Origin of the sequence: Streptomyces sp. NPDC096040 (assembly GCF_040303265.1) — a bacterium.
GTDB lineage: Bacteria > Actinomycetota > Actinomycetes > Streptomycetales > Streptomycetaceae > Streptomyces.
Genome location: NZ_JBEOTA010000022.1, coordinates 1 through 109,344, shown reverse-complemented (window position 1 = coordinate 109,344; position 109,344 = coordinate 1). Strand labels below are relative to the sequence as shown.

The window sequence follows — 109,344 nt, the reverse complement described above, 5'->3', positions numbered from 1 at the left end:
CCGTTCGGCTGCCGGAGCCGGATCCGAGACGTTTCCGGAATTGATCACAGGCGTCCGACCGAACGGTACGTGATCAATTTTCCCGGCGGTCGCGCATTCCTTCACGGAAATTTTGCGCGCGGTGTTGCGAACGAGTTATGTGAATGCCTGACGAGCGCCCCCCAAAGTGACCGAAGAGTCACTTGTGGAGCCCTGGGGGTACCCCGGCCGGAGGGAAGCTCAAGGGAAGCGAGCGGCTTGGGGAGGGTCGGGTGCGGCCGCGGGGGAACGGCTCGGTAACCTAAGGCCGCTGACAGACCCTTAGGGCGGCTTTATCAGAGGGCCGCCCGTGCGTTCAAGGAGTTGCCGCCGCCGTGAGCAGCAGCCTTCGACGCGGCGCCCTCGCCGCCTCCGCCATCGCCTTCTCCGTCGCCTCGCTTGCCGCGTGCGGTGCCGGCAACGACTCCCAGACGCTGGAGATCAAGCCCGACAACGCCGCGACGAGTGTCGGCGACATCAAGATCCAGAACGCGACCGTGATCACCCAGCCCGACCTCACGTCGACCGGCCCGGCCGTGGTCTCCGCGACCATCTTCAACACCGGCACCCAGCCCGAGACGCTCCAGTCGATCGTCGTTGCCGGCACCAACAAGTCCGCCCAGCTGCACCCCACCACGTCCCAGCCGCTGACCATCCCGGGCGGCGGCCGGCTGATCCTGGGCGGCAAGGGCAACGCCTCCGCGGTGCTGTCCAGCAGCCGCGAGACGGTCCAGGACGGCAACGCGCAGAAGGTCACGTTCACCTTCAGCAGGACGGGTGATGTGAGCCTGCGCGCGTTCGTCGTCCCCGCCGAGAGCTACTTCTCGGGCTGGGGCCCGAGCTCCGTCCCGTCGGCCTCGGCCTCCGCGTCCTCGGCCTCCGGCTCCCCGGCGGCGGGCGCCACGGCGAGCGGCAGTGCCAAGCCGGGCAAGGGCAAGTCGTCCGAGAGCGCTTCGGCGACCCCGAGCGACTCGGCGTCGGAGTCGACGAACGCCGGCTGAGCGGTCGTACGGCCAACGCGAGAAGGGCGGTACCCCCTGGGGGGCCGCCCTTCTTCGTACGGTCGTCAGACCAGGCCACACCTGGTCGGACCAGGCCAGCGGTTTACGGCTCGAACTTGTACCCGAGACCACGAACCGTCACCAGGTAACGCGGGGCACCCGGGTCCGGCTCGAACACCGCCCTCGACGCACCCCTCGCACCGCTACGCGGGCTTCGGAGTGCTGCGCCGGACTCCGTCCGCCGGCTCCGGACAATCTCGGTTTACGGCTCGAACTTGTACCCGAGACCACGAACCGTCACCAGGTAACGCGGGGCACCCGGGTCCGGCTCGATCTTGGCGCGCAGGCGCTTGACGTGGACGTCGAGGGTCTTGGTGTCACCGACGTAGTCGGCGCCCCAGACCCGGTCGATGAGCTGCATACGGGTGAGGACGCGCCCTGCGTTGCGCAGGAGCATCTCCAGCAGGTCGAACTCCTTGAGGGGGAGGTCGACCTTGGAGCCGGAGACCGTCACGACGTGGCGGTCGACGTCCATGCGGACCGGGCCGGCCTCGAGGGCGGCCGGGGTGACCTCCTCCGGCTCCCCGCGACGGCGCAGGACGGCCCGGATACGGGCGACCAGCTCGCGGGAGGAGAAGGGCTTGGTCACGTAGTCGTCGGCTCCTATTTCGAGCCCGACGACCTTGTCGATCTCGCTGTCCTTGGCCGTCACCATGATGACGGGGACATTGGACCGGCCGCGCAGCTGGCGGCAGACCTCGGTGCCGGGCAGGCCGGGCAGCATCAGGTCGAGGAGGACGAGGTCGGCGCCGTTGCGCTCGAACTCGTCGAGTCCGTCGGGGCCCGTGGCCGCCACGGCGACCTCGAAGCCCTCCTTGCGGAGCATGTACGACAGGGCGTCGGAGAAGGACTCCTCGTCCTCGACGACGAGCACTCGGGTCACGGAAGGACCTCCGGGGCGGGAAGCGGTTCGTACGGGGATGACTCGGTGGTACCGGCCTCGTCTTCGAGGTCGGGGTCGGGGTGCTGCGAGGCGCGGTCGCGAGCCGCGCCCGCCTCCGGCAACCTGAGGGTGAACGTGGAGCCCTGACCTTCGGCGCTCCACACCGTGACCTCCCCGCCGTGCGAGGCGACCACGTGTTTGACGATGGCGAGACCGAGACCGGTACCGCCGGTGGCCCGCGAGCGGGCCGGGTCGACGCGGTAGAAGCGCTCGAAGATGCGCTCCTTGTCCTTGTCGGTGATGCCGATGCCCTGGTCGGTCACGGCAAGTTCGATCATGTCGCCGCCAGGTGCGCCGACCCGGCGGGCTGCTATCCCGACCCGGGTGCGGGCCGGGGAGTAGTTGACGGCGTTCTCGACCAGATTGCCGAGGGCGGCGGCCAACTGGCCGCGGTTGCCCCAGACGTGCAGGTCGGCGGTACCGCCGGCGGCCATGGTGATCTGCTTGGTGCCGGCCTGATGGCGGCACCGGTCGACCGCCTCGGCGACGAGTTCGTCCACCCGGACGGGCTCGGCGTCCTCCAGCGGATCGTCGTTCTGCACTCTCGACAGATCGATGAGCTCCTGGACCAGGTTGGTCAGGCGCGTGGCCTCGATCTGCATACGACCGGCGAAGCGCTCCACCGCCTCCGGATCCTCCGAGGCGTCCATGACGGCCTCGGAGAGGAGGGAGAGTGCGCCGACCGGGGTCTTGAGCTCGTGGCTGACATTCGCCACGAAGTCCCGTCGTACCGCCTCGATCCTACGGGCCTCGGTGAGGTCCTCGACCAGGAGCAGTACCAGCCGGGAGCCGAGGGGCGCCACCCGGGCGGAGACGGCGAGCGCCTCCCCGCGTCCGGTGCCACGGCGCGGCAGGTCCAGTTCGACCTGACGTATCTCGCCGTCTCTCCTCGTGTCCCGGGCCATGTGGAGCATCGGCTCGATGGCGAGTTTGCCCCCGCGGACCAGTCCGAGGGCGTACGCCGCCGAGCTCGCCTTGACGACGATGTCGCCCTCGTCGAGGACGACCGCGGAGGAGCGCAGCACGCTCAGTACGGTGTCCACGCCGGGGGGCAGCACGGGGTCGGTGTGCAGGGAAGTCCTGGTCGGTCGCTTCTGGTCGCGTTCGCTCCAGCGGAACGCCAGCATGGCGATGACACCGGTAAGTACCCCGGCGATCGCTGCCGCTGCGGCGACCGCCGCGTTCACGTCCATGCAAACAGGTTAAGCAGGGGGTACGACATCCCCACAGCCCGCGAGGTGTCAGCTCGAACACTCGTCGCCCAGAGTTCACCTTGGAGCCAGTATTGGTTCATTTGCGGTGGCAGAAACGGACGCGCGGGCACCAGAACATGGGAGCGTGGGGTTCGCAGCTGGTTTCGGCCACGGCCCCCGGCCCCCGGAACCCTGGAACACACGTACGAGAGGGAACCCTGATGCGGGACGCGTACCACGAGGAACTCGACTCGATCGGCGACAGCCTGGTCGACATGGCCAGGCTGGTCGGATCGGCCATCGGGCGCGCCACGACGGCGATCCTCGACGGCGACCTGAAGCTGGCCGAAAGTGTCATCGAGTCCGACCAGAAGGTGGACGAGCTCCACCACGACCTGGAGGCCCGGGCGATAGCCCTGCTGGCCCGCCAGCAGCCGGTGGCGACCGATCTGCGGATCGTCGTCACCTCGCTGCGGATGTCCGCCGACCTGGAGCGCTCCGGCGACCTGGCCCAGCACGTCGCCAAGCTGGCCCGGCTGCGCTACCCGGAGCGGGCGGTCCCCTACGACCTGCACGCGACGATCCTGGAGATGGGCCAGCTCGCGCAGCGCCTGATGGCCAAGGCCGCCGAGGTCATCATCACCAAGGACGTCGACATGGCGATGCAGCTGGAGCAGGACGACGACGAGATGGACCTGCTGCACCGCACCCTCTTCCAGCACCTGCTGGACGACAAGTGGCAGCACGGCATCGAGACCGCGGTCGACGTGACGCTGCTCGGCCGCTACTACGAGCGGTACGCCGACCACGCGGTAGCCGTCGCCAAGCGCGTCGTCTTCCTGGTCACGGGCGAGCACGCGGACGACCTCCAGCCCGACATCCAGCCGGTGACGGGCGCCGAGGGGGCCTGACTCCGCCGGGTGAGCACTACCTCGCGAGGTAGTGCGGAGCGGGCGCGCGGACGCCACCGTGCGCCGTTGATGCGCCCGGCGGAACAGGTATGGAATGGGCGTGGAATGGGCAAATGCACCACGCCCTACCTCTAGGGACCCCTAGGAGGGATCCATGGCCGAATCCCCCAGCACCACGCCCGACCCCACCCAGCAGCGCGAGACCGAGCAGCCCGTCGAGATCAAGAACCTCCTGGTCATCGGCGCATGCGGATGCGGCTCCGGCTGCGGCTGCGGCTGCCAGTCGGGCAGCCCCTGCCAGTGCGGCTGAGCGCACACCCGACGTACGGCCAAGGGCCCTCGACTTCGGTCGGGGGCCCTTAGGGCATGTGGAGGGCACCGCGCGAGGCGGCACGGGCGGGCGCAACATGGAGAGGGAGGGGAGACAGGAGGTGGCTGTCATGCCTCAGTTCATGGACGTACACCACGGGATGAACGGCCTCACCGCCGGCCAGCTCAAGGAGGCCCACGAGGCCGACCTCGCCGTCGAGAAGGACGAGGGCGTCCACTTCGAACGAGCCTGGGCCGACCCTGCCTCCGGCGAGGTCTACTGCCTCTCCGAGGCACCCTCGGCCGAGGCGGTCCAGCGCGTCCACGAACGCGCGGGCCATCCGGCGGACGAGATCCACGCGGTACCGCTGTCGATCTGGTGACGCCGACACCACCGGCCTCCCGACCGGGCTGACGGCCGGGAGGCCGGAACCGGCGCGCGTTCCGTCAGCGGGCGGGCAGGCCGGCGAGCCAGTCGAGGAGCAACCGGTTGATCTCCTCCGGCCGTTCCTGCTGGATCCAGTGCCCACAGCCGTCGAGGAGATGGGACGAGACCAGGCCGGGGAGGGTGGCCGGGTACGCCTCGATGGCGTCGGCCAGCCAGGTCGTGGAGGCGTCGAGGCTGCCACCGGCGAACAGGGACGGCTGGGTGATCGGGGCACCGTCGAAGGCGGCGAGATCCTCCCAGTCGCGGTCCATGTTCCGGTACCGGTTGAGCGCACCGGTGAGTCCGGTGCGCTCGAACTCCCCTGCGTAGACGTCGAGATCCCGCTCACCGAGCCAGGCGGGCAGCCGGCCGACGGGGAACCGATCCCTGAGGGCGCCCCCTTCGCCGACGAAGTGGGGGTCGGGAGCGCCGGGCCCGGGCATGGTGTCGCCGGAGAAGGCGGCGTAGAACCCCGCGAGCCACCCCCGTACATCGGGCTCGATCTCGCTCTCGGCCCGCCCCGCCTCCTGAAAGTACGAGACATAGAACTCCTCGTCCCCGCCGCCCATCTGACCGAAGATGTCACTGGGCCGCGGCCCGCCACGCGGGGCGTACGGCACACTCAGCAGCCCGACGGCCCGGAAGACCTCGGGCCTGAGCAACGCGGAGTTCGCGGCGATGGCCGCGCCCCAGTCATGGCCGACGACCACGGCCGACTCCTCGCCGAGCGCACGCACCACGAAGACGTTGTCCTCGACGAGTTCGCCCATCCGATAGGCGTCCGGCGCGACCGGCTTGCCGGAACGCCCGTACCCCCGCACATCGATGGCAACGGCCCGGTATCCCGCCGCGGCGAGCACCGGCAGCTGATGCCGCCAGGAGTACCAGCCCTCGGGGAACCCGTGCACCAGCAGCACGAGCGGCCCGGCCCCCTGCTCGACCAGATGAACCCTCCGCCCGCCACCGGAAACAACCCGATGCGTACCCTCCATGAGCCCTCCTGGGTCTCGGCCTCGTCGTCTCACCACGGATCATGCGAGCACTGACACCGGGACCACGACCACATTTGCCGATTCGGCAACCCAGGAAAACGATCCTCCCGTCGCCCTCATGAGCTTCCGCGAACACCTGGGCCACCCACGACATGACAGCGCTCGCGGAGGAGCGCAGGCTGGGAGGAGTTGGACATATGGCTTTCGTCGGGTGCTGGGAGACGAGAGGTCGCTCATGCCGCGGTCCATGCGTGCGCTCGTGGCCGAAGAGGTCGGCGAGCCGAACGATGTCCTGCGGCTGGAAACCCGGCCTGTTCCCACGCCGGAAGCCGGCCAGGCGTTGCTCCGTGTGAAGGCGACTCCGATCCACGCCAGCGATCTGCACGTGTTGCGTGGCCGCTACGGTTTCTCCCCCGAGTTCCCCACTGTCGGCGGGCACATGGAATGCGTGGGCCGTATCGAGGCCCTGGGCCCGGATACCGAGGGACCGAAGATCGGCGAGCGTGTGGTGGCCGTCGCTGTCCCGGCCGTACCCGGGCCGCGTGAGGACGGCACCTGGCAGGAATACCTTGTTGCCGACACACACAGGCTTCTGCCGGTCCCCGACCGTCTGAGCGACTCCAGCGCCTGCCAACTCGCCGTCAACCCGTTGACCGCACTGCTCCTGGTGACCCGCGAACTCGACGTACAGCCGGGGGAATGGTTGTTGCAGACGGCCGCGGGCTCCACCGTCGGCCGGCTCGTCATTCAGCTGGCCGGGCATCTGGGTATTCGCACCATCAATGTCGTGCGGCGGCGCGCTGCCGTGAACGAGATCAAAGCGCTCGGTGGCGACGAGGTCATCTGCACCGAGGACGAGGATCTGGTGCAGCGCGTGGCCGAGATCGCGGGACCGGCCGGCGTGCGGAAGGCCGCCGACTGTGTCGCGGGCGAGGTGGGCGCCAAGGTGTCCCAGGCATTGGCTCCGGGAGGAGAGGTCGTGGTCTACGGCGCGCTCTCCACCCATCGGCAGACCGACCCGGCGGCGTTGACGATCCCACTGTCCGCGCGCTCAATCATCTACGAGACCAAAGTGGTCCGTGGCTTCTGGCTGAACCGCTGGTTCGGCACCACCTCGCCCACGGAGGCGCTGCACGCGCTGTCCGAGGTTCGCGGCCTCGTCGCTGACGAAGTGCTGAGCATCCCCCAAGGCCGGCCGTTCCCCCTCGAACGCTTCACCGAAGCCATCTCGTTCGCCGAAACACCCGCACACGGCGCCAAACCGCTCTTCGTCTTCGACGAGTAGTCGCACACACCGCTGACCCGTGGCCCCGGACGGTCCAGAGACGCCCGGCCATGGGCGCATGAGCCGTGTCAGCCAGCGGCGACCGTCCGCCACTGGGCAGTGATGCATCCCTCTTCCATGTCCCACCACTCTTTGGCCACACCATGGTCGAACAGCCTTTGTACCTTGGTGAGTTCGGCGGTGGGCGGGACGTCGAGGGCGACCATGCCGAACCTCTCTATGCCCTCGCCGCAGACTCCGAGTTCGTGAAACGCGTTGATCACGCTCTGCCGTGCAGCTTCGGAGCCGCCGTCACGGAACACGATGAGGCGGATGGTGCAGTTCTCCGAGCGCCGGACCACCTCGCCAACGATGCGACATGGCGGTTGAGGGCTCGTACCCTCCTGACCAGAGAGGGGCGGGGAGAGCAATGGCAGACGAGTACTTCTTGCTGGTGTGTGACGACGTGCCCCATGACGTGGTGCTCACCGACCCTGGTGTCCGCATGCTGGACGTCGCTCCGGTCGTGCGTCGGCTAACCGGGCTGAGTCTCTGGCGCAGCAAGGTTCTGGCAACGCAGGTTCCCGCCGTGGTTCTCGACGGCGTGCCCCGGGAAGAGGCCGCTGCAGCCGTCGTAGCCCTCTGCGATGCGGGAGCACGGGCAGAGACGAGAGAACAGCCGGAGCCGGAGTTCCTCAAGCACTGAGCACGGCCCGATCAACCGGCCGACGGTCCAGAGACGGCCCCAGCACAGCATCAAGGCCCCTACCAGGCACGAAAGCCCTGGTAGGGGCCTGATCACACAACCTACTTCTTCTTGCCCTGGGTTTGGCGGGCCCGCATTTCGCCGCTGGTCAGAGAGGTGCACCCCCAACTGACCTGCGTTCGGGCGGTCGTTGACGGCAGTTGCCTGTCGTCTTGGTCCTCCTCGGAGGGCCCAGAGAGGGCCCAGAGAGGGCCCGGCGGTGTCGCCCCGGACCCTCACTCACGAAGAGGAGCAGCCTCCCACCGGGCTTGCGAGCACGGCCCCCTCGGCCCGCCGGGAAACGCACGAGGCTCCGGATCTCTCCGGGGCCTCTTGTCTGTTTGCACTCGGCAGGGATTCGAACCTGCAACCTTCTGATCCGCAGGCGTGTTTCAGCCCGGACCGTAAGGTGCCGACCAGCCATTCAGCGCCGACGATCCACGGTCGTGGACCGGTGTCTCCAACCTCGCCGAGGGATGATCAAATCGTTGAGTCGCCCCGCAGTTGGCATCCGACCGCGGTTTGCCCCGAGCCTGACGACGCAGCCCCGAACCTCACGACGCAGCAGTACAACCAAAAGGAGAGGTCAGCGGTCTCACGCGTGTCCGGCACCCACCTGTCGGCCGTTCTGTCAGCGACAGGCGTGGTCGTACGGCTGCCTGTCCGCGCGCTCTCCAGGAGTCCCATGCGCCTCAAGCAGGTCTCGCTAGCGGCGGCGATATCCGTCGTCGCAGGTCTGACCACCGCCACCGTCGGCCTCACCGGTCCTGTCGCTTGGGCCGACGGCGACAACACGGCCGCGCTGCCGCTGTCGCACTACGCCCACATGGTGGTCGACGGCGCTCACCAGCACCTCTTCTTCAGCCAGGGCGCCGGCACAACCGGCATCGTGGTGACCGACCTGTCCGGCAACCCCGTCACCACCATCGACGGCGAGGAGGGCGCTGACGGCCTCGCACTGTCCGCCGACGGCAAGACGCTGTACGCGGCCCTGACCGACGGCGACGCGATCGCCGCCATCGACACGGCGACGCTCACCGAGACCGGCCGCGTCGGCACCGGTACCGCCAGCACTCCGGTCTCCGTCGCCGTGGCTGGCGGCAAGGTCTGGTACGGCTACACAGCCGACGACGGCAAGGGCACCGTCGGCTCGGTGGACCCCTCCGTCGCCGACCCCGCGCCGACCCCGCAGCCCGCCATGCCGCACTGGTCGGCCGCCCCCCTTATCAGCACGGGCGGCGGGGTGCTCGCGGTGCAGGACGCCCAGTCCTCCATGACCCACATCGCCACCTACGACGTCTCCTCCGGGACCCCCTCCCTCAAGGTCGACATGGGCCTCGGCGGCGCCGCGACGGGGCCCGTCCAGGTCACCGCGGACGGCACGAAACTGCTCGTTCCGCAGTCAGCCTCCGTGTACGTGTACAGCACGGCGGACCTCAGCGCCGCCAAGCCCTACGGGTACTACACCGGCGGCGTCAGCTCCTCCCCGGACTCCGTCGCGGTCGACTCCGACGGCACGATCGCCCTCGGCAGCACCGCGGGCTCGGGCGCGGGCGCCTACGTCTACGCGGCCGACCAGATCGCTGAGAACCACTTCGCCTTCTCGGCCGGCACCGTCGCCGTCGACGGCCTCGCCTGGGGCGCCGACGGCCGCACGCTCTATGCCGTCACCCAGGACAACGGGTCCTACGCCCTCGACGTCCTCGGCGACGCCAAGCTCACGGACACCAAGCTCTCCCTGAACGCCCCGTCTCCGTACGCGATCCCCGCCCGGCAGTTCACGGTGAACGGAACGGTGGGCGGCCACGGCTTCGTGCCGGTCGGCGCCACGCTGAAGGTCACCCGCGACGGCACCGATCTGCCCGACGCCACGGTCGGCGCGGACGGATCGTTCGGCATCACCGACTCCCGCCAGGACGAGGGCACGTACACCTACGAGGTGTCCTACGCCGGCGACGCGACGCACCGGCCCGCGACCACCTCGCTGACGGTGGGGGTGTCCAGGGTCGGAACCTCCATCCCGTACCCGGAGTTCAGCTCGGCGGCGCCGCACAAGGTGGCCTTCACCGGCACGGTCATGACCGACCTGAGCCGCGGCCCCTTCGCACAGGGCGACACCGTCCAGGTGACCCGGACGAACGAGGACACCCACGAGTCGACGCAGCTCCCTGCGGCCCCGCTCGACCCGGCCACCGGCCGGTTCACGGTCACCGACGACCCGGGGACAGCCGGATGGTTCACCTACCGCCTGTCGTTCGGGGGTGACATCACGCACCAGCCGGGCTCGAACGACGTGAGCACCACCATCTCCCCCTACGCCCCGGCCCTCACACTGAAGGCTCCCACGACCGCCACGCGCGGCGCCGCGCTGAGCTTCGGCGCCGTGCTGGGCGACGGCCCGTACGACAGCGGCGAGACGGTCACCGTGACCCGCACGGACGCGGCGCACACCGCGACGCCCGTGACGTGGACGGCCCCCGTGGCCGCCGACGGCACGATCACCGTCAAGGACACCCCCTCCACCGGCGGCGCCAACACCTACACGGTCAGCTACGCGGGCGACACCAACCACCGGGCGGCCACCGCCTCCGCGATCGTCCAGGTCTCGCGCGCCACGACGAGCCTGTCCGTGGCCGCCAACGCCTCAACCTACGCGTACGGCGCGACAGCCACCGTCACCGCCCACCTGGGCACCACGTACAACGGCCGTACGGTATCGCTCTACGCCACGCCCGCCGGCGGCAAGAAGACGCTGGTCAAGACGGGCACCGTGGACAGCAAGGGCAACCTGACGGCCACGTACAAGCTCGCCAACAACACGACGTTCACCGCGTCCTACGCGGGCGACTACCGCTACTCCCCGGCCACGGCCACCCGCGCCGTGAGCGACCAGGTGAAGGTCGCGCAGGCCCTGAGCGGCTACTACACGACCACCACGTACAGCGGCACCACCTACCGCGTCTACCACCACACGGCGCGGCCGACGGTGACCTCGATCGTGTCGCCGAACAAGTCCGGCCAGTGCGTGCACTTCCAGGTCCAGCAGTACTACAGCGGTGCCTGGCACACGCTCAGCACCTCGGGCTGCTTCACGCTCGGCTCCAAGAGCGCCGTGGCGGCGCAGCTGAGCCTCTCCCACGCGGTCAACCAGAAATTCCGGGTGCGCTCGGAGTACGTCCACAGCTCGAAGGACACCACCAACGTGAGCACGTGGGGCGGCTGGCAGTACCTGACGGTCAGGACCTGAGCACCTGAGCCCGCAGCGCCTGGATCGGCCGCATGACAAGTGAGCCGGCGCCGGTCCGGACACCCGAAAGCAGGGTGTCCGGACCGGCGCCGTCACTTCACCGCCCGGTTCCGAACCTGGTGGAGTCCGGGTCGACACCTACGCGCACGTCATGAGCACGACGCTCAAGGCCGCCGCCGACCGGATGGACGACGCCGGGGACCGTGCCCGGAAGGCTCTCAGCCAGGCACTCCGACCGCCGTAAGAGCCGCCGCGCTGAGGTCCCACAGAGGGCCCAGGCCGTGAAAACGCCCCCGATCCGGGCCGTATGCGCAGGTCGAGGGCGTGATCACGGAACCTACTTCTTCTTGCCCTGGTTCTTGACCGCCTCGATCGCTGCCGCCGCGGCCTCCGGGTCGAGGTACTTGCCGCCCGGGGTGATCGGCTTGAAGTCGGCGTCCAGCTCGTAGTAGAGGGGGATGCCCGTCGGGATGTTCAGGGACGCGATGTCGGCGTCCGAGATGCCGTCGAGGTGCTTGACCAGGGCGCGCAGGCTGTTGCCGTGGGCGGCGACCAGGACCGTGCGGCCGGTCAGGAGGTCGGGGACGATGCCGTCGTACCAGTACGGGAGCATGCGGACGACGACGTCCTTGAGGCACTCCGTGCGGGGGCGCAGCTCCGGGGGGATCGTCGCGTAGCGGGGGTCCGCGGCCTGGGAGTACTCGGAGTCGTCCGACAGCGGGGGCGGCGGGGTGTCGTACGAGCGGCGCCAGAGCATGAACTGCTCCTCGCCGAACTCGGCCAGCGTCGCCGCCTTGTCCTTGCCCTGGAGCGCGCCGTAGTGGCGCTCGTTCAGGCGCCAGGTGCGGTGGACCGGGATCCAGTGGCGGTCGGCCGCTTCGAGGGCGAGCTGTGCGGTGCGGATCGCTCGCTTCTGGAGGGAGGTGTGGACAACGTCCGGGAGCAGGTCGGCGTCCTTCAGGAGCTCACCGCCGCGGACTGCCTCCTTCTCGCCCTTCTCGTTGAGGTTGACGTCCACCCAGCCGGTGAACAGGTTCTTCGCGTTCCACTCGCTCTCGCCGTGGCGGAGGAGGATCAGCTTGTACGGTGCGTCGGCCATGGGTCAGAGCGTAATCCACGTGTTCGGGGCAGAGGGTCGGCGCCCGGAGGGCGTCCCAGACGTCGGACAGTTGACTGCTTTTGTTAATTGAGTGGCTCAGGTGAGCGAGGAAAAAGTAAGGTCCACTCATTCCTTGCGTCACTTACGCCTTGCTCTGGGGGAGCCATGTCGTCCGTCGCCCTGCGGCGCGCTGTCCGGGAGACCGTGTCCGGTCTGCCCCGTGAGTTCTGGTGGCTGTGGACCAGCACCCTCGTCAACCGGCTGGGTGCCTTCGTCGCCACGTACATGGCCCTGTATCTGACGCTGGACCGGGGGTACAGCGCCTCGTACGCCGGGCTTGTCGCCTCCCTGCACGGGCTGGGCGGGGTGGTCTCCGCCCTGGGCGGCGGGGTGATGGCCGACCGGCTGGGGCGGCGGCCGACGCTGCTGCTCGCCCAGGGCTCCACCGCGGGGGCCGTCGCCCTGCTCGGCTTCGTGCACGACCCCGTCGCCATCGCCGCCGTCGCCTTCCTCGTCGGCATGGCCTCCAACGCCTCCCGGCCGGCCGTGCAGGCGATGATGGCCGACATCGTGCGGCCGGAGGACCGGGTGCGCGCGTTCTCGTTGAACTACTGGGCCATCAACCTCGGGTTCGCCGTGTCGTCCATGGGGGCCGGGTTCATCGCCGAGGTCAGCTACCGCGCCGGGTTTCTGATCGAGGGCGGGATGACCGCCGTCTGTGCCGTCCTCGTCTTCCTCAAGCTGCCCGAGTCGCGACCTGAGCGAGCTTCGAACAGGGCTGCCAGGGACGACGAGGTCAGCCTCGGGACCGTGGTGCGTGACGGGCGGTACATGGCCGTCGTCGGGCTGTCCTTCCTCGTCGCCCTGGTCTTCCAGCAGGGGTCCGTCGGGCTGCCGGTGGCGATGGGCAGGGCCGGGTTCTCGCCCGCCGACTACGGCATGGCCATCGCGGTGAACGGGGTGCTGATCGTCGTACTCCAGATTCCCGTCACCCGGGTCATCGAGCACCGTGACCCGCGGTCCCTGCTCGTCGTCTCCTCCCTCCTCGCGGGGTACGGGTTCGGGCTCACCGCCTTCGCCGGGTCCGTCGGTGTCTTCGCACTCACCGTGTGCGTGTGGACGCTCGCCGAGATCGTCAACGCGCCGACCCAGACTGGGCTGGTGGTGCGGCTCTCGCCGGTCCACGGACGGGGGCGCTATCAGGGCATGTACACGCTGTCCTGGTCCGCTGCCGCGCTCATCGCGCCGCTGATGTCCGGTGTCGTCATCGACCGGTTCGGGGCGCGGTGGCTGTGGGGGGCGTGTGCGGTCGTGGGGACGGCGGCGGCCCTCGGGTACGGCCTCCTCATGCGGCGGCTGCCGGAAGGGCGCGCCTCGGTCACGAAGGCGGCTACGGGCGCCGAGGCCGAGGTACGTACGGCCTGATCCGTGGGTTCCCGCTCGGCCCGAGTACCTTCACGGCCCGGGGCGAGTACGTGCACGGTCCGGGGCGAGAACGTGCACGGCCCCAGGGCGAGAACGTGCACGGCCCAGGACGAGAACGTGCACGGCCCAGGGCGAGAACCGGTGCGCCCGCCCGCGGGGCACGCGCCCCGCGAGACAGAGACAGGCACCCCCGGCGGGCAAGCGGGCGTCAGTTCCTGCAGCCCGTCACCACAACGGGGCTTCCCGCGCAGTTCGTCGGGATGTTGCGGGTGATGGTCGAGTCGATGACCGTGAACTGGTTGGTCGTGAAGACGCCTCCGGGGGCCGTCGTGGAGGCGTTGTCGCGGACGTGGCTGTGGTCGAGGGTGACCTTTCCGGCGTCGTTGTAGATGCCGCCGGCCTGGGAACCGCCGTTGCCGTTCGCGCTGTTGCGGAGGACCTCGCTGCCTTTCAGAACGAGCACGGCGGCGGTCGTGGCGTTGTAGATGCCGCCCCCCTGGCCCGCCATGCCTCCGACCACGTTGCCGCTGACCTCCGTGTCCTCCAGCCTCAGGCTCGACAGGTTCTGGATCCCGCCGCCCTGGATGCCGGCGGTCGTGTTGTTCGCGATCTTGCTTTCGCTGAATTCCAGCGATGCGGTGCCGCTGTCGGTGACGCCACCACCTCTGCTGGCCGACGTGTTGCGCCTGATCACGCTCGCGTGCACGAAGGCGTTGCCGGCGTCCTGGTAGAGAGCACCGCCGACGGCCCGGGCGTGATTGCGGCTGAACTCGGAGTCGTCCACGCTCAGCGTTCCCCCGCTGTACAACCCACCACCGTTGGCGGCGTTGTTGAACGCCAGCCAGCCGCGTCGTACGACCGCCGTGGCGCCCGGTGACACCGCCACACCGCCACCGCTGTTCGAGGAGGTGTTGTCGATCACGTCGACGCCGACCAGCGTGAGCCTGCCGCCGGAGTCGACCAGAATGCCCCCGCCGTCGCCGCTGGTGTTCCCGCCACGGACGGTGAGGTCCTCCAGGCGGAGGTTACCGCCCGAGTTGACATGGAAGATCCGGAACAGGGCGGTCCCGATCCCGTCACGAACGATCGTCGCGCCGTTGCCCCGGATCTTGAGGCTCTGGTCGATGGTCGGCAGACCCTCACCGCTGCCGAAAGCAGAGGTCAGATGGTACGTGCAGTCATGGGAGAGGGAGAGTGTCTCGCCCGGTGACGCCGCACTGACGGCAGTGGTCAGCGCCGTCGTGCTGCAGGGAACCTGGGTCACGTCATCCTGGCCCCCAGCGCTCGCCGGTCCGCCCGTCACACCCGTGACGACGACCGCCGCCACCGCTGCCACCGCCGACATGCTGCTGAATCTGATGAGTCCCATGACAGTCAGATGCGTCGTTCGCCAGGCAATGGGGCGGGTGTGATGATCGGATCACCCGGTCACGCCACGCGATTCCTCCTACCGGCCCAGTCCGCCGGTCCCCCTACCGGCGCAGTCCGCCGGTCCGCCGCCGGTCCTGACGGATCGGTCCTCACGGATGCATCCGCGCCCCCTTCAGCACCTTGTCCACCCCGTTCCGCGGCCCGTACACCGAGAGCCCCACCAGGTCCAGCTCCGCCGTCGGCACGGCACGCACCGCCGCGCGGTTGTCGCGGTCGTTGCCGGTCGAGAACAGATCCGCCGCGAAGACCGCCCGGGGCAGGGCCCGGCTCAGCGCCCGCTCGTGTGCCGCCTTCAACGTCTCCTTCGTCCCCTCGAAGACCAGCACCGGCTGCCGGAACATCGGCAGGTACGCCACCCCGTCGGCGTCCTCGTACGGCTCCCCGACCACCTCGGGGACCGTCGCGCCCAGGCCGCTGACCAGGAACGCGGTGACATTGAGGCGCTGCCAGGGCTCCAGGTCGTCCCGCAGCAGTACGGCGATCTTGGTGTCGAAGCGGACGTCGGGGCGGACGTCGGGGCGGACGTCGGGGCGGACGTCGGAAGGGATGGGTTCAGTGCTCATGCCGTGAGACTGCCGACCGTCGTACGGCCTCGTCTTGTACGTTCTTTGCATGGCCGCCCGGCAGCACCTCACGGAGGAAGTCACCGCCTGGCGCCCCCGTGTCCCGGGCGTCACCGAGGTCTTCCACGCGCACTTCACCGAGTACGCCTATCCGATGCACGTCCATGACGCCTGGACGCTGCTCATCGTGGACGACGGCGCCGTACGGTACGACCTCGAACGGCATGAGCACGGCACGCCGGGCGACACCGTGTCGCTGCTGCCGCCCCATGTGCCGCACAACGGCTCCCCCGCCACCGCGGACGGCTTCCGCAAGCGTGTGGTGTACCTGGACGAGACGCTCCTCGGGGACGAGCTCATCGGCGCGGCAGTCGACGGACCCGACCTGCGGGATCCGCTGCTGCGGCGGCGCGTCGGCCGGCTGCACGCCTCCCTCGCCCGCCCCGGCGACGAACTGGAGGCCGAGAGCCGGCTCACCCTCATCGGCGAGCGGCTGCGCGGCCTGCTCCGCCCCCGGCTCGTGGCAGCACCGAGGCCCCCCGATCCGGTCCTCGCCGGCGCCCTGCGCGAGCTCCTCGACGAGCGGGTCGGCGAGGGGCTCGCCCTGGACGAGGCCGCACGGCTGCTGCACGCACACCCCGCCCACCTGGTACGGGCGTTCAGCGGCGCCTACGGCATCGCCCCGCACCAGTACCTGATGTCCCGCCGGGTGGGCCGCGCCCGCCGGCTGCTGCTCGACGGTGTCCCGCCCGGCGAGACGGCCACCGTCACCGGCTTCTACGACCAGGCCCATCTCACCCGGCACTTCAAGAAGCTCGTGGGGGTGACCCCCGGGCGCTACGGGGCAGCGCGCGCTGAGCCTCGTACAGGTTCCGGGGCCGGACCGCGTCCCACGTGCCGTACAGCTCAAGGCGGGAGTGCAGGTCGCCGGTGAAGTCCGGTACGTCGATCTGGTCGAAGTCGGTCACCTCGTTCAGGCCGACCGTCGCGGACCAGGGGGCGAGGCCGTCCAGCCTCATCAGGCCCGCGCGGCCGTTGGTGACGCGCACGTTCCAGTGCGTGAAGCGTGCCCCGAACAGCGGCCCCGCGTTGGCGTCGCCGCCGTGGCGGCCGTTGTTGTTCACCGTGATGTCGGTGCGGACGTTGCCGAAGGGCAGACCGCGGTGGGAGTCGAAGGTGCCCATCTGCATCTCGCCGCGCGACCACACGTTGTACGACGACAGACCCTCGACGTTGATGCCGTGGAGCTGGGTGTCGGACGGGGCCGGGACCGTGCGCTGTTCGACGGTGAAGTCCTCGATCAGGTTGTCGTGCGAGCCCTCGCGGCAGAAGTAGGGGTGGTGCTCGCCCCGGCCGCCGACCCGGGTGCGGCGCACGGTGCAGGCGGAGGCGGCGACCAGGCCGAAGCCGTTGTCGACGTTGCGGACCGTCACGTCGTCCACCCAGCAGTCGTACGCGCACTGCAGGACGACCCCGTTGTAGCCCTTGTCGAGGAGGTGCGGGGACTGCGGGGTCTCGACCACGTCCAGGGTGAGCCCCTCGACTCCGGAGCCGGTCAGTTCACGGACGTGAGTGGTGAACAGCGGGTTCCATTCGGGGCGCAGGTCGACCGGGAGCGGGCGCTCCAGCGTCACCCGCCGGCCGTGCACGGCCGTGATGCGGACCGGCCATTCGTAGGGGACGTAGGACAGCAGCTTGGTCTTGTCCTCCCAGTAGTACGCGGCCGGGCCGGGGCCGCCGCCCGACATGTGCTGGAGGAGGGTGTGGGCGGTGTCGTCGCAGACGCGCAGGAGGACCAGGCGGCCGGGGCGCAGCCGGGAGGGGTCGGTGACGGTGACCGTCCAGTCGCCCCGGCGGGCGGATGCGACGGGGGTCAACTGCTCCCACTCGTCACGCTTGTTGCCGGTCCAGCCCTCGAACGGCCAGTCCCGCGCCCCGATCGCGGCGACCAGGGAGTCCCAACGGGCCTTCGGCGCCAGCCAGATCAGGCCGCCCGCCCAGGACCACGCCGACTTCGTGCCGCCGTAACGGGAGCCGTACGGACCGATCAGCTCGGTGAGGTTCTTCGTCGCGTACAGCGTGGTACGGCCGCTGCCGGCGCCGCGCAGCACCACGTTGTCGTAGGCGAGACGGACCAGGCCGTCGATGCGGAAGGTGCCGGGTGGGATGGCGACCGCGCCACCGCCAGCCCTGGCGGCAGCGGCGATGGCACGGTTGATCGCGGGGGCGCAGTCGGTGACGCCGTCGGCCACCGCGCCGTACGCGCGGACGTCTGCCACCACGGGAAGGCGGCGGATCCGCGCCGCTCCGGCCCGGCCGACGTACGGGATCTGCGGGTGGGTGAAGGGGGTGCGGATGAACTCCCGCCACAGGGACGGGACTTCCGCGCCCGGTGCGCCCGAAGGCTGGGCGGTGGAACCCGCTGCGTGGGCGGTGTGGCCCGCCACGGCGGTCGCGGCGACCGCCGTGGCGCCGGCGAGGAGGTTCCGTCTTGTCATGCCGTGGTGCGCGGTGCTCATTCCGTACGTCCTTCCCATGGCGGATTTTCATGGTTGTGAACGACGTTCAGATCTGCGTCGGCCGTGAGCATGCCACGGCACCCTGTCACCTCGAAAGAGTCGTGCAGGGGTCAATCAGGTCTGGGCCTGGAGTCAGTCAGCAGAGCGTTCGATCAGATGGGTGAACGCGTCCAGATTCCGGGTCGACTCGCCCCGGGACACCCGCCACGCGTACTCCTTGCGGATCGCGGCGGCGAAGCCCAGCTCCAGCAGGGTGTTGAAGGCGCCGTCCGCGGCCTCCAGGACCTGGCCGAGCAGGCGGTCGATCTCGGCGGGGGTGACGGAGGCGAGCGGGAGCCTGGCGGTGACGTAGACGTCGCCGAGGCGGTCGACGGCGTAACTCACGCTGTACAGCTTGAGGTTGCGCTCAAGGAGCCAGCGGTGGACGGCCGGTTCGTTCTCGTCGGGGTGCCGGATGACGAAGGCGTTGAGCGAGAGGGAGTGGCGGCCGACGAGGAGGGAGACCGTCGTCTTCAGCTTGCGGGTTCCGGGGAGCTGTACGACGTAGTTGCCGGGCCCGGGGCTCTCCCACTCCACGTCGGCGTCCTTCAGGGCACCTTCGATGACCTGTGCGGCCTTGTCCACATCACCCATGGGCCGAGCGTACGCGACGGCGGTGGGACTGGGTCGCGGCCATGTAGACGTCGGCGGTGGCGGCGGCCGCGGTGTCCCAGCCGAACGACTGGGCGTGCCGGGCGGCGGCGTTGCCGAGGCGGTCCACCAGCGAGGGGTCGTCGGCGAAACGGCCCAGCACGCGCGCGTAGTCGGCGGGATCGTGCCCCCGCACCAGGAAGCCCGTCTCGCCGTCCCGTACGGCCACGGGCAGACCGCCGACCGAGGCGGCGAGTACGGGGGTGCCGGCCGCCTGTGCCTCTATCGCCACCAGGCCGAAGGACTCGCTGTAGGACGGCATGACCAGCACGGAGGCCGCTCGGAACCAGTCCGCCAGCTGCTCCTGGCCGACCGGCGGCCGGAACCGGACGACGTCCGCCACACCGAGCCGCGCGGCCAGCTTCTGCAGCCCCTCCGGCTTGGCGAGGCCGCTGCCGCTGGGGCCGCCGACGATCGGTACGACGAGCCGCGAGCGCAGCTCGGGCCGCTCGTCGAGGAGGACGGCCACGGCCCTGAGCAGTACGTCGGGGGCCTTCAGGGGCTGGATGCGGCCGGCGAAGAGCGGGATCAGCGCGTCCTGCGGGAGGTCCAGGCGGGCGCGGGCGGCCGCGCGGCCGTCGGCGGGGCGGAAACGTTCGAGGTTCACGCCGGGGTGGACGACGGCGACCTTGGCGGGGTCGGCGCAGTAGTGGCGTACGAGTTCGTCGGCCTCTTCCGCGGTGTTCGCGATGAGGCGGTCGGCCGCGGACACGATCTGGGTCTCGCCGATCACCCGGGCGGCGGGCTCGGGGGTGTCGCCGTCGGCCAGGCTGGCGTTCTTGACCTTGGCCATGGTGTGCATCGCGTGCACGAGGGGGACGCCCCAGCGCTGGGCGGCGAGCCAGCCGACGTGGCCGGAGAGCCAGTAGTGCGAGTGGACGAGGTCGTAGTAGCCGGGGCGGTGGCCGGCCCAGGCCTGCATCACACCGTGCGTGAAGGCGCACAGCTGGGCCGGGAGGTCCTCCTTGGCGAGGCCCTCGTAGGGGCCGGCGTCGACGTGCCGGACGAGGACGCCGGGGGCGAGTTCGACGGTCGGCGGGAGGCCGCCGGAGGTGGCCCGGGTGAAGATCTCGACGTCGATGTTGATCGCGGCGAGGCGCTGCGCCAGCTCGACGATGTAGACGTTCATGCCGCCGGCATCGCCGGTGCCGGGCTGGTGGAGCGGTGAGGTGTGCACGGAGAGCATGGCGACGCGGCGCGGGCGGCGGCTGCGGAGAAGCCGAGCAGCAGCCGACGGGGAGCGGCGCCCGAGCCTGCTGACGTACTGGCTCACGTGGCGGTCCTCCTTGATGCGGGCATGCCGGTGGGAGGGCGTGCGGTTCCCTCTGGGAGTGCAACGCGGAGGGGTGGATTCCCATTCCGGGGGATGGGGTTTTTACCGGAGCATTACCTGTGGTCGCTCAACCGTTCGAGGGGGAGAGGCGTGGGGTGGTCCGGTGGTGGACACAGTCCCGCGCCTGCCCCTCACGAGGCGCTTTACTCTCGTAGGCATGAATGCCCGCGCCGCTGCCCGCCCCGTGGGAACGGTGACGCGCGGGACCACCAACCCCAACCGGCTGCGCCGCATGGACCGGTGGATCGCCGCCACGCACGGCGCCGCGCTCCGTCGCACCGTTGAGCCCGTGGCCGTCGACCTCGGTTACGGCGCCGCTCCCTGGACCGCCGTCGAGCTGCTCGGGCGGCTGCGTACCGTCGCGCCGCGCGCGCGTGTCGTCGGGATCGAGATCGAGCCCGACCGGGTCGCCGCCGCGAAGCCGTACGAGCGCGCAGGGCTCGCCTTCCGGCACGGCGGGTTCGAGATCCCGCTCCCCGGGCGGCCGTTGCTCATTCGCGCGGCCAATGTGCTGCGGCAGTACGACGAGAGCGAGGTCGCCGCCGTCTGGGCGCGGCTGTGCGCACGGCTCGCGCCCGGAGGGCTGCTGGTCGAGGGGACCTGCGACGAGATCGGGCGGCGGCATGTGTGGGTCGCGCTCGGGCCCGAGGGGCCCCGGACGGTGACGTTCGCGACCCGGCTCGGCTCCCTGGAACGGCCGTCGGACCTCGCCGAACGGCTGCCCAAGGCGCTGATCCACCGCAATGTGCCGGGCGAGCCGGTGCACGCGTTCCTGCGGGACTTCGACCGCGCCTGGGCGGCCGCCGCGCCCTACGCCTCGTACGGCGCCCGGCAGCGGTGGATCCGGGCGGTGCGGGATCTGACCGGCGACTGGCCGGTAACGGACTCGGTGGCGCGCTGGCGGCAGGGGGAAGTGACGGTGACCTGGGGGGCGTTGGCGCCCTCGACCTGAGGGCGGCGGGTCCGGGAACGATCCCGGTGAGTCGTTCGTCACAAAGGCGGGGAGATCGTCGCGCTCGGGGGGAAACCGGGCAGGAATCCACCTGCCGTTACCTCTGTCGGTTTGCGGCGTGACATGGCACGATCCACCCCGAGTCGCAGGTTACTGACGGTTAATCAGTTTTTGGGGGGTCGGGTCATGGGACCGGACAAGTACGGCGTCCGGCCGGGCGGGCGTCGAGGGATCCTGACAGCGGCCGTGACCGTGGTCTGCGCGGTGACTGTCGCCGTGACCGTACTGGCCGCGCCCGGCACGGCGTTCGCGGCACCGAGCCCCACACCCTCCCCGAGCGGGTCCCCCAGCGCCTCCGTGACTCTCCCGCCGGACAAGGACCTTGAGGCCGTACGGGAGAAACTGGACGATCTCTACCATGACGCGGCCGTCGCCACCGACGCGTACAACGCCGCCGAGGAAGCCGCCGAGAAACAGTCCGCCGAGATCGTCGACCTGGCCAAGAAGATCGTCAGGGGGCAGCAGAAGCTCGACGGGTTGAAGGCGCGGGCGGGCCGGGCGGCAGCCGCCCAGTACCGCACCGGCGGGCTGCCGGACAGCGCCAAGCTGCTGCTGAGCGACAACCCCTCGCAGTTCCTGGACGGGGCCGGGCTGGTGCTCCAGGGCGAGCGGGCCACCAAGGGCCTGATCAGGGAACTGACCCGGACCCAGCAGGACTTGAAGCAGTACGCGGCGGACGCGGCCGACCAGTGGAACAGACTGGAGGCCGGCCGCAAGGCGAAGGCCGCCGCGAAGAAGAAGATCACGCAGCGGATCGCCGCCGCCGAGAAGCTCCAGTCGACGCTGGAGAAGAAGCAGAAGGAGCGGCTCGCCGAGCTGGAGCGGGAGGCCGCCTACAAGGCGCAGACCGCCTGGCTGGGCACCGGGATACTCGGCGAGATCCACGGCAAGGCGTCCGCGGCGGGCAAGAAGGCGGTCGCCTTCGCCACCGCCCAGATCGGCAAACCGTATGTGTGGGGCGCGGAGGGCCCGGACTCGTACGACTGCTCCGGACTGACCTCGCAGGCCTGGGCGAGCGCTGGGCAGCCGATCCCGCGCACCTCGCAGGAGCAGTGGAAACAGCTCAGGCACATCGACGTCAAGGACATGCGCCCCGGCGACCTGATCATCTATTTCGACGACGCCAGCCATGTCGCCATGTACATCGGCGACGGCGCGATCATCCAAGCCCCGCGCCCGGGGCGGACGGTGTCGATCGGCGGCGCCGGGACGATGCCGATCCTCGGCGTGGTAAGGCCGGACGCCTGACCTTCCCTCCGAGCGCTTCCTTTGCCTGTGATGTCCCTTTCGTGAGCTGCGTCATGTGACCCAGTACACGCCAACACCCGCTGAAACCCGGGCACCACGTGACCTTCGTCATCCCCGCCGGACGGCCGTTCTGTCCAACTGCGTTACGGCACGCGGCATATGCCAAAGGCCTGAGCCGGAGCGACGCGTCTCACACCATTCCGTTGCGGTGGCCAGTACCGCTATGGTCCCCGTCGGGTGGGTCGAGGTCCCTCGCCCCGCCATGCCCTCGGGGGGAGGGAAGGAACCCAACACGATGCCCGTACCCGTACCGCGGCAGAGAGCGATCCCGGCCGTGGAGAGTGGTCAGGCGCCGGTCGCCATGCCCGCACAGGGCGGCGGCCCCCTCAAGGAAGAGGCCAACCGCACGGAAGCCGTCGCCTCGAACAGCGGCGGCACCACTCTCACCATGCTGCTGATCGAGGACGATCCGTCCGGTTCGCCGATCCTGCCCGAGTTGCGGGACGCGTCCGGCAACTCGATCCGCGTCCGCACCGCCCGCAACCTCACCGAGGCCGAGCGGCTGCTGACCGACGACGTCCACTGCATCCTGCTGGACCTGGCGCTGCCGGCGCCGGGCCGCGCCGACGACGACGCCGACGAGCTCGCCGTGCTCAAGCACGTGCTCAAGCTCGCGCCCCGGCACGCCGTGCTCGCGCTCACCGCCTCCGGTGACGCCGAGCGCGGCGCCGAGGCCGTGCGCGTCGGCGCGCAGGACTACCTCTTCCGGGACGAACTGGACAGCCGGCTGCTGAGCCGCGCCATCCGCTACGCCGTCGAGCGCAAGCGTTCCCTCACGGTCGAGCGCAAGCTCGCGGAGGGACGGATGCGGGCGCAGGAGAACCGCCGCCTGGAGCGGGGCCTGCTGCCCACGCCGCTGCTGGACGGCTCCTCGCTGCGCTTCGCCGCGCGTTACCGCCCCGGCCGCTCCCGCGCGCTGCTCGGCGGTGACTTCTACGACACCGTGCGCACGCCCGACGGGACCGTGCACGCGATGATCGGCGACGTCTGCGGACACGGCCCGGACGAGGCCGCGCTCGGAGTGGAGCTGCGGATCGCCTGGCGTGCGCTGACCCTGGCGGGGCTGTGCGGCGACGAGCTGCTGGGCACGCTGCAGGAGGTGCTGGAGCACGAGCGGTCCGACGAGGAGATCTTCGCGACGCTCTGCACGGTCGACATAGCGCCGGACGGGCGCCGGGCCGGGCTGTGCCTGGCCGGGCATCCGGCACCGCTGATCGCCCGGCCCGGGCGGCCGGCGGAGCTGCTGCCGTACGACAACAACGGGCCGGCGCTGGGGCTGCTGCGGGGTGCCCGCTGGCCGCGGACGCAGGTGGAGCTGGGCGCCGAGTGGAGCCTGATGCTCTACACCGACGGGCTGATCGAGGGCCGCGTGGGCTCGGGCGGGGAGCGACTCGGTCAGGAGGGGATGGTCGAGATGGTGCGGCGGCAGCTGGCCGAGGGGCTGACCGGGGAGGCGTTGCTGCGGGCGGCGGTGAACGAGGTGCGGCAGCTCAATGGTGGCGAGCTGACGGATGACGTGGCGGTTGTGCTGCTGGACCGGGAGCGGGTGGTCTGAGCGGCAGCCCGCAGCGGGGGGCCTGATCGGCTGCCCGCGGTGGGGGTGCTGTCGTAGGCCGTCGAAGGGTCCGTTGTGGCTGGTCGCGCAGTTCCCCGCGCCCCTTTGGGGCGCGGGGAACTGGGCGTGTGCCTCAGCGGGCGCCCTCAGCGGGTGCGCGCCGCCCTCGCGAGGTCACCGGCCGCCGTTGTACGGGCCGTACGGGCCGTCGCTGCTGCTGCCTCCGCCGCGGCGGCCGAAGCCGCCTCCTGAGACCTGCCTAAGGGCCGGGCGGACGTCGACGAAGAAGACGATCGTGGCGACCAGGCCCGCCAGCTGGAGGAAGAGCATGGGCACCAGGAGGTTCACCACGACCGTGATGCCGAGGATGATCAGCCAGAACCCCTTGTTCTGCTTGCTGGCGGCCCGGTAGGCGTCGTCCCGGTAGAGCACGGCCATGACCAGCGCCACCACGGCGAGGACCAGCATGGCGAGGTAGAGCAGCCCCAGGAAACTCGAGAAGCCCTGCATCAGCACAACGTCCACCACCTGTTTCGGCTTGTTCCGACGCGGCCACCGTACCCGCTGGAGTTACCGCTACACCGATAACGGGCCGGACACCCGAGGAGTGCCCGGCCCGCGCGTCCCGTCGCGGTGCCCGTTACTTGGCCGGCGGGGTGGTCTTCTTGACCGGGGTCGCCTTGCGGGGCGCCGGGGCCTTCTTGGCGTTGGCGACCTTGGCGTTGGCGACCGGGGACTTCTTCATCGCGGCCGGCCTGGCCTCGGCGGCCTTCGGCTGCTCCGCCTTCTTCTCGTCGCCCCTGGCCTCGACCGGCTCGGGCTTGCCCTCGACGGCGATGGCCAGGTCCTCGATCTCGTCGGCGGCCTCGCCACGCCAGGTCTTCACGGCCTGCTCGCCGTGCTCGGCGACCTTCTCGTAGGTCTCGCGGGCCTTGACGGCGTACTCGGCGGCAACGCCGACCTGGCGCAGGGCGAAGTCCTGGGCGGACTCGCCGAGCTTCTTGAGGTCGCCGTCGAGGGAGACGATGAAGTCGTTGACCTTGGCCTGGAGGCTGGCCTGGGCCTCCTTGGCCTTGGCACCGGCCTCCTTGGCGCGGCTGGCGGCCTTCTCCTGCACGGCCTTCGGGTCGGCCTTGCGGACGGCATCGATACGGGCCGGGGCCTCGGTGCGCAGCTGCTCGACCAGGCCGGGGACCTTCCTGGCCTGCTGGAGGGCGAGGTCGGCGGTGCCGGCGGCGAAGTAGAGCGGAGTCGGGTCGCTGAGGGTCTTGCGCAGGTCGTCGGTGATGGCCATGGTGATGGTCCTCCCGGATTCACGTTCGGCTGAGGGTTTTGTGGTCCGCGGCGCGGCGGTCGGCGCGCTTGGCCGGCTCATCCGGCCGTCCGCCGCGGATCGGTCTCGCTGTCGGCGTCGCTGCCGGTGTCACTGCCGTCGCCCGCCATGCCGCCGGCCTCGCTGCCGGTGGCACTCGTGCTCTCCTCGCCCGACCCGAAGCCGTTCTCTTTCCGGAACGACTCGTAGATCTGGAGCAGCACCTGCTTCTGCCGCTCGTCGAGGGTGGGGTCGGCGAGGATGACCGCACGGGTCTCGACCTCGTTCAGATCCCGCTCGGCGTCGAGGATGCCGGCGCGGACGTACAGCGTCTCGGCGGAGATCCGCAGGGCCTTGGCGACCTGCTGGAGCACCTCCGCGCTCGGCTTGCGCAGCCCGCGCTCGATCTGGCTCAGGTACGGATTGGACACCCCGGCGGCATCGGCGAGCTGCCTGAGCGACAGTTGCGCGTTGCGCCGCTGTTCGCGCAGATACTCACCGAGATTGCCGACGTTGAGCGATGCCATGTCTCCACCCTGCCCCACCCTCGCTAACAATTGCAAGCACCCGCTTGCAAAAGTGTGTCGCGCCATACCCGGACGGCCGAGTCATGGCACTTGGCGGTCAGGACGGCTGCCGTACTCAGCCCCACCCCAGCCCCCCCGACCATCACCCCTCCCCCAGCACACTCCGGCAGGACGCCCGGGCCGGTTGGCTCAGCAGGGGCCGGAAGCGGGTGAACAGGGTGAGGAGATCGGCACCCCACTTCTCACGGAAGGACGGGTCCAGGCCGGCGAGGTCGAGTTCGTTGGCGGCCGTCAGTTCGGCGAAGTCCTGGCACAGCCGGGGCCCGGGGAAGCGGGCGCGGCCGGTGAACCGGTCGTGGACGGCGGCGTCGGCGTCCGTGAGGGCCGGATAGGTGGCCTTTCGGTCGCACGAGCCGTAGAGGTACACGAGGGCTTCGGCCTCCGCGCCGATCACCGCCGCGAGTTCGGCGCGGCGGCTCAGGGGCAGCAGGGCGGTGGGGAAGCCGTCGGTGCCGTAGAAGGCGTGGCAGAGGCCCGCGAGCCGGAGGACGGGGCGGGCGCCCCAGACGGCGAGTTGCTCCTCGACGCGCTGGAGGTGCGCGAGGAGAGTCCCTCCGGGGTGGGCGATCTCGGCGGCACCGAGGTCACGCAGGAGGGTGACGGCGGCCTGAGTGGGGGCAGCGGGGAGATCGGGCACGGTCGGGTTCCTTCCGTCGCGCGGGTCGGCACCCGTTCACGCCTTCGCCTCGACGCCGGAGGGGTTGCCGCCTGGGCCCGGTGCCGATCCTCCCGAGAGAACTGAACCCGGTCAATCCCATGGAGTTGTCGCCAGACCCGAGCCGAGCCTGGCCTGGGCCTACGCGCCGGAGAGTCAGCGGTGGGCCGCCAGCCAGGTCTCCAGGGCCCCGAAGTCCGCCTCCGTCAGCCCGAACTCATGGTCGACCCGGTGCAGCAGGGCGGGCCGGTGATGGTGGGTGGCGACCCACGCCCGGTCGGCCTCGGTGACCTCGTCGTCGATCCAGATGAACGGCCGCTCCCCCGCCCACTCCACCAGCGGCCGGGTCTTCCAGTGCAGCAGGGCGGGTGGCTCGTCCTCGTCCGGCCACTCCACGACGGGCAGCGGGGGCAGGCCCAGCCAGGGAGCGACGGTGGTGTTGGCGTCGTCCATCCAGGTGGTGGCCCAGACGAGCCGGCAGCCGAGTGCCGCGAGGCGCGGGCCCAGTGCCGGGTCGATGCGGGTGAGAAGGGGGTTAGGTGGGTTGTGGCCGGTCCCGTAAACCGGGTACGGGCGGCTCTCCGGGGCGCCGAAGGGGATGAGGGTGCCGTCTATGTCCAGGAAGAGGAGCATCGGGGACAGGATCCCTCAGAACGGCAGCGGCCTCGTGTGCACCACGTCCAGCCTCGACACCGCGCGGGTCAGCACCACGTACAGCCGGTGCAGCCCGCGTTCCTCGTCCTCCGCCACCGCCGCCGGTTCCACCGCCACCACATGGTCGTACTCCAGGCCCTTGACCAGGCTCGCCGGGACCACGGCCACCCTGGCGCCGAGCTGGTCGGGCTCCGCCGACTCGATCCCCGCGGCGGTGAGGGCGGCACGTACGCCGGCCACCTGCGTGGCCGCCGCCACGACGCCGACCGACCCCTCGCGGGCCAGGGCCTGCCGTACCGCGGTGACCGTGGCGGCGTGCACGTCCTGCGCCGGCCGGATGGTCAGCTCTCCGTCGGCGCGGTAGGACCTGGCCGGTGGCACGTCCGTGCCCAGGCGCTTGAGCAGCCGGTTCGTCAGGTCCACGACCGCCGCCGGGACACGGAACCCGGTGGTGAGCGGGACGACCGTGGCGTCCGGCTTGCCCAGGTGGTGCAGTACGGTCTCCCAGCGCCGCGCCGACCATGGTGTGGTGGCCTGGGCCAGGTCGCCCAGGACGGTGAGGGAGCCGAAGACGGCCCGGCGGGCGATCGCCCGGCACTCCATGGGAGAGAGGTCCTGGGCCTCGTCGACGACGATATGGCCGTAGCCCTCGGGGTGTTCGACGAGCCCCGCGATCTCGTCGAGGAGGACGAGGTCGGCCGGTGACCAGCGGGCGGACTTGTACGAGCGCGGCGGCCGCGGCCAGCGCAGGGCCTGCTGTTCGTCGGGGTCCAGGAGCCCCTCGGCCGCGCGCGCCAGCACCTCGCCGTCCGTGAGGAGTCCGGCCAGCACCTCCTCGGGGCGCACCTTCGGCCAGACGGTGTCGAGGCAGGCGCTCATCGCCCGCGACCGTTCGAGGCGGCGGGTCCAGGCGGCCGGCTGCGGCCCGGCCCGCCGTTCGGCCTGGAGCTGTACGGCCCGCATCGCCCGCCCCCGCACCCGTTCGCGCCCGACGGCGTACGGCGGTTCCTCGCGCCGTACCGCCGCGACGATCCGAGTCAGTGCGGCGGCGGACACCCGCCAGGTGTAGGTCCCGTCGGAGAGGGACAGGGGGTGGACGGCCTCGGTGGACACATGGGCGTACAGGGCGCGGCGCAGGAGCTCGGCCATCCGGGGGTCGTGCTTGAGCGCGGCGGCCCGGGCGGAATCGGTGCCGGTGGCCGGGTGGCGGGCGATCTCGTCGTGGAGGGTGGTCTGGCGTACGCCCGTCTCGCCCAGGGCCGGCAGCACCTCGGAGATGTAGGAGAGGAAGGTGCGGTTGGGGCCGAGGATCAGCAGGCCGGAGCGGCGGATGCGCTGGGGGTGGGTGTACAGGAGGTAGGCGGCGCGGTGCAGGCCGACGGCGGTCTTGCCGGTGCCCGGGGCGCCCTGGACGCAGACGGAGGCGGTGAGGTCGGCGCGTACCAGGTCGTCCTGGTCGGGCTGGATGGTGGCGGCGATGTCCCGCATGGGGCCGACGCGGGGCCGTTCGATCTCCTGGGCGAGGAGGGTGCCGGGGCCGGACTGGCCCGCGGTCAGTCGCTCGTCCTCCCAACCGGTGAGGTCGGCGGAGTCGCCGCGGCTGCCCGGGGCCCAGCCGAACCGGCGCCGTACCGCGACGCCCCGCGGTTCGTCGGGTCCCGCCTGGTAGAAGGCGCGGGAGACGGGGGCCCGCCAGTCGACGACCAGGGGCGGGGCGGTCGGCTCCTCGCTGATCCGCAGCCGGCCGATGCGGTAGCTCTGCCCGGCGTGCTCGCCGGAGTCGAAGTCCAGCTTGCCGAAGAACAGCGGGCCCTGGGGCAGCTCGCGCATCTCCTTGGCCCGGCTGCGCAGCCGGTAGCCGAGGACTTCGGCGTCGGCGCCGGAGGCGGAGACGTCCTCGCCGGTGACGACATGCTCGGCGGCGCCTTCGACCATACGGGCGAGGGCGGCTCGGCAGGTGTCGTGGTAGGCGCGTTCGCGGTCGAGTTCCTGCTGCATGGGAGCAGCGTAAACGAAAGAACGTGACCGAGTTAAATTTTTAACCAGGGAGGTCGGCGACCGCCCGCTCCAGCCGGTCGAAGGCCCGCTCAGCCGCCCGTACCGCGTCCGCCCGCACCTCCTCGACCCGCTCCCCGGCCGCGATCCGCCGCCAGTTGTCCTGCGCGAGGATCCGCTGTACGGCGATGATCTGGCCGGCGGCCAGCCGGGCGTCCAGGGTGCCGCCGAGGGCCTCGGCGAGCGCGGCCTCGGACCGCTCCAGATAGGTGTGCTGGCGGGCGACGAGGGTGGCGGTGCTGTTGAGGAGGGTGTGGAAGGCCAGGACCTGGGGGTGGTCGTTGAGCCCGGTGATCGGGTCGTTGCGCCGCAGGCCGTCGAGGAAGTGCTGCCGCAATAGGCGCACGGGTGAGTCCGCCCCGGCGACCAGCCGCGCGGCCTCCGTCTCGTGGTCGGCGATCCGGTGCAGGACCAGGTCCTCCTTGACCGGGAAGTACCGGAACAGCGTCGGCTTGGAGATACCGGCCGCGGCCGCCACCTCGGCGACCGACACCGCGTCGAACCCCTTCGCCAGGAACAGCCGTACGGCGATGTCCGACACGTCCTCGTACATCCGCCGCTTCTTGCGCGCGCGCAGACCCGTCTCACCCATGAGGCCGAGCCTACGCAGCGGGCGTCAGGCGAGGGCGCGGGTGAGGTCCTCCAGGCGCCGGCCCGGCAGGCCCAGGGAACCGGTCGCGGCCACCAGAGTCATGGCGTACGAGTCCACCGCACGGCGCACGTTCGGCGCGTCCAGGCCCGCGCCGGTGACCAGGCGGTCCAGGTCGACGTAGGCCGAGCGGACGATCTCGATCCAGCGGTAGACCCGCCAGTCCCGCTCCCAGTCACAGGTGAACCTCGAGTCCAGCCGGCGCTCCCAGCGGCGGAACATCCGGTCGCGGATCTCCGGCCGGGTCGGGGTCAGATGCATGTGCCGGACCAGGTCGTAGAGCGGGTCACCGACCAGGGCCATCTCCCAGTCGATGATGGTCAGGGCGAGCGCGTCGTCGCGACGGACCAGGTTCCAGGGGTTGAGGTCGCCGTGCAGCAGGGCCGGAGCGCGGTCGCTCACCCGATGCCGAGCGAGGATCTCGCGCAGCCGGGAGGCGTCGGGGAGGCCGAGGAAGCGAGCCAGCTGCTGGGACTCCCCGGGGAGGCTGGCGACCAGGCCGACGAGCTGGTCGCACAGCCAGCCGTAGGAGCCCTGCTCGCCCGCGACCGGGTCGACGTGGGTGTAGTCGACCTCGGTGAGCGCGGCCAACTGGTCGACGAGCACGTCGGCTTCGTGCGGGCGCAGGCCGTGCACGGGGTGGTCGGGTCTGCGGCCGAGGTCGCTCGGGCCCTCGTAGGTGTGGATGGCGAAGCGGTCTCTGGAGTACGCGCACAGGTAGCGCGCCCGCGTCTCCCCCAAGGCCAGCACGCGGGGCGCCGCCACCGCCACCCCGGAGCGCTCGATCGCCCGCAGCACGGCGTGCTCGCTGAGGTAGCTGCGCTCCAGACGGCGGAAGTGCGGCACCTTGCGGCGGACCACCACGGGGAAGTCGATGCCCGGCACCCGGATCACCGAGTTGAGGTGCGCGGTGCCCTTGAACACCTGGCCGGCCGGTGTCGCGCCTTCCAGGAACAGGGCAGCCCGCACCGCCGAGTGGGGGAAGTCGGGGCGCTCGGGGACCCGCCGGTCCTGCTTCCATTCGATGACGTCGGTGATCCGGCCGCGTGGGGCGGGGCCGTCGGCGGGCGTGGACGCCGCCCAGCGGAACAGGATCCGCTCGATCTCCCGGTCGCCCGGGACCGTGCGCAGCCGCAGTGGTTCGGCGGCCGCCTCCAGCGCGTGCCGGACGGCCGTTGTGGCCGCGTCCAGGCTGTGTTCCTCGAAGGACTCCTCCAGGGACCGCGCGGCCCGCATCACGTCCGGGTAGACGGACTGGGCGCGCTCGAAGTCCACGTAGTGCCGCAGGTCCTTGGTCGCCCCGTTGGTGGCGGCCGGCCGCACCGCGCGCATGGCCTCCGTCCACGCCTCGACGATTTCATCCCGCTGGTGGGCCGGGTACTGCATACGGACCAGGTGGGTCGCGAGATCGTGCAGGGGGTCGCCGAAGGTGGCCAGCTCCCAGTCGACGCAGGTGAGGGACGCATCGCCGGACTGAGACACGATGAGGTTGTCGCGGTGCAGGTCGGCGTGGAGAAGGCTGTACGGACGCCGGGTCATCCAGGGCACCCGGTCGGCAAACCGGAGAAGGGCGTCCTCAGGGATGCCCAGGGCGGCGAACAGCCATCCGAACGCCGACCCGTTGGCCTGCCGGACCTGGAGATCCGCCATCCGGGCCAGCGTCCGCAGGAAGGCCTGGCTGTCCGAGTGATTCCGGGGCCACATCGACGGCAGCGGTGGCAGCGCGGCACCGCGCACTTGGGTCATCTCGGCCATCAGCCGGGCCAGGGCCTTCAGCCGCACGGTGTCGACCGGCTTGCCGTTGGCACAGACGCTGGAGAGCGGAACTCCCTCCACATAGCTGTGGATGGTGAAGCGATTCCCCTCGAAGAGGCACTCGGGGACGTTGGGCAGCACGCCCTGGACCGCGCGCAGGATCCGCGCCTCGTTCGGCCAGGTCCGGATCACCACGGACAGAGCGTCGGGCCTGCGGACCCGGACGATGACCGCGGTCCCGGGCGCCCGGCCCAGCAGCCGGGCCACCGGCTCGTTCAACGGAAGGACGTAGTTCTGGTTGTGGAAGCCGCCGCTCGCCAGCCCCTGTTCCGCCGCATGCCCTCGGAACGCCTCGTACTCGTCGTCAAATAGAGGTCTGCCGGTGTCTCTCCCGCTCACGACCGGGGGGACAGGCGGTGCACCCACTGGTCGCTCCGGGGGTGGTACGCGCGCAATATCGCGTGGATCGGGCAGGGAAACGGTATTGCCAGGTGATGCACGACACGCCTCAAGGGACGGCGGAGTAACCCTGACGAATGAAGGGTCGTTCATCCGTATGGTCGCCCATCGGTACGGTCGTCCGAGACCGGCTCTTTTCGCCGTCTCTCATTCGCACGCGACCGAGCGGTTGCTCAGAGGACTCGCACTCTAGCGCAGCGGAGCCCCCTCCGGATCACGCGGATCCTGCGGCTGACAGGCGAGCAGCTTCCAGACCGACTCAAACCATCTGGTCGCGTTGTTGACGAAGGCCGAGCCCGCCGAGTCCGGATCCGTGTCCCGGACGTGATGGGTGAGAGTCGCTCCGAGACCCAGGACGTCCACGGCCTCCACCTCCGTCCCGTCCTCCAGGATCACCGTCCGCAGAATCGGCTCGTAGAAGCCGTGCAGGACCTCGTCATGGTTGATGACGTAGAGCTTGAAGGTCGGAGTGAGTTCAGTGTGGCGGATCTGCAAATCGACCGACGGCACCAGATTCTCGGTGCGGAGCTGGTCGAGGACCGTACGCAGCGAGCCGGTGTGGACCCGGGTGATGGCGTGCAGACGCCGCGGAAGACGTGGATCTTCCTGGTCGTCCTTGTTCCGGGGATAAGGCATGGCGAGCTTCTCGGCCGGGAGGATCATGCGCAGGGTGATCCTCCGGGGCGCGATGATGCGGGCCCGGATCCGCTCGGCCTGGACCCGGACATGGGCGTCCAGACTCTCCGAGGTCAACGTGGCGATGTCCAGGGCGACTTCGTCGCGCTCGAAGGCCTCGGCAATGAGCGGGCCCAGGGTCATCGGATGACGGGAGCGGGTGGCCCGGGGCGTGGAGGACTGTATGTGCTGGCGCCGCACGACCCGGGAGCCCTGGCCCTGCCGGGACTCGATCCAGCCTTCGGTGCGCAGGACGTGCAGCGCCCGCTGCACGGTGTCACGGGACACCCCGAATTCCTGCGCGAGCTTCTCTTGCGACGGCAGGAAGGAGTTCAGCGGATAGGCGCCATCGGAGAGCCGGACCCGGAGCTCGTCCGAGACCCGACGAACCGCACCGCCGCCCTCGTTCGTTCGCTTGGTCACACGCCGTACGTACCTCTTGGCGGCACCCGGCAAACAACTTCCCGTCAGGCTACCAGTCAACCAACTTCCCATGTTACTGGATCTAGTTGACTGGGAAATTCTGCACTGAGCAGTCAACTCTTCAGTCAACCGGTCGACTTGAGAGGTTGACCGGGATCCGCGATACAAGGGGGGTGGAAAGCCGTGACTGTCCACGTGTTAGGGATCGGCGTACAGATCGACGATCTCAGTCAAATGGCCTTCTGGGCCGCGAGTTTACTGGCGTCCCTGGCGGCCTGGGCCCGCAGGCGCCGGCGGCGGGTGCGCGGACCGCGCCCTATTGCCGCACCAGCGTCAGCAGCGGCTCCAGCGACCCCACGACGCACCCCGCCCCGGCCTCGGTCAAAAGCTTGGCTTTCCGTGCGTTACGCGCGTAGCCCAGGAACGGCACCCCCGCCCTCCGGGCCGCCTCCAGGTCGGTGGGGGAGTCGCCGATCATCAGGGCCGCGCCGGGGGCGGCGCCCATCGCGCTGAGGGCGCGGTTGAGGCAGTGCGGGTCGGGCTTGAGGTGCTGGAGGTCCTCGGTGCGGCCGTAGATGTGCGGGTGGAAGCAGGAGATGAGCTCGCGCTCCTCCAGATAGGCGCGAACCACCCGCGGGGAGTTGTTGCTGGTGATCGCCATGCGGGCGCCGCGCGCCCGCCAGGTCTGTATGAGGATGTCCGCGTACGCCGTGGGCATCGCGGTCGCCGTGGCCCTCAGCTCCTCCTTGGTGAGACGTTCCTCCAACTCGGCGACCAGGTCACTGCCACGGTGCCTGCGGTCCACCGCGCGCAGCACGAGGTGCGGGTCGAGGGAGTCGCGCTCGGTGTCGGTCACCAGGCCGCGCAGGCCCCGGCCGGCCAGCCACTGCACCAGGTCGTCGGCCACCCGCGCCGCCGAGTGGCCCGCGAACAGGCGGCAGATCGGTCCGTCGAAGTCCCACAGGACCACTCGGGCACGAGTGATCAGGTCCCGTAGCCTCTCGGTCTCGTGCGCCGTCTCTTCCGTCACCGTTTCCGTCTGCGTCGTATCAGAAGTCACTAGGAGAGTGTCAGGTCCGTGGTGATGGTTTCCCAGAGGGCGTCGAACCACTTCTGCGATTGCTCCACGAACGCGGCGTCCCGGTGACCTGCCCGCTTCTCGAAGGAGAAGAGCAGGGACTCGGAACCGACGGCGTCGTACATGTCCAGCGGTCCGCTGTCGGTGAGCTCCTCGCGGCGCATGACCATGTAGTACCCGAACAGCGCCTCCGCGCCGTTGAGCAGATACAGCTTGGCCGGCGGGGTGAACGGCAGGGCCCGGAAGGTGACGTCCACGTCGATCTTGTGGGTGGAGCGCAGGGACTGGAGATTGTAGCGGAGGACCTGGCCCTGGGCGTTGCGCATCTCGAGCCAGCGGCGGTGCACGACGTCGTCGTTGCCCTCGACCGGAACCGGGAAGGCGAGGTTGATGTCGCGGCCGGGGAGCAGCACGCGGACGTCGATGCTCTCGGGGCGGATCCGGCCCTCGTGGATCAGGCGCAGAGGCTCGGCGAGCGCCGGCAGCAGGCTCTGGGCGGTGAGGCAGGCGGCGTCGATACGGACGTGCGGGGCGGCGAACGCCTCCGTCATACGGGGGCCGAGGCCGACCATCGTGGGCTGGGGCTCGTCATGGGGCCGTGGGCCCGGCTCGGCGATGCGGGGTGGACTGCCCTTGCTGACGTTGCTGAGAAGACCGTCGTCCTGCAGCGCCCGCACGGCCTGGCGTACGGTACCCCGTTCCACGCCGAACTCCTCGGCCAACTCGGCCTGCGTGGGCAGCCGATCGCCCGCCTTGAGGTCGCCCTTGCGGATGCGTTCCCGCAGGGTGTCGGCGATCTCCTTGGGCGTGAGCCTGCTTGCGCCGTTCACTGCCACGTTCTCCTGAGTCACGACCAAACGCTACAACTCCGAGTTATTTGGCGGGAGTTGTTTGAAAGTTGTTTATAAGTCTCAACCAACTGGGGACAACTTAAGCATAGTTGGTAACCAACTTGGTTGAGTTGGTGGAAGCTTTGCTTCCCGACGATGGGGGAACCGCCATGCCTGCCGCCCTCGCACTTCTCTCCGCCGTCTTCGTCTTCGGCTTCGAACAGATCATCCAGTCCAAGTACGGTGCCACTGGCATTATCGGTCTGCTCCTGCTCACCGTGGGGATCAAGGCCAAGAGCCCGGCGGTCAGCTCCGTCGGCGCGGTCGTGCTCGCCCTGCTGCTCACCGGTCCCGCGCTGTGAGGAACACCTCGGTGAGGACCAACAGGACTAAGCCGTCAGCTGCAACTCCGAACTGATCGTCTCCCACAGGGCGTTGAACCACAGCGTGGACTGCTCCACGAACGTGGTGTCCCGCAGCCCCGCGCCCTGCTCGAACGCGAAGAGCATCGACCGCGTGCCCTCGGCGTCGTACGTCTGCAGGTGCTCGTGGTCGATCTCCCGCTCGTGGCGCCCCAGCGTGTAGTACGCGAACAGCGCCTCCACCCCGTTGAGCAGATACAGCTTGACCGGCGGGGTGAACGGCAGGGCCCGGAAGGTGACCCGCACGTCGATGCCGTGGGTGGCGCGCAGCGCCAGCAGGTTGTGCCGGAGCACCTGGCCCTGGGCGTTGCGCTGGGCCAGCCAGCGGTTGTGCACCGCGTCCTCGGCCGAGGCGTCCAGCGCCGTCGGGAACGCGAGGTCGATGTTCCGGCTCGGCAGCAGCACCCGGACGTCGATCTTGGCCGGTTCCAGGCGCCCCGCGTGGATGAGCCGGAGCGGTTCGCCGAGCGCGAGGTTGAGGGAGACCGAGGTCAGACAGAGCGCGTCGATCTCCACCCGCGGGGCCGCGAAGGCCGCCTCTATCCGCGAGGCGAGGGCCACCATGGTGGGCTGGGGGTCCGCCGCCGGGCCCACGGCGAGCCGTACCGGGCCCGGATCAGGGGCGACCGTCGCCGGCGCGCCCTTCGATACGTTGGTGAGAAGGTGCTCCGACTGAAGGATGCGCAGCGCCTCCCGTACGGCCCCCCGCTCGACACCGAACTCGTCGGCCAGCTTGGCCTGTGTGGGCATGCGCTGGCCCGGCCGCAGCACCCCTGACCTGATCCGGGTGCGCAGCGCGTCGGCCACCGCGTGGTGTGACGCCTGAGGCCGATGTGACCTCTCCCGCCCATTGGCGGAGGCGTGTTCCGCGTCCACGGACAAACAGTACAACTTCCCGCCATCTTTCGGCAGTTCACGGGAAGGTGGTTATGAGTCGCTTCCAAGCGGAGATAAGTACAGAGGAGTTGGCCACCAACTTCTGCAACATGGTCACACTTCCCCGGCGGTTGGCCGACAGGGTTCCCTTCCGGAGGGGAGCCGGGAGCCCGTTCCACCAGGGCGGCCGCCGAGGCGCACGACCACCGCACAGCACCTGAGCACAGTCACAACTGAACATCGACAACTGAACACCGACAACTGAATACCCACCAACTGAACACAGGCAGATCCGCACAGCCACAACTTCACAGCTCGCTACGGATGAGCACATCTGGACAAGGTGATTCAGGCACCGCCGCCGGAAGGAAGGAGACCGTCTCAGAAGATGTCCGGGCACCAAGGACGCCCGGACGTGCGCAACAGGGCGTCGGCCTTCCGGACGGCGCCCACTCGCGCTTCCTGGACCCGGCCGAGGGCGTGCAACCGCGCCACGGACTGGTCGCCGAGCCAGACACTGGCCAACTCCGCGATGTCCAGGGTGATTTCAGGAGCGTCGGTGGTCGGGACGCAGGACGCCTGCGCGGGGGAGGTGTCCAGCCGGAACCGCCCGCCGGCCAGCCCCTGCCGGTCCACCACCTCAAGCACCAGCGACCCCGCCGTCTCGTACGTCCGCGCCTGAAGGGCCCGTACGACGTCCAGGATCCGCACCCACAGCCAGTCCGCCTGCGTGACGATCCGCGCGGCGCGCGGGTCGGGCAGGTAGTACGGCAGCAGGTCGTCCGGCGACCGCCAGCCGCTCTTCACCTTGGTGATCCAGTCGATCGAGCACAGGTAGTGCCACAGGGCGCGCTCGGCCGCCGGCGTGGCGCCGAGCAGCCAGTTCACGGTGGCCGTGTCGTCCGGCTGCTTGCCGTGCCAGGTGTCGTCCGCCTCGTACGCCACCAGCCCCTCGACCTCGCCGTCCGCCGACCGGTACACCGCGTGGAACGGCTCCTTCCAGTCGGTCTCGAAGCGGACCGCGCCGGTGCGCAGCTGCCACCACAGCTCACTGCGGCTGACCGCGCCGGGCGTGCCGCGGCGGATGCGTTCGTGCAGGTCGGGGCCGAGCTTGCGGACGTCGTCGCCGTCGACGAGGTCGATCCGGCCGCCGTCCTCGGGGCCCGACCAGCGGGAGCCCAGACCCGTGCGCCCGATCTCGACCGTCCACTCCGTCAGCGTGGTCGCCGGGCCGAAGCCGTAGCGGCCGTAGATCGGGTACTCGGCGGCGATCAGGGTCGCGACCACGTCTCCGCGCTCCTTCGCCGCGGCGAGGTCCTGGCTCATCATGCGGGTGAGCAGGCCGCGGCGGCGGTGGGTGGCGGTGACCGTGACGTTGGAGATGGCGTCGGCGGGGACGCTCGCCCCGCCGACGGTGGTCAGCTCCTGGGCGAAGGAGCGGAACGTTGCCACGCAGCGGGGGCCGTCGAAGGCGCCGAGGAGTCTGCCCGGCACGAACTGCCTGCGGCGGGCTTCGAGTTGGTCTGCCGTGAGGGTGGGCTGTTGCAGGAAACCGGTGTTCAGGGCCCGGTGCCAGTCTGCCAGCTCGGGTTCGGTTATGGGGCGGACTTCGACGGCGTCGGTCATGACAGCACGGTATGTGCTTGACGGGGGTGGTGCGGATTTATTTTTGGGCGCGGGTGCGTGGGGGTTGTCGCGCCCACGCGGCGGAGCCGCACATCGATACAGCCCCGCGCCCCTGAAGGGGCGCTTCAGCGTTATGTCAGCAGATCGTCGACCTGGGCTTCGCCCTCCCGGTATCTGCGGGCGATCTCCCCGCTCGAATCGTCCGCCGTCCGCTGCAGGCGCTGCCTCCGTCGCGACACTGCCTGCTCGTACCGCACCAGCCTGCCCATCGCCGTCGTGAGTTCCGTGTCCGTGCGGGCCTCCAGGTCGGACAGCTCGACCTCGGCCAGCATGTCGGCGGCCAGGCGGCCGTACTCCTCGTTGTGCGGGGTGCCCAGGGTGACATGGCGGGCCGAGGAGCGGTGGCGGGCCGGGCCGTCGGTCAGGATCTCCGGGAGGCGGTCCACGACGGCGGCCGCGCCCGCCGGGGAGCGGCGGGCCAGTTCCGCTCGCAGGATGTCGATACGGCCCTGGAGCAGTCGTCGTACGTAGCTGAGGTCGGCCTCGTCGCGCTGCGCGTCCCGGCGCAGGACGCGCAGTTCGGGCAGGCTCAGGCAGGTCAGGTCGTGCTCGGGCGGCTCCGCGGGCAGTGGGATGCCCTCGCCGCGTTGTGCGGGCGGCCGGGGCAGGCTCTGCGCGCTCTGCGTGCCCTGTGTCTTCAGTCGCCCGGTGCTCGGTGTGCTCATACGTCTCTACCGTCCCCTCGACCGGCGTGTGGAAGCATGGTGCCACCCCAAGTGGCCACAATGTGACCGAGTGCCCCCGAACGGCCCTAGATATGGGCTTAAGGATCAATAATGGACCCCCTACGGGGGCGGTCGGGGCACCGGGCATGATGGTCCGCATGCGAGCGGTGGTTCAGCGGGTGGACGGCGCCAGTGTCGTCGTGGACGGCGAGACGGTCGGCGCGATCGAGGGCGAGGGCCTGTGTGTGCTCGTGGGCGTGACCCACGACGACACGAAGGAGAAGGCGGCCCAACTCGCCCGGAAACTGTGGTCGATCCGGATGCTGGCCGAGGAGAGGTCGTGCAGTGACATCGATGCGCCGTTGCTGGTGATCAGCCAGTTCACGCTGTACGGCGATGCGCGCAAGGGTCGGCGGCCGACATGGAACGCGGCGGCGCCCGGCGACGTCGCCGAGCCGCTGGTGGACGAGGTGGTAGCGCAGTTGCGGACCCTGGGGGCGACCGTGGCGACCGGGCGGTTCGGGGCGCAGATGCGCGTGTCGCTGACCAACGACGGGCCGTTCACCGTGCTGCTGGAGATGTGAGCAGCTCCCGGCAGTCGCGGGCCAGGCCCGCCATGCCGAGTTCCTCCGCCGCGCCGAGCGCGGTCCTGGCCAGCTCTTGGGCGGTGGCGCGGGCGGCCGGGGAGCCGGTGCGCAGCCGGGCGCGGGCCTCGTCGAGGCGGAGCCGGGCCATCTGGGCCGGATAGCGCTGCGCGAGGCGTACGGCCCGGCCCAGGTGCCCGAGGGCCGTCTCCGGTTCGCCGGCGACCAGGGCGAGCAGCGCGCTGAAGCGGGCGGCGGGCCCCAGCAGGACGGTGGGCCAGCCGGCCAGGACCAGTTCGTCGCCGTGCGCGTCGAGGAGGGCGCGCAGCGGTGGGACGTACGCGGACAGTTCGCTACGGCGGTCCGTGCGCTCCGCCAGTTCGGCGCAGACCTGGGCGAGGACGGCCGCGGTGGGCAGGGCCCAGCCGCTCGGCGGGAGGCGGGTGAACCCGTCGGTGTCGGCGGCGAACGCCCGTAACTGGTCCACGGCCTGTTCGTACCGCCCGGTCTCGCACAGGGCCAGGGCCAGGCCCGCCCGCCACACCGGGAAGTAGCCGCGCTGCTGGACGCCCGCCATGCGCGGGGAGGCGAACAGCTCGGCCAGCCGGCCCTGTTCGTGCCGCAGCCAGAACTCCTGGCCGAGCACGGTCTGGCCGAGGGTGTCGGCGGGCATCGAAAGGCCGGCCTCCATCGCGGCCGCCACCTCCCCGGCCTCCCCGAGGATCCACTCCGCGGCGGCGGCGAACTCGCCGCGCCACAGGCTCATCAGGGCGTCCAGGGTGCGCTGCTGCCAGTAGGCGAGCCGGCTGCGGTGCCGGGCCGCGTACGCGCGGTGGAGGTTGATGGTCGCCTCGGCGGCGGGCACCCGGCCGGTGCGGAGCTGGTCGATGGCGAGGGCGACCAGTGCCTCGCCCTGGAAGTAGGCGGAGTGGGAGCGTACGGCGAGGTCGCGGAGTTCGCTGGAGAGGGCGAGCAGTTCGCGGGCCGGTGCGAAGTCGTACAGCGCCCAGCGGGTCTCGGTCAGTACCTCGCAGCGGGCCTCGTCGCCGATCTGTCCGGGGGCACGGCGGCCGAGTTCGCGTAGCTCGGCGAGGGTCTGGCGAGCCAGCCGGGCGCCGGTGCGGGGTTCGGCTCCGGCCATCGCGGTGTCGTAGCCGATGGCCATGGCGAGCTTCTTGGACCGGTGGGCGGAGAGCTGGAGACGCAGTTCCACGGCGGGCGGGTCCTCGCGGTCGGCCAGCGCGGCCAGGCAGGCGTCGATACGGAAGAGCAGGTCGCGGTCGACCTGCCCGGGGTCCGACCAGCGGCGGGCGCTGCGGACGACGGCGTAGGCGCGGGCCTGCTCGTCGCCGCCGGCGGCCTCGTAGGCGGCCTGGTAGTGCCGGCCCGCCTCGTACATCTCGCCGAGGAGATGGCGGGTGTCGCCGCGCCGGATGTGCTGGTCGAACCTGGCGCCGTAGCCGCTGGGGCTCGGTCGGGCGGCCGGGGCCGGGCGGTCCGGACTCGGCCGGCGTACGGGCTGGTCGCCCCTGTCCCGTCTTCCGTCGCGTCCCTCGTCCCGTCGTCTCCCGTCGCGTCCCTCGCCCCCTCGCCTCTGGTGCTGTTCGGGTCCGGGCGGCAGCAGGGCGAGCAGGGCGCCGTCGGCCCGCAGCGCGGCGTCGCAGCGCTCGGCCAGCAGCCGGCCGGGCGGCCGCAGGCCGTTCTCCACCCGGCTGAGGTAGCTCTTGCTGTAGTGAACCCGTCTGGCCAGCTCGGCGAGGGAGAGTTCGGCAGCCTCCCGGCGCACGCGCAGCGCCTCGGCGAACTCCTCCTGCGGTGTCAAGGCGCCTCCCCCCGAGGGCACGCCGCTCAACGGGTCGAACACGTGCACACCGTGTTCAAGTGGTCGCCCCCCGTTGCCGATTATGGGGTGTCAACGGCATATCCGCAGGGTGCTTCCGGGATCCTCAGGATCCCGGGTCCCTACGGTTCGACGATCACTTCCTGTGCCGCCGCCGTGTCGCCCGCGACCAGCCGGGCGTCCAGCGGGATGTTGCGCTTGACCAGTGCCAGGGCCACCGGACCCAGTTCGTGGTGGCGTGCCGACGTGGTCACGAAGCCGACCCGGCGGCCTTCCTCGCCGTCGTCCGCCAGCCGGATCTCCGTGCCGTGCGGCGGCAGGTGCACCTCGCTGCCGTCCAGGTGGAGGAAGACCAGGCGGCGGGGCGGCTTACCGAGGTTCTGCACCCGGGCCACGGTCTCCTGGCCCCGGTAGCAGCCCTTCTGCAGATGCACCGCCGTGCCGATCCAGCCCAGCTCGTGCGGGATGGTGCGGTGGTCGGTCTCGAAGCCGAGCCGGGGGCGGTGGTGTTCCACCCGGAGGGCCTCGTACGCCAGGAGCCCGGCGGCGGGGCCCGCCTTCTCCGCGTACGACTCCAGTTCGGCGCGGGGCAGGAAGAGATCACGGCCGTACGCCGTCTCGCGTACGACGGCACCGTCCGGGGGCTCGGCGATCGAGCCGGCGGGCAGGTGCACGACCGCGAAGTCGCCCGTGCGGTCGGCGACTTCCACCCGGTAGAAGAACTTCATCGACTCCAGGTAGGCGATCAGCGCCTCGGCGGTGCCGGGCTCCACATGGGCCCAGACCGTCGTACCGTCGTCGACCAGGTACAGCGCGTGCTCGATGTGGCCGTGCGCGGAGAGCACCAGCGCTTCGGTGGCCTCGCCGACGGGCAGGTCGCTGACGTGCTGGGTGAGCAGGAGGTGCAGCCAGCCGAGACGGTCCTCGCCGGTGACGGTGACGACACCGCGGTGCGAGAGATCCACGAAACCGGCGCCGTCGGCGAGGGCGCGCTGCTCCCGGAACAGGTCGCCGTAGTGGGCGGCGACGCCTTCGTCCACGCCCTCGGCGGGCACGGCGCCGGACAGGGTCAGCAGGGGGCTCTTCATATGCGTAAGCCTACGACTCGGTAATTGAAGTCTGGACGGTTGCGGCGTTGGTTCTCTTGCGCGCGCAGTCCTCGCAGCGGCCGAAGATCGCGAAGTGCTTCATGTCGGTCTCGAAGCCGAACTCCCGCCGCAGCTTCGCGGTGAACTCCGCGGCCACCGCCACGTCCGCCTCGATCACGTTCTCGCAGTCGCGGCAGACCAGGTGGATGTGGTGGTGCCGGTCGGCGAGGTGGTACGTCGGCGCCCCGTGCCCGAGGTGGGCATGGCTGACCAGTCCCAGCTCCTCCAGGAGCTCCAGGGTCCGGTAGACCGTCGAGATATTGACCCCCGACGCGGTCTTCCTCACCTCACCGAGGATGTCGTCGGGGGTCGCGTGCTCAAGGGTGTCCACGGCTTCGAGCACGAGTTGCCGCTGCGGCGTCAGCCGGTAGCCGCGCTGCCTGAGGTCACTCTTCCAGTCGGTGCTCACCACACGCCCAGTCTAGGGCGGCGCCCGCCCGGTCACTCCTCGGCCGACAGGACGCCGTGCATCAATGCGTCGGCGAGCGCGCTGCGGTAGACGCGGGCGGCGCGAGCGATCTCGGCGTGTGCCTGGACCTTCTCGTCGAGGGCGGCGAGCGTGGCACCGATCATCGCCTGCTCGGCAGCCGGCGGCACGAGGACGGGGAGGTCGCCCAGGGTACGAATGCTCAGCGACGGGATGACGGCGCCGGCCGTCCGGCTCCTGATCCAGTCCTGTGCCACCGACGCGCTCAGATAGGCAACGAGATAGGCGGCGGAGACCCGCGTCTTCCCGGGAAGCCTGAGCCGTACCAGGTTGGGGTGGAACAGCCAGCCCGTGTGCTCCCCGGTGACCAGGGCACAGCGGCCCACGGTGCCGGTTCGGGTGAGAAGGATGTCCCCTTCGGCCAACTCGTACTTCACGAGTGTCCGCGCCCGGTCCCAGGGGATCGCGGGGACGACCGCGGCCTCCTCGGTGACGATCCGCTGACCGCGCAGATCGCGGGGCAGTACGAGGGAAGCCCCGCCGTCCGCCAGGGTCCGGCCCCTGTCCTCGGCTCGTTGCCCGGGCCCGGCCTGGATGGATGCGCACAGGTCCCGCAGCGGGCTGCGCGACCAACCGGCCGGCGGCCCGAACTCGTCGGCCGTCGTCACAACCCGTACCTCCTGAGCCACCGGTCCGCTTCGGCGTCGGCCGCCTCCGCTCGCGCGTGCAAGGACTCGATCTCCTCGGTCAGTCTCGCCAGCCGCTCCCGGGTCCTGGCGGGACCCGCCGCACGGGCGGCCGAGGCTGTGTCCGGCGGCCGGACGTACAGCGCGGGGTCCAGACTGTGGCCGTGATCCGCGATGTCCCGCACCGGCACGGCTCGGCTCAGGCCGGACGTGCCGTCGGCGGAGCGCCCGGCCGCCCCTGCCGTCTGCCAGGACACGTACTCCCCCACCAGCAGAGCGATCTCATCATCGGTCAGAGCCCGCTGGGTCCGGGTGATCCGGTGTCCGAGACGCTCACCCGCCACGAACAGGATCTCGGGGTCAGCCGACCCCTCGGATCCGGGGGCGCGCAAGAACCAGATCTGCGTCTTGACGGCGGTGAGCGTGAAGAGCCCGGCGGGGAGCGCGATCACGCACTCCACGGCCCCGGCCTCGACCAGCCCGGCCCTCACGGTCTCGGCGGCACCTGCGTTGAAGGAGGCGCCGGCCGGCAGCAGTACGGCCGCCCGGCCCCCGGGAGCGAGCCGCGAGACGATGTACTGCAGCCAGTCGAACTCGGACCGGCGGGCGGAGCCATAGGTCCAGTACGCCGGTGGGGCCACGTCCTCCAGACGGCGCCCGAATGGCGGGTTGGTCAGCAGCACGTCGAATGCGCCGGGGGGGTCGGCGAACGGGTCGAGTGCCGGGGTGAACGGTCCTTCGCCGAGCGGGACGGTACGGCCGTGGTGGACGCGCAGGTTCATCTGTGCCACCTGGCGTTCCAGGCGGTCGGGCACCCGGCCGCCGACCCGGGGCAGCACGCTGTCACCCTGTCCGGTGATGACGGCGTCCAGGTAGGCGACCAGGAGTTCCCCGGTGCGGCCGTACGGATCGTGCACGCGCACCGCTCCGGGCCGTACGGCGGCCAGCGCCCCGGCCATGACCCGGCTCACGGACGGCGGGGTGAAGAAGGCGCCGCCCTCGCGCGCGTGTGCAGCACGCCAGAGCACCAGGACACGGTCGAACGCCTCTCGGCTCTCCTGCGCGGAGCCCGCGCTGGTGCGGCCGAGCGTGTCGGCGAGGTCGTTCAGCAGGCGGCGCGGAACCGTCTTCTCCGGCGGGTCGAACTCACGCACCATCTCGCCGAAGGTTTCCACGGCCTTGGCTGACCCGTCGTCGCCCTCCACGACCTGGTTCACGACGAGGTACAGCAGCCAGAGGAGGTAGCGGTCCAGGGGCATGGGTCCCCGCAGCCGGTCGGCGTCCGGTCCCGCGAGCCGTTCGACGGCACGGAGCAGACCACCGGCGCTCTCTCCCCCCAGCCCGGCGCGGAACCTGTCACCGTACGTCGTTCCCTTCGGTTCGCCGGGGCGCAGGGCGTTCGCGGGCACGGGCCGCCCGGACAACCAGGCCAGCACCTCGCCGGCGCGAAATCGTTCCACCTCGGCACCGGGGTCCACGGCTGACGGAAAGTCCTCGTGCCTCCGCTCCCAGTTGGTGACGGCGGGGCGCTTGACTCCGGCTAGGCGCGCGATGTCGGGCCGGGAGACGAATACGTCGGCGAAGTCGGTGTCACGCACAGCGCCTCCCTCCGTCAGAACCGCGGCGGTCTGGCGCCGCCCAGGACATCCGCCCGGCCTGCGAGCACGGCCGGGAACCGGTCCATGGCCTGTGCCTCCTTGACCAGCTCAGGGCTGAGATAGCCGAGCACGCGGTAGATGGTGTCATGGTCGGCGGCCAGGTGCCGGTGGTGGACCGGCTCGTGGTGCATGACCCGGTTGCGCAACAGGACCAGCGAGGTCAGGTCCCGGTAGAGACGATCACGCCGGCCGCGATAGTGCGGAAAGGCCGAGTGCAGGACGGGCACCCAGAAGTGCCGGTCGTAGCCCGAACCGTGGCTGAGCAGCGAGACCCAGAAACCGAAGGACAGCTCCGCCACCATGTCGTCCGGCGCGGTGCGCGCCAGGCGGCGCCCGCAGGAGCGGCGGGCGTCGTCCACCAGCCTGAGTCCGCGGTCGTTCAATGGCGCCACCACCCACCAGTCCCGTCTGCCGTGATGCCGCGCGAGTGCGCCGTGCAGGGCGTTGCGCAGGGCCAGTTCCAGGCAGTGCAGCGAGCCGAGCAGAGCAGCCGACACCTCGATGTTCCACCAGTACAGCCGCTCCGCAGTCCTGGCATCGCCGTGTGCGGCACGGACGTACCGACGCAGGCGTGGCAAGGACAGGTCACGCAGCATCCATTCGGGCAAGCGATTGGTCATGGTTCCCCCCAGAGCCCTCACGGGCGCTGTGCTACGGTGATTGATGAATGCTCCGGGTTCGCCTCTGCCTCGCAAGCCGCCCAGAGCACAGCCTCCGGAGCCCCGGTCGCAGGCATAGTGCGACCGGGGTTTCGCGCGTTCGCGCGACGTTCGCGCTCACTCCCCGAAGACATCGTCACTGTAGCCACGCACTGGCGCCGCCTGCAAGCGCATTGCCATGCAGTGTCTTTTGTTAACCCGTGTGGGGTTAACACGCTCCTTCATGCGTCACACAGCACAATGTCCCCCGGGCCGCTGCGGCGCGGGGGACATGAAGAAGCCGGTGACGATACGGGCCCGTTACTTGAAGAAGGCGATGCCGTCGTCCGGCATATCGGCGGGGAGGGCCTTGGCCCAGCGCTCGACGTCCTCCGGGGTGACGACCTTCTTCAGGTGGGCGGACATGTACGGGCGCAGCTCGACCTCGGGGGTCTGCTTCTCCCCCACCCACATCAGGTCGCTCTTGACGTAGCCGTACAGGCGCTTGCCCCCGCTGTACGGGGCGGAGGAGGCGGTGCGGGCCACGGCGTCCGTGACCAGGTCGATCTGCGGCTTCTGGTCGGCCATCTCGCCGTACCAGATCTCGATCACGCCGTCGTCGCGGGTCATCGTGACCTCGACCTTGCGGTTGGCGTCGATGCGCCAGAAGCCGTGCTCGGTCTCCAGCGGGCGGACCTTGTTCCCGTCGTTGTCCAGCACCCAGGTCTGGGAGTGGTACTCCAGGAAGTCACGCCCGTCGTGAGTGAAGGTGACCTCCTGGCCGAAGTTGCACTTCTCCGAGCCCGGGAAGTCGTGGACGCCCGCGCCGGCCCAGTTGCCCAGCAGGAAGGCGAGCGGTACCAGGTCCTTGTGCAGGTCGGACGGAATCTCGATCATGACGGCGGTTCCTAGAGGGTGTGGATCAGCGCTGGCCCTGGTAAAGCTTCTTCACGGTCAGCCCGGCGAAGGCGATGACGCCGACGCAGACCAGGACCAGCAGGGTTTCGAAGAAGATCTCCACGGGTGCTCCTTGAGCGAGGGTGGGCGTACGTACAAGAGCCGGGCCCCAGCTTACGCGGCCGGGGCCCGGGGCTCTTGGCGAGGTGTGCCCGGGTGGGGTCAGGCCAGCAGCTCGCTCTGCAGGGTGACCGTCTGCTGGAACTGCTGGAAGGGGAGGCCATGCCCTTGACCGGGTTCCGGTCGATCCGCTTCAGCTCCTGCCGCTGCGAACGCGGCAGGTCCTTTACACCGCCGCGAGCCAGGCGGTCACCGCCGCCGCGAGCAACACCGTGATGTTCAGGGCGACTTGGCGGTCGCCCATCTTCAGGTGGACTCTGATCGCGCCGAGTTGGAGGACGACGAACCCCGTCGCGGCGGCCACGGCCAGCCAGGGGGCGATGCCGGTCAGGCGCGGAAGCACCAGGCCGAGCGCGCCGAGCACCTCGACGGTCCCGATCGCCCGCACCGCCGGTAACGGCATGCTGTCCACCCACGCCATCATCGGCCGCAGCCGCTCCCGGCTCCGGACGACCTTCAGCCCGCCCGCGTAGAGGTAGAAGAGGGCGAGGAGTCCGGCGACGATCCAGTAGGCGAGGCTCATGAGGCGGGTTCGGTGGCGTAACGGCTCATCACCTCGACGCTCGCCCGCGGGGTCAGCTCTCCGGTCGCGAACAGGTCCCGCAGGTCCCGGAAGTACTGCACGTACAGGTCGGGCGTGAACGTGCTGAGCATGACCGCCGGTTCGTCGGTGACGTTGGCGAAGGTGTGCGGGGCGCCGGGCGGCACCATCACGAGGGTGCCCGCGGTGGCGTCGTAGTCGTCCTCCCCGACCGTGAAGCGCACGGATCCGGAGATGACGTAGAAGCCCTCGTCGTGCTGGGCGTGCCGGTGCTGCGGAGGGCCGGGGGTGTGCGGGGCGAGGACGGACTCGGCGAGGCCGAGACGGTGGCCGGTGGTGCGGCCGTCTTCCAGGACGCGCATGCGGGTGGTGCCGAGGACGAGCACCTCGCCGTCGTCCGGGCCGACGACGGATACCGCGGGGGTGGTGTGGTCGTGAGTTGTCATGCTTCGATTCGACGGCCGGGGCGGTACGTCTGTCCAAGACCTGTTCCGTCGACTCGATACCTGATCGGTATCGTGGCTGTATGCAGGGTACGGAGCGGATGGAACGTTTGGAGCTACGGACGCTGCGCTATTTCGTGGCCGTCGCCGAGGAACTCCACTTCGGCCGGGCCGCCGCACGGCTCCATATGAGCCAGCCCCCGCTGAGCCGTGCGATCAAGGGGCTGGAGAGCGAGGTCGGCGCGACGCTCCTCGTGCGGTCCTCGGCCGGCGTCACCCTCACCCCCGTCGGAGCCGTACTCCTCGACGAGGCCCGTGCGCTCCTCGACCAGGCCGACAGACTGCGCGTACGGGTCGCCACGGCGGCGGGTGCCGCGACGCTCACCGTCGGTCTCCTCGGCGACAGCACGGATCCGGGCGTGCGCCGGCTGGCCCGTGCCTACCGCGAACGCCACCCGGGCGTCGAGATCCGTATCCGCGAGACCGACCTCACCGACCCCACGTGCGGGCTGCACGCCGGGCTCGTGGACATCGCCCTGACCCGGGCGCCCTTCGACGAAACAGGGCTGGTGGTACGCGAGTTGCGGGCCGATCCGGTGGGCGCGCTGCTCCGCGCCGACGATCCGCTGGCCCGCCGGGAGAGCCTGAAGCTGGCCGACCTGGCCGACCGGCGGTGGTTCCGGTTCCCGGAGGGCACGGATCGGCTCTGGCAGTCGTACTGGAACGGCGGGGAGGACCGGGAGGGCCCGGTCGTACGTGCCGTTCAGGAGTGCCGGCAGGCGGTGCTGTGGAACGGCACGGTGGGCATGACGCTGACCGGCCATGAGCCGGGCGCCGGGCTCACCGTGGTGCCGGTCGTGGACATGCGGCCGAGCCGGGTGGTGGTGGCGTGGCGGGAGAGCGACACGAGCCCCCTGCTCCGGTCGTTCGTCCGGACGGCGACCGCCGCGTACCGCTCCGCGTGAGGGGGCCGGTCTCGACCGGATGACGGTAGCCGGAGCGGCACGCCCTGATCGACCACGCGCTGTGCGCCGGGGCCCCGGCAACCCGTGAGCCGAGGCGCCGTCAGGCGTCAGGCCTGCACGGTCGGCCGGACGACGATCTCGCTGATGTCGACACCGGCGGGCTGCTCGATCGCGTAACCGATCGCGGACGCGACGGCGGAGGGCGGCATGGTGATCTCGTCGCGCTGCCGGGCCAGCGCGGCCGCAACCTCGGGGCTTCCCCCCTTCCCCACCCCCTCCGTGTCGGTGAACCCGGGCGAGACCAGGGTGACCCGCAGATCGGGCCCCGACTCCTGCCGCAGCCCCTCGGTCAGCACCTTCACCGCCGTCTTGGTGGCCGCGTAGACGCCCTGCGGGGACTTCACGACGTAGGCCGCGGTGGAGGCGACGTTGACGAACTGGCCGGAGCGCTGCCGCCGGAAGACGGGAAGCGCCGCGCCGATGCCGTTCAGCAGGCCGGTGACATGCGTCGCCACCATCGCGTCCCAGTCGTCCTGGCGCAGTTCGTCGAACGGTGACACCGCCATCGTCCCGGCATTGGAGACCAGCACATCCAGCCGGCCGAACCGATCCACCGCCGTATCCGTCAGGCGCCCCAGATCCTCGCGACGCGTCACGTCCACGACGACCCCGACGGCCGCGCCGCCCTTCGCCGTGATCTCCTCCACCACCGCGTTCAGCCGGTCCTCCCGCCGGGCCCCGACGACGAGCCGCGCCCCTCTCTCGGCGAGGTAGGCCGCCGTCGCCGCGCCGATGCCGCTGCTGGCACCGGTGATCGCTACGACCTTGCCCTCGATCCCTGATGACATGATCAACGCCCTCCAAGGGGGATGTGCGCAGGTCAGACCATGACCTACGATGAAAGTGGAGGCGCCACCACTTATCCCCACGCTAAGTGGGGACGCCTCCGTTTAGCAAGTCGAAGGAGACCTCCTTGCGAGCCGACGCACAGCGCAACAGAGACAAGGTCCTCGCGGCCGCGGTGCGGATGTTCGCCGAGGAGGGGCTGGACGTGCACCTGGAGCGCATCGCCAAGGAGGCGAGTGTGGGCAGCGCGACCCTCTACCGCAACTTCGCCACCCGGGAGGCCCTCATCGAGGCCGTCTACCGCAACGAGGTGGCCCAGCTCTGCGACGCCGTCCCCGGTCTGCTCGCGGCGAAGCCGCCCTTCGACGCCCTGCACGCCTGGACCCGCCTCTTCCTGGACTACGTCACCACGAAGTACGGCATGATCGACGCCCTGCGCGCCATCGCCGCGACGGGAAACAGCCCCTACGGCCAGAGCCGGGACATGATCCGGGCCGCCATCACCGCGCTGATGGACCCGTGTGTGGCCGTCGGCGCGATCCGCACGGACATCAGCCCCGCCGACCTGGCCACCGCCCTCGAAGGCATCGCCCTCACCTCGGCGAGGCCCGAACAACGGGAAAGGGCCGAGCGCCTGCTCGACCTCACGCTGGACGGACTGAGGGTCAGCGCCGCTTGACTCCGTCTATGAAGGCCGCCCAGGCGGAGGCCTCGAAGAGGAGGGCTTCGCGGTCGGGGGCCTTGCTGTCACGGACGGGGACGAGGGAGGGGAGACCGGCGGCGACTTCGACGCACTGGCCGCCGTCGGAGTTGCTGTAGCTGCTCTTGCGCCAAGCGGCGGCGGCCAGGAGTTCGTCGGGGACCTCGACGCAATCGCCGCCACTCGTGTTGCTGTAGCTGCTCTCGCGCCACGTCACGCCACTTAGGTCGACGGCTCGCACGGCACTTCCTCCAACATCCGCAGGATGAACTTGCGCGACTCAACCGGTGACAGCGCCAGGTCACGCATCGCATCGTGCCTACGCAGTAGCAGCACAACTGAGGCAATTTCCTCCACCAGTTCACCACGCAAATCGTTCTCGGTGTAGGCGACCGTACGGCCGTCCGGCAACCGCAGGAACTTCACGGCTGACTGATCCAACGCCTCCACGATCTCCGGGCTCCCCAAACTCCGCCCGCTCTCCATCTTGCCGAAGTTGGAGGCGTCCCAGCCAAGTTCCTCGGCCAGCTCCCTTAAGCTCACCCCCCTCTCCGCCCTCAGGTGCCGCAACTCCTCCGCGAACCGTTGCCTGGGCTCCTGACTACGCCCCGTCACCACCCGCCTCTGCGGCACCGCACCCCTCCCTGGTACGCCATGGAATTTGTGGAATTAGCGCCGCCAGACGGGGAAGAACCGCTCGCCACCGGCGTGCCGACTCCACCTCCGGGTCATCCTCGTAGCAGCCTCGATACCCAGAGTAGTCCAACTCACGCATTTCGTATAGATGTTGGACGAAAGGAGCGAATGCCATGGAACCCGGAACCCTGCTCTACGACACCGCCACCGACCAGGTCGGCGAGTACCGGGACCAGTCGGGGCCGTACGCGATGCTGCGTCCCGTCGGCGGCGGCAGAGAGTGGCAGGCCGACCCGGCGGCGCTACGGCCCGCTACGGACAGAGAGCGGATCAGCGCCGGCGTACGCGCGGCGAACGACCGCAGCACGTGGTCCGTACCGCCGTCTCCCGACGATCTGAGCCGCCCGCCCCGGCCGGTCCCCGGCTGCGCCGAGTGCGCGGATCTCGACGACCGCCGTGAGACGGCCCTGGCCGTCCACGACCACAGCGCGGCCACCGACGCGAACGTGCTGCTGCGCCTGCACCAGCGCACGGAGCACCAGCCATGACCCGCCAGCCGGAGTACGCGGCGCGGTGTGTGTCAGGGAGGTGCGGGCACACCCAGGAGACCCGGCACACGAGGTATCGCCGGATATTCGCGGACTACGCGGGGCTGACACCGGCGTAGGCGGGCGCGGGCCGGGATTACCCTGCACGCATGGCGAAGAAGCTCGTGATCAAGGTGACGGCCGGGGCGGACGCCCCGGAGCGGTGCTCGCAGGCGTTCACGGTGGCGGCGGTGGCCGTGGCCAGTGGCGTCGAGGTGTCGATGTGGCTGACCGGTGAGTCCTCGTGGTTCGCGTTGCCGGGGCGGGCCGCCGAGTTCGAGTTGCCGCATGCCGCTCCGCTGCCGGATCTGGTGGACTCGATCCTGGCGGGCGGCACGCTCACGCTCTGTACGCAGTGCGCGGCCCGCCGGGACATCACGGAGAAGGACGTCATCGAGGGCGTACGGATCGCGGGCGCGCAGGTCTTCGTGCAGGAGGCGCTGGCGGAGGGAACGCAGGCGCTCGTCTATTAGTGCCGCATCAGGGACGTTCGCCCTGTTGTCGGCTCCCGGTGGTGCCGCCTCGTGCGGCGGTGTCGAGGGCTGAGTGGCGCGGGTTTACTCCGCGTCGAGCCGGTGGTCTCCCCAGACGTAGCTTTCGGGCAGCAAGTCGGTGATGAGGACGGTTCGTATGTGGTCGTCTTTACCGACGATGACCTTGAGGGCGGGGAAGTAGTCGAGAAGGACCTGACGGCACCGGCCGCACGGCGGAACAACCCCCCGGTCGCGGTCTCCCACGGCGACGATCGTGTCCAGCTCGTAGGCGCCCTGGGCGGCTGCCGCGCCGATGACCACCAGCTCGGCGCAGGGGCCTCCCGTGAAGTGGTAGGCGTTCACCGCGGTGACGATCCGGCCGTCCCGGGCGCGGGCCGCGGCTGCCATGGTGTGGTTGTCGCCCCGGCAGCGGGTGCGGGCGATGTGCGCCGCGGCCTGGATGAGTTCGTGGTCGACCTGGTGAGTCTGCGTGGTCATCTTCTCCGCCTTCGTCAGGTGTCAGGCGACGTTGACCCGAGTGACGAGGCTGCGCAAGCGAATATCCGTGGTGTGCTTGTTCCACCAGATGATGTAGCGGCAGATCATGCTGCCCTGCCCGGCACTAGGTTCCCGCGTCGTAGTGCTCCCGGGCCGCCTCGACGTGGTCGAGGTGGGCGTCGGCCCACTCGGCGAGGTGGGCGAAGAGCGGGGCGAGGGTGCTGCCGAGGTCGCTGATCTCGTACTCGACGCGCGGCGGCACCTCGGGGTGGTAAGTGCGCACCACCAGGCCGTCGCGCTCCAGCTGGCGCAGCCGCTGGGTGAGCACCTTCGGCGTGATGCCCTTGATACGGCGCTCCAGCTGGACGAACCGCTGGCGGCCGAAGGTGTGCAGCGACCAGAGGATCGGTGTGGTCCACCGGCTGAACACGATGTCCACGACCGGGGAGACCGGGCAGGCCAGCTCCGGGTCGGACAGGGCGTCGGGCGCCGGTCGTCGTGTCTCGGTCGCCATGAGCCACATCCCTCTGAGGTAGTCACTTTCCTCTAGGTACCTACTATACCGGCGCTGTTAGCGTCGCTGTCATCGCGAAAGTCCACCGGAAAATACGGGAGTTGAGCATGATCGTGGTGACAGGTGCGACCGGGAACGTGGGCAGGTCGCTGGTGGCGGCCCTGGCGGCGGCCGGGGAGCGGGCGACGGCGGTGTCACGGGGGATCGCCCCCGTGGACCTGCCCAGCGGTGCCGTCCATGTGCGCGCCGACCTGGCCGAGCCGCGGGCTCTGCGGCCCGCGCTCGACGGTGCCGAGGCGCTGTTCCTGCACGACGGCGGCACGGGCGGACACGGGCTCGACGCGCGGGCCGTGCTGGCGGCGGCCGCGGAAGCCGGGGTGGGCCGGGTGGTGCTGCTCTCCTCGCAGGGGGTGGTGACCAGGCCGGAGTCGCCCTCGCACGGCGGGGTGATGCGGGCGATCGAGGACGCGGTGCGGGCGTCGGGCCTGGCCTGGACGGTTCTCAGGCCCGGCGGCTTCGCCTCCAACGCCTACGCCTGGGCGGAGTCGGTGCGCGCCGAGCGGACTGTCGCCGCGCCGTTCGCTGACGTCGGGATCCCGGTGGTCGATCCGGCCGACATCGCGGAGGTCGCCGCGGTGGCGCTGCGCAAGGACGAACACACGGGCCGGGTCTACGAGTTGACCGGGCCGGCGCTCGTCACGCCCCGGCAGCAGGCGGCGGCCATCGGTGCGGCGCTCGGCGAGGCGGTGCGGTTCGTGGAGCTGACCCGGGCCGAGGCGTACGCGCGGATGGCAGCGTTCATGCCGGAGCCGGTGGTGGAGACGACGCTGGCCGTCCTCGGCGAGCCCAACGCCGGCGAGGTGCGGCTCAGCCCGGACATCGAGGGGGTGCTCGGGCGTCCGCCCCGGGCCTTCGCCGAGTGGGCCCGGCGCAACGTCGAAGCGTTCCGGTGAGCGACCGGGGGCATCAGGACCGGGGGCGCTTCTTCCCGTCCAGCTCGTCCCACCACTCGTCGGACTTGGGATCGCCGGAGGGGTCGTCCCACCAGCGGTCGTCGGGGCCCCGGCGGTTCGCGACCATCGCGGCGACGGGCGGGATCACCATGGCCACCACGCACATCCCCACGGCGGCGGGGACGGACCAGATGCGTACGACTCCCCAGGCCAGGACGAAGAGACCGATGCAGATCCCCATCATGACGAAGTACACGCGACGGCGCCGTGCCAGCATGCATCCAGGGTAGGTCCGGGGTCCGGACACGGCGAAGGGCCGCGCCTCAGGTCTTCGACCAGGGAGGTGCGGCCCTTGCGCTTGCCTGTCGGTCAGACCGCGATCGCGACCTCGGCCAGGCCGCCCTGCTGGGCGACGACCGTGCGGTCGGCGGTGGCGCCGGGAACGAGGGCGCGGACGGTCCAGGTGCCCTCCGCTGCGTAGAAGCGGAACTGTCCGGTGGCGGAGGTGGGGACCTCCGCGGTGAACTCGCCGGTCGAGTCCAGGAGGCGGACGTAGCCGACCACGGGCTCGCCGTCCTTCGTCACCTGACCCTGGATCGTGGTCTCACCGGGCTTGATCGTCGAGGCGTCCGGGCCGCCGGCCTTCGCTCCACACATGTCGTACTCCTGTTGAGGTCTTGAAAGGTCGGTCTGGGGACTTGCTTGTTCCTACTTGTTGGCGCCGAGCTCGATCGGGACGCCGACGAGGCTGCCGTACTCGGTCCACGAGCCGTCGTAGTTCTTGACGTTCTCGACACCGAGCAGCTCGTGCAGGACGAACCAGGTCAGCGCCGAGCGCTCGCCGATACGGCAGTAGGCGATGGTGTCCTTGGCGAGGTCCACCTGCTCCTCGGCGTAGAGCTCCTTGAGCTCGTCGTCCGACTTGAAGGTGCCGTCGTCGTTGGCGTTCTTCGACCACGGGATGTTGCGGGCGGTCGGGACGTGGCCCGGGCGCTGCGACTGCTCCTGCGGCAGGTGGGCCGGGGCGAGCAGCTTGCCGGAGAACTCGTCGGGCGAACGCACGTCGACCAGGTTCTGCGCGCCGATCGCGGCGACGACGTCGTCACGGAAGGCGCGGATGGCCTTGTTCTGCGGCTTGGCCGTGTAGGTGGTCTCGGGGCGCTCCGGGACCTCCTCGACCAGCTCGCGGGCGTCCAGCTCCCACTTCTTGCGGCCGCCGTCGAGGAGCTTGACGTTCTCGTGGCCGTAGAGCTTGAAGTACCAGTAGGCGTAGGACGCGAACCAGTTGTTGTTGCCGCCGTACAGGATCACCAGCGTGTCGTTGGCGATGCCCTTCGCCGACAGGAGCTTCTCGAAGCCCTCCTGGTCGATGAAGTCGCGGCGGACCGGGTCCTGCAGGTCCTTGGTCCAGTCGATGCGGATCGCGCCTCGGATGTGGTTCTTCTCGTAGGCGGACGTGTCCTCGTCCACCTCCACGATCGCGATGCTCGGGTCGTCCAGGTGGTCCTGGACCCAGTCGGCGTCGACCAGGACGTCGCTGCGGCTCATGCGCTTTCTCCTCCGGGGCAGTTGCGGCGGGGCGTGCGAGTGCGGGTGGGTGCGCGCAGGCGCGCACGGATGCCCTCGGCGTGGGAGGGCAGGGGGGATGCGGAGGCAGGGGCCTCCGCCGTCAGAAGGGGCGACAGAGCATGGCGGCCACGCGGCACAGGTCGACTGCCCGCCGCTTCGTGAGATCCGCCTGACGCTTCATGGGCTCGATCGTAGGGACGGATGACCGGGCATGTCACCGGCATGTCGCATTGTGAGACGCGATCGTCCGGATTATGGGATGAGGTGAGGGCGCGAGGCGTGATCGGGCCGCGGCCGCCCCGCAGGCGCCGTCGTGGCATCTACGGTACGGACGGCGCCGTCTCGACTACTGGACGGAGCCCGTCGGCCGTCCCGGCCGATGGAACCGGCCCTCTCGGGCGTCTCGCCCGATGGACCGGGTCCCCTCGGCCGCCGCCGTGGCGCCTTCTACCCCGCCAGCCTGACGTTCGAACCCTTCACCCCGATCTCCACACCGTCCGCCGCCGCCTCCACCTTGTCCAGTTGGACACCGCCAGGAAGCCGGCTGATCGCCTGCTGGAAGTCGGCGGCCTGCCGGAACCGGTCCTCGACTAGGTTCACCCCGGCGAGCTTGGGGAGGTTGTCGGCGTGCACCTGCACGGTGTTGTCCTTGACGGCGACCGTGCTGAGAACGGGGACCTTCTGGTGGGCGTTGACGCCGGGGACGGTGACGTCGAGGGTGACCTTGATCTTGCCGTTGCCGCCGTCGGCGAGACCGACGACCTTGCCGGTGAAGCCGAGGCCGAGGTCGGTGGGCTGGGCGCTCACGTTCTTCAGCAGTTCGCTGTAGGAGACGAGCGCGGTGCCGGTCGCGGTCTGGGCGGTGGCGGAGCTGTAGTCGCCGGTGAAGGTGACGCCCTTCATGTCGGCCTTCAGGTCCTCGATACGGATCGTCTTGCCGGCGGTGCCGGTGGTGGCGTCGTACTCCTTGATGCCGACCACCACGTCGTCCAGCGTGCCGCCGGCGACCTGGGTGAGGAACGGGAAGCCCTTGATGGAGACGTCGGGGGTGCTCGCGAGGTCTTCCGTCGTCTTCAGCTTGTCGGCGGCCTGGCCCTCGGCGAAGTGCACGGCGACGCGGTCGACGACCACGAAGAGCACGCCGAGGATGACGACGAGGATCAGGAATATTCGCAGGGCGCGCATGTGATGGGTTCCCCCGGGTCGGCAGGTCGACGGGTCGGCGATTCGGCTGTGCATGCTGTGGACGCTGTGCACGTCGGTGATCTCACGCTAGCCCCGCGGGAGCGGTCCCACCCGGGATTGTCGACCACCTGTGACAGTGGTGGCGGGCCCACCCCCTTGACGGGGCGCCGGCATCAGCGCCCCAGGATCCACACCGCCGGTGCCGCCGCGGCCAGCGGCAGCGCCACGCCCGCCGTGAAGTGGACGAACTTCGACGGGTAGTCGTAGCTCGCCGCCCGGTGCCCGGCCAGCGCGCACACCGCGGCCCCAGCTCCGATCAGCGCGCCCTTGGCGCCCACCCCGGTCATACCGCCCACCGCGATGCCCGCCCCGGCCGCGGCCAGCACCGACACGATCACCGACGCCACCGTCGGCAGCGGCAGCGCCCGTGCCACCACCGCCACCGCGACCGCCGCCGCGCCCACCGACGCCGCGTCCGGGTCCGCGCCCAGGAAGCCCGTCGCGATGATCGCCAGTGCGGAGGAGGCGACCGTTGCCATCAGACCGTACATACGGGTGTCGGGGTCCGCGTGCGAGCGGAGCTGGAGGACCAGGGACAGCAGGACCCAGATGCCCAGCGGGCCGAGGATCGCCGCCGGGGCCTGGTCGCGGCCCGCCACCAGTACCGCCGCGTCCGCCGCCAGCGCGCCCAGGAAGGCGAAGGCGATGCCCTGCCGGGCGGGCCACATGCCGTTCAGCCGGAACCAGCCCGCCGCCGTCACCGCCTGGAGGATCACCAGGGGGACCACCAGGGCGTACGACGACACCGGGGCCGCCACCGCCAGCAGCAGACCCAGCAGGCCGGTCAGCAGGGCCGGCTGCATCCCCGGCTCGATGATCGGCGAACGGCCTTCGAGGCGGGCCCGCTGCGCGTCGGTGATGCGCGCGTTGCCTGCGAGGGTGGCGGGACCGTAGCCGGTGCCGGGCTCAGCGGGGCCGGGGGCAGGCGCCGGGGCCGGGGGCGGGGTGTGCGTCGGCTGCGGTGCCTGCTGCGGCTGCTGTGCGTACATCGGCTGCTGCTGTGCCGGTGCGTACGACTGCGGGGGCTGCTGCTGGGGCTGCTGCTGGGGCTGCTGGTGCATATACGCCGTCTCCGCCGCCGGCGCCTGCGGCTGCGCCGCCTCCACGGGCGCGTGCGTCTGCGTCTCCCAGGTCTGCCCCTGCCACTGCTGCGTGGCGTACTGCTGCTCGTCGTAGGCCCACTGCTGCTGGGCGGGGGGCTGCTGGTACGGGTCGTAGCCCTCGTACGGCTGGTTGGTCATCGGTCTCGCTCACCCTCCTGCGAACGGCGGGAGCACCTCGACCGTGCCGCCCTCGGCCAGCCGTACCGTCTCATGCTCGCGCGTCCCCACGGGGTCACCGTCGATGAGGAAGGAGCATCGCCGCAGGACGCGCGCGAGTTCCCCGGGGTGTCGCATGCGTACCGCGTCCAGCGCCTCGGCGAGGGTGTCCGCGTCGTACGGCTCCTCGGCGATGCCGGCCGCGGCCTTCGCGGCGGCCCAGTAGCGCACCGTGACCTTGGGCATCAGGTTCCTCAAGAGACTCAGTTAGAAAGAACAATCGGTCGGCTGGGTAACTGTGTGGCTGTTGTACAGGCTCAGGCTAGCCCGCCCGGGAGGCCGCCCAGTCGCCGATCCTGGCCAGCAGCCGGTCGTCCGCCGCGTGTTCGGCGTGGCCCATGCCGGGCTCCAGCCAGAACTCGGCGGCGTCACCGGCGGCGGCCGCCAGCATCCGGGGGTGGTCGACCGGGAAGTAGCCGTCGCTGTCGCCGTGCACGATCAGCAGCGGAGTGGGGGCGATCTTCGGCACCGCCTCCACCGGGGACAGGGGCACCGGGTCCCAGTCGCGGTAGTGGATTCGGGTGCGGAAGCCGTAGCGGCCGACCAGACGCCCCTCGGGTCTGGTGACCAGCCAGTGGACCCGGCGCATGGGTGCGGTGCCCCGGTAGTACCAGCGGGCGGGGGACGACACGGAGACCACCGCGTCCACCCCGGCGTTCAGCGCCGCGTGCCGCAGCACCACCGAGCCGCCCATCGAGAAGCCGACGGTCACCACTCGGGAGTGCCCGAAGTGGCGCGCCCAGCGCACCGCCGCCACCAGGTCGAGGACCTCGCGGTCGCCGACGGTGGTGCGGCCGCCGGAGCGGCCGTGGCCCCGGAAGGAGAAGCTGACCACCGGCGCGTAACGCCGCAGGGCGGTCACCACCCGTCGTACGTGTGGCCGGTCCACGTCGCCCGTGAAACCGTGGGCCATGACGAACACCAGATCACGGGAGGGTGGCCGGGAACCGTCGTATACAACGGAGGCGGGATCGTATACGGAATCGATGGAAACCCCGTCGTCCGTGCGCAGAAACGTCCGCATAGAGGCGTTTCTGGTCGTCTCATATGTCGGACGAACGGCGGAACGTGCCACATGACCTGCCGGACCGATGCTCATGTGGGCTATTCTGCTGGGCAGAGGACTCGGGCAGCGCCGCCACCGGGTCCTTTTGTGCTTTCGGAAGCGTTGTATACGAAGCGGGAAACTCCAGGTGACCGCGGGTGTATGGAGCATCGGGAGCGCAGCGCAGTGTCATTGCACACAGTCCTCGCAGGGACCGAGGAGGAACCAGACGTATGAGTTCTCTGCTGCTCCTGACCAACGCCCTCCAACCGTCGACGGAGGTGTTGCCGGCCCTCGGCCTGCTCCTGCACAACGTGCGGGTCGCCCCGGCCGAAGGCCCCGCCCTCGTCGACACCCCGGGGGCCGACGCCATCCTGATCGACGGCCGCCGCGACCTCCCGCAGGTGCGCAGCCTCTGCCAGCTGCTGCGGTCGACCGGCCCCGGCTGCCCGCTGATCCTGGTCGTCACCGAGGGCGGGCTCGCCGCCGTCACCGCCGACTGGGGTATCGACGACGTACTCCTCGACACCGCCGGCCCGGCGGAGGTCGAGGCACGGCTGCGGCTCGCCATGGGCCGCCAGCAGATCGTCAACGACGACTCCCCCATGGAGATCCGCAACGGCGACCTCTCGGTCGACGAGGCGACGTACAGCGCGAAACTCAAGGGACGGGTCCTCGACCTCACCTTCAAGGAGTTCGAGCTCCTCAAGTACCTGGCCCAGCACCCCGGCCGGGTGTTCACTCGTGCACAGCTGCTCCAGGAGGTCTGGGGGTACGACTACTTCGGCGGCACCCGGACCGTCGACGTACACGTACGACGGCTGCGCGCCAAACTCGGCGTCGAGCACGAGTCCTTGATCGGAACCGTCCGGAACGTCGGTTATCGATTCGTTACCCCCGAGAAGGGCGAGCGGGGAGAGCGGGGAGAGCGGGTCAGCGACGAGGCCAGGGCGCGGGCGGAGGGTCCAAAGCCGGAGGATGCGGACGCTTCGGCGGCCCTGGGGACGGCCGAGGTGATCGCGGAGGCGTAGCGGACGTCCGGGCGAGGCATGGCCGTCGCCCGGACGGGCACTGCTTCCGCAAGCGAAGCTTCGATACGCCCTGCCCAGAGCGGGTCCATCCGCGTAGACTCCGCGCGTGCCCAAGGTGACTCGGGATGATGTGGCGCGGCTGGCGGGTACTTCGACCGCCGTTGTCAGTTATGTCATCAACAACGGACCCCGGCCGGTCGCACCGGCCACGCGCGAGCGTGTCCTCGCCGCGATCAAGGAACTGGGGTACCGGCCCGACCGGGTCGCCCAGGCGATGGCGTCCCGGCGCACGGACCTCATAGGCCTGATCATCCCGGACGCCCGTCAGCCCTTCTTCGGCGAGATGGCGCACGCGGTGGAACAGGCCGCGTCCGAGCGCGGAAAGATGGTCCTGGTCGGCAACACCGACTACGTCGCCGAGCGCGAGGTCCACTACCTGCGCGCGTTCCTGGGGATGCGGGTCTCGGGCCTCATCCTCGTCTCCCACGCCCTGAACGACCTGGCCGCCGCCGAGATCGACGCCTGGGACGCCCGGGTGGTGCTGCTGCACGAGCGGCCGGAGGCGATCGACGACGTGGCGGTGGTGACGGACGACCTGGGCGGCGCCCAGCTCGCCGTCCGGCACCTGCTGGAACACGGCTACGAGTACGTGGCCTGTATGGGCGGCACCGCCGAGACCCCGGCCGTCGGCGACCCGGTCTCCGACCACGTCGAGGGCTGGAAGCGGGCCATGGCCGAGGCGGGCCTGACCACGGAGGGCCGGCTGTTCGAGGCTCCGTACAACCGGTACGACGCGTACCGGGTGGCCCTGGAGGTGCTGGCCGGCCCCGACCGGCCGCCGGCGTTCTTCTGCTCCACCGACGACCAGGCGATCGGCCTGCTGCGGGCGGCCCGCGAGCTGCGCATCGACGTGCCGGGGGAGCTGGCGGTGGCCGGCTTCGACGACATCAAGGAAGCGGGGCTGGCGGATCCGCCGCTGACAACGATCGCATCGGACCGCCCGGCGATGGCCCGGGCGGCGTTGGACCTGGTGCTGGACGACGGGCTGCGGGTGGCGGGGTCGCGGCGGGAGCGGTTGAAGACGTTTCCTTCGCGGCTGGTGGTGCGTGGGTCGTGTGGGTGCGGATAGTTCGTTGCGCCCTTTTGCGTGGGCCCAGCTGAGTTGCCTTTGGGGGCGCGGGGAACGGCGCGACCAGCCCCCACCGGGCCGCGGCCACAGGACCCACAGGAAACCCTTCATGAACAGTTTCTGAGAACCCCGCCCGGCCTGCGAGACGCTTCCTTATATCGGGCAAACACGCTTCTCGCGGCGTTCTCAGCGGACCCTCAGGAAGCTCTCATGGTCACGGGACAAGCTACTTGTCATGACCGAGAGCCTCCGCCGCAGCGGCGAGTACGAGAACCCCCAGGGTCCCCAGGGTGACGCCTACCAGGGCGCGTACCCCCAGCAGCAGCACGCCTCCACCCCCGTGAACCCGGAGTGGCCGCCCCCGCCGGCCCACCAGCCGACGCAGCAGGCCGCTCAGCCGGTCACCGTGGAGCCGCGGACCGCGCAGCTCCCGGGGTACGCGGCGGTGCCGCCGCAGTACACGGCGGAGCACCCGGAGCACACCACGGAGCACTCGGCCCACGCGAAGCAGAAGCGCACCCGGGGCCCGATAGCCCTCCTCGCCGCGGTCGCGATCGTCGCGGCGGCCGTCGGCGGCGGCACCGCGTACGCCTTCCAGGAGCTGACCGGCAAGAACGACACCGTCTCCAGCAGCACCACCACCAGCGTGGTGCCCTCCAGCAAGAAGGGTGACGTCGCCACGATCGCCGCCGCCGTCAGCCCGAGCGTCGTCGAGATCACCGCCACCCTCAGCAACGGCACCTCCACCGGCTCCGGCGTCGTCATCAGCAGCAGCAACGGCGAGATCATCACCAACAACCACGTGATCTCCGGCGCGCAGTCGATCAAGGCGACGACCAGCACCGGCAAGTCCTACACCGCCAAGGTCGTCGGCACCGACAGCGCCAAGGACCTCGCCCTCGTCAAGCTTCAGGGCGCCTCCGGCCTCAAGACCGCCACCCTCGGCAACTCCGACGGCGTCCAGGTCGGCGACACGGTCGTCGCGATCGGCTCCCCCGAGGGCCTCAGCGGCACCGTCACCAGCGGCATCGTCTCCGCGCTCAACCGGGACGTGACCGTCTCCACCGACGAGGGCCAGGACCAGCAGAGCCAGGGCAGCGGCGGCGACGGACAGTGGCCGTTCTCCTTCGGCGGCCGGCAGTTCAACGGCGACACGGGCTCCTCGACGACGACCTACAAGGCGATCCAGACCGACGCCTCGCTGAACCCCGGCAACTCCGGCGGCGCGCTGATCGACGCCGGCGGCAACATCATCGGCATCAACTCGGCGATGTACTCGGCCAGTTCGGACTCCTCGTCGTCCTCCTCGGACGCGGGCAGCGTCGGCCTCGGCTTCGCCATCCCGATCAACACCGTCAAGTCCGACCTGGCCAAGCTGCGGGCGGGCTCCACCAGCTGAAGCACGGCACCACGAGCACACCGAGCGCAAGGGAGTACGTCATGATCAAGCAGGTTTCGCACCACACGAGCGGTGACAACCCGGCCGGCTTCGACCTCGCCCTTGAGGTGGCGTACGAGCTCAACGCGCCGACCGAGGCGGCGGTGGCCCCGGCCCCGCGCGCCCCGGAGATCGTGCCGGCCCCGGAGCTGATGGGGCTGCGCGTGACCGCGGCCCGGCCGCACCAGCGCAAGGTGCCCCTGAGCCGGATGACTCTGGTACGCGGTTAGGGGCGTACCGCCCCACCGGCGTGCATACCCGACAGCCCCGAAACATGCGAGGCTGAGAGGCGTCCTCCCACGAACCACCGCCCCCCCCGATCCATCACACCCCGAGGAACCGCGAACGATGAGCCCCGCCGAAGGCGACCGTGACCCCCAGCGCATCCTGATCGTCGACGACGAGCCGGCCGTACGCGAAGCCCTCCAGCGCAGCCTGGCCTTCGAGGGGTACGAGACCGAGGTCGCGGTCGACGGGGCGGACGCGCTGGAGAAGGCCACGGCCTACAAGCCGGACCTGATCGTCCTCGACATCCAGATGCCGCGGATGGACGGCATGACCGCGGCCCGCCGGATCCGCGGGGCGGGCGACACGACCCCGATCCTGATGCTGACGGCCCGCGACACCGTCGGCGACCGCGTCACCGGCCTCGACGCCGGGGCGGACGACTACCTGGTCAAGCCCTTCGAACTCGACGAACTCTTCGCCCGTATCCGTGCCCTCCTCCGCCGCAGCTTCTACGCGGGCTCGGTGGCCGACGGGGGCCCGGAGGACGACGCGCTCACCTTCGCCGACCTGCGCATGGACCTGGCGACCCGCGAGGTCACCCGGGCCGGCCGGCAGGTGGAGCTGACCCGCACGGAGTTCACGCTCCTGGAGATGTTCATGGCCCATCCCCGCCAGGTCCTCACCCGCGAGCAGATCCTCAAGGCCGTCTGGGGCTTCGACTTCGAGCCCTCCTCCAACTCCCTCGACGTCTACGTCATGTACCTCCGCCGCAAGACCGAGGCCGGCGGCGAACCCCGCCTCGTCCACACCGTGCGCGGCGTCGGATACGTCCTGCGCCAGGGCGGCGCCGAGTGACCGGGCTCGCCCGCCGCTTCCGCAACCTCCCGATCCGCGCCCGCCTGTCGATGCTGGTCGCGGCGGCGGTGGCGTTCGCGGTGGCGGCGGTGTCGGTGACCTGCTGGTTCATCGTGCAGGGGAAGCTGTACGACCAGGTGGACGCCGATCTGAAGAAGTCGGTACAACGGCCGGTGCAGATCGACGACGTGGTGGATCTCCTTGCCGCGTGCCCTCAGGAGCCGGCCGCGACGACGGACTCGGGCTTGGGCGGTCTGCGGGCGCATGACTCCTACTACACGCAGTTGGTCAAGGCCGACGGTACGTTCTGTGTCTCTGCGGAATCCACCGCCGCCATGAAGACGGCTGCTTCAGACAAGGCAGTTGCAAAGAACCCAGCGAGCGGCAAGGGCTATTACCGCAACGGCCTGGACACCTCAGGAAACGATGTCCGTGTGTTGACAGTCCCCCTGGTCGTCGTCGGCCAGGGCATCGGCTCGGGGCCCCGGATCTACCCCGATGTCGCCCTCATGAGCGCTGTCCCTCTCAAGAACACCCAGAAGACGCTTGCTGACCTGGCCCTGCTCCTCCTCCTCGTCTCCGGCATCGGAGTCATCGGCGCCGGAGCCGCGGGCCTCGCCGTCGCCCGGGCCGGTCTGCGTCCCGTCGACGAGCTGACCGAGGCCGTCGAACACGTCGCCCGGACCGAGGACCTGAGCATCCGCATCCCGGTGGAGGAGGAGTCGGACGACGAGATCGCGCGTCTGTCCCGGTCGTTCAACAGCATGACCACCTCCCTCGCGAGCTCCCGCGAACTCCAGCAGCAGCTCATCGCCGACGCCGGCCATGAACTCCGCACCCCCCTCACCTCCCTCCGTACGAACATAGAACTCCTCACCCGCAGCGAGGAGACCGGCCGCCCGATCCCCCCGGCGGACCGCAAGGCGCTGCTCGCCTCGGTGAAGGCGCAGATGACGGAGCTGGCGTCGCTGATCGGCGACCTCCAGGAGCTGTCCCGCTCGGAGGGCCAGCGCGGCGAACGGGTCCAGGTGGTCGCCCTCCAGGACACGCTCGAGGCGGCCCTGCGCCGCGCCCGCCTGCGCGGCCCGGAGCTGAAGATCACGGCGGACGTCCGGCCGTGGTTCGTGCGCGCCGAGCCCTCCGCCCTGGAGCGGGCGATCGTCAACATCCTCGACAACGCCGTGAAGTTCAGCCCCGAGGGCGGCACGATCGACGTCGTCCTCGACCGCGGCGTCCTCACCGTCCGCGACCACGGCCCCGGCATCCCGGAAGACGAACTCCCGCACGTCTTCGACCGCTTCTGGCGCAGCCCGAGCGCCCGCGCCCTGCCCGGCTCCGGCCTCGGCCTGTCCATCGTGGCCCGCACGGTCCAGCAGGCCGGCGGCAACGTCACCCTGTCCCGCGCCAACGGCGGCGGCACGGTGGCAACGGTACAGCTGCCGGGCGCACCTACGGCTCCGCCGGAGGCGGTGTAAGAGGTTAGAAGACAGCGCGGGCTCTCTTCGGGCCATGGGGAGCAGACCGGCCCGCCTGTATGCCATCGGCAAAGACGACGCAGCGCTTCAGTCAAGCAAGATCGACGTCGCCCTGAAGCGACGGGCCTCGCGGTTCGCAACCACGGCGCCGACATCCCCGAGGACGAACTCCCCCACGCCTCCGACCGCTTCTGGCGCAGCCCGAGCACCCGCGCCCTGCCCGGTTCCGGCCTCGGCCTGTCCATCGTGGCCCGCACGGTCCAGCAGGCCGGCGGCAACGTCACCCTGTCCCGCGCGAACGGCGGCGGGACCGTGGCGACGGTACGACTGCCGGGGGCGCCGACGGCTCCTCCCGAGGCGGTGTAAGAGGTTCGGCTTCAGGCCTCACGCGAGGGCGTGAGGCGCGCCTCCCCTTTGACCTGCTCCACGAACACCGACCAGGACGCGGCCGAGATGAGCAACGGGCGGCCCGCTGGGCTCTTGCTGTCCCGGACGGGGACTATGCCGGGGTAGCCGTCGGCGACCTCGACGCAGTCGTTGGCTCCCCCTTCGCTGTAGCTCGACTTGCGGCCGACACCTGAGAGGTAGTTGGGGCAGATCCGTGCCACTCACGACCACGGAGGAGCTGGTCGTAGTCGCTGGACCTGGCACGGAACCTCCAATCACCGATCCGGACTTCGAAGACCCGGCCACCCTCCGATTGCCGGCGGCGGCTACGGCGAGAGCAGCCAAGGTGACACCTCCTCCGCAAGGGGGGGCTGATCACGGGAGGTAAAGCACCGCGAGTGACCAGGGGAATCGGCTCCAGGTCACACGTTCGAGCGAGGACGGAGCGGAACGCCCACCGCCTCCTGACGCCTCAGGCAGCGGCCATATCCTCTCCCCAGTCGCGCACCCGTTCGGTGCGCCTGGGGAGGGGCACTGCACATGGACGTGGGCGGGGTCGAACGGGAGTACCGGAAGCGGCGAAGACTGCCCGGGACCTATCTCGTCCTGCTGGGGGCGCTGTTGATGAACGCCCTCCTGCAGACCGGCCGTCTCTACGACGAGGGCGACGGCGGGCAGTGGTGGGGGCCGCCCCTCTTCGGGCTGCTGATCCTCCTGACCCTGACGCGGATCGTACTGGAGCAGTACCGGGCGTACACCAGGGTCACGAGCGCCGGGATCACCGCACGGGGGCTGCTGCGGACCCGTACCTGGAACTGGTCCGAGGTGTACGACATCCGGGTCGAGCCGGCCCCGCGCGGCAACGGGCGGATGGCACCCCAGTGGCTCACCTACCTGTACGACTTCGACGGCCGCCGCTTCCTGCTCCCGCACCTCGACGACTGGCAGCTGGCCGACCCCTACGCCGAGGTCTCGGAGCTGTGCCTGGCCGCCGCGCCGCAGCGCAGCCTCAGCTGGGGGCGGCGCCCGGACGTCGAGGCGCGGATCCTGCGGGGGGCCGTGCGGCGCAAGGCATGGTTGTGGGGCGTGTACGGAGCCATCGCGATGATGTTCGTGATGATGGTGGTCTCCGTGGCGCTGGTGTTCACGGACTGGGCGGTCCATCCCCTTCTGCTGCTCGTCTGCGTGCCACTGGCTTCGGGCGTCCTCCTGAGCGCCGTACTCCAGTGGTACTGGAGCACCCGGCCGCCGCGCTCCCTGACCCGGCAGCCCTACTGACGTCACGGCAAGCGGTCTTACCCTCTCCCAGCCGCGCACCAGTGAACCGGGGCCGGCGAGCCGTCCGGGTGACCGCCCGCCGGCAGCCGTAGCCCAGCCACACCCCTCACCCAGCCCTCTCACAGCCCCTCGTCACACTTTTGTCGGATGGCGAGGAAGATTCTGCTGGCCGATGACGACGCGGCCGTGAGGGATGGGATCGGCCGGCTGCTCAGGTTCGAGGGGTACGAGACCCTTCTCGCCGGGGACGGCAGAGTGGCCCTCGATCTCCTCCGGGTCCCGGAGAGCGAGCCCGACCTGGTGCTGATGGACGTCGAGATGCCGGAGCTGGACGGGCTGGCGGCCACCCGGCGGATCCGGGCCTCCGGGTCCACCGTGCCGATTCTGATGATCACCGGCCGGAACGCGGTGGGAGACCGCATCGTCGCCCTCGACAACGGCGCGGACGGATATCTGGCCAAGTCCTTCGCGCCCGAGGAACTCCTCGCCCGGGTACGGGCGTTGCTGCGGCGCAGTCCACGGCGGGAGCCGAGGACAGACCCGGGGATCGGCCGGTCCGGGCGGTTTCTCGTCTTCGGGGATGTCGCCATGGACGCGCGGAGCCGGACCGTGCACCGCGGGGAGCGGGCGCTGGACCTGACCAGGACCGAGTACGCGCTGCTGGAGTTCCTGCTGCGGCACCCGGGGCGGGTGCTCAGCCGGGAGCGGATCCTGCGGGACGTGTGGGGGTTCGAGTTCGAACCCGCCTCCAACACGCTGGACGTCTACATCATGTACCTGCGGCGGAAACTGGAGAGCCGCGGCGAACCGCGGCTCATCCACACCGTGCGCGGGACGGGGTACATGCTCAGGAGCGCCACTACCACCTGAGGATCATCGTCTCGTCCGGAACCGGCGCCGGTTCCGCCGCGATCGCCTCCGGGAGGGGGTGAGCGAGGGCCGCGTAGGCGCCGTTGCGGGCGAGCAGTTCCGGGTGCGTGCCGGACTCGACCAGGCGGCCTCCGTCGACGACCAGGATGCGGTCGGCGTCGGGGGCGAGGGTGAGGTCGTGCGTGATCATGATGGTCGTACGGCCCGCCATCAGCCTGCGCAGCGGGGCCACCACCTGGCGGGCGGCGATCGCGTCGAGGCCCGCCGTCGGCTCGTCGAGGACGAGGACCGGGGCGGCACGCAGCATCGCGCGGGCGATGGCGATCCGCTGGAGCTGACCGCCGGAGAGGGCGGCCGTGCCGGGGGCGATGTGGGTGTCGTAACCCTCGGGGAGCGCGGCGATGAAGTGGTGGGCGGCGGCGTCCCTGGCCGCCTGTTCGATCTCGGTGTCCGTCGCGCCCGGCCGTCCGCATCCGATGTTCTCGCGGACCGTGCCGTTGAGGATCAGCGTCTGCTGCGGGAGCAGGGCCACGTTCTCCCGGAGGAACTCCAGGGGTACGTCGGTGAGCGGGACGCCGTCCAGGCAGATCACGCCGGCCGAGGGGTCGTAGAAGCGGGTGAGGAGCTTGGAGAGGGTGGACTTGCCTGCGCCGCTCTTGCCCGTGACCAGGACCAGTTCGCCGGGGCCGGCCGCGAAGTCGACGTCTCGGAGGGAGGCCCGGCGGGACTCGGGGTAGCGGAAGGAGACGTTGTGGAAGCTGACCCAGCCGCGCACCGGCCAGGGGCCGACCGGCCGGGCGGGGTCGGTGACGGCGGGCTCGGCGTCCAGGATCTCGCCGATGCGCTCCGCGCCCGCGGTGGCCGCGGTGAGGGTGAGGCCGAGCTGGCCGAGGTTGCGGATCGGCGGGTAGAGGTAGCCGAGGAAGGCGGCGAAGGCGAGGAGCTGGCCGAGGGTCATCCGGCCGGCGGAGATCTCCCAGACGCCCAGGCCGATCACGGACAGCACGCAGAGGGTTTCGACGACCTCGACGAACTGCGCGTACATCTCACTGAGCCGTGCCCCGCGCACGCTCGCCCGCATCCAGGCGCGGGCCTCGACGTCGAGGCGCTTCTCCTCGTCCCGGCGGCGGTTGTACGCCTGGGTGAGGACGACGTTGCCGAGGGACTCCTCGACCACGGAGGTGATCGCGCCGTCGGCGACCCGCTCGTCCTGGGAGGCCGTCTTGATACGGCCGGAGAAGCGACGGGCGGCGAACAGGAACAGCGGCGCGAGGACGAAGGTGGCCAGCGCCAGGTCCCAGCGCAGCCAGAAGGCGGCGGCCGCGTAGAAGACGGCGGAGAACGCGGCGGCGACGGTGCCGACGACACCCGAGACGACCATCTGCTCAATGGCTTCGACGTCACCGGTGAGGCGCTCCACCAGGTCGCCCTGGCGGTGCCGCTGGAAGAAGTGCGGGGGCAGGTCCTGGACGTGCCGGAAGACCTTGGCGCGCAGCCGCAGCACGAATCTCTCGGCAGTCCAGGTGGCCAGCGAGTTGCCGAAGTAGCCGACGAACGCGCCGAGTGCGGCGACGCCCAGCCAGGCGCCGGCCGGGCCCCAGAAGGCGGACAGCGAACCGGCCTTCAGGGCGTTGTCGGTGAGGTTGGCGAAGAGCAGGATCGCGGCGGTCTCGGCGAGCGCGGACACCACCACGCAGGCGATGATCGCGCCGAGCCACCTGCGGTCGCCGCGGGTCAGCGGCCAGAAGCGGCGGAAGGCCACCCAGGCTTCTCTCATGGTCGACAACTCCCTTCTCTCATCTGTCTGGACATGGCCGAGGCGGGGCCACCGGTGCGACCACGCTCAACCGGTGACCCCGCCTCGCTACGTGGCTCAGCCCTTGTCGATGGGACGGCGCTTCGGGGCCGGCTTCTTCGGCGCGGGCTTCTTCGGGGCCGGAGCGGGCCTGTGGTTCTTCCTGACCGGGGCGATCTTGTGGAAGCTCATGGTGCTGTACCTCTCTGTCGGGGCCTCTGTCGTGGTTCTGCAACAGTTCCTCTACCGCTCTGCTGCGACGACCTGTGAATTGATTTGAATTACTTCTGTGAATTCTTTGTCAGTGCTGGTCGCCGACCGGGCGACGCTTCGGCGCCGACTTCTTCGGCGCGGGCTTCTTCGGGGCCGGAGCGGGCTTGTGGTTCTTCTTGACGGGGGCGATCCTGTGGAAGCTCATGGCTATTCCTCTCCTTGACGCTTGCGGTTTACCGGTGGCCCACGGGACGCTTGGGCTGGGGCTTCTTCGGAGTCTTCTGCTTCGGCGCCGGCTTCGGGGCGGGCTTCTCCGCCTTCTTCACCGGAGCGATCTTGTGGAAGCTCAACTTCTTCTCCTTCGTTCTGTCGTCCGCGCCGTTCGCTTTCGACATGGAAAACATTACGTGATCCGCGAGCCGAAGAAAGCCATTTTCACTTAGACCTCAATGAATTGCGGCTGAGACTAATTTTCAGGAGCAATGGGGAACCAAACGTCACCTCACACAGGTTTTATAAAAGGTCCGGACTCCGCTTGCATGGAACCCCGACGGGCCTGTCGAGAAGTCGCCCACTTTGTCCGCCCGGCCCCGTACCCTCGTACGCATGACCAGCGACGACACCGCACGGCCGCCCATGTACTCCCGCTCCATCGACACCTATTCCGCGCTCACCCCGGACCAGGCCGAGGCCGTGCTGGGGCTGCTGGCGGAGGCGGCCCGGGCCGACGGCCAGCAACCGGTGTCGGAGCAAGGCCGTATCCAGATCCGCGGCGGCGCCCGCGAGGGCGTGTCCCATCTGCTGCTCAGCGTCGGCGCCGAACTCGTCGGCTACGCCCAGCTGGAGGACACCGACCCGGTGGAGGCGCCGGCCGCCGAACTCGTCGTCCACCCCGCCCACCGGGGCCACGGCCATGGTCGCGCCCTCGGCTCCGCCCTCCTCGCGGCCTCCGGCAAGCGGCTGCGCGTCTGGGCCCACGGCGGCCACTCGGCGGCCCGCCATCTCGCCCAGGTCCTCGGCCTCACCCTGTTCCGCGAACTCAGGCAGATGCGTCGCCCGTTGACGGACCTGGACCTGCCCGACCCGAAACTCCCCGAGGGGGTGACGGTCCGCACCTTCGTCCCCGGCCAGGACGACACGGCCTGGCTCGCCGTGAACGCGGCCGCCTTCGCCCACCACCCCGAACAGGGCTCCCTCACCCAGCGCGACCTGGACGACCGCAAGTCCCAGCCCTGGTTCGACCCGGCCGGCTTCTTCCTGGCGGAGCGGGCCGGTGACCTGCTCGGCTTCCACTGGACGAAGGTCCACGACCAGGAACGCCTCGGCGAGGTCTACGTCCTCGGCGTCTCCCCCGCCGCCCAGGGCGGCGGCCTCGGCAAGTCCCTCACCACCATCGGCCTGCGCCACCTGTCCGACCGGGGCCTGCCGACGGCGATGCTCTACGTCGACGCCGACAACACGGCGGCGGTGGCGGTGTACGAGCGGCTGGGGTTCGTGACCCACGAGACGGACCTGATGTACCGGACGGAGACGTGAGGGAGCGGCGGAACGCGTTCCGCCGTACCGTCAGCGCCCGAGGCGGTCCCGGAGTCTGACGCGCGCTCTGCGGATGACGACGTAGGAGATCCTGCCGACGAGGATGGCGCCGAGCACGAGGTAGGGCACCCCGAGGACGGACGGGGCATCGCGGACCAGCGCGCCGACGAGGACCAGGACGACGAAGGCCGCCGAGACCCAGGGCGTCGCCCGGTCGGCCGGCCCTCCGTCGCGGAAGGGGTTGTCCATGCCCGACTCCTCGTTCGCCTCGGCACGTGCCGCCTCCATCCTGCCCGCGTCAGCGCTCCCCGCAGTCGTCCGCCCCGTTCGGAACCGTCACCCCCAGCAGCCGCGCCGCCTCCCCCGTCGTCGTCCGCGCCGATGTCAGTTCCGCCCAGTGGGCCTTCACCCGGGCCGCGACCGTGTCGTGCGGTGCCCGGAGCAGTTCTCGCACGACCTCCGTCTGCTGGGCCGTGACCCCGAGGCTGCCGCCGTCCGGGGTGAGGACCCCGGCCGGACCCTGTGAGGCTGTCGTCGATGCGGAGGTGACGGAAGGTGGCCTCCGGGGTGGGGTCGGTGGCCAGGGCCAGCCACATCGTCGTGACCACCCGGGCGTCGCACATCTCCACCGAGGCCTGCTCGTTGCCCGCCACCAGGACCCTGGCGACCCCGACCGCGAACTCGGGGACCCGGTTGCCACCCCACTGGGTGCCGACCGTGACCGTGCCCCGGGTGCGGCCGGCGGGGAGGGTGGCGTCCGTCGTCAGGTCGGAGATCTCCTCGATGCGCTGGCGGATGGTGTGACGGGTTGTCGCCGCCTCGCCGCCCGCCTCGGACCGCACCCGGTGGACCACTCCCGCCCAGTCGACGGTCCAGCCCTGCCCGTCGGGGTACGCGCAATACCGGGAGCCGTCGCGCTCGACGCACACCTGGAACTTCTGCGGGCTGTCCGCCTCCGCCTTGCGCGCGGCCCGCAACGCGGCGGACTCACCCGGCGTCTGCCCGTACGACGTCGTCGACGACCGTCGGATCGGCGCACCGGCCGCGCAGCCGCGCGGTCAGCCACGGCGCGTACCGCCGGTACAGCTGCTCGAAGGCGCGCCGGTCCGAGTCCGCCGTGATCGCCCGCAGCAGCTCCCCGTCGCTTCTCGTTCCGCTCACGTCTCCTCATCGCACGAGCCCTGCCGAGCGGTTCACGGGTTCCGGGGCCGGTCCGGAAATCCTCGGCCTTGACTTTCCGGACCATCTTGCACCACCCTTTCACTACTCAATTAGTGAAAGGGTGGTTGTACGAGTGGTCGAGTACCGCATCGACCGGCGCTCCGGCGTCGCCACCTACGTCCAGATCGTCCAGCAGACCAAGCAGGCGCTCCGGCTCGGTCACATACAGCCGGGAGACAAGCTGCCCACCGCACGTGAGGTGGTCGAGGCCACCGCGATCAACCCCAACACCGTGCTCAAGGCCTACCGGGAGCTGGAGCGGGAGGGTCTGGTCGAGGCCCGGCGCGGCCTCGGCACGTTCGTGAAACGCGCCCTGAGCACCGCCCCGGCCGAGTCCCCCCTGCACGGGGAGCTGGACGACTGGGCCGTCCGGGCCCGTGAGTCCGGCCTGGACCGGGACGACGTGGCCGCACTGTTCACCGCCGTACTCGAAGAGCACTTCGCCGTGCAGGAGAAGCACTTCCAAGGAGAGACCTCATGACCGACACCGCGATAGCGGCCTCGGGGCTCGGCAAGCGGTTCGGCCGGCGTGGGGGCTGGGCCCTGCGCGACTGCGCCTTCCGGCTCCCCGCCGGGCGGGTGTGTGCCGTCGTGGGCCCCAACGGGGCGGGCAAGTCCACGCTTCTCGCCCTCGCCGCCGGTCTGCTGGGCCCGACCGAGGGCGAGCTGACCGTCCTCGGCGCCACCCCGGCCGAGGCGCGCGGCCGGGTCGGTTATGTCGCCCAGGACAAGCCGCTGTATCCGCAGCTCACGGTCGCCGAGACGCTCCGGATGGGCGCCGACCTCAACCCGGAGCGCTGGGACGCGGCCGCCGCCGAGCACGTCGTGGCCGGCGGCGACCTGGACCCGAAGACCCGTGTCCGCGCTCTTTCCGGCGGCCAGCGCACCCGCGTCGCGCTCGCCCTCGCGCTCGGCAAGCGGCCCGAACTGCTGCTTCTGGACGAGCCCATGGCCGACCTCGACCCGCTGGCCCGGCACGAGCTGATGGGCTTGCTGATGGTGCAGGCCGCCCAGCACGGCACCACCATCGCGATGTCCTCGCATGTGGTCGCCGAACTGGAGGACTCCTGCGACCATCTGCTGCTGATCGGCGGCGGACGGGTCCGGCTGGCCGGCGAGATCGACGACCTGCTGGCCGCCCACACCCGGGTCGACGCCACCGCCGACGCCGACCTCGGCCCGCACACCGTCGTGGAGTCCCGGACCACCGGCCGCCGGCTCAGCGCGCTGGTCCGCCCGGCGGGCCCGCTGCCCGCCGACTGGCGCACCGGCGCCCCCTCCCTGGAGGAACTGGTGCTCGCCCATCTCCGCAACCCCGAGGCCCCGGCCCTGACGGCAGTGGAGGCCGCCGTATGACCACCATGGCCATCACCGCGGGAAGCCCTCGTCTGACCCGCTGGCTGCTGCGGCTGCACCGCCCCGCGCTGTACGTCTGGACCGGCCTGGTCCTGGCCCTCGCCGTCCTGCTCCTCCTCCTGTACGGCCCGCTGACCGACGCCGCGGCCGATGCCTGGCGCCAGTACGACGCCTGCACGGACTGGCGGAAGTGTTCGTACGACCAGAGCGCGATCCTGCGCTACAAGGACTGGTACAACTACGCCACTCTGGCCGTCGCCGCGGTGCCCTTCCTGGCGGCCGCCTGGGCCGGCGGCGCGTTCGGCAAGGAGCTGGAGTCCGGCACCGCCCGGCTGGCCTGGACCCAGTCCAGCACCCCCGTGCGCTGGCTGACCGTCCGGCTCGCGGTACCGGCCGCGGCCGTCGCCGCCGGGACCGGGCTGCTGGTCTGGCTGCACCACCTGGCCTGGGCCGCGGGCAACGGCCGGATCGACACCGCCAAGCAGTGGTACGACGTCTGGACCTTCCACACCAACGGCCCCACCCTCGTCGCCCTGGCCCTGTGCGGCCTGGCCACGGGCGCACTGACGGGCCTGCTGTCCCGCCGCACCCTGCCCGCCCTGGGCCTCGGCCTGCTCCTCACCGGCGCGGTCTGGACCGCCGCCCAGCTGCTCATGCCCCGCCTGTGGCCGACGAGGACCAGCACCGGGAAGGCCTACTTCGCCCTCCCCAACAGTTCCTGGACGGTACGGGAGAGCAAGGGCGCCGGAATCCCCCACGGCGACTACCATCCCGCCTCGCACTACTGGCCGCTCCAGCTGACCACCACCGCCCTGCTCCTCGCCGTGGCGGCCCTGCTGACCGTGGGCTGCTTCCTGGCGCTGCGCCGCCTGACCGGAAAGACGACCGCCTGATGACCGCCCTGTCCCACGCCCCCGGTCCCGCGTCCGCCCAGCGCTCCCTGCGCCGGCTGCACCGCCCCGCGCTGCTCGTCTGGACCGCGTTCGTGACGGCGGCGCTGGGCGGGCTGCTCTGGCTGCACCTTTCCAGGGTGCCCACCGAGCGGTCCTGCCTCGGCTTCCACTTCTCCACCCAGGGCGACCTCCCGGTCTGCGACTACTCCGCGTTCACGGACGCCAACAACGTCTTCAACTTCCTCGGCGAGGCCCTCAGCTACTCCGGTGTCGCCGTCGCCGCCTGGGCGGGCGCCGCGCTGATCGGCCGCGAGCTGGAGTCCGGCACCGTGAAGCTGGCCTGGACGCAGTCGGTCTCCCCGGCCCGCTGGCTGGCCGGCAAGCTGATCACGGCCGCCGTACCGCTGCTCGCCGGGGGCGGGCTGCTGGCGCTGGCCTTCGGCTGGGTGTGGACCGCGGACAAGGACGCCCTGGTCACCAACTGGACCTTGGACCGCGTCTTCATCCCGCGCGGCCCGCTGCTGCCGGCCCTGCTGCTGCTCGGCCTCGCCGTCGGCGCGCTCGCCGGGATCGCCCTGCGCCGCACCCTGCCGGCGCTGGCCGTGGCCGCCGCCGTGACCCTGGCGATCAGGCTGTATCTGCGCGCGGCGTGGAAACCGCTGCACGGCCCCCTGCACGGCTTCTGGGCCGTCCACCTCTCGGCCACCGCCATGGTGCTCGCCCTTGCCGCGGCGGCCACCACCGGCGCGTTCTCCCTCTTGCGCCACCAGGCCCGCTGAGGGACCGTCGGACCCGTGCGTCCCCCCGTCGGCGGAAGGGCGCACGGGGTCCGTGGGAAGGACGTACACGAACGTCGCTTTCGTGATCCCGAAGGCCGCCACGGCCTGATCTTCGACGTCCGCGAGCCTCCCGCAGCTATCCCATACGCCATGTCTTCGTAACCATTGGTTCAGGCTGGCTTGCGACGCTCAGCCAATGAAGCCCGCCGTGCCAGAGCCTTCGCCGCCCCCGCAGGGGTTCGCGGGAAACGGGGTCGTTCAGCTCCCTCCCGCACGTTCCGACGCGCCTGTCACGCCCGGTGCGCGGAACAATGGGGTCATGAGTCAGCAGAACGCCCAGGCAGAGGTCCAGCACACACAGCCGTCCGTAGGCTCCATAGCCGCGCACCGCCCGCACACCGTCGCCGCCGCGGTCTCCGACCTGGAACCCGACATCGATGCCGACCTCGACGCGTACGAGGAGTCACCGTACGACGGGCCCCAGCTGCCCCAGGGGCGCTTCCTCGACCGGGAGCGCAGCTGGCTCGCGTTCAACGAGCGGGTGCTCGAGCTCGCCGAGGACCCGAACACGCCCCTGCTGGAGCGGGCGAACTTCCTGGCGATCTTCGCCAGCAACCTGGACGAGTTCTTCATGGTCCGGGTGGCCGGCCTGAAGCGCCGTATCGCCACCGGCGTGGCCACGCGGTCCGCCTCCGGGCTCCAGCCCCGCGAGGTGCTGGAGATGATCTGGGCCCGCTCCCGTGAGCTGATGGCCCGGCACGCCGCCTGCTACCACGAGGACATCGCCCCCTCGCTCGCGGAGGAGGGCATCCACCTGGTCCGCTGGGCCGAGCTGACCGAGAAGGAGCAGGCGCGGCTCTTCACGCTCTTCCGGCACCAGATCTTCCCGGTCCTGACCCCGCTGGCGGTCGACCCGGCGCACCCCTTCCCGTACATCTCCGGCCTCTCCCTGAACCTGGCCGTGGTGGTACGCAACCCGGTCAGCGCCCACAAGCACTTCGCCCGGGTCAAGGTGCCGCCGTCGCTGTCCCGCTTCCTGGAGTGCAGCCCGGGCCGCTACGTCCCCATCGAGGACGTCATCGGCGCCCATCTGGAGGAGCTGTTCCCGGGCATGGAGGTCGTGGAGCACCACGCCTTCCGCCTCACCCGGAACGAGGACCTGGAGGTCGAGGAGGACGACGCCGAGAACCTTCTCCAGGCCCTGGAGAAGGAGCTCATGCGGCGCCGCTTCGGGCCGCCGGTGCGCCTGGAGGTCGAGGAGTCCATCGACCGTGAGGTCCTCGACCTGCTGGTCCGCGAGCTGAAGATCAGCGAGGCCGAGGTCTACCCGCTGCCCGGCCCGCTGGACCTCACCGGTCTCTTCCGCATCCACGGCCTGGACCGGCCGGAGCTGAAGTACCCCAAGTTCATCGCGGGCACCCACCGCGACCTGGCCGAGGTCGAGTCGGCGTCCGCGCCCGACATCTTCGCGGCGCTGCGCGAGCGGGACGTCCTGCTGCACCACCCGTACGACAGCTTCTCGACGTCCGTGCAGGCCTTCATCGAGCAGGCCGCCGACGACCCGGACGTCCTCGCGATCAAGCAGACCCTGTACCGGACCTCCGGCGACTCCCCGATCGTCAACGCGCTCATCGACGCCGCCGAGGCCGGCAAGCAGGTCCTCGTCCTGGTCGAGATCAAGGCCCGCTTCGACGAGCACGCCAACATCAAGTGGGCCAAGCGTCTGGAAGAGGCCGGCTGCCATGTCGTCTACGGCCTGGTCGGGCTGAAGACCCACTGCAAGCTGTCCCTGGTGGTCCGTCAGGAGGGCGAGACGCTACGGCGCTACTGCCATGTCGGCACGGGCAACTACCACCCGAAGACAGCCCGGCTGTACGAGGACCTCGGTCTGCTCACCGCCGACCCGCAGGTCGGCGCGGACCTGTCCGACCTGTTCAACCGCCTCTCCGGCTACTCACGCCGGGAGACGTACCGCCGCCTGCTGGTGGCCCCCAAGTCGCTGCGCGACGGACTGATCGCGCGGATCAACAAGGAAGTACAGCACCACCGGGCCGGCCGTCCCGCGTTCATCCGCATCAAGGTCAACTCGATGGTCGACGAGGCGATCATCGACGCCCTGTACCGCGCGTCCATGGCGGGCGTGCCGGTCGACATCTGGGTCCGCGGTATCTGCGCGATCCGGCCGGGCGTCACGGGCCTGTCGGAGAACGTCCGGGTCCGTTCGATCCTCGGCCGCTTCCTGGAACACTCCCGGGTCTTCGCCTTCGGCAACGGCGGCGAGCCCGAGGTGTGGATAGGCAGCGCCGACATGATGCACCGCAACCTCGACCGCCGGATAGAGGCGTTGGTCCGGGTCACCGACCCGGCTCATCGAGCCGCGCTCAACCGGCTCCTCGAAACCGGTATGTCCGACTCCACCTCCTCCTGGCATCTGGGGCCGGACGGCGAATGGACCCGGCACGCGACCGACGCGGACGGACAGCCCCTGCGCAACATCCAGGAGATGCTCATAGACGCCCGGAGGCGCCGGCGTGGCACAGCAACACCTTGAACCGACGGACCCCACCGCCCGGGTGTCCCCCACTCTCGGCTCCGCTCGAGCGGGAGGTGCCCCCATCGGGGACGCCCTCGCGGGCTACCTGCGCGCCCAGGCCACGGAGTTCCTCCGCGCGCTGCGCCTGCACCGGGAGACCGGGACGGCGAGCGCGGCGGAGGAGTCCGTCGACGCGGCCCGCGCGCTGCGCCGCTCGGCCCGGCGCATCAGCGGGAGCCTGCACACCTTCCGCCCCCTGCTCGAGGCCGACTGGTCGGAGGAGATCCGCCCCGAACTGGCCTGGCTGTCGGGCACGCTGGGACTTGAGCACGCCTACGAGGCACGGCTGGAGCGCCTGTTGCTGGCACTCCACCGGCTCTCGGGCTCGACGACCCTGCCGAGCCAGGCCACTTCGGAGGCCGCGACCGAGCGCGGCAACCTCACCGTAGGCGCGGCCAAGGCGGGCGCCCTCCTGGACCGCCAGCTCACCCTTGCCCGCACCCGGGCCCACTCCACGGCCCTCCAGGCGCTCGGCTCCTCCCGCTTCCACGCGGTCGCCGACAAGGTCGCGGTCCTGGCCAGCGAGGTCCCGCTCACGGCGGCGGCCCCCACGACGGACCTGCGCCCCCTCGCCTCGGCGGCCGAGGAGCGCCTCACCGACGCCATCGCGGCCCTTCCCCTGGTCACCGCCGGCCACCCCTACAACGCGGAGGCCCTGGTCCACGGCCTGTCCCCGGACCCGTCCCCGCATCCCCAGGACGGCCCCTGGCACCAGGTCCGCCTGCTGCTGCGCCTGCACCGCTACGCCCGCGAGGTGCTGTGCGGCGAGGGCGCGCCGGTGGACGTACGGCTGCTCTCGGCCGGCCAGGCCCTGAACCGGCACCGCGACGCCTCGGAAGCGGCGGCGGCGGCCGCGGCGGCGGCCCGCACCCCGCGCATCGCCCCGGCGACGGCCTACGCCCTCGGCGTCCTCCACGCCGACCAGCGGCACGAGGTGGAGGCAGCCCGGTTCGCCTTCCAGCAGGCGTGGCAGAAACAGCGGCTGGAGGCGCTGTGAACGACACCCCGGTCCTGGCGGCCGGCTGCGTCCTGTGGCGCCGCTCACCGGTGGACGGAGAGCTGGAGGTCTGCCTCGTCCACCGCCCCAAGTACGACGACTGGTCCCACCCCAAGGGCAAGCTCAAGCGCGGCGAGGACGCGGCGGCGGCCGCTCTGCGCGAGGTCGAGGAGGAGACCGGCTACACAGCCCACCTCGGCAACGAACTCTCCACGGTCCGCTACTACGCCAACGGCCGCCCCAAGGAGGTCCGTTACTGGGCCGCGGAAGCGGGAGAGGGCCACTTCACCCCGAACCACGAGGTGGACAGGATCCTGTGGCTGCGCCCGGCCGAGGCATGTCAGCGGCTTACCCAGCCGAGAGATGCCGAGCTGGTGGACGAACTACTGGCCTCACTGCACAACACCCAGTGAAAGAGGGCAGGACCGCGGCTCACCCCTCGGCTGTGTGCCCTGACCCATCCGTCCGCGCCAGGCTTCTCGCCCGCCGCGCGGGCCCCCGCCACCCACACGTACACCGCGCGTAACAGAACGGCCCGTGCTCAACCAGGCTCGTACGGTGGTCCTGCCCCTGCAAGCCCCGATCGGAACAGTGCTTCTCCGCCACCCTGACAACGTTACCCAGCCCCGGTAAAGAGCCGGTATGCGTGACGGCCCCACCCACCCCTCGTTAACCGGAACGACAGGGGGCCCGTGACGGACGTACCGGCTGGGGGTAGGCAGGCGATGGATCGGCGGCAGCACAGGCGCGCTGGAAAGACGGCCGTCACCGTAGGGCTCGTGGTCGGCCTCGGCGCATGCGCCACCGGCTGCGGCGGCGCATCCGCCGAAGGCGCCGGCGGCGGCCCCGGCGACAACTCGGTCACCGTCCTGAAGCGCGCGGCGGACACCCTGCGCGGCGCCGCCACCTCCAGGGCGACGACGTCGATGGAGATGGCGACCGGCGGCACCCGGGTCACCATCCGCGGCAAGGGCCTCTACGACTACCGCAACCAGCTCGGCGAACTCACGGTCGTGCTCCCGCAGGACCCCGCCGGTACCCCCGAGCACCGCCCGATCACCGAACTCCTCGCCCCGGGTGCGCTGTTCATGAAGAACAGGGGCGCCGGGGTGCCCGCCGACAAATGGGTCCGCGTGGAGACCGCGAGCCTCTCCGACGGCAACCTGGTCACCGGCGGCGCGACCGACCCGTTCGCCGCGGCCGAGCTGCTGCTCGGCACCCGCACCGCGACCTACCTGGGGAAGACCGAGGTCGCCGGGGTCGAAGTCCGGCACTACCGGGGCACCGCCGACCTCGCGGCCGCGGCCCGCGCGGCCTCCGCCGGCAACCGGCCGGCCCTCGCCGCCGCGGCGAAAGGGTTCGCCACGGCCGAGGTTCCGTTCGACGCGTACCTCGACGACCAGGGCCGTATCCGCAAACTGCGGCAGCGGTTCAGCTTCGTCAACGACAGCAGCAAGGGTACGGTCGCGGTCGCCTCGACGACCCTGCTGTACGACTTCGGCACTCCGGTGGACGTAAAGTTGCCGCGTTCTCAGGACATCTACGCGGGGCGGATCGCCGAAAACCAGTCAGCGCACTAGTCCGGGATCGGCTCTGTGCAACCTGTGAACTAGCCCGTCCGTGCCATGCGCGTTGTGTAGACCGCTCCCTACTCTAGGAAGTCGGTGACGGCAGAGAAGAGGTGATGCACGTGGCTCCGGTCGGCGGTACGGCAGTTCAGGACCACGTGGCCCTCGCCGAGATCGAGCTGTGCGGAGAGCTGATCATCGCGGCGTCGGCCGCCGAGGAACGACTCAGCCTGGAGAGCATCGACGAGGTGCTGAGAGTGGCCGAGGAGCGCGTGGACGGCTGACTTCGGTCAGGTCCGCAGCAGCCGGGCGATGGCCTGGGTGGCCTCTTCCACCTTCGCGTCGATCTCCGTCCCGCCCTTGACGGCAGCGTCCGCGACGCAGTGCCGCAGGTGTTCCTCCAACAGTTGCAGGGCGAAGGACTGCAGGGCCTTGGTGGAGGCGGAGACCTGGGTGAGTATGTCGATGCAGTAGGTGTCCTCGTCGACCATGCGCTGCAGGCCGCGGATCTGGCCCTCGATCCGGCGCAGCCGTTTGAGGTGTTCGTCCTTCTGTTTGTGGTAGCCGTGCGTGGTCGCCGGAGCCCCGTTGCCGGAGGGCTTCGTCGCGCCGGCCTCGGTGGTCGTCATCGCGTCCTCCGCATTGCCGATACATATACCCCTGGTGGGTATATGGTAACGAACTTTGCTGGGTATAGGGCCCTCGGGACGCCCCCGTACTGATCACCATGCCCGATGGGCGACACTGGAGGGCGGCCCATTAGCCGTGGCCGGATGATGCGCCTAGCATCAGCCTGACCGAAACCCATGCATACCGAGGACCCCAAGTGCGCTTTCGTCTGACCCCCAGGGAGACGAGCTTCTACGACATGTTCGCCGCGTCCGCGGACAACATCGTCACGGGCTCGAAACTCCTGATGGAACTGCTCGGGGCGGACGCGTCTGCCCGGGCCGAGATCGCAGAGCGTATGCGGGCAGCGGAACACGCGGGTGACGACGCCACGCACGCGATCTTCCACCAGCTGAACTCCTCGTTCATCACGCCCTTCGACCGCGAGGACATCTACTCCCTCGCGTCCTCCCTCGACGACATCATGGACTTCATGGAGGAGGCCGTCGACCTGGTCGTCCTCTACAACGTCGAGGAGCTGCCGAAGGGCGTCGAGCAGCAGATCGAGGTGCTGGCGCGGGCCGCCGACCTGACGGCCGAGGCGATGCCCCACCTGCGCACGCTGGACAACCTCACCGAGTACTGGATCGAGGTCAACCGCCTGGAGAACCAGGCCGACCAGATCCACCGCAAGCTGCTCGCCCACCTCTTCAACGGCAAGTACGACGCGATCGAGGTGCTGAAGCTCAAGCAGATCGTGGACGTCCTGGAAGAGGCGGCGGACGCGTTCGAGCACGTGGCGAACACGGTGGAGACCATCGCCGTCAAGGAGTCCTGAGGCGTCGATGGACACCCTCGCGCTCATCGCGACCATCCTGGTCGCACTCTTCTTCACCTACACGAACGGCTTCCACGACTCGGCGAACGCGATCGCGACCTCGGTATCGACGCGGGCGCTCACCCCCCGGGCGGCGCTCGCCATGGCCGCGGTGATGAACCTGGTCGGCGCGTTCCTCGGCAACGAGGTCGCCAAGACGGTCAGCGAGGGCCTGATCCGGACACCCACGGGCTCGACGGGAATGGGCATCCTCTTCGCCGCACTCGTCGGCGCGATCGTCTGGAACCTCGTCACCTGGTACTTCGGCCTGCCCTCCTCGTCCTCCCACGCCCTGTTCGGCGGCCTGGTGGGCGCGGCCCTGGCCGGCGGCACGCAGGTTCTCTGGAACGGCGTCGTCGGCAAGATCATCATCCCGATGTTCCTGTCGCCGGTGGTCGGCCTGGTCCTCGGCTACCTGGTGATGACGGCCATCATGTGGTTGTTCCGCCGGGCCAACCCGCACAAGGCGAAGCGGGGCTTCCGCATAGCGCAGACCGTCTCCGCGGCCGGCATGGCCCTCGGGCACGGCCTCCAGGACGCCCAGAAGACGATGGGCGTCGTCTTCATGGCACTGGTGATTTCCGGCCATGCGACGTACGCCGACTCCATCCCGGTCTGGGTCAAGATCATCTGTGCCGTGATGCTCTCCCTCGGCACCTACGCCGGCGGCTGGCGCATCATGCGCACGCTGGGCCGCAAGATCATCGAGCTGGACCCCCCGCAGGGCTTCGCGGCCGAGGCGACGGGGGCCTCGATCATGTTCACCACGGCGTTCCTCTTCAAGGCGCCGATCTCCACGACCCACGTCATCACCTCGGCCATCATGGGCGTCGGCGCGACGAAGCGCCTGAACGCGGTCCGCTGGGGCGTGGCCAAGAACATCGTCATGGGCTGGTTCATCACGATGCCGGCGGCGGCCCTGGTGGCAGCGGCGGCATTCGGCCTCGTCGACCTGGCGTTCCTGTAGCCACGGAACACGGGACCGGTGAGGCCGCGACGACTCTGCGAGCAGGAACGATTCACCTCATGGCCGGCAACGGTCTCGGGGACTTCGTTGCCGCGGCGATGGCGCGGCGGCCGGGCACGGCGGAGCGGGTGTCGACCGTCGTGCTCGTCGGCGACGAGGGCCGGGCCGTGCGCGAGCCGGCCGGCGGCGCGGACGGCGTCGTACGCCTCACCCCCGCCCTGCTCGAAACCCTCCCACAGGACCTGGACTGGGTCCGGGCGGCGTACTCGGCGCCCGTCGAGCTGGTGCTGCTGGACCGGGAGCTGCCGACCGCGGCCGCCCTCGACGTGCTGACCGCGCTCCGGCGGGAGTACGGCGACCCGGGTGTCGAGGTGCTGTCCGTCGGCGGACCGTTCCGGTGCTCCTGCGGGTCGGCGGTGCGGTTGCTGCCTCCGGGCCCCGCCGGGGACGCCGTGCAGGCGCTGCTCGCGCCGCTGGGCCACTTCACCGTCTGTCTCGTGGGCTCCGGCGACGGCTCCCCCGGGTCGGCCGCGGACTACTGGACGTTCGTGTCCGGGCTGACCTCTGCGGAGGGGACGACGGTCGAGGAGGGCGTCGCCCGGGAGTTCGCCACGTATGTCGTGCACGACTGCTCGGACTCCCTGGCCCTGGTCTGCGCGGGGGCGCTGGGCTTCCAGGGGGGCGTGGGGACCTTTCCCGACGGGGAGATCGCGCGGGTGGATCGGAGTGCGGCCTCGGTGGTCCGGTTCGCGGCAGCGGACGAGCCGCTGGCGCTGGCGCCGCATGTGTGCGCCGCCGACACGGCAGCCGGGCGGGCGCACCCGGGCACGGCCGGCGGCAGGCCTGACGCGGTGACCTGGCGCCGGGCCGGCGCAGGCCATGCCGCTGACCGGCCCGCATGCCGCTGAGCTCAGGCCAGGAACCGGCCGCTTCCCCCGTCCACAGGGTGTGGACCCCGCACTGACCTCCGCCCGGACACACAGACGGGCCCGCCCCCGGGAGCCAGGGGCGGGCCCTTTTGCATCCTCGCGGTGGCACCGCCATGCAGCACCGCGAGGGGTCGGTTCCGGCTTAGCCGAAGCGGCCGGAGATGTAGTCCTCAGTGGCCTGGACCGACGGGTTGGAGAAGATGCGCTCCGTGTCGTCGATCTCGATCAGCCGGCCGGGCTGACCGACGGCGGAGAGGTTGAAGAAGGCGGTGCGGTCGGAGACACGCGCGGCCTGCTGCATGTTGTGCGTCACGATGACGATCGTGAAGCGCTCCTTGAGCTCACCGATCAGGTCCTCGATGGCGAGGGTGGAGATCGGGTCGAGCGCGGAGCAGGGCTCGTCCATGAGCAGCACCTTCGGCTCGACCGCGATCGCGCGGGCGATGCACAGACGCTGCTGCTGACCACCGGAGAGGCCGGAGCCCGGCCTGTTCAGGCGGTCCTTGACCTCGTTCCAGAGGTTCGCACCCTTGAGCGACTTCTCGACGATGTCGTTGAGCTGGCTCTTCTTGTAGTTGCCGTTCAGCTTCAGACCCGCGGCCACGTTGTCGAAGATCGACATCGTGGGGAACGGGTTCGGACGCTGGAACACCATGCCGATCTCGCGGCGCACCGACACCGGGTCGATACCGGCGCCGTAGAGGTTCTCGTCGTCGAGGAGGACCTTGCCCTCGACGCGGCCGCCGGGGGTGACCTCGTGCATGCGGTTGAGCGTGCGCAGGAACGTCGACTTGCCACAGCCGGAGGGGCCGATGAACGCCGTGACGGTGCGCGGCTCGATGTTCATCGAGATGTCCTCGATGGCCTTGTGGGAGCCGTAGTAGGCGGTGAGCCCGCTTACGTCGATTCGCTTGGACATTACTTCTTCACTTCCAGACAGTCGGTCGCTGTAAGGCCGCGTCAGCGACCGGTCTTGGGGGCCTTCCAGCGGGCGATGCCGCGGGCCACCAGGTTCAGGATCATCACGAAGGCGATCAGCGTGAGCGACGCCGCCCAGGCACGGTCGTACGCGGCGTTGGCACCCGCGCTGTTCGCGTACTGCTGGTAGATGAACAGCGGCAGCGACGACTGTGCACCCTCGAAGGGGTTGTTGTTGATGAACGGGTTGCCGAACACCAGCAGCAGCACCGGAGCGGTCTCACCCGCGATACGGGCGATGGCCAGCATGACACCGGTGGTGATACCGCCGATGGAGGTCGGCAGGACCACCTTCAGGATCGTGCGCCACTTCGGCACGCCGAGGGCCAGCGAGGCCTCGCGCAGCTCGTTGGGGACGAGCTTGAGCATCTCCTCGGTGGAGCGGACCACGACCGGCATCATCAGGATGGCCAGGGCCAGCGATCCGGCGAAACCGAAGGGCTGCATGTCGAAGATCAGCATGAGGCTGAGGATGAACAGACCCGCGACGATCGACGGGATACCGGTCATCACGTCGACGAAGAAGGTGACCGCCTTGGCGAGTCGGCCGCGGCCGTACTCGACGAGGTAGATCGCGGTGAGGATGCCGATCGGGGCACCGATGACGGTGGCGAGACCGACCTGCTCCAGCGAGCCGATGATCGCGGCGTAGGCGCCGCCGCCGGCCTCGGAGTCGGCGACCACACCCATGGAGTGGCTGAGGAAGTAGAAGTCCAGGACCTTCACACCGCGCGAGATGGTCACCCAGATCAGGGAGACCAGCGGGATCACGGCGACGATGAAGGCGACCCAGACCAGGGAGGTCGCGATCCGGTCCTTCGCCTGCCGGCGGCCCTCGACCTTGGCGGCGATGCCGTAGGTGCCGAGGACATAGAGAAGGGCTGCGATCAGACCCCACTGGATCTTGCTGTCCAGGCCACCGACGAGGCCGATGACCACGCCGAGGACGATGGATCCGCCGATGATGGCGTAGGGGGACCACTTGGGGAGGGTGGCGCCTTGCAGGGTGCTGGGGCGCTTGACTGCTGCGGTGCTCATGCGTTGGCCCCCGAGTACTCCGCGCGGCGGGTGATGATCACGCGGGCCGCGCCGTTGACCAGCAGGGTGATGACGAACAGGACGAGACCGGACGCGATCAGCGCGTCACGGCCGTCGGCGGTCGCCTCGCTGAACTTGCTGGCGATGTTCTGGGCGAAGGTGCCGCCGCCCGGGTTGAGCAGGCTGGCGTGGATCTGGAAGTCCGGGGAGAGCACGGTGGCGACGGCCATCGTCTCGCCGAGCGCGCGGCCGAGGCCGAGCATCGAGGCGGAGATCACGCCGGAGCGGCCGAAGGGCAGCACCGACATGCGGATGACCTCCCAGCGCGTGGCGCCGAGGGCGAGTGCCGCTTCCTCGTGCATCTGGGGGACCTGGCGGAAGACCTCGCGGCTCACGTTGGTGATGATCGGCAGGATCATGATCGCGAGCAGGATGCCGACGGTCAGCATCGAGCGCGGCGCGCCGCCGTCCCAGGAGAAGATCCCGGTCCAGCCGAAGTACCTGTCGAGCCAGCCGAACAGGCCGGTCATGTGCGGTACGAGGACCAGCGCGCCCCACAGGCCGTACACGATGGACGGCACCGCGGCGAGCAGGTCGATCACGTAGCCGATGGTGCCGCCGAGCCTGCGCGGCGAGTAGTGCGTGATGAACAGCGCGATGGCGACGGCGATCGGGACGGCGATGGCCATGGCGATGATCGAGGAGACGACCGTGCCGAAGGCCAGGACCGCGATACCGAAGGTCGGCGGGATGAGGTTGGTGTTCCACTCGAAGGTGGTGAGGAAGTTGCCGTGGTCGCGGCTGATCGCGAGGGCGGCACGGTAGGTGAGGAAGACCGCGATCGCGGCCATGATCACCAGCAGCAGGATGCCGGACCCACGGGAGAGGCCGAGGAAGACCCGGTCACCGGCGCGGGTGGCACCGCGGGCGTTGCGCTTCTGCTCGGCCGTGCTGGGCTGTGGGGTGGGGGGCGATGCGTCTGTTGTCTGTGTGGATATGTCCATCGGGTTCTCCGGTCTGCGGAGCCGCCTTGGGGGGCGGCTCGGAGGAGCCGTACACCCCAGCTGCTCGAGGGGCATACGGCTCCGGGCGGCGGTGCACCGGACGGTGCGGCCGGGTTCCTTGCGGAACTCGGCCGCACTCGCGGATCTTTAGCTGAGGCCCTCGATGGTGGTGCGGACCTTGGTGATGATGTCGGCGGGAACGGGGGCGTAGTCGATCGTGGAGAGGACCTTCTGGCCGTCCTCGCTGGCGATGTAGCGCAGGAACGCCTTGGTCGCCGGGAGGGTGTCGGCCTTGTTGCCCTTGTCGCAGACGATCTCGTACGTGACCAGGGTCATCGGGTAGGCACCCTCGGCCTTGGTCTTGTAGTCCAGCTGCAGCGCCAGGTCCTTGCCGGTGCCGACGACCTTGGCGGCCGCGATGTCGGCGGTGGCGGACTCGGTGGACGGGGCGACCGGCTTCTTGGCACCCGTGTCGATCGAGACGGCCTTGATGCCGTCCGAGACGTAGGAGAGCTCGAAGTAGCCGATGGCGCCGGAGGTCTGCTTGACCTGCTGGGCGACACCCGCGGACTGCGGAGCGGACTGGCCGCCCTTGGCCTGCCAGGCCTTACCGCCCGAGTACTTCCAGTTGGACGGGGTGGCGGCGATCAGGTACTTGGTGAAGTTGTCCGTCGTACCCGACTCGTCCGAGCGGTGGAACGCCTGGATCTTGAGGTCGGGGAGCTTCGCGCTGGGGTTCAGCTTCTTGATCGCCGCGTCGTTCCACTTGGTGATCTTGCTGTCGTAGATCTTGGCGATCGTCGGCGCGTCCAGGACCAGGTTGTCGACACCCGGGACGTTGTAACCGAGGGCGATCGGGCCGCCGACCATCGGGAGGTCGATGCCCTGGCCGCCGGAGCAGACCTTCTTGGAGGCGGTGACCTCTTCCGGCTTCAGCGCGGAGTCGGAACCGGCGAAGGCGACCTGGCCCTGCGTGAAGGCGGTCACACCGGCACCGGAACCGGAACCCTTGTAGTTGATCTGCACACCACAGGCCTGGGAGAAGTTCTTCACCCAGGCGTCGATCGCGTTCTTCTGCGCGGAGGAGCCGTCCGCGAGCAGCTGACCCTTGGCGTTGTCACACTTGATCGAGCTGCTGCTGGAGGCCGTGGCCGACGCGCTGTTGGAGCTGCTGGCGCCGTTGTCGTCCGAGCCGCACGCCGTAAGGGCCAGGGCGCCGGAGACAGCGACAGCACCGAGAGACAGGGCGCGCAGCCGGTTCTTGCGCTGAAGCTTCACTTTCGGGAGTTCCTTCCAGGGGCGCCACCTTCGGCGGCGTGCGAAGTATTCGTGATGGGTGAGGGCCTCCTGACTGGGCATTTATGACCGCTCACCACATCGGGTAGGGCCGAAATTAGGCAGAACAGGTGAAGCCGCCGATGGCCATAGGTAAACGGAGGGTGAACCCCTGCCGTCAACCCGGTTAGGTCACGGAATGCTTACGGTGCGGGCACATGCAGGTTCCAACCGCCGGGTTACCCGAACACGGCTTCGACGTTCGCCATCACAGCCGTTACGACGTCACAGCGTTCGTTGCACCGGACGGGAACCCGTGTGCGACGGACGCCGTCTCGTCCCACGAAAGCCGACGAAAGGCACGGGCATGGAACGGCGTACCTTCATATCGGGCGGAGCGGCCACCCTCGCGGCGACCGCACTGACGGGGTGCAGCTCCGGCGGCGCCACCGCGTCCCACGCAACCGGCGCGCCACTCGCGTCCACATCCTCTCGTACGGCGCTGAAGACCACCAGCGCAGCGGCCGCGGCCAACTGGACCGCCCTGGCCCACGCCCTGGACGGCACCCTGGTCCGTCCTGCCGACGCGAGCTGGAAGACGGCCCACCGGCTCTACAACACCCGCTTCGACGGACTGAAGCCGTCGGCGGTGGCGTACGTGGCCCACGCGGACGACATCCGCACCACGCTGTCGTACGCCCAGGCCCACGGGCTGAAGATCGCGATCCGCAACGGTGGCCACTCCTACGCGGGCTACTCCTCGGGCGACGGCCGCCTGATCCTCGACGTCTCCAAGCTCAACCGCATCCGGGTCAGCGGCGGCACGGCGGTCGTCGGCGCCGGCTCCAAACTGATCGACGTCTACCGCGGCCTCGCGGCCAAGGGCGTGACCATCCCGGCGGGCTCCTGCCCCACCGTTGGTGTTTCCGGCCTGGTCCTTGGCGGCGGCCACGGGGTCGCGTCCCGCGCGTACGGCCTGACCTGCGACAGCCTCACCCAGGCGACGCTGATCACGGCGGACGGCACACAGGTGGTCGCCAACGCGACGACGAACAAGGACCTCTTCTGGGCGCTGCGCGGAGCCGGCAACGGCAACTTCGGCGTCGTGACGGAGCTGCAGTTCAGGACCCACCCCACCCCGCAGGCCGTGACGGCATACCTGACCTGGCCCTGGTCGAAGGCGGCGCAGGTGCTCACGGCCTGGCAGGAGTGGGGCCCCTCCCAGCCGGACGAGATCTGGTCCTCCCTCCACCTGGAGGGCTCCGGCGGCACGCCCCGTATCTCGGTGGCCTGCTTCTCGATGGGCACGTACGGCGAACTCCAGAACGCGGTGGACGCCCTCGCCCACAAGGCGGGCGCCAACGCCTCCTCCGTCTCGCTGCGCCGCCACGGCTACGAGGAGGCGATGGAGATCTACGCCGGCTGTTCCTCCTTCTCCACCCAGGCCCAGTGCCACCTCCCCGGCTCCACGCCGGGCCGCTCCACGTCGGGCAGGCTCGGCCGCGAGACGTACGCGGCCCGCTCCGACTTCTTCGACCGCTCGCTCTCGGCGGCCGGCATCCAGACGGCCCTGAAGCAGATCAGCTCGGTCCGCGGCGGCGCCGGCAGCATCGCCTTCACAGCGCTCGGCGGCGCGGTCAACCGGGTCTCCCCGACGGCGACGGCGTTCGTGCACCGCCGGTCGCGGATGCTGGCGCAGTACATAGTGTCGTGGGGGGCGGGCGCCTCCGGCGGTTCGGGCCAGACGTGGCTGAACGGGGCGCACACGGCGATGAAGCCGTACGCCTCCGGTGCGGCGTACCAGAACTACACCGACCCGACGCTGACCGACTGGAAGAAGGCGTACTACGGGGACGCGGCGACACGCCTCGGGACGGTGAAGAAGCAGTACGACCCGGCACGGTTCTTTTCGTATCCGCAGGGGTTGTGAGAGTTCTTCGGCCGCGGGTGCGTGGGGGCTGATCGCGCCCACGCGGCGTTAGCCGCAAATCGGTACAGCCCCGCGCCCCTCACGGGGCACGTCGTAGCTGCACCTACGCCGCCAGGTCCCGTTCCTCCGACTCCACCGGAGGGCGGGCCCCCGTCACCAGCCCCACCGTCGCCGAACGCCTCCGCACGATCCAGCCCACCCTCGGCGACCCCTCCACCGCCTTCGTCACGGGCGTGAGCAGCGCCGTGGCCAGCGGGGACAGCAGAAGCACGACGGCCGTACCCAGCGCGAAGCCGCCCACCACGTCCGTCGGGTAGTGCACCCCCATGTACACCCGGCAGAACCCCTCCACCAGCGCCAGCCCTATCCCCGCCAGCCCGAACTTACGGTTCGCGACGAAGAGCCCGACCCCCAGGGCCATGGTGATCGTCGCGTGGTCGCTCACGAACGAGTAGTCGGTCTTGCCGGAGACCAGGACGTCGAGCCCCTGGTGGGTGAGGAACGGCCGGGGCCGCTCGACGAACCCGCGGATGGGAACGTTCACGAGGACGGCGATCGCGGCGGCGAGCGGTGTCCACAGCAGCGCGGCCATGGTGGACGCGGCGTCCTCGTCCCCACGGCGCCGCACGGACCACCAGCACCACACCACCAGCAGCACCATCGCGACCAGCAGCCCGTACTCCCCGACGAACTCCATGCCGCGGTCGAACCAGTGCGGTGCGTCCTTGGCCAGGCCGTTGATGTCGTAGAGCAGGTCGACGTCGGGATCGGATCCGGATTCGGCGAGTACAGCCATCGTGCGTGCGGCCCCTTCGTCGTCGTCCCGGACGCACCTCGTGTGCGCCGCTCGCTGCCACCCCCGTGGTCGGCTACGTCAACAGGAACGCACGGCCTACGTCCCTACGTTCCACCATCCACCGAATGATCACGCAGACGTTATCGAAGAGAGACACAAAGCCCCAGCTCAGGGGGTGGGTTATACGCTCCGTTCACACCGTGGTGGGCAGCGCTTTCGCGCCATCCTCGGTTACCCGGGTGGCCCCGAAGTAGTCGGCGCCGTCGATGGGATCGAACCGGATGACCGCCCCCGTGTACGGTGCGTCGATCATGTAGCCGCCCCCCACATAGATTCCCACGTGGTGGATGGCCCGGGAGTTGGAGAGGTCGGTGGAGAAGAAGACCAGGTCTCCCGGCAGCAGTTCGTTCCGCGACGGGTGCGGCCCGGCGTTGTACTGGTCGTTGGCGACGCGCGGCAGGGTGATCCCCACGCTCGCGTACGCGGCCTTCGTCAGCCCGGAGCAGTCGAACCGGCCGCCGTCCTGAACTGTGCCGTTACCGCCCCAGAGGTAGGGGGTGCCGAGCTTGTTCTGGGCGTACTCGATGGCACCGGCGGCCTGCTTGGTCGGGGAGAGCCGGCTGACGGGCGCGGCGAAGCTGTCCTCGAGGGTGGTGATCGTCTTGACGTAGTTCTGGGTCTCCTTGTACGGCGGCACACCCTTGTACTTGATGACCGCGTACGCCCCCGCGTTGTAGGCGGCGAGCATGTTCTCGGAGATGTTGCCGGGGACGTCCTTGACGTACGAGGCGAGCTGGCAGTCGTAGGAGGCGGCCGACGGAATCGCGTCATTCGGGTCCCAGACGTCGCGGTCCCCGTCCCCGTCGCCGTCGATACCGTGGGTGGCCCAGGTCCCCGGGATGAACTGAGCTATCCCCTGCGCGGCCGCAGCGCTCTGCGCCGTCGGGTTGAACCCGCTCTCCTGATAGAGCTGCGCGGCAAGCAGGGCAGGATTGATCGCGGGGCACAGATTGCCCCACTTCTGCACGATGGTGGAGTAGGCGGCCGGCACGGCTCCCTTGGCGAGTGCCCTGGTGGCACCGCCCGCGCCGTTGAGCAGGTTCCCGGCGACGACGTACACCCCGACGACTAGCAGCATGACGAAGCTCAGCCCGAGCCCGACCGCCGCGCCACCGATCACCCATACTTTCCGCACGCCCCAACCCTCCCCCATGGCGGGGCTGTTCAAGGCCATTTCGGCCGAGAGTGGCGCTATTTCACAGCAAGACGGCGCACATGACGCCGTCTCAGTCGCCTACGGCGTCCTTGTACAGCTCGGCGGCCTCGGTCCCGAGCACCACGCTGTACGACGTATCGGCGGTCGCCCCCCCTTGTTCATGCCCGCCCAGCACCCCGACCACGTCATGGTCCCCGTTCACCCAGGGACTCCCGCTGGTGCCCCCCGTGAACTCAGGGCAGTTGATGCGCTGTTGCGTGGCGCTGTGGGCGACGGGCTTGTTGGTGCAACTGATGGGTACCTCACGGGAGTCGGGATAGCCGGTGACGGTGACGGCGGTGGCCCCGGTGGCCATACCGGCGACGAACCGGTTGGCCCCGGTCACGTCCTCGACCCGCTTGCCGCCCCGCTCGTCCACGACGGCGAAGGCGACATCACTGTCCTCGTCCTGCCCGTGCGCCCACCCGTCGGGCAGATACCGCCGCCCCACCTTCCACACCCCGTACGGCGCCTGCCCGTCCCGGTACCCCGGCACGAAGACGAGCCCCGTGGCGTCGTCCCCGTCGACGCAGTGCGCGGCGCTGACGATCAGATCCCGCCGCGGGCTGCGCACGACTGAGGCGGTGCAGAAGTGGTTGCCGGCCAGGCTCCCGGCCTTGTCGGCGCTGAACAGCGCCCCGACCCTCGCGCTCTCCGCGGTCGTACCGACCACCGCGGTCACCCCGAAGGGCCCGGGGCCGTCATCGGCGGCCGCCACGGAGGCCGAGGTGGCGGCGAGCACGACCGCAACGCCGAGCGCGATACGGCGCGAAACGGAAGAGGTGCGTGAGGTGCGCTTCATCAGGCCCCACTGTGTCTCACAAAGGTGAGAAACGGTTCCCGACTTCACTGAGATTTGTCTGTGAGCCGCCCCGGCGACCTCGGCGGTTCGCCGTGCACCGGAAAGCCGTCGGTAGCGACCTCGATCCCCAATGGCTCGAACAACGGCACGGTCTCGCCGTACTTCCCGGACAGCATGTCCTGGCAGGCACCGTTGTCGGGGCGGGTGTGCAACGCCCGGGTCCCGTGCCGGGGATCGACGACGAGGAGGACCGGGACCCGGGCGACGGCGTACCGGTCGGCCTTGTCACGGATCTCGCGGGACTTCTCGGACGCGGAGATCACCTCGACGGCAAGCGCGGTGTCCTCGGGGGCGGCGAGCCAGTCGTCGTCCTCCGTCCACTCCATGGGCAGGACGATCAGATCGGGGGTCACATAGTCGTCCGGGTCGTCGGGGAGAGCGATCGACGACACCTCGAAGGCTCCCAACCGTTCCGGCAGCACTCCGCCGATCCGGTGGCGGGTCTGATGGACCACGCCCGCGTGCTTCCCACCCGGCGTCGGGGACAGCACGAGCTTTCCTCCCACGATCTGCACGCGCAGACCCGTCGCTTTCTCGATCCTCTCGGCGACTTCGCGGAGGTTCCCCGGGTGGGGGCGCGGACCGGACCAGGCGTCCGACGACACGGCCATGGCTCGCTGCCTCCGTCCCTCCGGCTCGGTGACGTCTCCGGCTGCGCGAGCGGGTTCGGTGGGAGGTCCGACATCCCGCTCGACTTCGCATTCCGGTCCACGGTACGGGGCACCCTCACCGCGCGCAGCCCGCCCGGCTGGTCCACGCTCCGACGCCAGGCGGTATGACTCGGGTATGATCCGAGTATGACCACGAAGATCACCGTGTCGCTCTCCGACGCCACCGCCGGTTACGTTCGTGCTCACGCCCCCGAGGGCAACGTGTCCGCATACATAGACCGTCTCATCCGACGCCAGATCACACTGGACGCGGCGAAGCAGCTGGCTGCCGCCGGTTACCGGCCGGATCTGGACGGCGAGGGCGACGCGTGGTGAACAAGGGGGACATCTGGCAGGTCAAGGGTGCCCAGGGTGAGCGCACCGTCTGTGTCGTCAGCCTCGACGGGCTCGACGAGACCTTCGGCGCATGTCTGGCCATCGTGCTGCACCCGCCGGGCGCCTATCCGGACACCATCATGTCCGTGCACCTGACCGCTCCCGTCGAAGCCGTCGCCGTGGCCCTCAATCTCACTCAGCTCAAGACAACGCGGTTCGACGACGGCACGTACCTGGGAAACATCGGCCCCGACGCCGTCGCCCGTATCGACGAGGCCCTGCGCGCGGTCCTCGACCTGTAACCTCGACGCCCCACTCAGAACGTCGTCGTCATCCCCCCGTCCACCGCGATCGTCTGCCCCGTGACGAAGGACGCCGCGTCGCTCGCCAGGAAGACCACGATGCCCGCGATCTCGGCCGGGCGGCCCCAGCGGCCCAGTGCCGTGCGGGTCCGCAGCCATCGCCCCCACTCCGGGTCCTGCGCCAGCTCCGTGTTGACGTCCGTCGCGAAGGTGCCGGGTGCCACCGAGTTCACCGTCGTGCCGCTGGGGCCGAGGTCGGCCGCCAGCGCCCGGGTCAGACCGTCGAGGCCCGCCTTCGCCGTGGCGTAGGCGACGTCCCCCGTACGGCCCAACTGGCCGACGACCGACGAGACGTTGATGATGCGGCCCGGGGTGCCACGTGCGGCCAGGCCTCGGGCCACCGTCTGGCTCAGCGCGTACGCCGAGGTCAGGTGGACGTCGAGCAGTGCGGACAGCTCGTCCGGGGTCATCTCGTGGACCCCGCGCCGGTCGCGGTGGCCCACGTTGTTGACAAGGATGTCGATCGCACCGAGGGCGGTCACCGCATCCTCGGCCGCCTCGCGGTCGGTCACGTCGAACGCCGCGCCCACCGCGTCGAAACCGTCGTCGCGGAGGGCCCCGGCCGCCGCCTCCAGCGTCGCCGGGTCCCGGCCGTTGAGGATCACCCGCGCGCCGGCGCCCGCCAGCCCCCGGGCCATCTCCAGGCCAAGGCCGCGCACGGAGCCGGTCACCAGGGCCGTACGCCCGTCGAGCGCGAAGTCCACGCCACCGCTCATCCGGCCACCTCCCGGAGAACCGTCGTATCCGCTCACCGTATCCGGCGGGCCGCCACGGCCTGACGGGCGTCCGGGTACTGGGCGGCGCTCACACGGCCTCGACCCCGAGCGGCCACATCACCCCGGTCATCTCCTCCGACAGCGTCCACAGTCGGCGGGCCGCCACCGGGTCGCTCGCCGCCGCGCTACGCCCCGCCAGCGCCGGTGCGCCCCGCAGCTCGCCGAAACCGCTCGGGCCGACATAGCCGGCGCCGGGCAGATCCTGGGTCGCCGCGTACAGCGTGGGCAGCGTGCCCCCGCGGTCGTCCTGGGCGACGAGCAGGTTGCCCAGGCGCATGCCGAGCCGGGCGAGTGGATTGGCGGTGTGGCTCTGGAGGTTGGTGGCCGCGTAGCCGGGGTGGGCGGCCAGCGCGCGGACCGGGGAGCCGGCCTCCGTCAGACGGCGCTGGAGTTCCAGGGTGAACAGGAGGTTCGCCAGCTTGGACTGGGCGTAGGCGCGGGTCGGTTGGTAGGTGCCGCGCAGGTTGACGTCGGCGAAGTGGATCACGCCCCCGCGGTGCAGCCCGGAGGAGACCGTCACCACCCGGTCCGTGAGGTACGGCAGCAGCAGGTTCGTCAGCGCGAAGTGGCCCAGGTGGTTCGTGCCGAACTGCATCTCGAAGCCGTCCTTGGTGGACAGCTCCGGCAGCATCATCACGCCCGCGTTGTTGATCAGGAGGTCCAGCGGGCGGTCCCAGCCCGCCGCGAACTCCCGTACCGAGGCCAGGTCCGCCAGATCCAGGCGGCGTACCTCCGTGCTGCCGTTCACCCGCGCGGCGGCCGCGCGCCCGCGCTCCGGGTCCCGTACCGCGAACACCACATGCGCGCCGGACCGGGCCAGCGCGTCCGCGGCGGTGAAGCCGATGCCGCTGTTGGCACCGGTGACCACGGCCGTACGGCCGGAGAGGTCGGGGAGATCGGACGCGTTCCACGTCCGGGTTTTCCCGCCGGTTTTCTTGCCTGTCTTCTCAGCCATGCCGCCAAAGTAGACGTCGCCAACAATGATGTCAATGACAACAAAGCTGGCATCGCCAACATCCGGGTTACGATGACCCCCATGCCGCAAAGCCGCCCCTACCACCACGGAGACCTGCGCGCCGCCCTGCTCACCAGCGCCGAGCGCACCCTGCGCGAGAAGGGTGCCGCCGCGCTCTCCCTGCGCGAACTGGCCCGCGACATCGGCGTCAGCCACGCCGCACCCGGCCGGCACTTCAAGGACAAGCAGGCCCTGCTGGACGCGCTCGCGCTCAGCGGGTTCGACCGGCTGAACCGGAGCCTGGCCTCGGCCGCCGTACCCGACGCCCCCCTCGAAACCCGCGTCACCGCGCTCGCCCGGGCCTATCTCACCTTCACCATCGAGAACCCCGAGCTGCTGGAGCTGATGTACGCCCGCAAGCACGACCCGGACATCGACAGCCGACTCGCCGACGCGGTCGAGCTCTCCATGGGCTCCTTCGTCCGGCTGGTCGCCGAAGCCCAGCAGCGCGGCGAGATCGTCGAGGGCGACCCGGAGCACCTCACCCTGGTCGCCGCGTCCGCCGTCCACGGCCTGGCCACCCTGGTCGCCAACGGCGCACTCCCGGCGGCCGAGGCGCTGGCCGGACTGGACGAACACGTCCACCTCCTGCTGCACGGCCTCAAGCCCCGCTGACGCCGGCTCAGCCGTCCGCATCCAAGGCTCGGTACGCCCGATCAACGCGCATTGAGGCCCCACTCGGCCACGCCTCAGGTCAACCGGACCCCAATTCCCGGCCATCCGCGCCCCAATGATCAGTAAGCCCCTGCCGCCCTTCGGTAACGCAGGAGTCAGGATTCCGAAACCCGTCTTGTTGTCGCGTACCCAACAAGGCGATGGTCGTCGCGGGCCGCCGCCCCCACCGGCAACCACACCGGTGGCTCCCCACTCGCAGGCCTCTGTCCCCCTCTTCCAGGAGGCTGTACGTTGCGTACGACCACCCCCACCACCCCCCACATACGCGGCAGATGGCGCCGCGTCGGCTCGGCGGCCGCGGCCACCGCCGCGCTGCTCGTCGCCGGTTTCGGCACGGCGGCGCACGCCACCGCGGCCACCGCCACCACGACCCACAAGGTCAGCGCCAAGGCCATCGCCGCCCAGGTCGCCAAGGCCCATGTGCAGTACGAGAAGGCCGGCTGCGGCGCCACCCCGAAGAAGGGCTTTGCCGCCTGCGACGCCCTGCGGGTCACCGGCGGCACCACCGCCTTCATGGAGAAGCAGGCCGCGCTCAAGGGCGTGACCCCGAAGACCGTCAAGCCGAACGCCGCGTCCGACTCCCCCACCGGATACGGCCCTTCGGACCTCCAGTCGGCCTACGGTCTGACCTCCGCCGCCTCCTCGAACGGCTCGGGCGAGACCGTCGCCATCGTCGACGCCTACGACGACCCGAACGCCGCGTCCGACCTCGCGACCTACCGGTCGTACTACGGCCTGTCGGACTGCACCACCGGCAACGGCTGCTTCAAGAAGGTCTCCCAGACCGGCTCGACGACCTCCCTCCCCTCCGCCGACAGCGGCTGGGCCGGTGAGATCTCGCTCGACCTCGACATGGTCAGCGCGACCTGCCCGAACTGCAACATCCTGCTCGTCGAGGCCAAGTCGGCCTCCGACGCCAACCTGGGCACCGCGGTGAACGAGGCCGTCAAGCTGGGCGCCAAGTTCGTCTCCAACAGCTACGGCGGCTCCGAGTCGTCGTCGGACACGTCGTACGACACCTCGTACTACAAGCACGCGGGCGTGGCCATCACCGCGAGCGCCGGTGACGAGGGCTACGGCGCCGAGTACCCGGCCGCCTCCCGGTATGTGACCGCCGTCGGCGGCACCGCTCTCAAGACGTCCTCCAACAGCCGCGGCTGGACCGAGAGCGTCTGGAAGACCTCCAGCACCGAGGGCACCGGCTCCGGCTGCTCCGCCTACGACGCCAAGCCGACCTGGCAGACCGACACCGGCTGCACCAAGCGCATGATCGCTGACGTCTCGGCGGTCGCCGACCCGGCCACCGGAGTCTCCGTCTACGACTCCTACGGCGCCGACGGCACCGGCTGGAACACCTACGGCGGCACCAGCGCCTCCTCGCCGATCATCGCCTCGGTCTACGCCCTGGCCGGCACCCCGGGCAGCAGCGACTACCCGGCGCAGTACCCGTACGCGGCGGCCGGCACCTCGGCGCTGAACGACGTGACGAGCGGCAACAACGGCTCGTGCTCCACGTCGTACTTCTGCACCGCCAAGTCGGGCTACGACGGCCCGACCGGCTGGGGCACCCCCGAAGGGACCGACGCCTTCACCGGCTAGGTCCCGGCAGAACCTCCCCGTCGGGTCACGGGGAGCCGCCACCGTGAGGGGGACGTGGGGTTCCTCTCGGCGGCACGGAAAGGGAAACGGGTCACGGCAGCCGGCCGTGACCCGTTTTTCGCACCTTGAGCACCTCGTGACACCTTGGCAAGTCCCTTGAGAATCCTGTGCGTCGAGTCAAGCGTCCGTCACTCGCAGGACAACGGGCGGCCATCGAAGGGTCACGCGAACGCCCCGTTCGGCAATGCGGAAGTCATGATTCCCGTAGCCCCTTGTTGTCGCGTACTCAACAAAGGATTCTCTTCGCGGGCCGCCGCCCGATCGCCGGGGAACCCGTACCGGCGGTCAACCGCACCAGATCGCACCCGCACCGCCCCTGTTCCAACCCCGTACCGGAACTCAGGAGGCTGCACGCATGCGTTCCACTCCCCCCAACAGACCGTCCACACGCGGTGGCTGGCGCCGCATCGGCACAGCTGCAGCGGCCACGGCCGCGCTGCTGCTCACCGGATTCGGCACCGCCGTCCAGGCCGACGCGGCACCTTCCGTCTCCTCCGCCAAGGTGACCTACACCGCGACCCCCTGTGCCACCCCCAAGCACAAGGGCGAACTCGCCTGCAACTCCTACCGCGTCACCGGCGGTCTCACCGCCTACCAGAAGCAGCAGGCCGCGAAGACCGGCATCACCCCCAAGGCCGCCGACGCGTCCACCCCCTCCGGCTACAGCCCGACCAACCTCCGCTCGGCCTACGGCCTGACCTCCGCCGCCGCCTCCAACGGCTCGGGCGAGACCATCGCGATCGTCGACGCGTACAACGACCCGAACGCCGAGTCCGACCTCGCGACCTACCGCTCGTACTACGGCCTCTCCGCCTGCACCACGGCCAACGGCTGCTTCAAGAAGGTCAGCCAGACGGGCTCGACGACCTCGCTGCCCACGTCCGACTCCGGCTGGTCCGAGGAGATCTCCCTCGACCTCGACATGGCCTCCGCGATCTGCCCGAACTGCAAGATCCTGCTCGTCGAGGCGACCAGCGCCACCATGGCCAACCTGGGCAAGTCGGTGAACGAGGCGGTCACCCTGGGCGCGAAGTTCGTGTCCAACAGCTACGGCGGCTCCGAGTCCTCCTCGGACACCTCGTACGACACCTCGTACTTCAACCACACCGGTGTCGCCATCACCGTGAGCGCGGGTGACAGCGGCTACGGCGCCGAGTACCCGGCCGCCTCCAAGTACGTGACCTCGGTCGGCGGCACCAAGCTGTCGACGTCCTCCACCACCCGTGGCTGGACCGAGACCGTCTGGAAGACCAGCTCCACCGAGGGCACCGGCTCCGGCTGCTCCGCCTACGACGCCAAGCCGACCTGGCAGACCGACACCGGCTGCACCAAGCGCATGATCTCGGACGTGTCCGCGGTGGCCGACCCGGCGACCGGCGTCTCCGTCTACGACTCCTACGGGGTCACCGCCGGCTGGTACACCTTCGGCGGCACCAGCGTCTCCGCGCCGATCATCGCCGGTGTCTACGCCCTGGCCGGCACCCCGTCCAGCGGTTCCTACCCGGCGAAGTTCCCGTACGGCTACGCGGGCACCTCGTCCCTCAACGACGTGACGAGCGGCAGCAACGGCACCTGCACCACGTCGTACTTCTGCACCGCCACGACCGGCTACGACGGTCCGACCGGCTGGGGCACCCCGGAGGGCATCACGGCCTTCGCGGGCTGAGCACACCTGATCCGCCCTCAGCAAGCCTGTGGGCCCCGGCAGATGCCGGGGCCCACAGGCCTTTTCCGTATGAGTACCGTGAGAACATCGTCTCGACCCGTCACCCGACCAGCCGCCACAGAACGTGCCAGGTCGCGAAGGGGGTCAACGACGGAACCACACGACAGGTTCCGCTCAGGCCTCATTGCCCGGCGTGACCTGCCGTGATACACAGAGTGACCGTACGGGCCATTCGTACGAAACCCGCCAATCGATGACGTCAAGTCGACATACTCCGGCGACGTTTTCGGCGAGAATGAGGCGTGACCTCTGCACCCGGCAGGGGCGAACGGAACTACCCACCAGGGGCGGTGACTTACGTGTTCTATGCGGCCGACAAGGGAGACATCAACACCATCATCGGCGGGATCGCTCCGGACTGGGGCCCCTTCGGCAGCCTGGGCAACGAGGCGAAGACGATGATCCAGGTGGTCATGGCCGTCGCCATCCTGCTCTGCCTCGGCATCGCCGTCTGGGGTGCCGCCAAACAGCGCATCGGCGCCACGGCTCTCCGCGACACCTTCAGTGCCGAACAGGGCAAGGGCCTCATCATCGCCGGACTGACCGGAGTCTTCATCATCGGCTCACTCGGCACCCTGTTCACGATCGTGTACGGCATGGCCGTCTAGCCAATCTGCACCTCCCTTTCCCCCGCTCCGAGGTTGCGTTTCCCTGATGTCGAGTCACCACACCGCGCCCGCGCGGGAACCAGCACGGCTACCGTCGTACTGCTACGCGTTCCGGTACGACGTGGAGGGGGAGTACGCGGCATGAGCCTCGGAGACGAGCCCGGCTACCCGGATACGGGCCACACCCGCACCCGCCTGCCCGGGAGCGACCCGTACGGCGGCGCCTCCCGCCGCGGCGGCCGCTCCTCCTCCAGAAGCCTGGTCACCGTCGTCGGCGTGGTCGTCCTCCTCATCGCGGCCATCGCCTTCGCGAACAGGGGCGGGGACGGCAACTCGTCGTCGGCAACGGGCGACGCGAGTGGCAGCGGGGGCGGGCCGACGACCTCGTCAACAGCGGCGAGCGGCACAAAGCCGGTGGAGACGAAGAGCAACGAGGGAATCCCCACCGGGTTCGCGCACACCTCGCAGGGGGCGCAGAGCGCGGCGGCGAACTACGCGGTGACTCTGGGCTCGACCGGCATGTTCAACAAGGACTACCGGCACCAGATTGTCGCCAGCCTTTACACATCGACCGCGGCGAACCAGCTCCAGAGCGCCATGGACTCGGCATACTCGGCGAACTTCCTGAGCAAGATGGGCCTGGACGCGACCGGCAATCCGCCGCAGGGCAGCACCTTCGTCTCGCGCACGGTACCGGTGGGAACCACGGCTGAGCAGTACAGCGACAGCAGCGCCAAGATCGCCGTCTGGTACATGGGGCTCATCGGCATGTCGGGTAACTCCTCGACCAACCCCGTGACCACCACCTGGAAGACCTGGACCTTCGACCTCCAGTGGACTGGCGGCGACTGGAAGATCAGAGCGGACACACAGACGGACGGACCGGCGCCGGTTCCCGGTGACGACCAGGCCGCCACATCCGACGAGATCAGCAAGGCAGTCGAGCAGTACGGAGGGTTCACTTATGCCCGGTAACCCGCGTCGCGCACTAAAGCTCGCAGGCATGCTGACCGCTGTACAGACCACACTGGTGCTGCTGGCCACCCGGGCCGTGGCGGACCCGTCACCGTCCGCCACCCCCACCCTCTCGCCGTCGCCCTCCGCATCGTCGAGCAGTGACTCCTGCGGCCTGCTGATCGGCCCCGCCAAGCAGTACTGCGAAAACGACAGCGGCCCCACCGGAGGAGGCGGCTCCACCACCGACCGCCTCACCTCCACCCTCGACCCTCTCTCCTCCCTCGCCCAGGGCTGCGCCAAGGCCGCCTCCTGGACCGTCGACAAGCTCAGCGGCGCCGTGAAGGAGACCGCCAACGTCGACTTCACCAACGAGAAGTTCCTCCAGCAGTACGCCGTCGTCTTCGCCGCGTCGACGATCCTCACCCTCCTCCTGTGGCTGCTGGCCGTGGCCAAGCGGGCCGTACGCGGGGTCCCCCTCAGCACCGCCATCTCCGAAGCCATCGGCTTCCTCTGGCTGACAGTGCTGGCGTCCGCCTTCACGCCCCTGATCCTCTACACCGTCGTATCGGCCACCGACGGCGTCTCCGAGGTCCTCGCCAAGACCACCGGCGACCAGACGGACGCGTTCTTCGGCACCTTCTCCGGCGCCCTCAGCAAGGGCGACAACATCGGCGGCGGCCCGATCATGCTGATCGTCGTCTCCCTGGTCAGCATCCTCGCCGCCGGCGTCCTCTGGCTGGAGCTCGTCATCAGGGCCGCCCTGCTCTACGTCGGCGCCCTCCTCGGCACCGTCGTCTACGCCGGTCTCGTCGACAAGAACCTGTGGGGCCACGTCCGGCGCTGGGCCGGCATCATGATCGCCGTCATCCTCGTGAAGCCGGTCATCGTGATAGTGCTCGGCCTCGCCGGCGCCCTGTCCTCCGACGGCGGCCCCGACGCCTTCTCCGCCGTCGTCTCCGGCCTCGCCATCATTCTGCTCGCCATCTTCGCCAGCGCGATGATCTACCGCTTCGTCCCCGGCTTCGGCGACGAGATCGCGGCCGGCCGCAGCAACCGCATCATGCAGGGCGCCGAGGGCAAGGCCGCCGCCGTCATCAGCAGCCCCGCCAACCTGGTCGCCCAGGGCATCAGGACGCACAGCGCCCGCACCGACAACAACGGCGGCGGGGGCGGCGGTTCCGCCTCCGCCGGTCCCCGCCCGTCCAACCCGGCCTCGGGCGGCGTCGCCGCGCACAGCACGCGCACCCCGAATGGTGGTGGCGGCGGATCTGTCCCCTCCGCCGCACCCGCACCCCGCGCACCCAGCCCGGTGAACACCCCGCACGCCGGCAACACCCGCAACAACAGCTCGGGAGGTGAAGGGCGTTGACGACCGAGTCTCATCTGTCCCATCCGATCACGCCCCGCCGTACGTATCTGATCGGCCGCGCCCGGCCGAACGCGATCGTCGGCCGGAACCGTGAGTCCGGCGAGATCGTGCTGATCATCGCGGGCGCGTTCCTCGGCATGATGTGCGGGCTCCTCGTCCCGGTCCTGTCCCTGCGGATCGTGCTGCTCATGGGCTTCCCGCTGCTCGCGCTGGCGGCGGTCTACGTGCCGTACAAGCGCCGTACGTTCTACAAGTGGTTCGAGATCAACCGCAGTTACAAGCGCACCCTGCGCAGCGGCACGGTCTACCGTTCCACGGCCGCCGAGGCCGGCACCCGGATCGACGGCCGTGAGGTCGAGATCGGGCCCCCGCCCGGCATCGGCCGTATCTCCTGGCTCGCCGCCCCGTTCGGCCCGGACGAGATCGCCGTACTCCTCCACGCCGACCGCAAGACGGTCACCGCCGCCATCGAGATCGAGGGCCCCGGCGTCGGCCTGCGCGACTCCGAGGACCAGGAAGCCCTCGTCGACCGCTTCGGCACCCTCCTCAAGCACGTGGCCAACGGCGACGGCTTCGTCACCCGCCTCCAGATGCTCGCCCGCACCCTCCCCGCCGACCCCGACGCCCACGCCAAGGACGTCGCCCAGCGCGGCAACGACAAGGCCCCGGAGTGGCTGTCCCGCTCCTACGACCAGCTCCAGTCCATGGTCTCCACCAGCAGCGAGCAGCACCGCGCCTACCTCGTCGCCTGTATGCACTACTCCCGCGAACTGGCCGCCGAGGCCCAGGCGATGGCCCGCGCCGCCCGCCCCCAGGGCGGCCGCAAACTGGACCGCGACGCCGGTCTGGCGGTCGTCATGGCCCGCGAGCTCACCGACATCTGCTCCCGCCTCCAGGAGGCGGACATCCGCGTCCGCCAGCCCCTGGGCCAGGGCCGGCTCTCCTCCCTGATCCACTCCATGTACGACCCGGACCACCCCATCGACCACATCCAGGCGATGACCCAGCGCAACGCCTGGCCGGCCGAACTGGACGCCATGGAGCCGACGTTCCTCCAGGCGAAGACCCGCGAGTCGAGCACCCGCGAGCCCTGGTGCCACGCCACGGCCTGGGTGAAGGAGTGGCCGATGACCCCGGTCGGCGTCAACTTCCTGGCACCCCTCCTCGTCCACACCCCGGACGTCATCCGCACGGTGGCGGTCACCATGGACCTCGAACCCACCGAGGTGGCCATCGAACGCATGCTCACGGAGAAGACCAACGACGAGGCGGAGGCGTCCCGCGCCGCCAAGATGAACCGGACCGTGGACCCGCGCGACGTCGCCGCCCACAACCGCATCGACCAGCGCGGCGAGGACCTGGCCAGCGGCGCGGCCGGCGTCAACCTGGTCGGCTACATCACCGTCTCCTCCCGAAACCCGGAGGCCCTCAACCGCGACAAACGCACGATAAGGGCGTCCGCCGGAAAGTCGTACCTCAAACTGGAGTGGTGCGACCGTGAGCACCACCGCGCCTTCGTGAACACACTTCCCTTCGCCACCGGAATCCGAAGGTAGAGGCTGATGCGCTGATGAGGGACCCGCTGTCCGTCCTCACCGAAGCCTTCACGTCCTTCCTGTTCGGGAAGGTCGAGACGACCCGCTCCCCGGTCCGCACCTCCACCGGCCAGGCCCAGGCCGTCTACCTCCCCACGGCCGCCCCCGGCCTGGGCGACTCGGGCGTGATCATCGGCCGCGAGGTGTACTCCGGAAAGGGCTACATCTACGACCCGTTCCAGCTCTACGGCCAGCAGCTCCCCGCCCCGCACTGGCTGGTCCTCGGCGAGTCCGGCAACGGCAAGTCGGCCCTGGAGAAGACCTACGTCCTACGGCAGCTGCGCTTCCGCGACCGCCAGGTCGTCGTCCTGGACGCCCAGGGCGAGGACGGCGTCGGCGAATGGAACCTCATCGCGGAAGAGCTGGGGATAACACCCATCCGGCTCGACCCGACGGCGGCCCTGAACCACGGCATCCGGCTGAACCCGCTGGACCCGTCCATCACCACCACCGGCCAGCTGGCGCTGCTCCGCACCATCATCGAAGTCGCGATGGGCCACGGCCTCGACGAACGCTCGGGCTTCGCCCTGAAGGTCGCCCACTCGTACGTCAACGAGACGATCCTCGACCGCCAGCCGGTCCTGATGGACATCGTCGAGCAGCTACGGCACCCCGAGCCGGAGTCCGCGGAGGCGATGAACGTCGCCATAGACGACGTACGGGCCTGGGGCCTGGACGTCGCCCTGGTCCTGGACCGCCTGGTCGACGGCGACCTGCGCGGCATGTTCGACGGCCCCACGACGGTGGGCATCGACCTCGACGCCCCCCTCATCGTCTTCGACCTCTCCCACATCGACCGCAACTCCATCGCCATGCCCATCCTGATGGCGATCGTCGGCGTGTGGCTGGAGCACACCTGGATCCGCCCAGACAGGAAGAAGCGCATCTTCCTGGTCGAAGAGGCCTGGCACATCATCAACAGCCCCTTCGTCGCCCAGCTCTTCCAGCGCCTGCTGAAGTTCGGCCGACGGCTCGGCCTCTCCTTCGTCGCGGTCGTCCACCACCTCTCCGACGTCGTCGACGGCGCGGCGGCGAAGGAGGCGGCGGCGATCCTGAAGATGGCGTCGACAAGGACGATCTACGCCCAGAAGGCGGACGAGGCCAGGGCGACGGGCCGGGTACTCGGCCTCCCCCGCTGGGCGGTGGAAATCATCCCCACCCTCACCCCCGGTATCGCCGTCTGGGACGTCAACGGCAATGTCCAGGTGGTCAAACACCTGATCACCGAGACCGAACGCCCACTCGTCTTCACGGACCGTGCGATGACCGAGTCGTCCGCCGACCAGCTCGCCGCCGCCGACGACGCCCTGCACGCCGCCGAACTGGAGGCGGAGCAGCGGGCGGCGGCCTTCGTCGAACACCACCTCGGCGACTCGGAATCCACGGTGGCGTAGGGAGGACCCGATCGTGAGACCGGACCCCCGGCAGGAACGCGAACAGCAGGGCGGCGGCATCCCCGACGGCCTGCTGATCGCGACACTCGCGTTCCTGCTCGGCATCACGGTACTGGTGTGGACGGCGACAGGCCTGGCTGCCTGGTTCTCCCACGGCACCTGGCCGTCGACCGTCAACCTCTCCCGCACTCCGCTCGCGATGCGCCACCTCATCGGCGAACCGCACGACATCACCGGCGCCTGGCCGGACACACCGGCGGCGCAGCTGTCCGGGTGGGGGCTGTTCTGGGGCCTGTTCATCGGCCAGCTGATGATCCTGATCGTCCTCACCGTGTTCGTGATGGGGACGGTGGCGAGATGGCGCGCGGGCAGGAAGAGACGGGCGACGGAGCCAAACAGGGCGGCGACGTCCCCGGTTCCGGAGCCACGCGCACAACCGGAGCCGAGCAGGACACCCACCGCACCGGAGCCGGCCGTCCCGGAACCAGGGATCGAACACACGGACGGCGACCAAACCAGCACGGCCCCCAACAGGTTCTACGCCCACCCCTCTTCGAACGGTGAACGGACGGATGGATGGGCGGGACGGACGAAAATCCACATCGCGCCCAGGGATACCCGCCACGCCGCCGCAACCCAGGCCATACAGGACGCAGCCGGCCCCGCCCTCATCGTCACCTCGAACCCCGCCCTCTGGTCCGACACCAAGGACGCCCGAGCCAAACTGGGCCCAGTCCTCCTCTACGACCCGAACCACCTCTGCGACACCCCGGCCCGCTTCCACTGGTCGCCCACGGCCAACTGCGAGGACAAGCAGACCGCGATCCTGTGCGCCCAGGCACTCCTCACCCCCGTGAAACCCACCGCCAAGATCGACCAGGCGGTCACCGACACGGCCGAAACGCTCCTGCGCAGCTACCTCCACGCAGCCGCCTTGGAGAACCGCACGATCCGCCATGTCCACCGCTGGGCACAGGGCACGGGCATCCAGGACGCCGTACGAACCCTCCGCACCCACCCGAAGGCGGCCCCCGGCGCCGCCGGCGAACTCGAAGCCGCGCTCACCTCCCACCCCGAACGCCGGGACATCGCCCAGGAGTTGACCGCCCGGGCACTCGCCGCCCTCTTCACGGTCAACGTCCGCGAGGCCTGCACACCCCACCGATCCGATGCACTCGCCCTGGATTCCTTCGTGGCCGAAGGGGGCACGCTTTATGTGGTCGGTGAATCCATCGAGGACCCCAGGACCAACCCCGGCGCGATGCCCCTCCTGACGGCCCTTGTCTCAAGCGTGGTCGAGCGCGGCCGGCGCATGGCCGAACGGTCATCCTCCGGTCGGCTCGACCCACCACTGACCCTGGTCCTGGACGACGTGGCGGCCGTGGCCCCGCTCCCCCAGCTCCCCGACCTTCTCACCACCGGCACCGAGCAGGGCCTGCCGACCCTCGCCCTGCTCCGCTCCCACGAACAGGCCCGCTCCCGCTGGCCACACCGGGAACTGCCGGTCTAGGCAGATGCCGGGGACGGCCACTCCAGAACGAACTCCACCTCGTTCTGCACCTCGTCCTTGAAGAACGGCACGAGTACACCGCTCGGCAGGAACCCGGCCTTGCGGTACGCCCCCTGCGCCCGCACGTTCTCCTCGTGCACCAGCAGCCGCACCCGCTCGGCGCCCCGCTCCCGTGCCCAAGCCACACCGGCGTCGAACAGCGCCTTGATCAGCCCGCTCCCACGGTGCTCGGGACGCACGAACACCCCGACGACATGCCCCTGCCGCCGCTCGACCGGAGCCCCGGCCCAGTCCGTCGACCCCGCCTCCTCGATGAGCACGGTCAGACTCCCGGCCCACACCCCGTCCGCCGCCTCGGCGATGAACTGCCGCGCACCACTGGGCTCCTCGGCCGACCGCGCGGCCCGCTCCTGATAGAAGGAGTCCGGCCGGGCGACGGCGTCATCGTAGGTCTCCAGGAACGCGATCCCCGCAACCGGGTCCCGCAACGCGACGAGCCTCAGCCGCTTCGCGGCCTCCCACTCATCAGCCCGTATCGCTCGAACAACGTAATCACCGCTGGTCATCGCACTCATACGGCCACGGTAGCCGCCACCAACCGCCCCGTTCACCTCGTTTACGGCGCTCGCCCAAGGGCCCGTTGTCAGTGCCTGCGCCTACCGTGGACGCCATGACGACTCTGCAGAACCGCCCGAACACCGCCCTGCTGATCGTGGACGTGCAGAACGGGGTGGTGGACAGCTCCCACAACCGCGACGAGGTCATCGCCAACATCAACTCCCTGATCGCCAAGGCCCGTTCCGAGGCGGTTCCGGTGGTCTGGATCCAGCACTCCAGCGACGAGCTGAAGCCGGACAGCGCCCCTTGGCAGTACGTCCCGGAACTGACCCGCGAGGAAGCCACCGAGCCCCTCGTCCACAAGCGCTACGGCGACTCCTTCGAGGACACCGAGCTGGAGTCCGTCCTGGCCGAACACGGCGTGGGGCGCGTGGTGGTCACCGGCGCCCAGACCGACGCCTGCATCCGCTCCACCCTGCACGGCGCGATGGTCCGCGGTTACGACGCCACGCTGGTCGGCGACGCCCACACCACGGAGGACCTCACCGCCTACGGCGCGCCGGCCCCGGAACAGGTCATCGCGCACACGAACCTCTACTGGCAGTGGCAGGAGGCCCCCGGCCGCAAGGGCGGCACGGTCGACACAGCGGACGTGACCTTCTAGCCGGACAATGCCCATAAACGCGAAAGAGCCCCACACCGTGAGGTGTGGGGCTCTTTCCCAATATTTGTTCGGCGGTGTCCTACTCTCCCACAGGGTCCCCCCTGCAGTAC

General features: G+C 70.2%; 116 protein-coding genes and 5 pseudogenes. 56 read left to right on the top strand and 65 right to left on the bottom strand.

Annotation, left to right across the window (positions count from 1 at the left end):
- The first annotated feature begins 353 nt into the window (after positions 1-353).
- Positions 354-1,019, top strand: coding sequence for a copper chaperone PCu(A)C (locus ABTY98_RS28395; RefSeq protein ID WP_352223847.1), 666 nt, complete (start codon positions 354-356; stop codon positions 1,017-1,019).
- A 262-nt stretch (positions 1,020-1,281) separates the two neighbouring features.
- Here ABTY98_RS28395 and phoP read toward each other — a convergent pair whose 3' ends face one another.
- Both phoP and phoR read right to left on the bottom strand, forming a co-directional pair.
- Entirely contained in the window at positions 1,282-1,953 is a 672-nt protein-coding gene (gene phoP / locus ABTY98_RS28385; RefSeq protein WP_018568744.1) for a two-component system response regulator PhoP, read from the bottom strand.
- Between the two features lie 5 nt (positions 1,954-1,958).
- A complete protein-coding gene (gene phoR / locus ABTY98_RS28380) occupies positions 1,959-3,215 on the bottom strand; it encodes a two-component system sensor histidine kinase PhoR (RefSeq protein WP_352223846.1) in 1,257 nt (418 codons plus the stop codon).
- Positions 3,216-3,436: 221 nt separating this feature from the next.
- On the opposite strand from phoR, the gene phoU reads away from it, so the two are divergent.
- From phoU to ABTY98_RS28365, 3 genes are all read left to right on the top strand, one after another.
- Entirely contained in the window at positions 3,437-4,126 is a 690-nt protein-coding gene (gene phoU, locus ABTY98_RS28375; RefSeq protein ID WP_352223844.1) for a phosphate signaling complex protein PhoU, read from the top strand.
- Positions 4,127-4,280: 154 nt separating this feature from the next.
- Entirely contained in the window at positions 4,281-4,436 is a 156-nt protein-coding gene (locus ABTY98_RS28370; RefSeq protein WP_351746889.1) for a hypothetical protein, read from the top strand.
- Between the two features lie 130 nt (positions 4,437-4,566).
- Positions 4,567-4,818, top strand: coding sequence for an SCO4226 family nickel-binding protein (locus tag ABTY98_RS28365; protein ID WP_352223843.1), 252 nt, complete (start codon positions 4,567-4,569; stop codon positions 4,816-4,818).
- A gap of 64 nt (positions 4,819-4,882) precedes the next feature.
- On the opposite strand, the gene ABTY98_RS28360 is transcribed toward ABTY98_RS28365, so the two are convergent.
- Positions 4,883-5,854: an alpha/beta fold hydrolase gene (locus ABTY98_RS28360; protein ID WP_352223842.1), complete on the bottom strand. Its 972-nt coding sequence runs from the start codon at positions 5,852-5,854 to the stop codon at positions 4,883-4,885.
- A gap of 247 nt (positions 5,855-6,101) precedes the next feature.
- Between ABTY98_RS28360 and ABTY98_RS28355 the strand changes: the two genes are divergently transcribed.
- The gene (locus ABTY98_RS28355; RefSeq protein ID WP_352223841.1) at positions 6,102-7,139 is read left to right on the top strand and encodes a zinc-dependent alcohol dehydrogenase family protein; all 1,038 of its coding nucleotides are present in this window, start codon (positions 6,102-6,104) and stop codon (positions 7,137-7,139) included.
- 68 nt (positions 7,140-7,207) lie between these two features.
- Here the strand turns inward: ABTY98_RS28355 and ABTY98_RS28350 are convergent.
- Positions 7,208-7,495 (bottom strand): annotated as a pseudogene (locus ABTY98_RS28350) (DUF4265 domain-containing protein); the annotation flags it as partial.
- Positions 7,496-7,548: 53 nt separating this feature from the next.
- On the opposite strand from ABTY98_RS28350, the gene ABTY98_RS28345 reads away from it, so the two are divergent.
- Both ABTY98_RS28345 and ABTY98_RS28340 read left to right on the top strand, forming a co-directional pair.
- Positions 7,549-7,824, top strand: coding sequence for a ribosomal protein L7/L12 (locus tag ABTY98_RS28345; RefSeq protein WP_352223840.1), 276 nt, complete (start codon positions 7,549-7,551; stop codon positions 7,822-7,824).
- 724 nt (positions 7,825-8,548) lie between these two features.
- Positions 8,549-11,110 carry a hypothetical protein gene (locus tag ABTY98_RS28340; RefSeq protein ID WP_352223839.1) on the top strand — a complete coding sequence of 854 codons (2,562 nt, stop codon included), beginning with the start codon at positions 8,549-8,551 and terminating at the stop codon, positions 11,108-11,110.
- A 337-nt stretch (positions 11,111-11,447) separates the two neighbouring features.
- Here ABTY98_RS28340 and ABTY98_RS28335 read toward each other — a convergent pair whose 3' ends face one another.
- The gene (locus ABTY98_RS28335) at positions 11,448-12,209 is read right to left on the bottom strand and encodes a phosphoglyceromutase (RefSeq protein ID WP_352223838.1); all 762 of its coding nucleotides are present in this window, start codon (positions 12,207-12,209) and stop codon (positions 11,448-11,450) included.
- Between the two features lie 165 nt (positions 12,210-12,374).
- On the opposite strand from ABTY98_RS28335, the gene ABTY98_RS28330 reads away from it, so the two are divergent.
- On the top strand, positions 12,375-13,634 hold the full coding sequence (locus ABTY98_RS28330; protein WP_352223837.1) for an MDR family MFS transporter: 1,260 nt from the start codon (positions 12,375-12,377) through the stop codon (positions 13,632-13,634).
- Positions 13,635-13,842: 208 nt separating this feature from the next.
- On the opposite strand, the gene ABTY98_RS28325 is transcribed toward ABTY98_RS28330, so the two are convergent.
- Together ABTY98_RS28325 and ABTY98_RS28320 are read right to left on the bottom strand one after the other, a co-directional pair.
- On the bottom strand, positions 13,843-15,003 hold the full coding sequence (locus tag ABTY98_RS28325; RefSeq protein WP_352223836.1) for a hypothetical protein: 1,161 nt from the start codon (positions 15,001-15,003) through the stop codon (positions 13,843-13,845).
- Between the two features lie 151 nt (positions 15,004-15,154).
- Positions 15,155-15,679 carry a DUF2000 family protein gene (locus tag ABTY98_RS28320; protein WP_352223835.1) on the bottom strand — a complete coding sequence of 175 codons (525 nt, stop codon included), beginning with the start codon at positions 15,677-15,679 and terminating at the stop codon, positions 15,155-15,157.
- Between ABTY98_RS28320 and ABTY98_RS28315 the strand changes: the two genes are divergently transcribed.
- Positions 15,678-16,562: an AraC family transcriptional regulator gene (locus tag ABTY98_RS28315; RefSeq protein WP_352223834.1), complete on the top strand. Its 885-nt coding sequence runs from the start codon at positions 15,678-15,680 to the stop codon at positions 16,560-16,562. The two genes, ABTY98_RS28320 and ABTY98_RS28315, sit on opposite strands and share 2 nt — an antisense overlap.
- Here the strand turns inward: ABTY98_RS28315 and ABTY98_RS28310 are convergent.
- From ABTY98_RS28310 to mshA, 3 genes and pseudogenes are all read right to left on the bottom strand, one after another.
- Positions 16,468-18,147: pseudogene (locus tag ABTY98_RS28310) on the bottom strand (glycosyl hydrolase family 28-related protein); the annotation flags it as partial. The gene ABTY98_RS28315 and the pseudogene ABTY98_RS28310 sit on opposite strands and share 95 nt — an antisense overlap.
- 132 nt (positions 18,148-18,279) lie before the next feature.
- Complete coding sequence (locus tag ABTY98_RS28305; RefSeq protein WP_352223833.1) at positions 18,280-18,780, bottom strand: type III secretion system chaperone family protein; 501 nt, start codon at positions 18,778-18,780, stop codon at positions 18,280-18,282.
- On the bottom strand, positions 18,773-20,110 hold the full coding sequence (mshA, locus tag ABTY98_RS28300; protein ID WP_352223832.1) for a D-inositol-3-phosphate glycosyltransferase: 1,338 nt from the start codon (positions 20,108-20,110) through the stop codon (positions 18,773-18,775). Before mshA ends, ABTY98_RS28305 begins: the two co-directional genes overlap by 8 nt.
- A 217-nt stretch (positions 20,111-20,327) precedes the next feature.
- Between mshA and ABTY98_RS28295 the strand changes: the two genes are divergently transcribed.
- The 3 genes from ABTY98_RS28295 to ABTY98_RS28285 all read left to right on the top strand — a co-directional run bounded on the left by ABTY98_RS28295 (position 20,328) and on the right by ABTY98_RS28285 (position 24,045).
- Complete coding sequence (locus ABTY98_RS28295; RefSeq protein WP_352223831.1) at positions 20,328-21,122, top strand: class I SAM-dependent methyltransferase; 795 nt, start codon at positions 20,328-20,330, stop codon at positions 21,120-21,122.
- A gap of 186 nt (positions 21,123-21,308) precedes the next feature.
- Positions 21,309-22,430 carry a C40 family peptidase gene (locus ABTY98_RS28290; RefSeq protein ID WP_352223830.1) on the top strand — a complete coding sequence of 374 codons (1,122 nt, stop codon included), beginning with the start codon at positions 21,309-21,311 and terminating at the stop codon, positions 22,428-22,430.
- Between the two features lie 295 nt (positions 22,431-22,725).
- Entirely contained in the window at positions 22,726-24,045 is a 1,320-nt protein-coding gene (locus tag ABTY98_RS28285) for a PP2C family protein-serine/threonine phosphatase (protein WP_352223828.1), read from the top strand.
- A 174-nt stretch (positions 24,046-24,219) separates the two neighbouring features.
- Here the strand turns inward: ABTY98_RS28285 and ABTY98_RS28280 are convergent, their stop codons facing one another.
- The 11 genes from ABTY98_RS28280 to ABTY98_RS28230 form a co-directional block, all read right to left on the bottom strand.
- The gene (locus ABTY98_RS28280) at positions 24,220-24,555 is read right to left on the bottom strand and encodes a DUF2516 family protein (protein ID WP_502994376.1); all 336 of its coding nucleotides are present in this window, start codon (positions 24,553-24,555) and stop codon (positions 24,220-24,222) included.
- Between the two features lie 130 nt (positions 24,556-24,685).
- Positions 24,686-25,339 (bottom strand): hypothetical protein, encoded by a 654-nt coding sequence (locus ABTY98_RS28275; RefSeq protein ID WP_352223827.1) that lies wholly within the window; start codon positions 25,337-25,339, stop codon positions 24,686-24,688.
- A gap of 77 nt (positions 25,340-25,416) precedes the next feature.
- Positions 25,417-25,884 (bottom strand): helix-turn-helix domain-containing protein, encoded by a 468-nt coding sequence (locus tag ABTY98_RS28270; protein ID WP_352223825.1) that lies wholly within the window; start codon positions 25,882-25,884, stop codon positions 25,417-25,419.
- A 142-nt stretch (positions 25,885-26,026) separates the two neighbouring features.
- Positions 26,027-26,581: a DUF6817 domain-containing protein gene (locus tag ABTY98_RS28265; RefSeq protein ID WP_352223824.1), complete on the bottom strand. Its 555-nt coding sequence runs from the start codon at positions 26,579-26,581 to the stop codon at positions 26,027-26,029.
- 174 nt (positions 26,582-26,755) lie between these two features.
- Positions 26,756-27,232, bottom strand: coding sequence for an HAD domain-containing protein (locus ABTY98_RS28260; RefSeq protein WP_352223823.1), 477 nt, complete (start codon positions 27,230-27,232; stop codon positions 26,756-26,758).
- Positions 27,233-27,247: 15 nt separating this feature from the next.
- On the bottom strand, positions 27,248-29,251 hold the full coding sequence (locus ABTY98_RS28255) for a HelD family protein (protein WP_352223822.1): 2,004 nt from the start codon (positions 29,249-29,251) through the stop codon (positions 27,248-27,250).
- A gap of 40 nt (positions 29,252-29,291) precedes the next feature.
- On the bottom strand, positions 29,292-29,900 hold the full coding sequence (locus ABTY98_RS28250) for a TetR family transcriptional regulator (protein ID WP_352223821.1): 609 nt from the start codon (positions 29,898-29,900) through the stop codon (positions 29,292-29,294).
- A gap of 24 nt (positions 29,901-29,924) precedes the next feature.
- The gene (locus tag ABTY98_RS28245) at positions 29,925-32,111 is read right to left on the bottom strand and encodes a phosphotransferase family protein (RefSeq protein ID WP_352223820.1); all 2,187 of its coding nucleotides are present in this window, start codon (positions 32,109-32,111) and stop codon (positions 29,925-29,927) included.
- Positions 32,112-32,360: 249 nt separating this feature from the next.
- Positions 32,361-33,269 (bottom strand): winged helix-turn-helix domain-containing protein, encoded by a 909-nt coding sequence (locus ABTY98_RS28240; RefSeq protein ID WP_352223819.1) that lies wholly within the window; start codon positions 33,267-33,269, stop codon positions 32,361-32,363.
- Between the two features lie 316 nt (positions 33,270-33,585).
- A complete protein-coding gene (locus ABTY98_RS28235) occupies positions 33,586-34,299 on the bottom strand; it encodes an HAD family hydrolase (RefSeq protein ID WP_352223818.1) in 714 nt (237 codons plus the stop codon).
- A gap of 29 nt (positions 34,300-34,328) precedes the next feature.
- A complete protein-coding gene (locus ABTY98_RS28230) occupies positions 34,329-35,204 on the bottom strand; it encodes a GntR family transcriptional regulator (RefSeq protein WP_352223817.1) in 876 nt (291 codons plus the stop codon).
- Between the two features lie 143 nt (positions 35,205-35,347).
- Between ABTY98_RS28230 and ABTY98_RS28225 the strand changes: the two genes are divergently transcribed.
- Complete coding sequence (locus ABTY98_RS28225) at positions 35,348-35,539, top strand: hypothetical protein (protein WP_352223816.1); 192 nt, start codon at positions 35,348-35,350, stop codon at positions 35,537-35,539.
- A gap of 27 nt (positions 35,540-35,566) precedes the next feature.
- Here ABTY98_RS28225 and ABTY98_RS28220 read toward each other — a convergent pair whose 3' ends face one another.
- From ABTY98_RS28220 to ABTY98_RS28210, 3 genes are all read right to left on the bottom strand, one after another.
- Complete coding sequence (locus ABTY98_RS28220) at positions 35,567-36,481, bottom strand: winged helix-turn-helix domain-containing protein (protein WP_352223815.1); 915 nt, start codon at positions 36,479-36,481, stop codon at positions 35,567-35,569.
- Between the two features lie 375 nt (positions 36,482-36,856).
- A complete protein-coding gene (locus ABTY98_RS28215) occupies positions 36,857-38,101 on the bottom strand; it encodes a GNAT family N-acetyltransferase (RefSeq protein WP_352223814.1) in 1,245 nt (414 codons plus the stop codon).
- A 131-nt stretch (positions 38,102-38,232) separates the two neighbouring features.
- A complete protein-coding gene (locus ABTY98_RS28210) occupies positions 38,233-38,826 on the bottom strand; it encodes an RsiG family protein (RefSeq protein ID WP_352223813.1) in 594 nt (197 codons plus the stop codon).
- A gap of 158 nt (positions 38,827-38,984) precedes the next feature.
- Between ABTY98_RS28210 and dtd the strand changes: the two genes are divergently transcribed.
- Positions 38,985-39,410, top strand: a complete 426-nt coding sequence (gene dtd / locus ABTY98_RS28205) for a D-aminoacyl-tRNA deacylase (protein WP_352223812.1) — start codon at positions 38,985-38,987, stop codon at positions 39,408-39,410.
- Here dtd and ABTY98_RS28200 read toward each other — a convergent pair.
- From ABTY98_RS28200 to ABTY98_RS28160, 9 genes are all read right to left on the bottom strand, one after another.
- Positions 39,388-41,232 (bottom strand): helix-turn-helix domain-containing protein, encoded by a 1,845-nt coding sequence (locus ABTY98_RS28200; RefSeq protein WP_352223811.1) that lies wholly within the window; start codon positions 41,230-41,232, stop codon positions 39,388-39,390. The genes dtd and ABTY98_RS28200 overlap by 23 nt on opposite strands.
- Positions 41,233-41,372: 140 nt before the next feature.
- On the bottom strand, positions 41,373-42,338 hold the full coding sequence (gene ygfZ, locus ABTY98_RS28195) for a CAF17-like 4Fe-4S cluster assembly/insertion protein YgfZ (RefSeq protein ID WP_352223810.1): 966 nt from the start codon (positions 42,336-42,338) through the stop codon (positions 41,373-41,375).
- Positions 42,339-42,348: 10 nt separating this feature from the next.
- Positions 42,349-42,810 carry a Fur family transcriptional regulator gene (locus tag ABTY98_RS28190; RefSeq protein WP_352223809.1) on the bottom strand — a complete coding sequence of 154 codons (462 nt, stop codon included), beginning with the start codon at positions 42,808-42,810 and terminating at the stop codon, positions 42,349-42,351.
- Between the two features lie 29 nt (positions 42,811-42,839).
- The gene (locus ABTY98_RS28185) at positions 42,840-43,493 is read right to left on the bottom strand and encodes a restriction endonuclease subunit S (RefSeq protein ID WP_352223808.1); all 654 of its coding nucleotides are present in this window, start codon (positions 43,491-43,493) and stop codon (positions 42,840-42,842) included.
- Positions 43,490-45,109, bottom strand: coding sequence for an N-6 DNA methylase (locus ABTY98_RS28180; protein ID WP_352223806.1), 1,620 nt, complete (start codon positions 45,107-45,109; stop codon positions 43,490-43,492). The genes ABTY98_RS28185 and ABTY98_RS28180 overlap by 4 nt, the downstream gene beginning before the upstream one ends.
- Before the next feature lie 14 nt (positions 45,110-45,123).
- Entirely contained in the window at positions 45,124-45,789 is a 666-nt protein-coding gene (locus ABTY98_RS28175; RefSeq protein WP_352223805.1) for a hypothetical protein, read from the bottom strand.
- 339 nt (positions 45,790-46,128) lie between these two features.
- Positions 46,129-46,704, bottom strand: coding sequence for a heme-binding beta-barrel domain-containing protein (locus ABTY98_RS28170; protein ID WP_352223804.1), 576 nt, complete (start codon positions 46,702-46,704; stop codon positions 46,129-46,131).
- 346 nt (positions 46,705-47,050) lie between these two features.
- Positions 47,051-47,407 carry a DoxX family protein gene (locus tag ABTY98_RS28165; protein WP_352223803.1) on the bottom strand — a complete coding sequence of 119 codons (357 nt, stop codon included), beginning with the start codon at positions 47,405-47,407 and terminating at the stop codon, positions 47,051-47,053.
- A complete protein-coding gene (locus tag ABTY98_RS28160) occupies positions 47,404-47,871 on the bottom strand; it encodes a cupin domain-containing protein (RefSeq protein WP_352223802.1) in 468 nt (155 codons plus the stop codon). Before ABTY98_RS28160 ends, ABTY98_RS28165 begins: the two co-directional genes overlap by 4 nt.
- 107 nt (positions 47,872-47,978) lie before the next feature.
- On the opposite strand from ABTY98_RS28160, the gene ABTY98_RS28155 reads away from it, so the two are divergent.
- Entirely contained in the window at positions 47,979-48,833 is an 855-nt protein-coding gene (locus ABTY98_RS28155) for a LysR family transcriptional regulator (RefSeq protein WP_352223897.1), read from the top strand.
- Positions 48,834-48,940: 107 nt separating this feature from the next.
- Here ABTY98_RS28155 and ABTY98_RS28150 read toward each other — a convergent pair whose 3' ends face one another.
- On the bottom strand, positions 48,941-49,681 hold the full coding sequence (locus ABTY98_RS28150) for an SDR family oxidoreductase (RefSeq protein WP_352223801.1): 741 nt from the start codon (positions 49,679-49,681) through the stop codon (positions 48,941-48,943).
- 125 nt (positions 49,682-49,806) lie between these two features.
- Here ABTY98_RS28150 and ABTY98_RS28145 point away from each other — a divergent pair, with 125 nt between their 5' ends.
- Positions 49,807-50,358, top strand: a complete 552-nt coding sequence (locus tag ABTY98_RS28145) for a TetR/AcrR family transcriptional regulator (protein ID WP_352223800.1) — start codon at positions 49,807-49,809, stop codon at positions 50,356-50,358.
- Here the strand turns inward: ABTY98_RS28145 and ABTY98_RS28140 are convergent.
- Both ABTY98_RS28140 and ABTY98_RS28135 read right to left on the bottom strand, forming a co-directional pair.
- Complete coding sequence (locus tag ABTY98_RS28140; RefSeq protein ID WP_352223799.1) at positions 50,345-50,620, bottom strand: DUF397 domain-containing protein; 276 nt, start codon at positions 50,618-50,620, stop codon at positions 50,345-50,347. The two genes, ABTY98_RS28145 and ABTY98_RS28140, sit on opposite strands and share 14 nt — an antisense overlap.
- On the bottom strand, positions 50,602-51,012 hold the full coding sequence (locus ABTY98_RS28135) for a Scr1 family TA system antitoxin-like transcriptional regulator (protein WP_352223798.1): 411 nt from the start codon (positions 51,010-51,012) through the stop codon (positions 50,602-50,604). Before ABTY98_RS28135 ends, ABTY98_RS28140 begins: the two co-directional genes overlap by 19 nt.
- 176 nt (positions 51,013-51,188) lie before the next feature.
- Here ABTY98_RS28135 and ABTY98_RS28130 point away from each other — a divergent pair, with 176 nt between their 5' ends.
- Positions 51,189-51,563 carry a hypothetical protein gene (locus tag ABTY98_RS28130; protein ID WP_352223797.1) on the top strand — a complete coding sequence of 125 codons (375 nt, stop codon included), beginning with the start codon at positions 51,189-51,191 and terminating at the stop codon, positions 51,561-51,563.
- A 149-nt stretch (positions 51,564-51,712) separates the two neighbouring features.
- Positions 51,713-52,075: a DsrE family protein gene (locus ABTY98_RS28125; RefSeq protein WP_352223796.1), complete on the top strand. Its 363-nt coding sequence runs from the start codon at positions 51,713-51,715 to the stop codon at positions 52,073-52,075.
- 84 nt (positions 52,076-52,159) lie between these two features.
- Here ABTY98_RS28125 and ABTY98_RS28120 read toward each other — a convergent pair whose 3' ends face one another.
- The 3 genes and pseudogenes from ABTY98_RS28120 to ABTY98_RS28110 all read right to left on the bottom strand — a co-directional run bounded on the left by ABTY98_RS28120 (position 52,160) and on the right by ABTY98_RS28110 (position 53,087).
- Positions 52,160-52,573 (bottom strand): cytidine/deoxycytidylate deaminase family protein, encoded by a 414-nt coding sequence (locus tag ABTY98_RS28120; protein WP_352223795.1) that lies wholly within the window; start codon positions 52,571-52,573, stop codon positions 52,160-52,162.
- A 21-nt stretch (positions 52,574-52,594) separates the two neighbouring features.
- Positions 52,595-52,693: pseudogene (locus ABTY98_RS28115) on the bottom strand (transposase); the annotation flags it as partial.
- Between the two features lie 4 nt (positions 52,694-52,697).
- On the bottom strand, positions 52,698-53,087 hold the full coding sequence (locus ABTY98_RS28110) for a winged helix-turn-helix transcriptional regulator (RefSeq protein WP_352223794.1): 390 nt from the start codon (positions 53,085-53,087) through the stop codon (positions 52,698-52,700).
- Between the two features lie 107 nt (positions 53,088-53,194).
- Here ABTY98_RS28110 and ABTY98_RS28105 point away from each other — a divergent pair, with 107 nt between their 5' ends.
- Positions 53,195-54,040: an NAD(P)H-binding protein gene (locus ABTY98_RS28105; protein WP_352223793.1), complete on the top strand. Its 846-nt coding sequence runs from the start codon at positions 53,195-53,197 to the stop codon at positions 54,038-54,040.
- Between the two features lie 13 nt (positions 54,041-54,053).
- On the opposite strand, the gene ABTY98_RS28100 is transcribed toward ABTY98_RS28105, so the two are convergent.
- The 8 genes from ABTY98_RS28100 to ABTY98_RS28065 form a co-directional block, all read right to left on the bottom strand.
- On the bottom strand, positions 54,054-54,317 hold the full coding sequence (locus ABTY98_RS28100; protein WP_351328377.1) for a DUF3099 domain-containing protein: 264 nt from the start codon (positions 54,315-54,317) through the stop codon (positions 54,054-54,056).
- Positions 54,318-54,409: 92 nt separating this feature from the next.
- Positions 54,410-54,697, bottom strand: a complete 288-nt coding sequence (locus tag ABTY98_RS28095; protein WP_003991226.1) for a DUF1416 domain-containing protein — start codon at positions 54,695-54,697, stop codon at positions 54,410-54,412.
- 51 nt (positions 54,698-54,748) lie between these two features.
- Positions 54,749-55,588 carry a sulfurtransferase gene (locus tag ABTY98_RS28090; RefSeq protein WP_352223792.1) on the bottom strand — a complete coding sequence of 280 codons (840 nt, stop codon included), beginning with the start codon at positions 55,586-55,588 and terminating at the stop codon, positions 54,749-54,751.
- A 121-nt stretch (positions 55,589-55,709) separates the two neighbouring features.
- Positions 55,710-55,790, bottom strand: a complete 81-nt coding sequence (locus ABTY98_RS28085; RefSeq protein WP_350751515.1) for an Ms5788A family Cys-rich leader peptide — start codon at positions 55,788-55,790, stop codon at positions 55,710-55,712.
- Between the two features lie 266 nt (positions 55,791-56,056).
- Positions 56,057-56,794: an LmeA family phospholipid-binding protein gene (locus tag ABTY98_RS28080; protein ID WP_352223896.1), complete on the bottom strand. Its 738-nt coding sequence runs from the start codon at positions 56,792-56,794 to the stop codon at positions 56,057-56,059.
- A 173-nt stretch (positions 56,795-56,967) separates the two neighbouring features.
- The gene (locus ABTY98_RS28075; RefSeq protein ID WP_352223791.1) at positions 56,968-58,095 is read right to left on the bottom strand and encodes a hypothetical protein; all 1,128 of its coding nucleotides are present in this window, start codon (positions 58,093-58,095) and stop codon (positions 56,968-56,970) included.
- Positions 58,096-58,104: 9 nt separating this feature from the next.
- Complete coding sequence (locus tag ABTY98_RS28070; protein WP_352223790.1) at positions 58,105-58,359, bottom strand: MoaD/ThiS family protein; 255 nt, start codon at positions 58,357-58,359, stop codon at positions 58,105-58,107.
- Positions 58,360-58,435: 76 nt separating this feature from the next.
- Complete coding sequence (locus tag ABTY98_RS28065) at positions 58,436-59,272, bottom strand: alpha/beta hydrolase (protein WP_352223789.1); 837 nt, start codon at positions 59,270-59,272, stop codon at positions 58,436-58,438.
- A gap of 179 nt (positions 59,273-59,451) precedes the next feature.
- Between ABTY98_RS28065 and ABTY98_RS28060 the strand changes: the two genes are divergently transcribed.
- The 7 genes and pseudogenes from ABTY98_RS28060 to ABTY98_RS28030 form a co-directional block, all read left to right on the top strand.
- The gene (locus ABTY98_RS28060) at positions 59,452-60,249 is read left to right on the top strand and encodes a response regulator transcription factor (RefSeq protein ID WP_352223788.1); all 798 of its coding nucleotides are present in this window, start codon (positions 59,452-59,454) and stop codon (positions 60,247-60,249) included.
- Positions 60,250-60,355: 106 nt separating this feature from the next.
- The gene (locus tag ABTY98_RS28055) at positions 60,356-61,378 is read left to right on the top strand and encodes a LacI family DNA-binding transcriptional regulator (protein ID WP_352223787.1); all 1,023 of its coding nucleotides are present in this window, start codon (positions 60,356-60,358) and stop codon (positions 61,376-61,378) included.
- A 235-nt stretch (positions 61,379-61,613) separates the two neighbouring features.
- Positions 61,614-62,777, top strand: coding sequence for a S1C family serine protease (locus ABTY98_RS28050; protein WP_352223786.1), 1,164 nt, complete (start codon positions 61,614-61,616; stop codon positions 62,775-62,777).
- 41 nt (positions 62,778-62,818) lie between these two features.
- A complete protein-coding gene (locus ABTY98_RS28045) occupies positions 62,819-63,046 on the top strand; it encodes a hypothetical protein (protein WP_352223785.1) in 228 nt (75 codons plus the stop codon).
- A 118-nt stretch (positions 63,047-63,164) separates the two neighbouring features.
- Positions 63,165-63,899, top strand: coding sequence for a response regulator transcription factor (locus ABTY98_RS28040; protein WP_352223784.1), 735 nt, complete (start codon positions 63,165-63,167; stop codon positions 63,897-63,899).
- Complete coding sequence (locus ABTY98_RS28035) at positions 63,896-65,374, top strand: HAMP domain-containing sensor histidine kinase (RefSeq protein WP_352223783.1); 1,479 nt, start codon at positions 63,896-63,898, stop codon at positions 65,372-65,374. Before ABTY98_RS28040 ends, ABTY98_RS28035 begins: the two co-directional genes overlap by 4 nt.
- 111 nt (positions 65,375-65,485) lie before the next feature.
- Positions 65,486-65,740: pseudogene (locus ABTY98_RS28030) on the top strand (sensor histidine kinase); the annotation flags it as partial.
- A gap of 11 nt (positions 65,741-65,751) precedes the next feature.
- Here ABTY98_RS28030 and ABTY98_RS28025 read toward each other — a convergent pair.
- A complete protein-coding gene (locus tag ABTY98_RS28025) occupies positions 65,752-65,982 on the bottom strand; it encodes a DUF397 domain-containing protein (RefSeq protein WP_352223782.1) in 231 nt (76 codons plus the stop codon).
- Positions 65,983-66,301: 319 nt separating this feature from the next.
- Between ABTY98_RS28025 and ABTY98_RS28020 the strand changes: the two genes are divergently transcribed.
- Together ABTY98_RS28020 and ABTY98_RS28015 are read left to right on the top strand one after the other, a co-directional pair.
- Positions 66,302-67,039: a PH domain-containing protein gene (locus ABTY98_RS28020; protein WP_352223781.1), complete on the top strand. Its 738-nt coding sequence runs from the start codon at positions 66,302-66,304 to the stop codon at positions 67,037-67,039.
- 147 nt (positions 67,040-67,186) lie between these two features.
- Positions 67,187-67,909 (top strand): response regulator transcription factor, encoded by a 723-nt coding sequence (locus ABTY98_RS28015; protein ID WP_352223780.1) that lies wholly within the window; start codon positions 67,187-67,189, stop codon positions 67,907-67,909.
- On the opposite strand, the gene ABTY98_RS28010 is transcribed toward ABTY98_RS28015, so the two are convergent.
- The gene (locus ABTY98_RS28010; protein ID WP_352223779.1) at positions 67,899-69,686 is read right to left on the bottom strand and encodes an ABC transporter ATP-binding protein; all 1,788 of its coding nucleotides are present in this window, start codon (positions 69,684-69,686) and stop codon (positions 67,899-67,901) included. The two genes, ABTY98_RS28015 and ABTY98_RS28010, sit on opposite strands and share 11 nt — an antisense overlap.
- 91 nt (positions 69,687-69,777) lie before the next feature.
- On the opposite strand from ABTY98_RS28010, the gene ABTY98_RS28005 reads away from it, so the two are divergent.
- Positions 69,778-69,984 carry a hypothetical protein gene (locus ABTY98_RS28005; protein WP_352223900.1) on the top strand — a complete coding sequence of 69 codons (207 nt, stop codon included), beginning with the start codon at positions 69,778-69,780 and terminating at the stop codon, positions 69,982-69,984.
- A 166-nt stretch (positions 69,985-70,150) separates the two neighbouring features.
- On the opposite strand, the gene ABTY98_RS28000 is transcribed toward ABTY98_RS28005, so the two are convergent.
- Positions 70,151-70,312: a hypothetical protein gene (locus ABTY98_RS28000; protein WP_352223899.1), complete on the bottom strand. Its 162-nt coding sequence runs from the start codon at positions 70,310-70,312 to the stop codon at positions 70,151-70,153.
- Positions 70,313-70,523: 211 nt separating this feature from the next.
- Here ABTY98_RS28000 and mshD point away from each other — a divergent pair, with 211 nt between their 5' ends.
- Positions 70,524-71,453: a mycothiol synthase gene (gene mshD / locus ABTY98_RS27995; RefSeq protein WP_352223778.1), complete on the top strand. Its 930-nt coding sequence runs from the start codon at positions 70,524-70,526 to the stop codon at positions 71,451-71,453.
- Between the two features lie 30 nt (positions 71,454-71,483).
- Here mshD and ABTY98_RS27990 read toward each other — a convergent pair whose 3' ends face one another.
- Both ABTY98_RS27990 and ABTY98_RS27985 read right to left on the bottom strand, forming a co-directional pair.
- Positions 71,484-71,702: a hypothetical protein gene (locus ABTY98_RS27990; RefSeq protein ID WP_352223777.1), complete on the bottom strand. Its 219-nt coding sequence runs from the start codon at positions 71,700-71,702 to the stop codon at positions 71,484-71,486.
- Between the two features lie 49 nt (positions 71,703-71,751).
- A complete protein-coding gene (locus tag ABTY98_RS27985) occupies positions 71,752-71,907 on the bottom strand; it encodes a hypothetical protein (RefSeq protein ID WP_352223776.1) in 156 nt (51 codons plus the stop codon).
- Between the two features lie 101 nt (positions 71,908-72,008).
- On the opposite strand from ABTY98_RS27985, the gene ABTY98_RS27980 reads away from it, so the two are divergent.
- Positions 72,009-72,257, top strand: coding sequence for a hypothetical protein (locus ABTY98_RS27980; protein WP_352223775.1), 249 nt, complete (start codon positions 72,009-72,011; stop codon positions 72,255-72,257).
- 198 nt (positions 72,258-72,455) lie between these two features.
- Here ABTY98_RS27980 and ABTY98_RS27975 read toward each other — a convergent pair.
- Positions 72,456-72,614: pseudogene (locus tag ABTY98_RS27975) on the bottom strand (RNA polymerase subunit sigma-24); the annotation flags it as partial.
- 133 nt (positions 72,615-72,747) lie between these two features.
- On the opposite strand from ABTY98_RS27975, the gene ABTY98_RS27970 reads away from it, so the two are divergent.
- From ABTY98_RS27970 to ABTY98_RS27930, 9 genes are all read left to right on the top strand, one after another.
- Complete coding sequence (locus ABTY98_RS27970; protein ID WP_352223774.1) at positions 72,748-73,155, top strand: GntR family transcriptional regulator; 408 nt, start codon at positions 72,748-72,750, stop codon at positions 73,153-73,155.
- Positions 73,152-74,030, top strand: a complete 879-nt coding sequence (locus ABTY98_RS27965) for an ABC transporter ATP-binding protein (RefSeq protein WP_352223773.1) — start codon at positions 73,152-73,154, stop codon at positions 74,028-74,030. The genes ABTY98_RS27970 and ABTY98_RS27965 overlap by 4 nt, the downstream gene beginning before the upstream one ends.
- Positions 74,027-74,923, top strand: coding sequence for an ABC-2 membrane transporter-related protein (locus ABTY98_RS27960; protein ID WP_352223772.1), 897 nt, complete (start codon positions 74,027-74,029; stop codon positions 74,921-74,923). Before ABTY98_RS27965 ends, ABTY98_RS27960 begins: the two co-directional genes overlap by 4 nt.
- Complete coding sequence (locus ABTY98_RS27955) at positions 74,923-75,702, top strand: ABC-2 membrane transporter-related protein (RefSeq protein ID WP_352223771.1); 780 nt, start codon at positions 74,923-74,925, stop codon at positions 75,700-75,702. Before ABTY98_RS27960 ends, ABTY98_RS27955 begins: the two co-directional genes overlap by 1 nt.
- Positions 75,703-76,021: 319 nt before the next feature.
- The gene (locus ABTY98_RS27950; RefSeq protein ID WP_352223770.1) at positions 76,022-78,253 is read left to right on the top strand and encodes an RNA degradosome polyphosphate kinase; all 2,232 of its coding nucleotides are present in this window, start codon (positions 76,022-76,024) and stop codon (positions 78,251-78,253) included.
- Positions 78,234-79,292, top strand: a complete 1,059-nt coding sequence (locus ABTY98_RS27945; RefSeq protein WP_352223769.1) for a CHAD domain-containing protein — start codon at positions 78,234-78,236, stop codon at positions 79,290-79,292. Before ABTY98_RS27950 ends, ABTY98_RS27945 begins: the two co-directional genes overlap by 20 nt.
- Positions 79,289-79,705, top strand: a complete 417-nt coding sequence (locus ABTY98_RS27940; RefSeq protein ID WP_352223768.1) for an NUDIX hydrolase — start codon at positions 79,289-79,291, stop codon at positions 79,703-79,705. The genes ABTY98_RS27945 and ABTY98_RS27940 overlap by 4 nt, the downstream gene beginning before the upstream one ends.
- A 312-nt stretch (positions 79,706-80,017) precedes the next feature.
- Positions 80,018-80,872: an SCO4651 family lipoprotein gene (locus ABTY98_RS27935; RefSeq protein ID WP_352223767.1), complete on the top strand. Its 855-nt coding sequence runs from the start codon at positions 80,018-80,020 to the stop codon at positions 80,870-80,872.
- A 104-nt stretch (positions 80,873-80,976) separates the two neighbouring features.
- The gene (locus ABTY98_RS27930; protein ID WP_352223766.1) at positions 80,977-81,144 is read left to right on the top strand and encodes a hypothetical protein; all 168 of its coding nucleotides are present in this window, start codon (positions 80,977-80,979) and stop codon (positions 81,142-81,144) included.
- Between the two features lie 6 nt (positions 81,145-81,150).
- Here ABTY98_RS27930 and ABTY98_RS27925 read toward each other — a convergent pair whose 3' ends face one another.
- Positions 81,151-81,489, bottom strand: a complete 339-nt coding sequence (locus ABTY98_RS27925; RefSeq protein WP_351708846.1) for a metal-sensitive transcriptional regulator — start codon at positions 81,487-81,489, stop codon at positions 81,151-81,153.
- Positions 81,490-81,686: 197 nt separating this feature from the next.
- Here ABTY98_RS27925 and ABTY98_RS27920 point away from each other — a divergent pair, with 197 nt between their 5' ends.
- Genes ABTY98_RS27920 through ABTY98_RS27910 form a run of 3 tightly spaced genes read left to right on the top strand, consistent with a single transcriptional unit; the run spans position 81,687 to position 84,221 of the window.
- Positions 81,687-82,307 carry a DUF47 domain-containing protein gene (locus ABTY98_RS27920; protein ID WP_352223765.1) on the top strand — a complete coding sequence of 207 codons (621 nt, stop codon included), beginning with the start codon at positions 81,687-81,689 and terminating at the stop codon, positions 82,305-82,307.
- A gap of 7 nt (positions 82,308-82,314) precedes the next feature.
- Positions 82,315-83,313 (top strand): inorganic phosphate transporter, encoded by a 999-nt coding sequence (locus ABTY98_RS27915; RefSeq protein WP_352223764.1) that lies wholly within the window; start codon positions 82,315-82,317, stop codon positions 83,311-83,313.
- A 59-nt stretch (positions 83,314-83,372) separates the two neighbouring features.
- Positions 83,373-84,221: a hypothetical protein gene (locus ABTY98_RS27910; RefSeq protein ID WP_352223763.1), complete on the top strand. Its 849-nt coding sequence runs from the start codon at positions 83,373-83,375 to the stop codon at positions 84,219-84,221.
- Positions 84,222-84,384: 163 nt separating this feature from the next.
- Here ABTY98_RS27910 and pstB read toward each other — a convergent pair whose 3' ends face one another.
- The 4 genes from pstB to pstS all read right to left on the bottom strand — a co-directional run bounded on the left by pstB (position 84,385) and on the right by pstS (position 88,540).
- The gene (pstB, locus tag ABTY98_RS27905) at positions 84,385-85,161 is read right to left on the bottom strand and encodes a phosphate ABC transporter ATP-binding protein PstB (protein ID WP_352223762.1); all 777 of its coding nucleotides are present in this window, start codon (positions 85,159-85,161) and stop codon (positions 84,385-84,387) included.
- A 41-nt stretch (positions 85,162-85,202) separates the two neighbouring features.
- A complete protein-coding gene (gene pstA / locus ABTY98_RS27900; RefSeq protein WP_352223761.1) occupies positions 85,203-86,258 on the bottom strand; it encodes a phosphate ABC transporter permease PstA in 1,056 nt (351 codons plus the stop codon).
- Complete coding sequence (gene pstC, locus ABTY98_RS27895; RefSeq protein WP_352223760.1) at positions 86,255-87,262, bottom strand: phosphate ABC transporter permease subunit PstC; 1,008 nt, start codon at positions 87,260-87,262, stop codon at positions 86,255-86,257. The genes pstA and pstC overlap by 4 nt, the downstream gene beginning before the upstream one ends.
- Before the next feature lie 147 nt (positions 87,263-87,409).
- Positions 87,410-88,540: a phosphate ABC transporter substrate-binding protein PstS gene (pstS, locus tag ABTY98_RS27890; RefSeq protein ID WP_352223759.1), complete on the bottom strand. Its 1,131-nt coding sequence runs from the start codon at positions 88,538-88,540 to the stop codon at positions 87,410-87,412.
- Positions 88,541-88,904: 364 nt separating this feature from the next.
- On the opposite strand from pstS, the gene ABTY98_RS27885 reads away from it, so the two are divergent.
- Positions 88,905-90,467, top strand: a complete 1,563-nt coding sequence (locus ABTY98_RS27885; RefSeq protein WP_352223758.1) for an FAD-binding oxidoreductase — start codon at positions 88,905-88,907, stop codon at positions 90,465-90,467.
- Between the two features lie 103 nt (positions 90,468-90,570).
- On the opposite strand, the gene ABTY98_RS27880 is transcribed toward ABTY98_RS27885, so the two are convergent.
- The 4 genes from ABTY98_RS27880 to ABTY98_RS27865 form a co-directional block, all read right to left on the bottom strand.
- Complete coding sequence (locus ABTY98_RS27880; protein ID WP_352223757.1) at positions 90,571-91,263, bottom strand: phosphatase PAP2 family protein; 693 nt, start codon at positions 91,261-91,263, stop codon at positions 90,571-90,573.
- 193 nt (positions 91,264-91,456) lie between these two features.
- Positions 91,457-92,476: a C40 family peptidase gene (locus ABTY98_RS27875; RefSeq protein WP_352223895.1), complete on the bottom strand. Its 1,020-nt coding sequence runs from the start codon at positions 92,474-92,476 to the stop codon at positions 91,457-91,459.
- Positions 92,477-92,549: 73 nt separating this feature from the next.
- Positions 92,550-93,320, bottom strand: coding sequence for a trypsin-like serine peptidase (locus ABTY98_RS27870; RefSeq protein ID WP_352223755.1), 771 nt, complete (start codon positions 93,318-93,320; stop codon positions 92,550-92,552).
- Positions 93,321-93,364: 44 nt separating this feature from the next.
- The gene (locus tag ABTY98_RS27865) at positions 93,365-93,991 is read right to left on the bottom strand and encodes a Uma2 family endonuclease (protein ID WP_352223754.1); all 627 of its coding nucleotides are present in this window, start codon (positions 93,989-93,991) and stop codon (positions 93,365-93,367) included.
- 186 nt (positions 93,992-94,177) lie between these two features.
- On the opposite strand from ABTY98_RS27865, the gene ABTY98_RS27860 reads away from it, so the two are divergent.
- Positions 94,178-94,366, top strand: a complete 189-nt coding sequence (locus ABTY98_RS27860; RefSeq protein WP_352223753.1) for a toxin-antitoxin system HicB family antitoxin — start codon at positions 94,178-94,180, stop codon at positions 94,364-94,366.
- Entirely contained in the window at positions 94,363-94,668 is a 306-nt protein-coding gene (locus ABTY98_RS27855; protein ID WP_352223752.1) for a hypothetical protein, read from the top strand. The genes ABTY98_RS27860 and ABTY98_RS27855 overlap by 4 nt, the downstream gene beginning before the upstream one ends.
- Positions 94,669-94,682: 14 nt before the next feature.
- Here ABTY98_RS27855 and ABTY98_RS27850 read toward each other — a convergent pair whose 3' ends face one another.
- Positions 94,683-95,444 carry an SDR family oxidoreductase gene (locus ABTY98_RS27850; protein WP_352223751.1) on the bottom strand — a complete coding sequence of 254 codons (762 nt, stop codon included), beginning with the start codon at positions 95,442-95,444 and terminating at the stop codon, positions 94,683-94,685.
- 88 nt (positions 95,445-95,532) lie between these two features.
- A complete protein-coding gene (locus ABTY98_RS27845; RefSeq protein WP_352223750.1) occupies positions 95,533-96,459 on the bottom strand; it encodes an oxidoreductase in 927 nt (308 codons plus the stop codon).
- 72 nt (positions 96,460-96,531) lie between these two features.
- On the opposite strand from ABTY98_RS27845, the gene ABTY98_RS27840 reads away from it, so the two are divergent.
- From ABTY98_RS27840 to ABTY98_RS27800, 9 genes are all read left to right on the top strand, one after another.
- Entirely contained in the window at positions 96,532-97,134 is a 603-nt protein-coding gene (locus ABTY98_RS27840) for a TetR/AcrR family transcriptional regulator (protein WP_352223749.1), read from the top strand.
- 291 nt (positions 97,135-97,425) lie between these two features.
- Positions 97,426-98,793: a S53 family peptidase gene (locus ABTY98_RS27835; RefSeq protein ID WP_352223748.1), complete on the top strand. Its 1,368-nt coding sequence runs from the start codon at positions 97,426-97,428 to the stop codon at positions 98,791-98,793.
- Positions 98,794-99,208: 415 nt separating this feature from the next.
- Positions 99,209-100,519 carry a S53 family peptidase gene (locus ABTY98_RS27830; RefSeq protein WP_352223747.1) on the top strand — a complete coding sequence of 437 codons (1,311 nt, stop codon included), beginning with the start codon at positions 99,209-99,211 and terminating at the stop codon, positions 100,517-100,519.
- 359 nt (positions 100,520-100,878) lie between these two features.
- Positions 100,879-101,187 (top strand): DUF8827 family protein, encoded by a 309-nt coding sequence (locus ABTY98_RS27825; RefSeq protein ID WP_351328461.1) that lies wholly within the window; start codon positions 100,879-100,881, stop codon positions 101,185-101,187.
- Between the two features lie 141 nt (positions 101,188-101,328).
- On the top strand, positions 101,329-102,162 hold the full coding sequence (locus ABTY98_RS27820; RefSeq protein WP_352223746.1) for a DUF8175 domain-containg protein: 834 nt from the start codon (positions 101,329-101,331) through the stop codon (positions 102,160-102,162).
- Entirely contained in the window at positions 102,152-103,513 is a 1,362-nt protein-coding gene (locus ABTY98_RS27815) for a hypothetical protein (protein WP_352223745.1), read from the top strand. The genes ABTY98_RS27820 and ABTY98_RS27815 overlap by 11 nt, the downstream gene beginning before the upstream one ends.
- Complete coding sequence (locus ABTY98_RS27810; RefSeq protein ID WP_352223744.1) at positions 103,510-105,069, top strand: SCO6880 family protein; 1,560 nt, start codon at positions 103,510-103,512, stop codon at positions 105,067-105,069. The genes ABTY98_RS27815 and ABTY98_RS27810 overlap by 4 nt, the downstream gene beginning before the upstream one ends.
- A gap of 14 nt (positions 105,070-105,083) precedes the next feature.
- The gene (locus ABTY98_RS27805; RefSeq protein WP_352223743.1) at positions 105,084-106,502 is read left to right on the top strand and encodes an ATP-binding protein; all 1,419 of its coding nucleotides are present in this window, start codon (positions 105,084-105,086) and stop codon (positions 106,500-106,502) included.
- 13 nt (positions 106,503-106,515) lie between these two features.
- The gene (locus ABTY98_RS27800) at positions 106,516-108,012 is read left to right on the top strand and encodes a type IV secretory system conjugative DNA transfer family protein (RefSeq protein ID WP_352223742.1); all 1,497 of its coding nucleotides are present in this window, start codon (positions 106,516-106,518) and stop codon (positions 108,010-108,012) included.
- Here the strand turns inward: ABTY98_RS27800 and ABTY98_RS27795 are convergent.
- Entirely contained in the window at positions 108,009-108,578 is a 570-nt protein-coding gene (locus ABTY98_RS27795) for a GNAT family N-acetyltransferase (protein ID WP_502994377.1), read from the bottom strand. The genes ABTY98_RS27800 and ABTY98_RS27795 overlap by 4 nt on opposite strands.
- Positions 108,579-108,682: 104 nt before the next feature.
- Between ABTY98_RS27795 and ABTY98_RS27790 the strand changes: the two genes are divergently transcribed.
- Entirely contained in the window at positions 108,683-109,234 is a 552-nt protein-coding gene (locus ABTY98_RS27790; RefSeq protein WP_352223740.1) for an isochorismatase family protein, read from the top strand.
- Positions 109,235-109,344: the final 110 nt, after the last annotated feature.

Bases quoted from the DNA above. Each gene is read 5' to 3' on its own strand.
- ABTY98_RS28360 (WP_352223842.1), bottom strand. From the start codon at position 5,854: ATGGAGGGTACGCATCGGGTTGTTTCCGGTGGCGGGCGGAGGGTTCAT.
- ABTY98_RS28325 (WP_352223836.1), bottom strand. From the start codon at position 15,003: ATGGGACTCATCAGATTCAGCAGCATGTCGGCGGTGGCAGCGGTGGCG.
- dtd (WP_352223812.1), top strand. From the start codon at position 38,985: ATGCGAGCGGTGGTTCAGCGGGTGGACGGCGCCAGTGTCGTCGTGGAC.
- ABTY98_RS28260 (WP_352223823.1), bottom strand. From the start codon at position 27,232: ATGCTCCTCTTCCTGGACATAGACGGCACCCTCATCCCCTTCGGCGCC.
- ABTY98_RS27880 (WP_352223757.1), bottom strand. From the start codon at position 91,263: ATGGCTGTACTCGCCGAATCCGGATCCGATCCCGACGTCGACCTGCTC.
- pstA (WP_352223761.1), bottom strand. From the start codon at position 86,258: ATGAGCACCGCAGCAGTCAAGCGCCCCAGCACCCTGCAAGGCGCCACC.
- phoU (WP_352223844.1), top strand. From the start codon at position 3,437: ATGCGGGACGCGTACCACGAGGAACTCGACTCGATCGGCGACAGCCTG.
- ABTY98_RS27955 (WP_352223771.1), top strand. From the start codon at position 74,923: ATGACCGCCCTGTCCCACGCCCCCGGTCCCGCGTCCGCCCAGCGCTCC.
- ABTY98_RS28075 (WP_352223791.1), bottom strand. From the start codon at position 58,095: ATGACCAACCAGCCGTACGAGGGCTACGACCCGTACCAGCAGCCCCCC.
- ABTY98_RS27795 (WP_502994377.1), bottom strand. From the start codon at position 108,578: ATGACCAGCGGTGATTACGTTGTTCGAGCGATACGGGCTGATGAGTGG.
- ABTY98_RS27840 (WP_352223749.1), top strand. From the start codon at position 96,532: ATGACCCCCATGCCGCAAAGCCGCCCCTACCACCACGGAGACCTGCGC.
- ABTY98_RS27990 (WP_352223777.1), bottom strand. From the start codon at position 71,702: ATGGACAACCCCTTCCGCGACGGAGGGCCGGCCGACCGGGCGACGCCC.
- ABTY98_RS27815 (WP_352223745.1), top strand. From the start codon at position 102,152: ATGCCCGGTAACCCGCGTCGCGCACTAAAGCTCGCAGGCATGCTGACC.
- ABTY98_RS28295 (WP_352223831.1), top strand. From the start codon at position 20,328: ATGAATGCCCGCGCCGCTGCCCGCCCCGTGGGAACGGTGACGCGCGGG.
- ABTY98_RS28110 (WP_352223794.1), bottom strand. From the start codon at position 53,087: ATGGCGACCGAGACACGACGACCGGCGCCCGACGCCCTGTCCGACCCG.
- ABTY98_RS28335 (WP_352223838.1), bottom strand. From the start codon at position 12,209: ATGGCCGACGCACCGTACAAGCTGATCCTCCTCCGCCACGGCGAGAGC.
- ABTY98_RS28355 (WP_352223841.1), top strand. From the start codon at position 6,102: ATGCGTGCGCTCGTGGCCGAAGAGGTCGGCGAGCCGAACGATGTCCTG.
- ABTY98_RS28105 (WP_352223793.1), top strand. From the start codon at position 53,195: ATGATCGTGGTGACAGGTGCGACCGGGAACGTGGGCAGGTCGCTGGTG.
- ABTY98_RS28320 (WP_352223835.1), bottom strand. From the start codon at position 15,679: ATGCAAAGAACGTACAAGACGAGGCCGTACGACGGTCGGCAGTCTCAC.
- ABTY98_RS28040 (WP_352223784.1), top strand. From the start codon at position 63,165: ATGAGCCCCGCCGAAGGCGACCGTGACCCCCAGCGCATCCTGATCGTC.
- ABTY98_RS28305 (WP_352223833.1), bottom strand. From the start codon at position 18,780: ATGGGTGATGTGGACAAGGCCGCACAGGTCATCGAAGGTGCCCTGAAG.
- ABTY98_RS28370 (WP_351746889.1), top strand. From the start codon at position 4,281: ATGGCCGAATCCCCCAGCACCACGCCCGACCCCACCCAGCAGCGCGAG.
- ABTY98_RS28130 (WP_352223797.1), top strand. From the start codon at position 51,189: ATGGAACCCGGAACCCTGCTCTACGACACCGCCACCGACCAGGTCGGC.
- ABTY98_RS28365 (WP_352223843.1), top strand. From the start codon at position 4,567: ATGCCTCAGTTCATGGACGTACACCACGGGATGAACGGCCTCACCGCC.
- ABTY98_RS28010 (WP_352223779.1), bottom strand. From the start codon at position 69,686: ATGAGAGAAGCCTGGGTGGCCTTCCGCCGCTTCTGGCCGCTGACCCGC.
- ABTY98_RS28015 (WP_352223780.1), top strand. From the start codon at position 67,187: ATGGCGAGGAAGATTCTGCTGGCCGATGACGACGCGGCCGTGAGGGAT.
- ABTY98_RS28120 (WP_352223795.1), bottom strand. From the start codon at position 52,573: ATGACCACGCAGACTCACCAGGTCGACCACGAACTCATCCAGGCCGCG.
- ABTY98_RS27860 (WP_352223753.1), top strand. From the start codon at position 94,178: ATGACCACGAAGATCACCGTGTCGCTCTCCGACGCCACCGCCGGTTAC.
- ygfZ (WP_352223810.1), bottom strand. From the start codon at position 42,338: ATGAAGAGCCCCCTGCTGACCCTGTCCGGCGCCGTGCCCGCCGAGGGC.
- ABTY98_RS28225 (WP_352223816.1), top strand. From the start codon at position 35,348: ATGCCTGCCGCCCTCGCACTTCTCTCCGCCGTCTTCGTCTTCGGCTTC.
- ABTY98_RS28290 (WP_352223830.1), top strand. From the start codon at position 21,309: ATGGGACCGGACAAGTACGGCGTCCGGCCGGGCGGGCGTCGAGGGATC.
- ABTY98_RS28060 (WP_352223788.1), top strand. From the start codon at position 59,452: ATGAGTTCTCTGCTGCTCCTGACCAACGCCCTCCAACCGTCGACGGAG.
- ABTY98_RS28285 (WP_352223828.1), top strand. From the start codon at position 22,726: ATGCCCGTACCCGTACCGCGGCAGAGAGCGATCCCGGCCGTGGAGAGT.
- ABTY98_RS28270 (WP_352223825.1), bottom strand. From the start codon at position 25,884: ATGGCATCGCTCAACGTCGGCAATCTCGGTGAGTATCTGCGCGAACAG.
- ABTY98_RS27915 (WP_352223764.1), top strand. From the start codon at position 82,315: ATGGACACCCTCGCGCTCATCGCGACCATCCTGGTCGCACTCTTCTTC.
- ABTY98_RS28045 (WP_352223785.1), top strand. From the start codon at position 62,819: ATGATCAAGCAGGTTTCGCACCACACGAGCGGTGACAACCCGGCCGGC.
- ABTY98_RS27930 (WP_352223766.1), top strand. From the start codon at position 80,977: ATGCACGTGGCTCCGGTCGGCGGTACGGCAGTTCAGGACCACGTGGCC.
- ABTY98_RS28175 (WP_352223805.1), bottom strand. From the start codon at position 45,789: ATGACCAATCGCTTGCCCGAATGGATGCTGCGTGACCTGTCCTTGCCA.
- ABTY98_RS27950 (WP_352223770.1), top strand. From the start codon at position 76,022: ATGAGTCAGCAGAACGCCCAGGCAGAGGTCCAGCACACACAGCCGTCC.
- ABTY98_RS27790 (WP_352223740.1), top strand. From the start codon at position 108,683: ATGACGACTCTGCAGAACCGCCCGAACACCGCCCTGCTGATCGTGGAC.
- ABTY98_RS27870 (WP_352223755.1), bottom strand. From the start codon at position 93,320: ATGAAGCGCACCTCACGCACCTCTTCCGTTTCGCGCCGTATCGCGCTC.
- ABTY98_RS27845 (WP_352223750.1), bottom strand. From the start codon at position 96,459: ATGGCTGAGAAGACAGGCAAGAAAACCGGCGGGAAAACCCGGACGTGG.
- ABTY98_RS28020 (WP_352223781.1), top strand. From the start codon at position 66,302: ATGGACGTGGGCGGGGTCGAACGGGAGTACCGGAAGCGGCGAAGACTG.
- ABTY98_RS28170 (WP_352223804.1), bottom strand. From the start codon at position 46,704: ATGATCGAGATTCCGTCCGACCTGCACAAGGACCTGGTACCGCTCGCC.
- ABTY98_RS28065 (WP_352223789.1), bottom strand. From the start codon at position 59,272: ATGAGCATCGGTCCGGCAGGTCATGTGGCACGTTCCGCCGTTCGTCCG.
- ABTY98_RS27805 (WP_352223743.1), top strand. From the start codon at position 105,084: ATGAGGGACCCGCTGTCCGTCCTCACCGAAGCCTTCACGTCCTTCCTG.
- ABTY98_RS28165 (WP_352223803.1), bottom strand. From the start codon at position 47,407: ATGAGCCTCGCCTACTGGATCGTCGCCGGACTCCTCGCCCTCTTCTAC.
- ABTY98_RS28345 (WP_352223840.1), top strand. From the start codon at position 7,549: ATGGCAGACGAGTACTTCTTGCTGGTGTGTGACGACGTGCCCCATGAC.
- ABTY98_RS28095 (WP_003991226.1), bottom strand. From the start codon at position 54,697: ATGTGTGGAGCGAAGGCCGGCGGCCCGGACGCCTCGACGATCAAGCCC.
- ABTY98_RS27965 (WP_352223773.1), top strand. From the start codon at position 73,152: ATGACCGACACCGCGATAGCGGCCTCGGGGCTCGGCAAGCGGTTCGGC.
- ABTY98_RS27865 (WP_352223754.1), bottom strand. From the start codon at position 93,991: ATGGCCGTGTCGTCGGACGCCTGGTCCGGTCCGCGCCCCCACCCGGGG.
- ABTY98_RS27935 (WP_352223767.1), top strand. From the start codon at position 80,018: ATGGATCGGCGGCAGCACAGGCGCGCTGGAAAGACGGCCGTCACCGTA.
- ABTY98_RS28275 (WP_352223827.1), bottom strand. From the start codon at position 25,339: ATGGCCATCACCGACGACCTGCGCAAGACCCTCAGCGACCCGACTCCG.
- ABTY98_RS27910 (WP_352223763.1), top strand. From the start codon at position 83,373: ATGGCCGGCAACGGTCTCGGGGACTTCGTTGCCGCGGCGATGGCGCGG.
- ABTY98_RS28150 (WP_352223801.1), bottom strand. From the start codon at position 49,681: ATGTCATCAGGGATCGAGGGCAAGGTCGTAGCGATCACCGGTGCCAGC.
- pstC (WP_352223760.1), bottom strand. From the start codon at position 87,262: ATGGACATATCCACACAGACAACAGACGCATCGCCCCCCACCCCACAG.
- ABTY98_RS27960 (WP_352223772.1), top strand. From the start codon at position 74,027: ATGACCACCATGGCCATCACCGCGGGAAGCCCTCGTCTGACCCGCTGG.
- ABTY98_RS28070 (WP_352223790.1), bottom strand. From the start codon at position 58,359: ATGCCCAAGGTCACGGTGCGCTACTGGGCCGCCGCGAAGGCCGCGGCC.
- ABTY98_RS28090 (WP_352223792.1), bottom strand. From the start codon at position 55,588: ATGAGCCGCAGCGACGTCCTGGTCGACGCCGACTGGGTCCAGGACCAC.
- ABTY98_RS28250 (WP_352223821.1), bottom strand. From the start codon at position 29,900: ATGGGTGAGACGGGTCTGCGCGCGCGCAAGAAGCGGCGGATGTACGAG.
- ABTY98_RS28000 (WP_352223899.1), bottom strand. From the start codon at position 70,312: ATGTCGAAAGCGAACGGCGCGGACGACAGAACGAAGGAGAAGAAGTTG.
- ABTY98_RS27875 (WP_352223895.1), bottom strand. From the start codon at position 92,476: ATGGGGGAGGGTTGGGGCGTGCGGAAAGTATGGGTGATCGGTGGCGCG.
- ABTY98_RS28100 (WP_351328377.1), bottom strand. From the start codon at position 54,317: ATGCTGGCACGGCGCCGTCGCGTGTACTTCGTCATGATGGGGATCTGC.
- ABTY98_RS28330 (WP_352223837.1), top strand. From the start codon at position 12,375: ATGTCGTCCGTCGCCCTGCGGCGCGCTGTCCGGGAGACCGTGTCCGGT.
- mshD (WP_352223778.1), top strand. From the start codon at position 70,524: ATGACCAGCGACGACACCGCACGGCCGCCCATGTACTCCCGCTCCATC.
- pstB (WP_352223762.1), bottom strand. From the start codon at position 85,161: ATGTCCAAGCGAATCGACGTAAGCGGGCTCACCGCCTACTACGGCTCC.
- ABTY98_RS28160 (WP_352223802.1), bottom strand. From the start codon at position 47,871: ATGACAACTCACGACCACACCACCCCCGCGGTATCCGTCGTCGGCCCG.
- ABTY98_RS28255 (WP_352223822.1), bottom strand. From the start codon at position 29,251: ATGCAGCAGGAACTCGACCGCGAACGCGCCTACCACGACACCTGCCGA.
- ABTY98_RS28050 (WP_352223786.1), top strand. From the start codon at position 61,614: ATGACCGAGAGCCTCCGCCGCAGCGGCGAGTACGAGAACCCCCAGGGT.
- phoR (WP_352223846.1), bottom strand. From the start codon at position 3,215: ATGGACGTGAACGCGGCGGTCGCCGCAGCGGCAGCGATCGCCGGGGTA.
- ABTY98_RS28125 (WP_352223796.1), top strand. From the start codon at position 51,713: ATGGCGAAGAAGCTCGTGATCAAGGTGACGGCCGGGGCGGACGCCCCG.
- ABTY98_RS28085 (WP_350751515.1), bottom strand. From the start codon at position 55,790: ATGAAGCGTCAGGCGGATCTCACGAAGCGGCGGGCAGTCGACCTGTGC.
- ABTY98_RS28210 (WP_352223813.1), bottom strand. From the start codon at position 38,826: ATGAGCACACCGAGCACCGGGCGACTGAAGACACAGGGCACGCAGAGC.
- ABTY98_RS27850 (WP_352223751.1), bottom strand. From the start codon at position 95,444: ATGAGCGGTGGCGTGGACTTCGCGCTCGACGGGCGTACGGCCCTGGTG.
- ABTY98_RS28315 (WP_352223834.1), top strand. From the start codon at position 15,678: ATGGCCGCCCGGCAGCACCTCACGGAGGAAGTCACCGCCTGGCGCCCC.
- ABTY98_RS28280 (WP_502994376.1), bottom strand. From the start codon at position 24,555: ATGCAGGGCTTCTCGAGTTTCCTGGGGCTGCTCTACCTCGCCATGCTG.
- ABTY98_RS28080 (WP_352223896.1), bottom strand. From the start codon at position 56,794: ATGCGCGCCCTGCGAATATTCCTGATCCTCGTCGTCATCCTCGGCGTG.
- ABTY98_RS27885 (WP_352223758.1), top strand. From the start codon at position 88,905: ATGGAACGGCGTACCTTCATATCGGGCGGAGCGGCCACCCTCGCGGCG.
- ABTY98_RS27830 (WP_352223747.1), top strand. From the start codon at position 99,209: ATGCGTTCCACTCCCCCCAACAGACCGTCCACACGCGGTGGCTGGCGC.
- ABTY98_RS27820 (WP_352223746.1), top strand. From the start codon at position 101,329: ATGAGCCTCGGAGACGAGCCCGGCTACCCGGATACGGGCCACACCCGC.
- ABTY98_RS27925 (WP_351708846.1), bottom strand. From the start codon at position 81,489: ATGACGACCACCGAGGCCGGCGCGACGAAGCCCTCCGGCAACGGGGCT.
- ABTY98_RS28340 (WP_352223839.1), top strand. From the start codon at position 8,549: ATGCGCCTCAAGCAGGTCTCGCTAGCGGCGGCGATATCCGTCGTCGCA.
- ABTY98_RS28215 (WP_352223814.1), bottom strand. From the start codon at position 38,101: ATGACCGACGCCGTCGAAGTCCGCCCCATAACCGAACCCGAGCTGGCA.